Source organism: Pseudomonas sp. RA_5y_Pfl1_P24 (assembly GCF_963970945.1).
Classification (GTDB): Bacteria; Pseudomonadota; Gammaproteobacteria; order Pseudomonadales; family Pseudomonadaceae; genus Aquipseudomonas; species Aquipseudomonas tritici.
Window position 1 is genome coordinate 1 of sequence record NZ_CAXAOJ010000017.1, and the last position, 102,040, is coordinate 102,040.

103 protein-coding genes and 2 pseudogenes are annotated in these 102,040 nt (G+C 59.8%); 41 read left to right on the plus strand and 64 right to left on the minus strand.

Going from position 1 to position 102,040, the window contains the following annotated elements; all coding sequences use genetic code 11:
* Positions 1 to 347: pseudogene (locus AACY30_RS23820) on the plus strand (IS4 family transposase); the annotation flags it as partial.
* Between the two features lie 13 nt (positions 348 to 360).
* Here the strand turns inward: AACY30_RS23820 and AACY30_RS23825 are convergent.
* The 17 genes and pseudogenes from AACY30_RS23825 to AACY30_RS23905 all read right to left on the minus strand — a co-directional run.
* Positions 361 to 555, minus strand: coding sequence for a hypothetical protein (locus AACY30_RS23825; RefSeq protein WP_339418185.1), 195 nt, complete (start codon positions 553 to 555; stop codon positions 361 to 363).
* 202 nt (positions 556 to 757) lie between these two features.
* Positions 758 to 1,057 carry a hypothetical protein gene (locus tag AACY30_RS23830; protein WP_339541211.1) on the minus strand — a complete coding sequence of 100 codons (300 nt, stop codon included), beginning with the start codon at positions 1,055 to 1,057 and terminating at the stop codon, positions 758 to 760.
* Between the two features lie 204 nt (positions 1,058 to 1,261).
* Positions 1,262 to 1,588 (minus strand): hypothetical protein, encoded by a 327-nt coding sequence (locus tag AACY30_RS23835; RefSeq protein WP_017738324.1) that lies wholly within the window; start codon positions 1,586 to 1,588, stop codon positions 1,262 to 1,264.
* The gene (locus AACY30_RS23840; RefSeq protein WP_339469445.1) at positions 1,585 to 2,490 is read right to left on the minus strand and encodes an alpha/beta hydrolase; all 906 of its coding nucleotides are present in this window, start codon (positions 2,488 to 2,490) and stop codon (positions 1,585 to 1,587) included. The genes AACY30_RS23835 and AACY30_RS23840 overlap by 4 nt, the downstream gene beginning before the upstream one ends.
* Positions 2,491 to 2,652: 162 nt before the next feature.
* A complete protein-coding gene (locus tag AACY30_RS23845) occupies positions 2,653 to 3,930 on the minus strand; it encodes a flavohemoglobin expression-modulating QEGLA motif protein (protein ID WP_339469444.1) in 1,278 nt (425 codons plus the stop codon).
* Positions 3,931 to 3,951: 21 nt separating this feature from the next.
* Positions 3,952 to 4,512, minus strand: a complete 561-nt coding sequence (locus AACY30_RS23850; RefSeq protein WP_339541212.1) for a hypothetical protein — start codon at positions 4,510 to 4,512, stop codon at positions 3,952 to 3,954.
* Positions 4,513 to 4,658: 146 nt separating this feature from the next.
* A complete protein-coding gene (locus tag AACY30_RS23855; RefSeq protein WP_339469442.1) occupies positions 4,659 to 5,375 on the minus strand; it encodes a TetR/AcrR family transcriptional regulator in 717 nt (238 codons plus the stop codon).
* A 106-nt stretch (positions 5,376 to 5,481) separates the two neighbouring features.
* Positions 5,482 to 6,981 (minus strand): lysine--tRNA ligase, encoded by a 1,500-nt coding sequence (lysS, locus tag AACY30_RS23860; protein WP_339418191.1) that lies wholly within the window; start codon positions 6,979 to 6,981, stop codon positions 5,482 to 5,484.
* Positions 6,982 to 7,059: 78 nt separating this feature from the next.
* A protein-coding gene (prfB, locus tag AACY30_RS23865; protein WP_139113184.1) for a peptide chain release factor 2 occupies positions 7,060 to 8,155 on the minus strand; the annotation gives its coding sequence in 2 pieces (ribosomal slippage) (positions 7,060 to 8,082 and positions 8,084 to 8,155; 1,095 coding nt in all).
* Positions 8,156 to 8,391: 236 nt separating this feature from the next.
* On the minus strand, positions 8,392 to 9,393 hold the full coding sequence (locus AACY30_RS23870) for a PleD family two-component system response regulator (protein WP_339418193.1): 1,002 nt from the start codon (positions 9,391 to 9,393) through the stop codon (positions 8,392 to 8,394).
* 52 nt (positions 9,394 to 9,445) lie between these two features.
* Positions 9,446 to 10,456, minus strand: a complete 1,011-nt coding sequence (locus tag AACY30_RS23875) for a chemotaxis response regulator protein-glutamate methylesterase (protein ID WP_339541213.1) — start codon at positions 10,454 to 10,456, stop codon at positions 9,446 to 9,448.
* The gene (locus AACY30_RS23880) at positions 10,453 to 12,720 is read right to left on the minus strand and encodes a hybrid sensor histidine kinase/response regulator (protein ID WP_339469438.1); all 2,268 of its coding nucleotides are present in this window, start codon (positions 12,718 to 12,720) and stop codon (positions 10,453 to 10,455) included. Before AACY30_RS23880 ends, AACY30_RS23875 begins: the two co-directional genes overlap by 4 nt.
* Entirely contained in the window at positions 12,717 to 13,418 is a 702-nt protein-coding gene (locus tag AACY30_RS23885; RefSeq protein ID WP_339469437.1) for a chemotaxis protein CheW, read from the minus strand. Before AACY30_RS23885 ends, AACY30_RS23880 begins: the two co-directional genes overlap by 4 nt.
* Complete coding sequence (locus AACY30_RS23890) at positions 13,415 to 14,674, minus strand: CheR family methyltransferase (RefSeq protein ID WP_339469435.1); 1,260 nt, start codon at positions 14,672 to 14,674, stop codon at positions 13,415 to 13,417. Before AACY30_RS23890 ends, AACY30_RS23885 begins: the two co-directional genes overlap by 4 nt.
* Positions 14,671 to 15,183: a chemotaxis protein CheW gene (locus AACY30_RS23895; RefSeq protein WP_339469434.1), complete on the minus strand. Its 513-nt coding sequence runs from the start codon at positions 15,181 to 15,183 to the stop codon at positions 14,671 to 14,673. Before AACY30_RS23895 ends, AACY30_RS23890 begins: the two co-directional genes overlap by 4 nt.
* Positions 15,183 to 16,805, minus strand: a complete 1,623-nt coding sequence (locus AACY30_RS23900; RefSeq protein WP_339541214.1) for a methyl-accepting chemotaxis protein — start codon at positions 16,803 to 16,805, stop codon at positions 15,183 to 15,185. Before AACY30_RS23900 ends, AACY30_RS23895 begins: the two co-directional genes overlap by 1 nt.
* 147 nt (positions 16,806 to 16,952) lie before the next feature.
* A pseudogene (locus AACY30_RS23905) lies at positions 16,953 to 17,259 on the minus strand (tellurite resistance TerB family protein); the annotation flags it as partial.
* 92 nt (positions 17,260 to 17,351) lie between these two features.
* Between AACY30_RS23905 and AACY30_RS23910 the strand changes: the two are divergent.
* The 8 genes from AACY30_RS23910 to AACY30_RS23945 all read left to right on the plus strand — a co-directional run bounded on the left by AACY30_RS23910 (position 17,352) and on the right by AACY30_RS23945 (position 27,601).
* Positions 17,352 to 18,263 carry a LysR family transcriptional regulator gene (locus AACY30_RS23910; protein ID WP_339469432.1) on the plus strand — a complete coding sequence of 304 codons (912 nt, stop codon included), beginning with the start codon at positions 17,352 to 17,354 and terminating at the stop codon, positions 18,261 to 18,263.
* Positions 18,264 to 18,396: 133 nt separating this feature from the next.
* Positions 18,397 to 19,854: a gamma-aminobutyraldehyde dehydrogenase gene (locus AACY30_RS23915; protein ID WP_339469431.1), complete on the plus strand. Its 1,458-nt coding sequence runs from the start codon at positions 18,397 to 18,399 to the stop codon at positions 19,852 to 19,854.
* A 149-nt stretch (positions 19,855 to 20,003) separates the two neighbouring features.
* Positions 20,004 to 21,155: a putative ABC transporter substrate-binding protein YdcS gene (gene ydcS / locus AACY30_RS23920; RefSeq protein WP_339469430.1), complete on the plus strand. Its 1,152-nt coding sequence runs from the start codon at positions 20,004 to 20,006 to the stop codon at positions 21,153 to 21,155.
* Between the two features lie 138 nt (positions 21,156 to 21,293).
* Positions 21,294 to 22,328, plus strand: a complete 1,035-nt coding sequence (locus AACY30_RS23925) for an ABC transporter ATP-binding protein (RefSeq protein WP_339541215.1) — start codon at positions 21,294 to 21,296, stop codon at positions 22,326 to 22,328.
* A gap of 1 nt (position 22,329) precedes the next feature.
* Positions 22,330 to 23,259, plus strand: a complete 930-nt coding sequence (locus AACY30_RS23930) for an ABC transporter permease (protein ID WP_339418209.1) — start codon at positions 22,330 to 22,332, stop codon at positions 23,257 to 23,259.
* The gene (locus tag AACY30_RS23935; protein ID WP_339469428.1) at positions 23,249 to 24,058 is read left to right on the plus strand and encodes an ABC transporter permease; all 810 of its coding nucleotides are present in this window, start codon (positions 23,249 to 23,251) and stop codon (positions 24,056 to 24,058) included. Before AACY30_RS23930 ends, AACY30_RS23935 begins: the two co-directional genes overlap by 11 nt.
* Positions 24,059 to 24,234: 176 nt before the next feature.
* The gene (locus AACY30_RS23940) at positions 24,235 to 25,659 is read left to right on the plus strand and encodes a gamma-aminobutyraldehyde dehydrogenase (protein WP_339469427.1); all 1,425 of its coding nucleotides are present in this window, start codon (positions 24,235 to 24,237) and stop codon (positions 25,657 to 25,659) included.
* 316 nt (positions 25,660 to 25,975) lie between these two features.
* Entirely contained in the window at positions 25,976 to 27,601 is a 1,626-nt protein-coding gene (locus AACY30_RS23945; protein WP_339541216.1) for a glucan biosynthesis protein D, read from the plus strand.
* A gap of 49 nt (positions 27,602 to 27,650) precedes the next feature.
* On the opposite strand, the gene AACY30_RS23950 is transcribed toward AACY30_RS23945, so the two are convergent.
* From AACY30_RS23950 to AACY30_RS23960, 3 genes are all read right to left on the minus strand, one after another.
* Positions 27,651 to 27,836, minus strand: coding sequence for a hypothetical protein (locus AACY30_RS23950; protein ID WP_339469425.1), 186 nt, complete (start codon positions 27,834 to 27,836; stop codon positions 27,651 to 27,653).
* A 274-nt stretch (positions 27,837 to 28,110) separates the two neighbouring features.
* Positions 28,111 to 29,217 carry an NADH:flavin oxidoreductase/NADH oxidase gene (locus tag AACY30_RS23955; protein ID WP_339469424.1) on the minus strand — a complete coding sequence of 369 codons (1,107 nt, stop codon included), beginning with the start codon at positions 29,215 to 29,217 and terminating at the stop codon, positions 28,111 to 28,113.
* Positions 29,218 to 29,343: 126 nt separating this feature from the next.
* Positions 29,344 to 31,245, minus strand: coding sequence for a potassium transporter Kup (locus tag AACY30_RS23960; protein ID WP_339469423.1), 1,902 nt, complete (start codon positions 31,243 to 31,245; stop codon positions 29,344 to 29,346).
* Positions 31,246 to 31,536: 291 nt separating this feature from the next.
* Here AACY30_RS23960 and rimO point away from each other — a divergent pair, with 291 nt between their 5' ends.
* The 5 genes from rimO (at position 31,537) to tsaA (ending at position 35,459) form a co-directional block, all read left to right on the plus strand.
* A complete protein-coding gene (gene rimO, locus AACY30_RS23965) occupies positions 31,537 to 32,877 on the plus strand; it encodes a 30S ribosomal protein S12 methylthiotransferase RimO (protein ID WP_104903822.1) in 1,341 nt (446 codons plus the stop codon).
* Positions 32,878 to 32,974: 97 nt separating this feature from the next.
* Positions 32,975 to 33,448, plus strand: a complete 474-nt coding sequence (locus tag AACY30_RS23970; protein ID WP_339541217.1) for a GNAT family N-acetyltransferase — start codon at positions 32,975 to 32,977, stop codon at positions 33,446 to 33,448.
* Positions 33,449 to 33,519: 71 nt separating this feature from the next.
* Positions 33,520 to 34,230: an rRNA pseudouridine synthase gene (locus tag AACY30_RS23975; RefSeq protein WP_339469421.1), complete on the plus strand. Its 711-nt coding sequence runs from the start codon at positions 33,520 to 33,522 to the stop codon at positions 34,228 to 34,230.
* A 68-nt stretch (positions 34,231 to 34,298) separates the two neighbouring features.
* Positions 34,299 to 34,760 (plus strand): YehS family protein, encoded by a 462-nt coding sequence (locus AACY30_RS23980; RefSeq protein WP_049709728.1) that lies wholly within the window; start codon positions 34,299 to 34,301, stop codon positions 34,758 to 34,760.
* A 3-nt stretch (positions 34,761 to 34,763) separates the two neighbouring features.
* Positions 34,764 to 35,459, plus strand: coding sequence for a tRNA (N6-threonylcarbamoyladenosine(37)-N6)-methyltransferase TrmO (gene tsaA / locus AACY30_RS23985; RefSeq protein ID WP_339541218.1), 696 nt, complete (start codon positions 34,764 to 34,766; stop codon positions 35,457 to 35,459).
* A gap of 45 nt (positions 35,460 to 35,504) precedes the next feature.
* On the opposite strand, the gene fpr is transcribed toward tsaA, so the two are convergent.
* On the minus strand, positions 35,505 to 36,284 hold the full coding sequence (gene fpr, locus AACY30_RS23990) for a ferredoxin-NADP reductase (protein WP_003189055.1): 780 nt from the start codon (positions 36,282 to 36,284) through the stop codon (positions 35,505 to 35,507).
* Between the two features lie 125 nt (positions 36,285 to 36,409).
* On the opposite strand from fpr, the gene AACY30_RS23995 reads away from it, so the two are divergent.
* Positions 36,410 to 37,336, plus strand: a complete 927-nt coding sequence (locus AACY30_RS23995) for a LysR family transcriptional regulator (protein WP_339469419.1) — start codon at positions 36,410 to 36,412, stop codon at positions 37,334 to 37,336.
* A gap of 3 nt (positions 37,337 to 37,339) precedes the next feature.
* On the opposite strand, the gene AACY30_RS24000 is transcribed toward AACY30_RS23995, so the two are convergent.
* The 3 genes from AACY30_RS24000 to AACY30_RS24010 form a co-directional block, all read right to left on the minus strand.
* The gene (locus tag AACY30_RS24000; RefSeq protein ID WP_003172176.1) at positions 37,340 to 37,702 is read right to left on the minus strand and encodes a diacylglycerol kinase; all 363 of its coding nucleotides are present in this window, start codon (positions 37,700 to 37,702) and stop codon (positions 37,340 to 37,342) included.
* Between the two features lie 75 nt (positions 37,703 to 37,777).
* The gene (erdR, locus tag AACY30_RS24005) at positions 37,778 to 38,428 is read right to left on the minus strand and encodes a response regulator transcription factor ErdR (protein WP_065872500.1); all 651 of its coding nucleotides are present in this window, start codon (positions 38,426 to 38,428) and stop codon (positions 37,778 to 37,780) included.
* Between the two features lie 252 nt (positions 38,429 to 38,680).
* Positions 38,681 to 39,400 carry a tRNA-uridine aminocarboxypropyltransferase gene (locus AACY30_RS24010; protein ID WP_339541219.1) on the minus strand — a complete coding sequence of 240 codons (720 nt, stop codon included), beginning with the start codon at positions 39,398 to 39,400 and terminating at the stop codon, positions 38,681 to 38,683.
* Between the two features lie 179 nt (positions 39,401 to 39,579).
* On the opposite strand from AACY30_RS24010, the gene AACY30_RS24015 reads away from it, so the two are divergent.
* Together AACY30_RS24015 and AACY30_RS24020 are read left to right on the plus strand one after the other, a co-directional pair.
* Entirely contained in the window at positions 39,580 to 40,020 is a 441-nt protein-coding gene (locus tag AACY30_RS24015) for a PA3611 family quorum-sensing-regulated virulence factor (protein WP_049709734.1), read from the plus strand.
* Between the two features lie 292 nt (positions 40,021 to 40,312).
* Positions 40,313 to 41,425: an LOG family protein gene (locus tag AACY30_RS24020; RefSeq protein WP_339541220.1), complete on the plus strand. Its 1,113-nt coding sequence runs from the start codon at positions 40,313 to 40,315 to the stop codon at positions 41,423 to 41,425.
* A 132-nt stretch (positions 41,426 to 41,557) separates the two neighbouring features.
* On the opposite strand, the gene recX is transcribed toward AACY30_RS24020, so the two are convergent.
* The 23 genes from recX to AACY30_RS24135 all read right to left on the minus strand — a co-directional run bounded on the left by recX (position 41,558) and on the right by AACY30_RS24135 (position 57,017).
* Positions 41,558 to 42,025 carry a recombination regulator RecX gene (gene recX / locus AACY30_RS24025; protein WP_339418233.1) on the minus strand — a complete coding sequence of 156 codons (468 nt, stop codon included), beginning with the start codon at positions 42,023 to 42,025 and terminating at the stop codon, positions 41,558 to 41,560.
* 8 nt (positions 42,026 to 42,033) lie between these two features.
* A complete protein-coding gene (gene recA / locus AACY30_RS24030) occupies positions 42,034 to 43,092 on the minus strand; it encodes a recombinase RecA (RefSeq protein ID WP_048720087.1) in 1,059 nt (352 codons plus the stop codon).
* 84 nt (positions 43,093 to 43,176) lie between these two features.
* The gene (locus AACY30_RS24035; RefSeq protein ID WP_339469415.1) at positions 43,177 to 43,677 is read right to left on the minus strand and encodes a CinA family protein; all 501 of its coding nucleotides are present in this window, start codon (positions 43,675 to 43,677) and stop codon (positions 43,177 to 43,179) included.
* An 81-nt stretch (positions 43,678 to 43,758) separates the two neighbouring features.
* Positions 43,759 to 44,229, minus strand: coding sequence for a lysis system i-spanin subunit Rz (locus AACY30_RS24040; RefSeq protein ID WP_339541221.1), 471 nt, complete (start codon positions 44,227 to 44,229; stop codon positions 43,759 to 43,761).
* On the minus strand, positions 44,217 to 44,774 hold the full coding sequence (locus AACY30_RS24045) for a glycoside hydrolase family 19 protein (protein WP_339541222.1): 558 nt from the start codon (positions 44,772 to 44,774) through the stop codon (positions 44,217 to 44,219). Before AACY30_RS24045 ends, AACY30_RS24040 begins: the two co-directional genes overlap by 13 nt.
* 22 nt (positions 44,775 to 44,796) lie before the next feature.
* Positions 44,797 to 45,807 (minus strand): phage late control D family protein, encoded by a 1,011-nt coding sequence (locus AACY30_RS24050; RefSeq protein ID WP_339469412.1) that lies wholly within the window; start codon positions 45,805 to 45,807, stop codon positions 44,797 to 44,799.
* A gap of 9 nt (positions 45,808 to 45,816) precedes the next feature.
* A complete protein-coding gene (locus tag AACY30_RS24055) occupies positions 45,817 to 46,029 on the minus strand; it encodes a tail protein X (RefSeq protein ID WP_339469411.1) in 213 nt (70 codons plus the stop codon).
* Positions 46,022 to 46,405 carry a phage tail protein gene (locus AACY30_RS24060; RefSeq protein ID WP_339418244.1) on the minus strand — a complete coding sequence of 128 codons (384 nt, stop codon included), beginning with the start codon at positions 46,403 to 46,405 and terminating at the stop codon, positions 46,022 to 46,024. Before AACY30_RS24060 ends, AACY30_RS24055 begins: the two co-directional genes overlap by 8 nt.
* Entirely contained in the window at positions 46,405 to 47,556 is a 1,152-nt protein-coding gene (locus AACY30_RS24065; protein ID WP_339541223.1) for a hypothetical protein, read from the minus strand. Before AACY30_RS24065 ends, AACY30_RS24060 begins: the two co-directional genes overlap by 1 nt.
* Positions 47,557 to 47,562: 6 nt before the next feature.
* Positions 47,563 to 47,688, minus strand: a complete 126-nt coding sequence (locus AACY30_RS24070; RefSeq protein WP_024073744.1) for a hypothetical protein — start codon at positions 47,686 to 47,688, stop codon at positions 47,563 to 47,565.
* On the minus strand, positions 47,685 to 48,257 hold the full coding sequence (locus AACY30_RS24075; protein ID WP_339469408.1) for a phage tail assembly protein: 573 nt from the start codon (positions 48,255 to 48,257) through the stop codon (positions 47,685 to 47,687). Before AACY30_RS24075 ends, AACY30_RS24070 begins: the two co-directional genes overlap by 4 nt.
* Positions 48,258 to 48,440: 183 nt before the next feature.
* Entirely contained in the window at positions 48,441 to 48,947 is a 507-nt protein-coding gene (locus tag AACY30_RS24080) for a phage major tail tube protein (protein ID WP_339418254.1), read from the minus strand.
* Positions 48,947 to 50,113, minus strand: coding sequence for a phage tail protein (locus tag AACY30_RS24085; RefSeq protein ID WP_339418256.1), 1,167 nt, complete (start codon positions 50,111 to 50,113; stop codon positions 48,947 to 48,949). The genes AACY30_RS24080 and AACY30_RS24085 overlap by 1 nt, the downstream gene beginning before the upstream one ends.
* Before the next feature lie 2 nt (positions 50,114 to 50,115).
* The gene (locus tag AACY30_RS24090; RefSeq protein ID WP_339469405.1) at positions 50,116 to 50,307 is read right to left on the minus strand and encodes a hypothetical protein; all 192 of its coding nucleotides are present in this window, start codon (positions 50,305 to 50,307) and stop codon (positions 50,116 to 50,118) included.
* A gap of 60 nt (positions 50,308 to 50,367) precedes the next feature.
* Positions 50,368 to 50,796, minus strand: coding sequence for a phage tail assembly chaperone (locus tag AACY30_RS24095; protein WP_339541224.1), 429 nt, complete (start codon positions 50,794 to 50,796; stop codon positions 50,368 to 50,370).
* Between the two features lie 2 nt (positions 50,797 to 50,798).
* The gene (locus AACY30_RS24100) at positions 50,799 to 52,220 is read right to left on the minus strand and encodes a phage tail protein (RefSeq protein WP_339541225.1); all 1,422 of its coding nucleotides are present in this window, start codon (positions 52,218 to 52,220) and stop codon (positions 50,799 to 50,801) included.
* Positions 52,221 to 52,850 (minus strand): phage tail protein I, encoded by a 630-nt coding sequence (locus AACY30_RS24105; RefSeq protein WP_339469401.1) that lies wholly within the window; start codon positions 52,848 to 52,850, stop codon positions 52,221 to 52,223. It abuts the gene before it with no gap.
* Positions 52,847 to 53,842 (minus strand): baseplate J/gp47 family protein, encoded by a 996-nt coding sequence (locus AACY30_RS24110; protein ID WP_339541226.1) that lies wholly within the window; start codon positions 53,840 to 53,842, stop codon positions 52,847 to 52,849. The genes AACY30_RS24105 and AACY30_RS24110 overlap by 4 nt, the downstream gene beginning before the upstream one ends.
* Positions 53,839 to 54,171, minus strand: a complete 333-nt coding sequence (locus AACY30_RS24115; protein WP_339541227.1) for a phage baseplate protein — start codon at positions 54,169 to 54,171, stop codon at positions 53,839 to 53,841. Before AACY30_RS24115 ends, AACY30_RS24110 begins: the two co-directional genes overlap by 4 nt.
* Before the next feature lie 9 nt (positions 54,172 to 54,180).
* The gene (locus AACY30_RS24120; protein ID WP_339418269.1) at positions 54,181 to 54,792 is read right to left on the minus strand and encodes a phage baseplate assembly protein V; all 612 of its coding nucleotides are present in this window, start codon (positions 54,790 to 54,792) and stop codon (positions 54,181 to 54,183) included.
* Between the two features lie 3 nt (positions 54,793 to 54,795).
* A complete protein-coding gene (locus AACY30_RS24125; protein ID WP_339541228.1) occupies positions 54,796 to 55,311 on the minus strand; it encodes a hypothetical protein in 516 nt (171 codons plus the stop codon).
* A gap of 21 nt (positions 55,312 to 55,332) precedes the next feature.
* Positions 55,333 to 55,677 carry a phage holin family protein gene (locus AACY30_RS24130; RefSeq protein ID WP_339418273.1) on the minus strand — a complete coding sequence of 115 codons (345 nt, stop codon included), beginning with the start codon at positions 55,675 to 55,677 and terminating at the stop codon, positions 55,333 to 55,335.
* Positions 55,678 to 56,273: 596 nt separating this feature from the next.
* Positions 56,274 to 57,017, minus strand: coding sequence for a LexA family transcriptional regulator (locus tag AACY30_RS24135; RefSeq protein WP_339541229.1), 744 nt, complete (start codon positions 57,015 to 57,017; stop codon positions 56,274 to 56,276).
* A gap of 201 nt (positions 57,018 to 57,218) precedes the next feature.
* Between AACY30_RS24135 and mutS the strand changes: the two genes are divergently transcribed.
* Both mutS and fdxA read left to right on the plus strand, forming a co-directional pair.
* Positions 57,219 to 59,810 carry a DNA mismatch repair protein MutS gene (mutS, locus tag AACY30_RS24140; RefSeq protein ID WP_339541230.1) on the plus strand — a complete coding sequence of 864 codons (2,592 nt, stop codon included), beginning with the start codon at positions 57,219 to 57,221 and terminating at the stop codon, positions 59,808 to 59,810.
* Between the two features lie 142 nt (positions 59,811 to 59,952).
* Positions 59,953 to 60,276: a ferredoxin FdxA gene (gene fdxA / locus AACY30_RS24145; RefSeq protein ID WP_065872510.1), complete on the plus strand. Its 324-nt coding sequence runs from the start codon at positions 59,953 to 59,955 to the stop codon at positions 60,274 to 60,276.
* Positions 60,277 to 60,770: 494 nt separating this feature from the next.
* Here fdxA and apbC read toward each other — a convergent pair whose 3' ends face one another.
* Entirely contained in the window at positions 60,771 to 61,865 is a 1,095-nt protein-coding gene (gene apbC / locus AACY30_RS24150) for an iron-sulfur cluster carrier protein ApbC (RefSeq protein WP_339469333.1), read from the minus strand.
* Between the two features lie 172 nt (positions 61,866 to 62,037).
* On the opposite strand from apbC, the gene metG reads away from it, so the two are divergent.
* The 4 genes from metG to AACY30_RS24170 all read left to right on the plus strand — a co-directional run bounded on the left by metG (position 62,038) and on the right by AACY30_RS24170 (position 66,152).
* Positions 62,038 to 64,089, plus strand: a complete 2,052-nt coding sequence (gene metG, locus AACY30_RS24155; RefSeq protein ID WP_049709745.1) for a methionine--tRNA ligase — start codon at positions 62,038 to 62,040, stop codon at positions 64,087 to 64,089.
* Positions 64,090 to 64,137: 48 nt separating this feature from the next.
* The gene (gene rsxB / locus AACY30_RS24160) at positions 64,138 to 65,157 is read left to right on the plus strand and encodes an electron transport complex subunit RsxB (protein ID WP_339541231.1); all 1,020 of its coding nucleotides are present in this window, start codon (positions 64,138 to 64,140) and stop codon (positions 65,155 to 65,157) included.
* 66 nt (positions 65,158 to 65,223) lie between these two features.
* Entirely contained in the window at positions 65,224 to 65,862 is a 639-nt protein-coding gene (gene nth / locus AACY30_RS24165; protein WP_339455564.1) for an endonuclease III, read from the plus strand.
* 107 nt (positions 65,863 to 65,969) lie between these two features.
* Complete coding sequence (locus AACY30_RS24170) at positions 65,970 to 66,152, plus strand: PA3496 family putative envelope integrity protein (RefSeq protein ID WP_049709748.1); 183 nt, start codon at positions 65,970 to 65,972, stop codon at positions 66,150 to 66,152.
* Between the two features lie 84 nt (positions 66,153 to 66,236).
* Here AACY30_RS24170 and AACY30_RS24175 read toward each other — a convergent pair whose 3' ends face one another.
* The 3 genes from AACY30_RS24175 to AACY30_RS24185 all read right to left on the minus strand — a co-directional run bounded on the left by AACY30_RS24175 (position 66,237) and on the right by AACY30_RS24185 (position 69,769).
* Positions 66,237 to 66,869: a response regulator transcription factor gene (locus AACY30_RS24175; RefSeq protein WP_010212736.1), complete on the minus strand. Its 633-nt coding sequence runs from the start codon at positions 66,867 to 66,869 to the stop codon at positions 66,237 to 66,239.
* Between the two features lie 631 nt (positions 66,870 to 67,500).
* Positions 67,501 to 68,718: an argininosuccinate synthase gene (locus AACY30_RS24180; protein WP_049709749.1), complete on the minus strand. Its 1,218-nt coding sequence runs from the start codon at positions 68,716 to 68,718 to the stop codon at positions 67,501 to 67,503.
* Positions 68,719 to 68,860: 142 nt separating this feature from the next.
* Complete coding sequence (locus AACY30_RS24185) at positions 68,861 to 69,769, minus strand: flagellar protein MotY (RefSeq protein ID WP_339541232.1); 909 nt, start codon at positions 69,767 to 69,769, stop codon at positions 68,861 to 68,863.
* Positions 69,770 to 69,925: 156 nt separating this feature from the next.
* Here AACY30_RS24185 and pyrC point away from each other — a divergent pair, with 156 nt between their 5' ends.
* Entirely contained in the window at positions 69,926 to 70,972 is a 1,047-nt protein-coding gene (gene pyrC / locus AACY30_RS24190; protein WP_339469328.1) for a dihydroorotase, read from the plus strand.
* On the plus strand, positions 70,969 to 71,640 hold the full coding sequence (rnt, locus tag AACY30_RS24195) for a ribonuclease T (RefSeq protein ID WP_339418291.1): 672 nt from the start codon (positions 70,969 to 70,971) through the stop codon (positions 71,638 to 71,640). Before pyrC ends, rnt begins: the two co-directional genes overlap by 4 nt.
* A 76-nt stretch (positions 71,641 to 71,716) precedes the next feature.
* Here rnt and AACY30_RS24200 read toward each other — a convergent pair whose 3' ends face one another.
* Entirely contained in the window at positions 71,717 to 72,319 is a 603-nt protein-coding gene (locus tag AACY30_RS24200) for a peroxiredoxin (protein WP_003172097.1), read from the minus strand.
* A gap of 243 nt (positions 72,320 to 72,562) precedes the next feature.
* Here AACY30_RS24200 and AACY30_RS24205 point away from each other — a divergent pair, with 243 nt between their 5' ends.
* Together AACY30_RS24205 and bfr are read left to right on the plus strand one after the other, a co-directional pair.
* Positions 72,563 to 72,781 carry a bacterioferritin-associated ferredoxin gene (locus AACY30_RS24205; protein ID WP_339418292.1) on the plus strand — a complete coding sequence of 73 codons (219 nt, stop codon included), beginning with the start codon at positions 72,563 to 72,565 and terminating at the stop codon, positions 72,779 to 72,781.
* Positions 72,782 to 72,982: 201 nt separating this feature from the next.
* The gene (gene bfr / locus AACY30_RS24210; RefSeq protein ID WP_065872518.1) at positions 72,983 to 73,453 is read left to right on the plus strand and encodes a bacterioferritin; all 471 of its coding nucleotides are present in this window, start codon (positions 72,983 to 72,985) and stop codon (positions 73,451 to 73,453) included.
* A 154-nt stretch (positions 73,454 to 73,607) separates the two neighbouring features.
* On the opposite strand, the gene grxD is transcribed toward bfr, so the two are convergent.
* Both grxD and AACY30_RS24220 read right to left on the minus strand, forming a co-directional pair.
* A complete protein-coding gene (gene grxD, locus AACY30_RS24215; protein WP_339469327.1) occupies positions 73,608 to 73,946 on the minus strand; it encodes a Grx4 family monothiol glutaredoxin in 339 nt (112 codons plus the stop codon).
* Between the two features lie 77 nt (positions 73,947 to 74,023).
* On the minus strand, positions 74,024 to 76,132 hold the full coding sequence (locus tag AACY30_RS24220) for a molybdopterin oxidoreductase family protein (RefSeq protein ID WP_339541233.1): 2,109 nt from the start codon (positions 76,130 to 76,132) through the stop codon (positions 74,024 to 74,026).
* Positions 76,133 to 76,566: 434 nt separating this feature from the next.
* Here AACY30_RS24220 and argF point away from each other — a divergent pair, with 434 nt between their 5' ends.
* Positions 76,567 to 77,487, plus strand: a complete 921-nt coding sequence (gene argF, locus AACY30_RS24225) for an ornithine carbamoyltransferase (protein ID WP_339541234.1) — start codon at positions 76,567 to 76,569, stop codon at positions 77,485 to 77,487.
* Positions 77,484 to 78,593, plus strand: a complete 1,110-nt coding sequence (locus tag AACY30_RS24230; RefSeq protein WP_339541235.1) for an ABC transporter ATP-binding protein — start codon at positions 77,484 to 77,486, stop codon at positions 78,591 to 78,593. Before argF ends, AACY30_RS24230 begins: the two co-directional genes overlap by 4 nt.
* 44 nt (positions 78,594 to 78,637) lie before the next feature.
* Here the strand turns inward: AACY30_RS24230 and ybaK are convergent, their stop codons facing one another.
* Positions 78,638 to 79,108, minus strand: coding sequence for a Cys-tRNA(Pro) deacylase (gene ybaK / locus AACY30_RS24235; protein ID WP_049709756.1), 471 nt, complete (start codon positions 79,106 to 79,108; stop codon positions 78,638 to 78,640).
* A gap of 327 nt (positions 79,109 to 79,435) precedes the next feature.
* Here ybaK and AACY30_RS24240 point away from each other — a divergent pair, with 327 nt between their 5' ends.
* The 11 genes from AACY30_RS24240 (at position 79,436) to AACY30_RS24290 (ending at position 91,715) form a co-directional block, all read left to right on the plus strand.
* Positions 79,436 to 80,293: an MIP/aquaporin family protein gene (locus AACY30_RS24240; RefSeq protein WP_049709757.1), complete on the plus strand. Its 858-nt coding sequence runs from the start codon at positions 79,436 to 79,438 to the stop codon at positions 80,291 to 80,293.
* A gap of 76 nt (positions 80,294 to 80,369) precedes the next feature.
* On the plus strand, positions 80,370 to 81,875 hold the full coding sequence (gene glpK / locus AACY30_RS24245) for a glycerol kinase GlpK (RefSeq protein WP_339417846.1): 1,506 nt from the start codon (positions 80,370 to 80,372) through the stop codon (positions 81,873 to 81,875).
* A 95-nt stretch (positions 81,876 to 81,970) separates the two neighbouring features.
* A complete protein-coding gene (locus AACY30_RS24250; RefSeq protein ID WP_339417845.1) occupies positions 81,971 to 82,726 on the plus strand; it encodes a DeoR/GlpR family transcriptional regulator in 756 nt (251 codons plus the stop codon).
* A 184-nt stretch (positions 82,727 to 82,910) separates the two neighbouring features.
* Positions 82,911 to 84,449, plus strand: a complete 1,539-nt coding sequence (glpD, locus tag AACY30_RS24255; protein WP_339541236.1) for a glycerol-3-phosphate dehydrogenase — start codon at positions 82,911 to 82,913, stop codon at positions 84,447 to 84,449.
* Positions 84,450 to 84,753: 304 nt separating this feature from the next.
* Positions 84,754 to 85,680 carry a glutamate/aspartate ABC transporter substrate-binding protein gene (locus AACY30_RS24260; protein WP_339417842.1) on the plus strand — a complete coding sequence of 309 codons (927 nt, stop codon included), beginning with the start codon at positions 84,754 to 84,756 and terminating at the stop codon, positions 85,678 to 85,680.
* Between the two features lie 193 nt (positions 85,681 to 85,873).
* Positions 85,874 to 86,620, plus strand: a complete 747-nt coding sequence (locus AACY30_RS24265) for an amino acid ABC transporter permease (protein ID WP_065872525.1) — start codon at positions 85,874 to 85,876, stop codon at positions 86,618 to 86,620.
* Positions 86,620 to 87,291, plus strand: coding sequence for an amino acid ABC transporter permease (locus tag AACY30_RS24270; protein ID WP_339417840.1), 672 nt, complete (start codon positions 86,620 to 86,622; stop codon positions 87,289 to 87,291). The genes AACY30_RS24265 and AACY30_RS24270 overlap by 1 nt, the downstream gene beginning before the upstream one ends.
* Positions 87,288 to 88,022 (plus strand): amino acid ABC transporter ATP-binding protein, encoded by a 735-nt coding sequence (locus AACY30_RS24275; RefSeq protein ID WP_049709764.1) that lies wholly within the window; start codon positions 87,288 to 87,290, stop codon positions 88,020 to 88,022. Before AACY30_RS24270 ends, AACY30_RS24275 begins: the two co-directional genes overlap by 4 nt.
* Positions 88,023 to 88,129: 107 nt before the next feature.
* Positions 88,130 to 90,031, plus strand: a complete 1,902-nt coding sequence (locus tag AACY30_RS24280) for a sensor histidine kinase (protein ID WP_339469323.1) — start codon at positions 88,130 to 88,132, stop codon at positions 90,029 to 90,031.
* Positions 90,028 to 91,377: a sigma-54-dependent transcriptional regulator gene (locus AACY30_RS24285; RefSeq protein ID WP_339469322.1), complete on the plus strand. Its 1,350-nt coding sequence runs from the start codon at positions 90,028 to 90,030 to the stop codon at positions 91,375 to 91,377. The genes AACY30_RS24280 and AACY30_RS24285 overlap by 4 nt, the downstream gene beginning before the upstream one ends.
* Positions 91,377 to 91,715, plus strand: a complete 339-nt coding sequence (locus tag AACY30_RS24290) for a GlpM family protein (RefSeq protein WP_339541237.1) — start codon at positions 91,377 to 91,379, stop codon at positions 91,713 to 91,715. Before AACY30_RS24285 ends, AACY30_RS24290 begins: the two co-directional genes overlap by 1 nt.
* A gap of 32 nt (positions 91,716 to 91,747) precedes the next feature.
* Here AACY30_RS24290 and AACY30_RS24295 read toward each other — a convergent pair whose 3' ends face one another.
* The 6 genes from AACY30_RS24295 to AACY30_RS24320 all read right to left on the minus strand — a co-directional run bounded on the left by AACY30_RS24295 (position 91,748) and on the right by AACY30_RS24320 (position 99,110).
* Complete coding sequence (locus tag AACY30_RS24295) at positions 91,748 to 93,145, minus strand: sigma-54-dependent transcriptional regulator (RefSeq protein ID WP_339541238.1); 1,398 nt, start codon at positions 93,143 to 93,145, stop codon at positions 91,748 to 91,750.
* Positions 93,135 to 94,904: a sensor histidine kinase gene (locus tag AACY30_RS24300; RefSeq protein ID WP_339541239.1), complete on the minus strand. Its 1,770-nt coding sequence runs from the start codon at positions 94,902 to 94,904 to the stop codon at positions 93,135 to 93,137. The genes AACY30_RS24295 and AACY30_RS24300 overlap by 11 nt, the downstream gene beginning before the upstream one ends.
* Positions 94,904 to 96,028 (minus strand): GNAT family N-acetyltransferase, encoded by a 1,125-nt coding sequence (locus AACY30_RS24305; RefSeq protein ID WP_339541240.1) that lies wholly within the window; start codon positions 96,026 to 96,028, stop codon positions 94,904 to 94,906. Before AACY30_RS24305 ends, AACY30_RS24300 begins: the two co-directional genes overlap by 1 nt.
* Positions 96,029 to 96,113: 85 nt before the next feature.
* Entirely contained in the window at positions 96,114 to 97,022 is a 909-nt protein-coding gene (locus tag AACY30_RS24310; protein ID WP_339541241.1) for an alpha/beta hydrolase, read from the minus strand.
* On the minus strand, positions 97,019 to 98,413 hold the full coding sequence (locus tag AACY30_RS24315; RefSeq protein ID WP_049709772.1) for an aspartate aminotransferase family protein: 1,395 nt from the start codon (positions 98,411 to 98,413) through the stop codon (positions 97,019 to 97,021). The genes AACY30_RS24310 and AACY30_RS24315 overlap by 4 nt, the downstream gene beginning before the upstream one ends.
* Positions 98,406 to 99,110: an MtnX-like HAD-IB family phosphatase gene (locus tag AACY30_RS24320; protein WP_339469317.1), complete on the minus strand. Its 705-nt coding sequence runs from the start codon at positions 99,108 to 99,110 to the stop codon at positions 98,406 to 98,408. The genes AACY30_RS24315 and AACY30_RS24320 overlap by 8 nt, the downstream gene beginning before the upstream one ends.
* A gap of 228 nt (positions 99,111 to 99,338) precedes the next feature.
* Here AACY30_RS24320 and AACY30_RS24325 point away from each other — a divergent pair, with 228 nt between their 5' ends.
* A complete protein-coding gene (locus AACY30_RS24325; protein ID WP_339541242.1) occupies positions 99,339 to 100,109 on the plus strand; it encodes a MipA/OmpV family protein in 771 nt (256 codons plus the stop codon).
* A gap of 34 nt (positions 100,110 to 100,143) precedes the next feature.
* Here AACY30_RS24325 and AACY30_RS24330 read toward each other — a convergent pair whose 3' ends face one another.
* From AACY30_RS24330 to AACY30_RS24340, 3 genes are read right to left on the minus strand one after another with little or no spacing between them, the layout of a single operon-like run.
* Complete coding sequence (locus AACY30_RS24330; protein ID WP_339417821.1) at positions 100,144 to 100,548, minus strand: EamA family transporter; 405 nt, start codon at positions 100,546 to 100,548, stop codon at positions 100,144 to 100,146.
* Complete coding sequence (locus AACY30_RS24335; protein ID WP_065872537.1) at positions 100,545 to 100,925, minus strand: transporter; 381 nt, start codon at positions 100,923 to 100,925, stop codon at positions 100,545 to 100,547. Before AACY30_RS24335 ends, AACY30_RS24330 begins: the two co-directional genes overlap by 4 nt.
* Positions 100,922 to 101,842, minus strand: coding sequence for an arginase (locus tag AACY30_RS24340; protein ID WP_339469313.1), 921 nt, complete (start codon positions 101,840 to 101,842; stop codon positions 100,922 to 100,924). Before AACY30_RS24340 ends, AACY30_RS24335 begins: the two co-directional genes overlap by 4 nt.
* Positions 101,843 to 102,040 lie beyond the last annotated feature (198 nt).

Sequence of the window (102,040 nt, forward strand, 5' to 3'; positions counted from 1 at the left end):
ACGCAATGACCTTACGCAGCAAGAAGATCGACTTGGTGTATCAGGAGGTCTGGGGCTTGTTGCTTGCCTACAACGTGATTCGCCGCGAAGCGAGTCAAGCCGCAATGGCTTTTGGTCGAGCGCCGTCGGATATCCGGTTCAAGCCAGCCTACCAATACATCGCCGTTCAGTTGATCGTGATGGCAGCGGCTAACCCAATTTCAGCAACGGGAAGACGATTGGCTGAGCTAAGGGCGGGTGTTGGAGGGATGTTTCTGAACCACCGTCCAAGGCCTTCGAGACCCAGGACGGTGAAGGTATCAAAGACCCGGTTTCCGGTGGATCGTAAGGCTGCTCCGCTTAAGTGAACAGCATTACACCTCACGGTGGGTTTTTTTTCGGCTCGTCAAACTGAATGGTGCGATTCGTATCCTCGGCTGGCATTTCAATCTTTGCGCTGGCCGGCTCATCCATCCGTTGATCGCGCTTGTACCTGCGAGCGGCTTCCTGTTCCAGCGCCACATGCTGTCTTGCCATGGCCAACATGTTTTCCAATACAGGAATATGTATTTTCATCCTCGACCCAATCTGAGTAGGTTGCACCATTTTATGTGGGAGTTTGAGTCGAAACGGTTCCAGACATTTCCTCCGCGAGTGTCCCCGGCAACGGCGTGAGCTGCCGCGCCACACGTTACACCGCCCGCTCCGTTGCTGGTTGTCGGTTTGAATCAACATGAAAAAACCGCCCGATAGAGGCGGTTTTTTGAGGGAGCGCGAATTAAACGCCGACTTTGCCTGAGCCCTGTGTCTGCGGCATTTGGATTTGGCCCTGACTGCCCGCCTGACCATCTTGTGCGCCTTGATCGCCTTGCGCGCCCTGGGCACCCTGAGACTTTTGTGCCAGCAGCTTCTCCAGCAGTTTCATCAGTTCATCGAGGCCACCTCCGCCCTCGCTACCCTGACCGCCTTTAGCACCTTGTGCCTGCATGTCTTTGATTTTGTTTTGAACGTCTCGAATCTGCTGATCGAGGCCTTGGTTTGATTGGGCGCCCCCGGCAACATTGGCACCAGGGCCCATGCTCCCTACGCCCGACACTCCGTTTATACCCACCATATATGCTCACTCCAGACTAATGAAAAAATGGGCCGATCAGCATTGCCAATCAGCCCATAATCTGTGGTGAGCGCGCCAGACTGGTTCCGGCCGGCTGAACGCCTGACAGGCGTTAAATCATTAATCGGTACGTAAAATGGAGCTTTCCCACAGCGCTGAAAACAGCGTTCACTGCTGCAATTGCGGGGTTTCTTGCCCCATGCATCGCACGGCCTGCTTCTTGTTGTTCACCAGCACACCGCTGAGGCCTTTCTGCTCGGTGTCGAACATCACCAGCACGCCATCCACGCATTGCGCCACTTGCGCGGCCGGGGTCAGGGAGATCTTGTAGTCCTCGCCGGGCACGGTCTTGAGCATGGTGAAATCGCTGAGCAGCAGCGCATCTTCGGGTTTGGCAAAGTGCAGGTAACCGTAGAACCACAGGCAACCGACGGTACCGATGATAGTGCCAATACCGGTGAGGATCAGCGGGATCATATTGCGTTCTTCGCTCATTGCGGGCTCTCTGATGAATCCACTTTTGGAGTGGGATAGTTCGGAATTTCGCCCAGGCGGCGTAGGCCGTTGAAGTGCCGCGGGTCGTCCAGGTAGCGCAGCATCACGGTTTGCCAGGTTTTGTCGGCAAAGGTTTGCACATGGCCGCCCCGGGTTAACTGCAGCACCCTTGGCGGCGGCGCGGCCTGGTACAGGCGGATGCCATTGGCCACTGGCACAACCGGGTCATCCAGACTGTGAAACAACAGTTTCGGCACACCCGTCAACTGAGGCATGGCGCGGATAGCACTGTCGGCGTCCGGTACCAGCCAGGACAGGGGCACTTGAAACGGCCATGTTAACCAGGAGGTACTTAGGGCGAATTGTCCTACGTCACGATAACTGGCGGGCACGCCGTCCAGCACCAGCGCCTTGAGCCGGGATTGGCGTTCCGGGTGGGCTGCCAGGTAGTGAACCGCCAGCGCGCCACCCAGGCTTTGGCCCAGAACGATCAGCGGCTGGCCCTGGGTTTCGGGTGCCTTGTCGATCCAGCGGAACGCCGCATCAACATCCTGATAGACCGCGGGTAAAGATGGCTTGCCTTCCGACAGCCCATAACCGCGATAGTCCAGCAGCAGCACTTGGTAACCCTGCTCAGGCAACCACCAACTGCCGCCCAGGTGCCAGGCCAGGTTGCCGCCGTTGCCGTGCAAATGCAGCACCGTACCCTTGAGCGGCACACCGGGCTTGGCCGGTAGCCACCAGGCGTGCAGCTTCACGCCGTCGGCGGTGGTCAAGGTGACGTCGCGGTATTGCAGGTGGGCTTTTTCCGGTGTGAAAGGCAGGCCGGGCTCGGGGTAGAACAGCAGGGAGCTGCAGCCGTTCAAAGTGAGTAGCAGGCACAAAATGCCGAGGATTCTCATCCGTTGAAGCCTCGCTGGAAGGTTGTACTCATTTCTCAAGAACAAATGAGATCAAATGTGGGTGCTGGGTTGCCTGCGATAACGGTGTATCAGTCACAGGTGTTTTCACTGAATGACCGCCATCGCAGGCAACCCAGCTCGCACATGTCTGGTGCGGTTTCTTCAAAGGATATTCGAATAATCCGCCTCAATCCGATCCAGGCTCAAATGGTTGAGGAAGTTGGAAAAGCACATCCATGCCGCCAGTGCATTCATGTCGCGGAACTGCTCCGGCAGGTACTTGGGCGGCACCACGAGGCCTTCGTCGACCAGCTGACGCAGGGTGCGCATGTCTTCCAGGGTGGTCTTGCCGCAGAACAGCAGCGGCACTTGCTCCAGCTTGCCTTTACGCACGGCGAGCTGAATGTAGTTGTAGACCATGATAAAGCCCTTGAGGTAGGACAGATCCTTGGTAAACGGCAGACCGTTCGGCACCGAGCCACGGAATACGCGACTGGCGTTGCCATAGCTTTCGCCCATCTCAAAGCCTTGCTCGCGGAAGAACTCAAACACCTGCAGGAAGTCGGCGCCCTCCTCCACCATGTGAATGGCACGGGTGCGGTTGGTCAGTTTGCGCAGGCGGCTCGGGTAGGAGGCAAAGGTGATGATTTCCATCAGGATCGCCAGGCCTTCCTGGGTCACGGTGGAGGACGGCGGGCCCTTGGAGAGGAACGTGCAGATCGGTTGGTTCTGCCCGTTTAGCGTGGTGCCAACATGCACCAGGCCTTCATGCACTTCCAGGGCCCGCACGTCGCGGTCATTGAACATCGCGTCGGCGCGGATCTTGATGTAGTCGGCGCCCGCCGCGGCGTCAGCGACAATACCGTCGGACTCAAACACGCGAATAGTCTCTTCGGCCTCGCCAAATACCTTGTTCAGGCGTGTTTGCAGCAGCGCCACGGCGTCCTTGGCGGTGAGGGTCTTGGCTTCATCCTTCAAATCGCCACGGCCGTCGATGTTGTTCAGATAGTCAGAAAGCATCAGGCCCAGGTCCGCCAGGGTAGGGTCGCCCGCGTGGAACGCATCGGAGGCGGCGCCGTACAGTTCCTGGGATATCAGGCCGAAATCCTCGGTACCGCGCGCTTCAAGCATGCGCACCACCATGCGATATTCCCGGCACATGCGGCGCATGATCTGCCCCACGGGGCTGAACTGGCCGAGGCGACGGGTAATGTCGCGCTCGATGTTCTGAAACTCCAGCTTTACCGCGCTGGAGTCGAACGTCAGTGGCCGATTCAGGTAATAGTCGCGGTCCACGGCGGGCATTTCCTTGCCCTTGGCCTTGAGGAATCCCTGACGAATGTTGTCGTCCCACTTCACGGCGTCGAGGACGCGAATCGGTGTCTGCGCCAGCACAATGCGATCAGACAAGGTGCGTATCGTCTGCTGGTAATCGTCCACCCGGTGCTTCCTCTTTAAACGTTATTTGCCCGTGCGCTGGTAGCGCACGGCTTCCACGAATACATCGGCGTTGGCCGGGTCATCCAGGTAGGCAAACACTTGGTCCATGGGGCTGTCGACCACTACGCCATCGCCTTCGACGGTTTCCACAGTACTGCCGTGCAACGTCTTTTGGCCTATCGCTTGGTGGATCTGCTCAAGGTCCAGGTTATAGACCACCAATTCATGTTTTTCGCCGCTCTTACCCTCAAAGTCAAACCCCGCCAGGATGAAATGCCCGCCCAGTTTGGCCGGCAACGGCGCCGACAAGTACCAGCGGCTACCATGCCGGGACACAGTAAACAGGTACTCATCACGCAGGCCCGGCTTGGCTGTAGGGTAGCTCACGGCTTTATAACGGTGGTCACCCACGCGAGTGATGTGCAGGTTGAGCGGCTCGCCCCAGGCGTTTTTGCTCGACCATTTCCCCAGCAGGGCCGGCGGCGCGGCCTCATGGGCCGGCAGCGGGTCCTTGAATGTCACCAGGCAACCGCTGAGCAGCAGGAACGACAAGGCAATTACCGCGATTCGCCAGGCTTTCATCGTGTACTCCACTGAATATCGTGCATGGCACCCGTTTATGTGGGAGCTGGCTTGCCTGCAATGGCATCAACCAACCGTGCCTGATTTACCGAGTTGTCTGCAGCGCAGGCAAGCCAGCGCCCACATAAAGCAGCGTCGACTTATGACTACACCGAGGCCAACACCAAATGCATGTAACGCTTGAGAATTTCAAGCATCTCTTCACCGGTCAGAGGCTCTGCGCCGCTCAGCAGGCCCTGATATTCCATCCGACTGATTATCGCCGTCAACACTTTGGCATCCTGTTGCGGCTCGCGGGAGCCCAGTACCTGGAAAAACTGCTCAGTGCCCTGCAACAGAATCTGCTGATGGGAACGCACCAGCTCTGCCAGCCGCGGATTCAGCAGCGCTTCCTGGCGAAAGGCCTGCTCGGCCATCAGGTGCTCACGGCGGTTGGTCAGTTGGCGCAACACGTAGTCAGCGGTCAAACGCGCAATATCATCGGCCAGCTGCGAGCGCGACTGTGGGCTGCCATCGCCATAGGCGACCATTTCGCGCAGCAGGCCCTCGTTACGTACCCACAGCTTGCCCATGAACGCGGCACTGCGTTCGACGTATTGAGCGAAGGTATCGGTGAGCAAGTCGTCGATATCCTTGAAATAGTAGGTGGTGGCCGACAACGGCACCCCCGCCTCTGCCGCGACTGCACGATGGCGCACGGCCCGTACGCCATCACGCACCACGATGCGCATCGCCGCATCGAGAATGTCTTGCCTGCGTTGCTCACTGCCTCGGCGACTGGCCTTACGGCCCTGGTACTGGACACTTTCAGCCACGGCAGCAGCAATGCCGGCGGCGCCTTCTTGAGCCATTACGCGGTTCACGACACACATCCTTGAATAGATCAAAACCTGGCGCTGTTTGCTTGACGCTTATAAACGCCGCATAAAAAAGCCGCCTTATAAAAGGCGGCTCTGGATTTCGCTAAGGTTACGCTTGTGGCCGCATGTGCGGGAACAGGATCACATCGCGGATCGACGGCGAGTTAGTCAACAGCATCACCAGGCGGTCGATGCCGATCCCTTCACCGGCGGTTGGCGGCATGCCGTATTCCAGGGCGCGCACGAAGTCGGCATCGTAGTGCATGGCTTCGTCGTCGCCGGCGTCCTTGTCGGCCACCTGGGCCATGAAACGCTCGGCCTGGTCTTCCGCGTCGTTCAACTCGGAGTAGGCGTTGGCGATTTCGCGGCCGCCGATGAACAATTCGAAACGGTCGGTGACGTTCGGGTTGTCATCGTTGCGACGGGCGAGCGGCGATACTTCGAACGGGTACTGGGTAATGAAGTGCGGCTGTTCCAGCTTGTGCTCCACCAACTCCTCGAAAATCATCACCTGCAATTTGCCCAGGCCTTCGAAGCCCAACACTTTTGCGCCGGCTTTCTTGGCAATGGCGCGGGCCTTGTCGATGTCGGTCAGGTCGTCAGCGGTCAACTCGGGGTTGTACTTGAGGATCGAATCGAACACCGACAGGCGCACGAACGGTTCGCCAAAGTGGAACACCTTGTCGCCGTACGGCACGTCAGTGCTGCCCAGGACCAACTGCGCCAGTTCGCGGAACAGTTCTTCAGTCAGGTCCATGTTGTCTTCGTAATCGGCGTAGGCCTGGTAGAACTCCAACATGGTGAATTCTGGGTTGTGACGCGTCGAAACGCCTTCGTTACGGAAGTTGCGGTTGATCTCGAACACTTTCTCAAACCCGCCAACCACAAGGCGCTTGAGGTATAGCTCAGGCGCGATACGCAGGAACATTTCCAGGTCCAGCGCGTTGTGGTGGGTTTCAAACGGCTTGGCTGCAGCACCACCGGGGATGGTTTGCAGCATCGGGGTTTCCACTTCCAGGAAGTCACGCTGCATCAAGAAGCTGCGGATGTGCGCGATGACTTGCGAACGCACGCGGAAGGTGTGGCGCACGTCTTCGTTGACGATCAGGTCAACATAGCGCTGGCGGTAGCGCTGCTCGGTGTCGGTGAGGCCGTGGTGCTTGTCCGGCAGCGGGCGCAGGGATTTGGTCAGCAGGCGTACGCTGGTCATTTCAACGTACAGGTCGCCCTTACCGGAACGGGCCAGGGTACCTTCGGCGGCGATGATGTCGCCCATGTCCCAGGTTTTCACCGAGGCCAGGGTATCTTCAGGCAGGGTCTTGCGGTTGACGTAGACCTGGATGCGACCGGTCATGTCCTGGATCACCATGAACGAGCCGCGGTTGAGCATGATGCGACCTGCCACCTTGACCGGGATCGCCGCTTCCGCCAGCTCTTCCTTGGTCTTGTCCGCGTATTGCTTCTGCAAGGCATCGCAGTAGTTTTCGCGGCGGAAGTCGTTGGGGAAGGCATTGCCCTTGGCGCGCTCGGCAGCCAGCTTTTCCTTGCGCAGGGCGATCAGGGAGTTTTCTTCCTGTTGCAGGGCTTGGTCGAGTTGTTGGTCGCTCATGTCTTTAAATATTCCATCAGGTTCGTTGCCCCCGGCCTGCGGCCGGGGATCGCCGGCGTGCCGGCTCCTAAAAAGGGGTTACAGGCCTGACTTCAGGCTGGCTTCCAGGTATTCGTCGATATCACCGTCGAGCACCTTGTCGCAGTCGCTGCGTTCGATGTTAGTGCGCAAATCCTTGATCCGCGACGCATCAAGCACATAAGAACGGATCTGGTGACCCCAGCCGATATCCGACTTGGTGTCTTCCAGCGCCTGGGAAGCGGCGTTGCGCTTCTGCATTTCCTGCTCGTACAACTTGGCCCGCAGCATTTTCATGGCGGTGTCCTTGTTCGCGTGCTGGGAGCGTTCGTTCTGGCAGCTGACCACGGTGTTGGTCGGTACGTGGGTAATACGTACGGCCGAGTCGGTGGTGTTCACGTGCTGGCCACCGGCACCGGAGGAGCGGTAGGTATCGATGCGCAGGTCGGCCGGGTTGATCTCGATTTCGACCTTGTCGTCGATCTCTGGCGAGACGAAAACAGCAGAGAACGAGGTGTGGCGACGGTTGCCGGAGTCAAACGGGCTCTTGCGCACCAGGCGGTGGACGCCGATCTCGGTCCGCAGCCAGCCAAAGGCGTATTCGCCCTTGATGTGTACGGTCGCGCCCTTGATACCAGCGACTTCACCGGCGGACAGTTCCATGATGGTCGCTTCGAAACCGCGCTTGTCAGCCCAGCGCAGGTACATGCGCAGCAGGATGTTGGCCCAGTCCTGTGCCTCGGTGCCGCCGGAACCGGCCTGGATGTCCAGGTAGGCGTTGTTCGGGTCCATTTCGTGGCTGAACATGCGACGGAATTCAAGCTTGGCGAGGTTGTCCTCGAGACGGGCCAGCTCGGCGACGACATCGCCCACTGCGCCTTCGTCGTTTTCTTCGACGGCCATGTCCAGCAGGTCACGGCAATCGGCCAGACCGGTGTTCAGCTCGTCGAGGGTATCGACGATCTGCGCCAGCGCAGCGCGCTCGCGGCCCAGTTCCTGGGCGTATTCAGGTTTGTTCCAGACAGCAGGATCTTCAAGCTCGCGATTGACTTCGGTCAGACGCTCATGCTTTTGATCGTAGTCAAAGATACCCCCGAATAGTTTCGGAGCGCTCGGACAGGTCCTTGATGGTGTTAAGGATCGGGTTGATTTCCATGGCGGGCAGCACTCGTTGGCGAACTTTTGAAAGCCGGCGAGTATAACGGCAAACGTCCGGAAACGGCAGTCCGCTTGGCCGAAAAGGCGGGGTTTGTAGGCTATCGACAGAACAATGGAGATCAAATGTGGGAGCTGGCTTGCCTGCGATTGCGGTTCGTCAGTTACCACATCTGTATCTGATACACCGCTATCGCAGGCAAGCCAGCTCCCACAGGGGTTTTACGGTGCTTCGAATTATTCAATCCCCACCTGATTGCGCCCATTATGCTTGGCCGTATACAACCCCTTGTCCGCCGCCATGATCAACTGTCGGCAGTCCGTGCCCTGCACCGGTGTCATGGTCGACAGGCCGATGCTGATGGTCAGGCTCGCCCCCTCAGCCGGCGCTATGTGTGGGATTTTCAGCGCAGCAACGGCCATGCGTAGCTTTTCAGCCACCAGGCGTGCGCCGCCCGGCGAGGTGTTCGGCAGTACCAAGGCGAACTCTTCACCGCCGTAGCGCGCCGGCAGGTCCGAGGGGCGACTGCTGGCTTCGCGGATGGTGTCGGCGACCTTGCGCAAGGCTTCGTCGCCTTCGACGTGGCCGAAGCTGTCGTTGTAGGTCTTGAAAAAATCCACGTCGATCATCAGCAGCGACAGTTGCGTCTGGTCGCGCATGGCACGACGCCATTCCAGTTCCAGGTATTCGTCGAAGTGGCGGCGGTTGGACAGCCCGGTGAGGCCGTCGGAGTTCATCAAGCGTTGCAGCACCAGATTGGTGTCCAGCAGTTGCTGCTGGCTGACTCGCAGGGCTCGATAAGCAGCGTCCCGTTGCAACAAGGTCATGTAGGAGCGCGAGTGATAGCGGATGCGCGCAACCAGTTCGATATTGTCCGGCAGCTTGACCAGGTAGTCGTTGGCCCCGGCCGAAAACGCCGCGCTCTTGATCAGCGGGTCTTCCTTGGTGGAAAGCACGATGATCGGAATGTTTTGCGTGGCCGGGTGGTTGCGGTATTCGCGCACCAGCGTCAGGCCGTCGAGGCCAGGCATCACCAAGTCTTGCAGGATGACGGTCGGTTTGATGCGGATCGCTTGGGCAATCGCCTGGTGCGGGTCGGCGCAGAAGTGGAAGTCGATGTTTTCTTCATGAGCCAGGCCACGTCGCACGGCTTCGCCGATCATGGCCTGGTCGTCGACAAGCAACACCATGGCTGCATTTTCATCGGTCTTGATGTCGTCGATCTGTAAATCATTCATGTGCAATCACCTGAATTACTTTCCTGCTGGCCAGCACCCTGGAGGGTCTTGATCATTTTGCGAAGACCTCCAGTAATCGGGGCGCAATTGTGTCCAGTGGGCGAATTTCAACAGCAGCATCAATCGCCGCCGCCGCTTTGGGCATGCCATACACCGCCGAGCTCTGCTGATCCTGGGCGATGGTTAGATAACCTTGTTCACGCAGCAACTTGAGGCCTTGGGCCCCGTCGCGCCCCATACCAGTCAGCAATACGCCAACGGCGTCACCATTCCAGTGGCTAGCCACGCTTTCGAAAAACACGTCGATCGACGGCCGGTAAATCTCGTTCACTGGCTCTGCGGTATAGGCTAGCGTGCCATTCTTCAACAGACGAATATGGTGGTTGGTGCCGGCCAGCAGCACGACACCGCTTTGCGGTGGCTCACCCTCGCGGGCCAGGCGCACCGGCAGGCCAGAGGCGCTGCTCAGCCACTCGGCCATGCCGGCGGCAAACACCTGGTCAACATGCTGCACCAGTACGATGGCGGCGGGAAAGTCTTGAGGCAAACCCTTGAGCAGGATTTCCAGGGCCGCCGGGCCACCTGCCGAGGACCCGATAGCCACCAGACTCTGGCGCGTGCCGGTGGCGCGCGGTGGGGCGGCGTCGGCACGCAGGCGGCTACCACGCTGGCCGATCAACCAGCCGATATTGAAGATCTTGCGCAGCAGCGGCGCTGCGGCATCCTTGGGCTTGCCTACGCCCAGCGGCGGCGTGTCCACCACATCCAGGGCGCCATGGCCCATGGCTTCGAACACGCGGCTGACATTGGCCTGGCGGTCGACGGTGACGATAACGATGGCACACGGGGTCTCGGCCATGATCTGCCGAGTGGCTTCCACACCGTCCATTACAGGCATGATCAAGTCCATCAGGATCAGATCCGGGGTCAGCTCAGCGCAGCGCTGCACCGCTTCCAGGCCATTGGCTGCCACCCACACAACCTGGTGAGCAGGTTCGAAACTCAAGGCACGGCGAAGGGCCTCAACCGCGAGGGGCATGTCATTGACGATTGCGATCCTCATGCGCGCGCGCCTCCGATCAGTTCCACCACCGCGTCCAGCAACGCGTCATCATGGAAACTGGCTTTGGCTAAATAATAGTCGGCGCCGGCATCCAGTCCACGACGCCGGTCTTCTTCGCGATCCTTGTAGGACACCACCATCACCGGCAACGATTGCAGGCGACTGTCACGGCGCAAGAGTGTGACCAATTCAATACCGTCCATGCGAGGCATATCAATGTCTGTGATCAGCAGGTCGAAGTCTTCGGAACGCAGGGCATTCCAGCCGTCCATGCCATCGACCGCGACGGCCACTTCATAACCACGATTAAGTAACAATTTGCGTTGCAGCTCACGCACGGTCAGCGAGTCATCCACCACCAGCACCCGTTTACGCGGCGCCTCGGTGGTTTGTTGGCTGCGCCGGGCAATACGTTCCAAACGCCCGGTGTTGAGCAACTTGTCCACCGAACGCAGCATGTCTTCAACGTCGACGATCAACACCACCGAGCCGTCGTCGAGCAAGGCGCCGGCGGAGATGTCCTGGACCTTGCCCAGGCGATCATCCAGCGGCAACACCACCAGCGTACGCTCGCCGATAAAACGCTCCACGGCAATCCCGTACACGGCATCGCGCTCGCGGATCACCACCACTTTCAACGTGTCTGACTGACTCTGCCCCGCCGGGCGCTGCAACAACTGGCTGGCGGCGACCAGGCCGACATGCCGGCCCTCGTGCCAGAAATGCTGGCGGCCTTCGAGTTGCACAATATCGTCGGGCGCCAGGTCGCACATGCGCTCGATATGGGCCAGCGGGAACGCGTAGGCTTCTTCGCCGACCTCCACCACCAGGCTGCGCACCACCGACAAGGTCAACGGCACTTCCAGGTGGAAACGACTGCCCCGCCCCGCCGCCTGCTCCAGCACCACCGCACCCCGCAGTTGGCGGACCAGGTGTTGCACCGCATCCAGGCCGACCCCGCGCCCGGACACTTCGGTGACCTTGTCGCGCAGGCTGAACCCCGGCAGGAACAGGAACGTCAGCAGCTCTTCTTCGCTCAGGCGCAGGGCGGTTTCAACAGGCGACAGATGGCGGTCGACGATGGTGCCGCGCAAGCGCTCCAGGTCGACGCCATTGCCGTCGTCGCTCAACTCCAGTACCAACAAACCGGCCTGATGGGACGCGCGCAGGCGGATCAGGCCTTCAGCCGGCTTGCCCGCGAGCAGGCGTTGCTCAGGCATTTCGATGCCGTGGTCAACGGCATTGCGCAATAAATGGGTGAGTGGCGCCTCGAGCTTTTCCAGCACGTCGCGGTCGACCTGGGTCTTTTCACCCTCGATCTCCAGGCGCACCTGCTTGCCCAGGCTGCGGCCAAGGTCGCGCACCATGCGCACCTGCCCAGCGAGGACATCGGCAAACGGTCGCATACGGCAGGCCAGGGCGGTGTCATACAGCACTTGGGCACGCTGCCCGGCCTGCCAGCCGAACTCGTCCAGCTCGGCATGTTTTTCCGCCAGCAAGGCCTGGGCTTCGCTCAACAAGCGGCGGGTGTCGGCCAAGGCTTCCTGGGCTTCGAGGTTAAAACCCACGGTTTTGAGCTGGCCGTCCAACGTGTCGAGGGCGCGCACGCTTTGGCTTTGAATGCGTTTGAGGCGCTGCAAGCTGGCCAGGTAGGGCTTGAGCCGCTGGGTTTCCACTAGGGATTTGCTCGACAGGTCGAGCAAGCTGTTCAAGCGCTCGGCGGTCACCCGCAGTACGCGCTCGCCGCCTTCGGTCATGCGTTTGTTCTGGCGCGGCGACTCGGCGGCAATCGGCGGAGCGGGCTCGGGTTCCGGCGGCAGTTCTTCAACGAGCGGCTCCGGCGCTGGCGGCGGCGTAGCCTTGACCGGCGCCTGGGACGGGTCCAGCAGGCGCTCCATCAACGCCACATAAGCTTCGATGTCGGCCGGCCCCACGTCATTGCCCGGCGTGGCGATGCGCATCAGCAGATCAGTGCCTTGCAGCAGCGCATCAATATGTTCGGGTTGCAGGTACAGACGGCTTTCCTGGGCGCTGACCAGGCAATCCTCCATGACGTGGGACACGCTGACCCCGGCGTCCACCCCAACGATGCGCGCGGCGCCCTTGAGCGAGTGCGCCGCGCGCATGCACGCTTCAAGCTGGTCAGCCTGGGTCGGGTTGCGTTCCAGGGCCAGCAGGCCCGCACTGAGTACCTGGGTCTGCGCATCAGCTTCCAGGCTGAACAGTTCCAGCAGCGAGGCGTCGCGCATCTGGTCGGGGGTCATGTGAGGCTCCGGGTCACGGCGGACAACAATTGCGCCTCGTCCAGCCAACGCAGGCTGCGGCCTTTCCACTGCAACACTCCCTGGGTAAAGCGGCCGCTCGCCTGGGTGCCGGAGGCCGATGCGGCCTTCAGGGTGCGCTCATCGATAGCATGGATACCGTCGACTTCATCCACCGGCACCACCACCGGGCCATCCTGGGCGGCGATGATCAACATGCGCGGCATGATGCGCCCACCGCTGGCGCTCTGGGTGGTGGCGTCCAGGCCCAGCAACTCCACCAGCGACAGGCACGCCACCAGCGCGCCGCGCACGTTGGCCACGCCAAGCAAGGCGCGGGAGCGTTGGTGTGGCAGGGAGTGAATCGGTTGCAACGGCGCCACTTCCACCAGGCAACGGGTGGCAATGCCCAGCCATTCTTCGCCGAGGCGGAACATCAGCAGGGAATGCGTGACCACCTCCTCGCCCAATTCGACCGCGTTGTACGCGCGATGCGCGTCCTGCTGCAATGCGTAGCGATCCAGCAATCGCGTGGCTGCCGCCGAATACACCGAGCAATTGCGGCAATGGATATGGTCCGCCAGCAACGGGCAGGACTTGTCGCCATGGATGCCGATGCGGTTCCAACAGTCATCGATGGCCTGGGTGTCAGCCAGGGTCAGGTCCAGGCCTGCGGTGTCGAGCGCCTCGGTGTTATTCATCGCTTGGACTCACTGTCAGCTCGCTCGCTCCGCGCGGCGCGCGCCTGCAAGCGGCGCGCCCCCGCGCTGTCACCCTGGGACTCAAGCAACGCGGCCAGGTGCATCAAGGCCTGCGGGTGCTGGGGTTCCAGGTACAAGGCTTTTCGATAATAGCCCTGGGCCTCCAGGGCACTGCCGGCCACGTCGCTGAGCAGCCCCAGCCAGTAGAACACTTGGGCGGCCGGCGGATGGTTGTTCAGGTATTGCTCGCAAGCGGCGCGGGCATCAAGACTTTTGCCTTCGTTGGCCAACGTGGCGATCCGACTGAGCAGATCAGCCGCGTCGGGATGCGCCATCTTGATTGGCATCACTTGGGCGCTGACCGTGCTGAACGGCCGCGGTTTGGTAGGAATCGGTGCGGCACTGCGCCGCGGGATGGGCACGGCGATAGGCACAAACACCGGCTCCGGCGTGACCGGCGCAGCCTGCCGACTGAACGCAAAGGACTGCGGCACACCAATCGAACGCATGCCATGGCGCCCCAGCAGGCTGCCCTCGGCCGGGCCGATAAACAGCACGCCGTCCTCATGGGTCAGGCCCTTGAGTACAGCAAACACTTGCTTCTGGGTCGGCTGGTCGAAATAGATCAGCAGGTTGCGACAGAACACAAAGTCGTAGCTCGCCTCATTGACCAGCAGCGCCGGGTCAAGCAGGTTGCCGACTTGCAGGCGCACCTGTTCGCGCACGCGGTCGGCGATGTGGTAGCCGTCGCCGAATTCGGTGAAATGTCGGTCGCGAAACGCCAGATCGCCGCCGCGAAACGAGTTCTTGCCATACACCCCGCGTCGCGCGCGCTCAACCGACAGTGGGCTGACATCCAAGCCCAGCACCTTGAACTGGTGCGGCGCCAAACCGGCATCCAGCAGCGCCATGGCAATCGAATAAGGTTCTTCGCCGGTGGAGCACGGCAGGCTGAGGATGCGCAGTGCGCGCATTTGCTTGATGTCGAGCAGGCGGGCCTTGGCCAGGCGGGCCAGGGTTGCAAAGGATTCGGGGTAACGGAAAAACCAGGTCTCGGGGACGATTACCGCCTCGATCAGCGCCTGCTTTTCATCCTCGCAGCTTTGCAGGTGCTGCCAGTATTCGCCGGCCCCTTGGGCATTGACGGCCTGGCTGCGTTGGCGCACCGCACGCTCGATAATGGCTTCGCCCACAGACGCGACGTCCAGGCCGATGCGCTCTTTCAGGAAGGCAAAAAAACGCGGGTCGTGGCTCATACGCTCGGCTCTGCAGAAAACAGCAAGGCGCGCACTTCGTCGGTGAGCAATTCGTTAACCCCAATCCACTGCATCAAACCCAAGGTGTCTTCACGCACCAGCCCCAGGTACGGCGCCTCGCGGTTATCCAGGCCATAAGGTTTGAAGTCGCCAAGGTCGCAACGCAGGGTGTCGGTGGCTTGTTCCAGGATCAGCCCCAGCCAACGCGCTTGAACCCAAGACTGCGGTTGATAATTGACCAGCACCAGGCGCGTGCTGGTGCGCGCCTGGGCCGGCGTGCCGAAGGCCAGGGCGCTGAGGTCGATGACCGGCACCAGCGCGCCACGATGGGCAAAAATGCCCGACACCCACTGCGGTGCATGGGCAATCGGTTTGAGTGGCAGGCGCGGCAGTACCTCGGCGACTTCCGTGGCCCTGAGGGCAAAACGCTCGTCGCCGATGTGGAACACCAGGAACAACGCCTTTTTCGCTGCCGGGACGGCACCGTGTTTAGCCGCGTGATCGCTCATCAGACTTTGAAACGCGACACGCCGCTGCGCAGACCGACCGCAACCTGGCTCAGCTCATCAATGGCAAAGCTGGCCTGGCGCAGCGAGTCGACAGTCTGGCTGCTGGCATCGCCCAGTTGCACCAGCGCGTGGTTGATCTGCTCGGCACCGGTAGCCTGGGCCTGCATGCCTTCGTTGACCATCAACACCCGCGGCGCCAGCGCCTGTACCTGATGGATGATCTGCGACAGCTGCTCGCCCACTTGCTGCACTTCAAACATGCCGCGACGTACTTCTTCGGAGAACTTGTCCATGCCCATCACACCTGCGGACACCGCCGACTGGATCTCGCGCACCATCTGCTCGATGTCGTAGGTGGCCACGGCGGTCTGATCGGCAAGGCGGCGAACTTCGGTGGCAACCACGGCAAAACCGCGACCGTATTCACCGGCCTTCTCGGCCTCGATGGCCGCGTTGAGCGACAGCAGGTTGGTCTGGTCAGCGACCTTGACGATGGTCACCACCACCTGATTGATGTTGCCGGCCTTCTCATTGAGGATCGCCAGCTTGGCGTTCACCAGGTCGGCGGCGCCCATCACCGAGTGCATGGTTTCTTCCATGCGCGCCAGGCCTTGCTGGCCGGACCCGGCGGCGACCGACGCCTGGTCGGCAGCGGTGGACACTTCGGTCATGGTGCGCACCAGGTCCTTGGACGTGGCAGCGATTTCGCGGGACGTGGCGCCGATCTCATTGGTAGTCGCAGCGGTTTCAGTGGCGGTGGCCTGTTGCTGCTTGGACGTGGCGGCAATCTCGGTGACCGAGGTGGTCACCTGCACCGACGAGCGCTGGGCCTGGGACACGAGGCCGGTGAGCTCGGTCATCATGTCGTTAAAGCCAGTCTCTACCGCACCGAATTCGTCCTTGCGCTCCAGGTTCAGGCGTTTGCTCAGGTCACCGGTGCGCATGGTTTCAAGGATCTCGACGATGCGCTGCATCGGCGCCATGATCGCGCGCATCAGCAGCAGGCCACACAGGCCAGCGGCAAGGATGGCGATTAGCAGCGACACGGCCATGCTGATCTTGGCCGACAGGACTGCCTCGTCGATCGCCGCCGTGGCACGGTCAGACACGTTCTTGTTTTCAGTGATGATGTCGTTGAGTTTCATGCGCCCTTCAGTCCAGATAGGCGTCAATTGCTCCTCGACCAATACGCTCGCCCCTGGCAGGTCGTTGGCTTCGATGCGCGCCAGCACCTGGGCGAGGACTTTGTTGTACGTCGTGTGCGCCGCCTTGAAGTTATCGAATTCCATGCGGTCAGCCTGGTTATGAATGGTTTTTTCATAGTTAGCCATCTGCTGTTCGATACGCGCTTCGAAGGACTTGTAGTGCGACCTATCGTTGTTGCTGAGCGTTTTTCCGTCGCGCAGACCAATGATATCGACGGTTTCAAGGTAGCTGTCGACCCACGCGCTGCGGATCATCGAGCTGAGGTAAACGCCCGGTACCGCGTCGTCACGCACCACCTCCTGGCTGGTTTCGATCTTCAGCAACCGTGAGTAGGAGACCACAACCATTAACAGCATGATGGCGATAATGACCGCAAAGCTTGCCAAGATCCGTTGGCGCAAGGTCCAGTTCTTCACAGTAATTCCTCGAAGGGCCATTCAAATGGGGTGAGTATAGCTGAGCAGGTGCCCTCATTTATCAATGGGTTTTTATGCAGCGCGCACGGAATGCAAAAACACCCCGGGCTGCCAAGGCAGCCGGGGTGATTGTATTAACAAGCGCGTTTAAAGTGTGGCCTGGCGCACCTGTTTTTCCGGCGCCAACTTCATGCCAGGCTCGAGTTTAAGCTGACGGGCCAGTTCATCGAGGTAGGACTTCTCCATGAAGTTCTCCGCATCCACCCGCATCACACTGGCGATGTACATTTCGCCAGCCATTTCCGCAGTACCGGCCGCGCGCCACATCGGCCGGGTCCAGGGGGTTGTTCAGTTCGGCATGCAGCCAGCTTTGCAGCTCGCGGTCGTTATCCAGCTTGGTGAACTCGCCTTCGATCAGCGCGCGCTCGCGCTCGTCCACATAGCCGTCAGCCCTTAGAGTGCTTCCAGATGTAACGCGGCCACCCTTCGTTTAAATCGATATACACTTGAGCAAATCTATAAAAACACCCCACTGGTAATTCCAGCATGATGACCTTGCGTCAAATCCGGCACTTTATTGCCGTGGCCGAGACCGGCTCGATCTCCGCCGCCGCGCAAACTGCGTTCATTTCCCAGTCCACACTGACCCTGGCGATCCAGCAACTGGAGCAGGAAATCGGCGTAAACCTGTTCAACCGTCACGCCAAGGGCATGACACTCACGCATCAAGGCCATCAATTCCTGCGCCAGGCGCACCTTATCCTCGCCACCGTCGACAACGCCAAGCGCAGCCTGCAACAGAGCACCGACCAAGTCGCCGGGCAGTTGGTCATCGGCGTGACCAGCCTGGTGGCCGGCTATTACCTCGCAGATTTGCTGACACGATTCCAGCGCGCCTACCCCAACGTGGAAATCCGCGTGATGGAGGATGAGCGCCCGTATATCGAGCATTTGCTGGTCAGCGGAGAGATCGACGTGGGCGTGCTTATCCTGTCCAACCTCGAAGACCGTTACGCCCTGCAAACCGAAGTACTGACTCATTCGCCTCACCGGTTGTGGCTGCCGGCGCAACATCCGTTGCTGGAACACGACAGCATCAACCTGGCCGATGTGGCGCGCGAGCCGTTGATTCAGTTGAACGTCGACGAAATGGGCCATAACGCCCAGCGCATGTGGACCGGTGCGGGCCTGCAGCCGCATGTGACTCTGCGTACCGCCTCCACCGAAGCCGTGCGGAGCCTGGTAGCGGCCGGCCTGGGCGTGTCGATCCAGCCGGACATGACCTACCGCCCCTGGTCCCTTGAAGGCGACATTATCGAAGCGCGGCCGATTGCCGACCTCAGCCAAACCCTCGATGTAGGCCTGGCTTGGCGCCGCGGCACGGCGCGACCGGCACTGGTCGACCCGTTCCTGACGGTTGCGCGTGAACAGCCGCACCCACGCAAGCCATCTATTTAATCGAATGCTGCATTCAGTATTTAGTATTTGTTGACCTCGCACCTGCCCTCTACTCTCAGCTAATCCATAAGAGAAAGGTCAGGTGCCTCGTAAGAGAACGCCCATGGCCATCCAAGAAAAGAGATCGCGAAAAATGTCCGGCGCGCCCACCCCGCTGCTCACTGCGTTGCTGATCGACGGCGAACTGGTCCAGGGCCAGGGTGTTGTCGAGCCGATCCTCAACCCGGCCACCGGTGACGTACTCACCCAGATCGCCGAAGCCAGCACCGAGCAGGTGGAGGCTGCGATACTCGCCGCCCACCGCGCCTTTACCGGCTGGTCACGCACCACGCCGCAGCAACGTTCGAACATCTTGCTGGGCATCGCCGATGCCATCGAAAAACAAGCCGACTACCTGGCCCGCCTGGAATCCCTGAACTGCGGCAAGCCCTTGCACCTGGCGCGCCAGGATGACTTGAGCGCCACTGTCGATGTGTTCCGCTTCTTCGCCGGCGCCGTGCGCTGCCAGACCGGGCAACTGAGCGGCGAATACCTGCCGGGCTACACCAGCATGGTGCGCCGCGACCCCATCGGCGTCGTGGCCTCGATTGCACCGTGGAACTACCCGCTGATGATGGCCGCGTGGAAAATCGCTCCAGCCCTGGCCGCCGGTAATACGCTGGTGTTCAAACCATCGGAGCACACGCCGCTGTCGATCCTGGCGCTGGCCCCTGTGCTTAAAGAGCGCTTGCCACGCGGAGTGATCAACATTCTGTGTGGCGGCGGCGAAGGCGTCGGCAGTCATCTGGTCAGCCACCCCAAGGTGCGTATGGTGTCGCTGACCGGCGATATCGTCACCGGGCAGAAAATCCTGCAAGCGGCCTCCAAAACCCTTAAACGCACGCACCTGGAACTGGGCGGCAAAGCGCCGGTGATCGTGTGCAACGATGCTGACCTGCAAGCCGTGGTCGAGGGCGTGCGTGCCTATGGTTATTACAACGCAGGCCAGGACTGCACTGCCGCGTGCCGCCTCTACGCCCAGGCCGGCATTCACGACAAGTTGGTTGCCGAGCTTGGCGCAGCGGTCAGCAGCCTGCGCTTTGCCGGTAAACGCGACGCGGACAATGAACTGGGCCCGTTGATCAGCACGCGCCAGCGCGACCGTGTGGCCAGTTTCGTCGAACGCGCCCTCGGCCAGCCGCATATCGAACGCATCACCGGCGCGGCTGTGCATTCCGGCGCGGGCTTCTATTACCAGCCCACCCTGCTCGCCGGCTGTAAACAGAACGATGAAATCGTGCAGCGCGAAGTGTTCGGTCCGGTAGTGACCGTGACCCGCTTTGACGAACTGGAACAGGCGGTGGACTGGGCCAACGACTCCGAATACGGCCTGGCGTCCTCTGTGTGGACCCAGAACCTGGACAAGGCCATGCAAGTGGCGGCGCGCCTGCAATACGGCTGCACCTGGATCAACAGCCATTTCATGCTGGTCAGCGAAATGCCCCACGGCGGCTTGAAGCGCTCGGGGTATGGAAAAGACCTCTCGAGTGATTCATTGCAGGACTATAGCGTTGTCAGGCACATCATGGCCCGGCACGGAAATGCACTTTAGCCGCAAGGTTCAGGCTGCAAGCTCCAAGTAAATACGGATGGGTTTTTCTTGCGGCTTGCAGCTTGAAGCCAAGGGCTACGCTAAAACAAAAAAAAACACGTACAACTGCTTTTACTGCCCCGACCATAATTAAAGAAGAGGGAACCCCCATGTCCGCGCATAAGACCGCACTGCTCAGTGCCCTGACCACCGCGCTGCTGGCCAGTGCCAGCCTACAGGCCGCCGAACCGCTCAAGGCCGTTGGCGCGGGTGAAGGCCAACTGGATATCGTCGCCTGGCCCGGCTATATCGAACGTGGCGAAAGCGACAAGGCCTACGACTGGGTCACAGGTTTCGAGAAGGAAACCGGCTGCAAGGTGAATGTGAAAACCGCCGCCACCTCTGACGAAATGGTCAGCCTGATGGCCAAGGGCGGGTATGACCTGGTCACCGCGTCGGGCGATGCCTCGCTGCGGCTGATCGTCGGCAAGCGGGTGCAGCCGATCAACACCGCGCTGATCCCCAACTGGAAGAACATTGACCCGCGCCTCAAGGATGCGCCGTGGTATGTGGTCGGCCAACAGACCTTCGGCACCCCGTACCAATGGGGCCCGAACGTGTTGATGTACAACACCACTGTATTCAAGACCGCCCCCACCAGCTGGAACGTGCTGTTCAACGCCCAGAACCTGCCAGACGGCAAGCCGAACAAAGGCCGCGTGCAGGCGTATGACGGCCCGATCTATATCGCCGATGCGGCGCTGTACCTCAAGTCGACCAAGCCAGAGCTGGGTATTCAAAGCCCGTATGAACTGACCGAAACCCAGTACAAGGCCGTGCTCGAAGTGTTGCGCGCCCAGCAACCGCTGATCCACCGCTACTGGCACGACACCACCGTGCAAATGAGTGACTTCAAGAACGAAGGCGTGGTCGCCTCCAGCGCCTGGCCGTACCAGGTCAACGGTTTGCAGAACGAGAAACAGCCGATCGCCTCGACCATTCCCAAGGAAGGCGCCACCGGCTGGGCGGACACCACCATGCTGCACACCGAGGCCAAGCACCCGAACTGCGCCTACAAGTGGATGGACTGGTCGCTGCAGCCCAAGGTCCAGGGCGATGTCGCCGCGTGGTTCGGCTCGTTGCCGGCGGTGCCGGCGGCCTGCAAGGAAAGCGAACTGCTCGGCGCCGAGGGCTGCAAGACCAATGGGTTCGACCAGTTCGAAAAGATCGCTTTCTGGAAAACCCCGCAGTCTGAAGGCGGCAAGTTCGTGCCGTACAGCCGCTGGACCCAGGATTACATTGCGATCATGGGCGGGCGGTAATTTCTACCAAACGACATAGAACCAATGTGGGAGCGGGCTTGCCCGCGAATGCGGTTGAACAGTGACAGACATGTTGACTGACACACCGCATTCGCGAGCACGCCCGCTCCCACAGATGCTTTTTTGGAGCACCGCACCATGACACTTGCAGTCCAATTCACCCACGTTTCCCGTCAGTTCGGCGAAGTGAAAGCCGTTGACCGGGTTTCCATCGATATCCAGGACGGCGAGTTCTTTTCCATGCTCGGCCCTTCCGGCTCGGGCAAGACTACCTGCCTGCGCCTGATCGCCGGGTTCGAGCAACCGAGCGCAGGCTCGATCCGTATCCACGGCGAGGAAGCCGCCGGCTTGCCGCCGTATCAGCGCGATGTAAACACTGTGTTCCAGGACTACGCGCTGTTCCCGCATATGAATGTGCGCGACAACGTCGCCTACGGCCTCAAGGTCAAGGGCGTGGGCAAGGCCGAACGCCTCAATCGCGCCGAAGAAGCCTTGGCCATGGTCGCCCTCGGCGGTTATGGCGAGCGCAAGCCGGTGCAGCTTTCCGGTGGGCAGCGTCAGCGCGTCGCCCTGGCCCGCGCCCTGGTCAATCGCCCACGCGTATTGCTGCTGGATGAGCCGCTGGGCGCACTCGACCTCAAGCTGCGTGAGCAGATGCAGAGCGAGCTGAAAAAGCTGCAACGCCAGCTCGGCATCACCTTTATTTTCGTGACTCACGACCAGACCGAAGCGCTGTCGATGTCTGACCGTGTGGCGGTGTTCAACAAGGGTCGCATCGAGCAGGTCGACACCCCGCGCAGCCTGTACATGAAGCCCGCCACGGCCTTTGTCGCCGAGTTTGTCGGCACGTCCAACGTGATTCGCGGCGAACTGGCCCAGCGGCTCAGCGGCAACCCTCAGCCCTTCTCGATCCGCCCGGAGCACGTGCGTTTTGCCGAAGGCCCGCTGGGTGCCGGCGACGTGGAAGTCAGCGGTTTGCTGCACGATATCCAGTACCAGGGCAGCGCCACGCGCTATGAGCTGAAGCTGGAAAACGGCCAGACGTTGAACATCAGCCAGGCCAACAACCAGTGGCTGGACATCAGCAGTGGCCATCAGGTCGGCCAGTCCATCACCGCCCGCTGGGCGCGGGAAGCCATGACACCGCTGACAGATATCGCAGGCGAGGTGTGACATGAGCCTGGCCCTAACCCAACCACCGATGCGCAGGTTTTCCAACCTGCTGTACCGCAAGCCCAATCTCTACCTGGCGATGCTGCTGGTGCCGCCGCTGATCTGGTTCGGCGCGATCTACCTGGGTTCGTTGCTGACCCTGCTGTGGCAAGGTTTCTATACGTTTGACGACTTCACCATGGCGGTCACGCCGGACCTGACCCTGACCAACTTCGCCGCGCTGTTCCAGCCGTCGAACTTCGACATCATTGTGCGCACCTTGAGCATGGCGATTGTGGTGTCGATTGCCAGTGCGGTGATCGCGTTCCCGATTGCTTATTACATGGCGCGCTACACCACGGGCAAGACCAAAGCGTTTTTCTACGTCGCGGTAATGATGCCGATGTGGGCCAGCTACATCGTCAAGGCATATGCCTGGACCTTGCTACTGGCCAAAGGTGGCGTGGCGCAGTGGTTCGTGCAGCACTTGGGGCTGGAGCCCGTGTTGCAGCTCGTGCTGGGCATTCCCGGCGTGGGCGGCAGCACCTTGAGCACCTCGCACCTGGGGCGGTTCATGGTCTTCGTTTATATCTGGCTGCCGTTCATGATCCTGCCGATCCAGGCGTCCCTGGAGCGTTTGCCGCCGTCGCTATTGCAAGCCTCGGCTGACCTTGGGGCCAAACCGCGCCAAACGTTTATGCAGGTGATATTGCCGCTGTCGATTCCGGGGATTGCCGCCGGTTCCATCTTCACGTTCTCGCTGACCCTGGGCGATTTCATCGTGCCGCAACTGGTGGGCCCACCGGGTTACTTCGTCGGCGGCATGGTTTACGCCCAGCAAGGCGCCATCGGCAATATGCCCATGGCCGCAGCGTTCACGCTGGTGCCCATCGTGCTGATCGCGGTTTACCTGTCCATCGTCAAACGCCTGGGGGCCTTCGATGCACTCTGAAAAATCCAGTTTGAGTTTGAAGATCGCAGCCTGGGGCGGGTTGGTGTTTTTGCACTTCCCGATCATGATCATCTTCCTCTATGCCTTCAACACCGAAGAAGCCGCGTTCAGCTTTCCGCCCCAAGGCTTTACCTTGAAGTGGTTCAGCGTGGCCTTCGCCCGGCCTGACGTGCTGGAGTCGATCAAGCTGTCCTTGCAGATCGCCGCCATCGCCACCCTGATTGCGATGGTGCTCGGCACGTTGGCGTCGGCCGCGTTGTATCGCCGCGAGTTCTTCGGCAAGCAAGGCGTGTCGTTGATGTTGATCCTGCCGATTGCGCTGCCGGGGATCATCACCGGTATCGCGCTGCTGGCGACGTTCAAGACGTTGGGCATTGAGCCGGGGATGTTCACCATTATCATCGGCCACGCGACGTTCTGCGTGGTGATTGTCTACAACAACGTCATCGCCCGCTTGCGCCGCACCTCCCACAGCCTGATCGAAGCCTCGATGGACCTGGGCGCCGACGGCTGGCAGACCTTTCGCTACATCATCATGCCCAACCTCGGCTCGGCGCTGCTGGCTGGCGGCATGCTCGCGTTTGCGCTGTCGTTCGACGAAATCATCGTCACCACCTTCACCGCCGGCCACGAGCGCACCTTGCCGCTGTGGCTGCTCAACCAGCTCAGCCGCCCACGCGATGTGCCGGTGACAAACGTGGTGGCGATGCTGGTGATGCTGGTGACGATGGTGCCTATTCTCGGGGCTTATTACCTGACGCGCGGTGGTGAAAGCGTGGCGGGGAGTGGCGGTAAATAACTGACAAGACCCTGCCACTGAAGAAACACGGTCAATGTGGGAGCTGGCTTGCCTGCGATAGCGGTCTGTCAGTTGATGAATCGGCTGGCTGATCCATCGCTATCGCAGGCAAGCCAACTCCCACATTTGAATCGCATTTGTTCAGGGGTAAACACTCGTTTTAGGAGAGCTGAACCATGCAGACCAAGCTACTGATCAACGGCCAACTGGTAGAGGGCGAAGGCCCGGCCCAGGCCGTGTTCAACCCGGCACTCGGCCGCGTACTGGTGGAGATCAAGGAAGCCAGCGAAGCCCAGGTCGACGCCGCCGTGCGCGCAGCGGATGCCGCCTTTGAAGGCTGGTCACAAACCGCGCCCAAGGATCGCTCGCTGTTGCTGCTGAAGCTGGCGGACGTGATCGAAGCCCATGGCGAAGAGCTGGCCAAGCTGGAATCGGACAACTGCGGCAAGCCTTACAGCGCCGCGCTGAACGATGAAATCCCGGCGATTGCCGACGTATTCCGCTTCTTTGCCGGCGCCAGCCGTTGCATGAGCGGCTCGGCCGGCGGTGAGTACTTGCCCGGGCACACCTCGATGATCCGCCGCGACCCGGTGGGCGTGATTGCCTCCATCGCACCGTGGAACTACCCACTGATGATGGTCGCCTGGAAAATCGCCCCGGCCCTCGCCGCCGGTAATACCGTGGTGCTCAAGCCGTCGGAACAAACCCCGCTGACCGCGTTGCGCATGGTCGAACTGGCCGCTGAAATCTTCCCGGCCGGTGTACTCAACTTGGTGTTCGGCCGTGGGCCAACCGTCGGCAGTCCACTGGTGAATCATCCGAAAGTGCGCATGGTCTCGCTGACCGGCTCCATCGCCACCGGTGCAAACATCATTTCCAGCACCGCCGACAGCGTGAAGCGCATGCACATGGAGCTGGGCGGCAAGGCGCCGGTGATCATCTTCAACGACGCCGATATCGATGCTGCCGTGGAAGGCATTCGCACCTTTGGCTTCTACAACGCCGGCCAGGATTGCACCGCTGCATGCCGGATTTATGCGCAAGCAGACATCTACGATGCGTTCGTCGAAAAGCTGGGCGCCGCGGTCGCCAGCATCAAGTACGGTTTGCAGGGTGATCCGGCTACCGAACTGGGGCCGCTGATTACCGCGCAACACCGCGATCGTGTCGCCGGGTTTGTCGAACGCGCCGTGGCACAACCGCACATTCGCCTGGTCACCGGCGGCAAGGCGGTGGAAGGCAATGGTTTCTTCTTTGAGCCGACCGTGCTGGCCGACGCGCAGCAGGACGACGAAATCGTGCGTCGCGAGGTATTCGGGCCGGTGGTGTCGGTGACCAAGTTCACCGATGAAGCCCAAGTGCTGGGCTGGGCCAACGATTCGGATTACGGCCTGGCGTCATCCGTGTGGACCGCCGATGTAGGGCGTGCCCATCGTTTGGCCGCGCGCTTGCAGTACGGCTGCACCTGGGTGAACACCCACTTCATGCTGGTCAGCGAAATGCCCCACGGCGGTCAGAAACTGTCCGGCTACGGCAAGGACATGTCCATGTACGGGTTGGAGGACTACACCACAGTTCGCCATGTGATGTTCAAGCACTGAGGCTTTTACCCCTGCGAATGCGGTGAATCAGTCGGTAGATCCTGTCACTGATACACCGCATTCGCGAGCAAGCCCGCACACATTTGATCTTCATAATGATCAAGTACTGTGTTGGCATCAGAGCCGGAAATGTCTTGTCGCACTTGCAACTCAATCACCCCGCTATCAATCAATTTTCCTACGTCATCGAACCGCTTAAGCTATCCGGCGTCTGTTTAATGTCCGTTGCGTTTGGCCGAAGGCATGTCCGAACCGTAATTTCTGATCCGCTACGTGCCAGGAACGGCGCGGGATTTGCTCACGACAGGTTGTCTCTATGCACCGTAGGAATTTGCTCAAAGCGTCCATGGCCATTGCGGCTTACACTGGTTTGTCGGCCAGCGGCCTGCTAGCCGCCCAGGCTTGGGCCGGGACCCGTGCCGCCGATGGCAAGGCCGTGGCGTTCGATTTCGAATCGCTGAAGGCCCAGGCCAAGCAACTCGCCGGGACCGCTTACAAAGACACCAAACAAGTGCTGCCGCCCACCCTGGGGACCATGACCCCGCAGAATTTCAACGCCATCGGCTACGACGGCAACCACTCGTTGTGGAAGGAATTGAACGGCCAACTCGACGTGCAGTTCTTCCACGTCGGCATGGGGTTCAAGACGCCGGTGCGTATGCACAGCGTCGACCCCAAGACCCGCGAAGCTCGCGAGGTGCATTTCCGCCCTTCGCTGTTTAACTATGAAAAAACCACGGTCGACACCAAACAGCTGACCGGCGACCTGGGTTTCTCCGGCTTCAAGCTGTTCAAGGCGCCAGAACTGGGCCGCCATGATGTACTGTCGTTTCTCGGCGCCAGCTACTTCCGCGCAGTGGATTCCAGCGGCCAGTACGGCCTCTCCGCCCGTGGCCTGGCCATCGACACCTACGCGAAAAAACGCGAGGAATTCCCTGATTTCACGCAGTTCTGGTTCGAAACCCCGGACAAAAACGCCACCCGCTTCGTGGTCTACGCCCTGCTCGACTCGCCGAGCGCCACCGGCGCCTACCGCTTTGATATCGACTGCCAGGCCAACCAGGTGGTGATGGCGATCGATGCACACATCAACGCGCGTACCGCTATCGAACAACTGGGTATCGCGCCAATGACCAGCATGTTCAGCTGCGGTACCCATGAGCGCCGCATGTGCGACACCATCCACCCGCAAATCCACGACTCGGACCGCCTGGCGATGTGGCGCGGCAATGGCGAATGGATCTGCCGCCCGCTGAACAACCCGGCCAAGCTGCAGTTCAACGCGTTTGCCGACACCGACCCCAAAGGCTTTGGCCTGGTGCAGACCGACCATGAGTTCGCCAGTTACCAGGACACCGTGGACTGGTACAGCAAACGCCCGAGCCTATGGGTCGAACCCACTACGGCCTGGGGTGAAGGCTCCATCGACCTGCTGGAAATTCCTACAACCGGCGAGACCCTCGATAACATCGTGGCCTTCTGGACCCCGAAAAAACCCGTGGCAGCCGGCGAATCACTGAACTACGGCTACAAGCTGTACTGGAGCGCCCTGCCACCGGTGAGCACGCCGTTGGCCCAGGTAGACGCGACCCGCTCAGGCATGGGTGGCTTTATCGAAGGTTGGGCGCCGGGAGAGCACTACCCTGAGGTGTGGGCGCGCCGTTTCGCCGTGGACTTCAAGGGCGGTGGCCTGGACCGCCTGCCACCCGGCACGGGGATTGAGCCCGTGGTGACGTGCTCCCATGGCCAGGTCAAGGATTTCAGCGTGCTGGTGCTGGATAACATCAAGGGCTACCGCATCCTGTTCGACTGGTACCCGACCAGCGACAGCGTAGAGCCGGTGGAACTGCGCCTGTTTATCCGTACCCAGGACCGCACCTTGAGTGAAACCTGGTTGTATCAGTACTTCCCGCCGGCACCGGACCAGCGCAAGTACAGCTGATACCGGTGGGAGCTGGCTTGCCAGCTCCCACCTTGTTTAACGACGATCCTCAGAACCGCGACACACTCTTCATCGCCCCAATCAAATAGCGCATTGCCATCTGATCGCTCTCGGTCAGGGCGCGGTACTGCGCCAGCAATTCCATTTCATCTGAGCTCAACCTTCGGCCCCGCAACGACATCCTGCGGGTCAGAAAAGACGTCACCATACCCGCTACACCATCGGACTTGGCCATGGACTGGTTCTCCTGATATCCATCGAATACTCCTGTTGCCCATTACCCGCCTCCCATGAAGCGCAATGCCTCAGTGAGCAAACCCACTGACTTCCTGGGCCAGAAATCAGGCTTACCCTAAGCGTAGAAAAAAACTGCTCTCGTGTGGGATTTTTTTAGAGTATTAACTTAAATAAATTGCTTAGGTAACAAATACCTACAGACATATCCGACACCTGCGCGCGTAAAAAAACCCACCGGGTCAGGGTGGGTTTCAGTCAGCGCCAACAGCGGATTAGTCGCGCAGATCAGACTCATGAATCGGCTGGTCGCGATGGGTCGCCCTTTGATACTGCGCCGGCCAGATCGCCTTGCGCCCGCCCAGGTCGTCGTCGGCATGCAGCGGCCAATAAGGGTCACGCAGCAGCTCGCGTGCCAGGAAGATGATATCGGCCTGGCAGGTGCGCAGGATGTGCTCGGCCTGGGCCGGCTCGGTGATCATGCCAACGGTGCCGGTAGCCATGCCCGACTCTTGGCGCACCCGCTCGGCGAAACGGGTCTGGTAGCCGGGGCCGGTGGGGATCTCGGCATTAGCGGCCGTGCCACCGGACGATACGTCAATCAGGTCCACGCCAAGGGTTTTCAGGCGACGCGCCAGTTCCACGGTTTCGTCGGGGTTCCAGCCATCTTCCACCCAGTCGGTGGCCGACACCCGCACAAACAACGGCAGCTCCTGAGGCCAGGCTTCACGCACGGCCTCTGTGACCTGCAGCACCAGGCGGATACGGTTTTCAAACGATCCGCCGTACTTGTCCTGACGCTGATTGCTGATCGGCGACAGGAATTGATGCAACAGGTAACCATGCGCCGCGTGGATTTCCACCACTTCAAAACCCGCGGTCAACGCACGCTTGGCGGCGGCGACAAAATCGGCGATGACTTGTTGGATCTGCCCCTCATCCAACTGTGTGGGTTGAGTGTGCTGAGGGTCGAAGGCAATCGGCGAGGGCCCTACCGGCACCCAGCCGCCCTCCTCCGCCTTGACACTGCCATGCTTGCCGATCCAGGGCCGATGGGTGCTGGCCTTGCGCCCGGCGTGAGCCAGTTGAATGCCGGCCACCGCGCCTTGGGCTGCAATAAAACGCGTGATGCGTCGCAGCGGTTCGATCTGCGCGTCGTTCCACAAGCCCAGGTCCTGGGCGGTGATGCGGCCATCAGCGGTGACAGCGGTGGCTTCGGTAAAAATCAGCCCCGCACCGCCGACCGCACGGCTACCAAGATGCACCAGGTGCCAGTCGTTGGCCAGGCCGTCGACCGCCGAATACTGGCACATCGGCGAAACCGCGATGCGATTGAGCAGGGTTAATTGGCGCAGGGTATAGGGTTCGAGCAGCTGACTCATGGCGCACCTCTTCTGGGTTCTATGGGCACTGTTCAACAGTGCTTAGAGCCTAGTCGACAACGCTGGATTGCACAGGGTTCAGAAAGAGAAGCGGGAGCCGATTACCGACTCCCGCGTTGCAAAAGTTTACATTTCGACCTGGGTGCCCAGCTCGATCACTCGGTTTACCGGGAGTTTGAAGAAGCGCAGGTTGCCGTTGGCATTCTTCAACATGAACGCGAACAACGCCTCGCGCCAGCGCGCCATGCCCTTGATGCGAGAGGCGATCACCGTCTCGCGGCTGAGGAAGTACGTGGTGCGCATCGGGCTGAAATCCAGGTCATCCAAGTGACACAACTTCAGCGCTTCGGGCACGTCCGGCTCGTCGGTAAAACCAAAGTGCAGGATCACGCGGAAGAAGCCTTCGCCGTAGGCATCCACTTCGAAGCGCCGTGCCGCCGGCACGCGAGGAATGTCTTCGTAGACCACCGTCAGCAACACCACTTGTTCATGCAACACCTGGTTATGCAGCAGGTTGTGCAACAGCGCGTGGGGCACAGCGTCCGGGCGTGCAGTGAGAAACACGGCGGTACCCTGCACCCGGTGGGGCGGCTGGACGCGAATGCTGCTGATAAAAATCGGCAATGGCAGGCCGCCTTCGTCGAGGCGCTCCACCAGCAATTGTTTGCCGCGCTTCCAGGTGGTCATCAGCACGAACAACACAATCCCCGCCAAAACCGGGAAGGCACCGCCCTGGATGATCTTCGGCACGTTGGCAGCGAAGTAGAGCCCGTCCACCAGCAGGCAGCAGACCAAGACCGGCACGGCCAGAATCGGAGGCCATTTCCACAGCAGCAACATCACCGCCGACACCAGGATCGTGGTCATCAGCATGGTGCCGGTTACCGCCACGCCGTAAGCCGACGCCAGTGCGTTGGAGGATTCGAAACCCAGCACCAGCAGGATCACACCCACCATCAGCGACCAGTTCACCGCGCCGATGTAGATCTGGCCCTGCTCGGCACTGGAGGTGTGCTGGATATGCATGCGCGGGATGTACCCCAACTGGATCGCCTGGCGCGTCAACGAGAACGCACCGGAAATCACTGCCTGGGACGCAATCACCGTGGCCAGGGTGGACAACACCACCAGCGGGATCAACGCCCAGCTGGGTGCCAGCAGGTAGAACGGGTTACGCGCGGCTTCCGGGTCACCCAGCAGCATCGCGCCCTGGCCGAAATAATTGAGTACCAGCGCCGGCAGCACCAGCATGAACCAGGCGCGGGCAATGGGTTTGCGGCCGAAGTGGCCCATGTCGGCGTACAGTGCTTCGGCGCCGGTCAGTGCCAGCACCACCGCGCCAAGGATAGCCACGCCAATGCCCGGGTGAGCCTCGAAGAATCGCACCGCCCACATCGGGTTCATGGCACTGAGCACCTCAGGATGCAGGGTGATGCCATACACACCGAGACCGCCCAGGACCAGGAACCAGGTCACCATCACAGGCCCAAACAGCTTGCCGATGTGGTCAGTGCCGTGCTTTTGGATCAGGAACAAGGCCACCAGCACAACAAGGGCGATGGGCACGACCCATTTTTCCAAGCCGTCGAACGCCAGCTCCAGGCCTTCAATCGCCGATAACACGGAAATCGCCGGGGTGATCATGCTGTCGCCGTAGAACAGCGCCGCGCCGCACAGGCCACACACCACCAGGAAGCTGCGCAGCTTCTTGCGCTCCCCCGCCGCCCGTCGCGCCAGTGCAGTCAGGGCCATGATGCCGCCCTCGCCCTGGTTGTCGGCGCGCAGCACAAACAGCATGTATTTGATCGAGACTACCCAGATCAGCGACCAGAAGATCAGCGCCAGGATCCCCAACACACCGTCATGGTTGACCTGAACCCCATAGCCGCCGCTGAACACCTCTTTAAGGGTGTAGAGCGGGCTGGTCCCGATATCACCGTAAACCACCCCGACCGCTGCCACCAGCATGCCAATCGGCTTTGCGGTGGAATGCTCGGCACCTGCCGCCGGACTACTTGCCTGACCCATCAACCACTCCTGCCCTTCTGACCTGCGGTCTTTATAAACAACGCCTCTAAGCTGACCCTAGCATGCGCTGTTTTACTTCTCGTAACAGACGTTTTGTTGACCTTAGGATTTTACCTACGCGCAACGGCGCGAAGCATAGCGCAGCACTCGTCGCTTTTCGCTGCATAAAGCTGGTCAAGTGCGCTGCCCGTCGCTAGAATTGCGCACTTTTTGATCAGAGGCACACTTCAAGTGCCCATCCGTTGTCTCGTCGTGCACGACCGGCAGCGTCATTCAATACCGAGGTTAGACATGTCCACCACCATCGCAAAAGCCAACCCCAAGGTTGGCTTTGTTTCCCTGGGTTGCCCGAAGGCTCTGGTTGACTCCGAGCGCATCCTCACGCAACTGCGCATGGAAGGCTATGACGTCGTGTCCACCTACCAGGACGCTGACGTGGTGGTGGTCAACACCTGCGGCTTCATTGACTCGGCCAAGGCAGAGTCGCTGGAAGTGATCGGCGAAGCGATCAAGGAAAACGGCAAGGTCATCGTGACCGGCTGCATGGGTGTGGAAGAAGGCAATATCCGTAATGTGCACCCAAGCGTGCTCGCGGTGACCGGCCCGCAGCAGTACGAGCAGGTGGTCAACGCCGTGCACCAGGTGGTGCCGCCACGCCAGGACCACAACCCGCTGATCGACCTGGTGCCGCCGCAAGGCATCAAGCTGACCCCGCGCCACTACGCGTACCTGAAGATTTCCGAAGGCTGCAACCACAGCTGCAGCTTCTGCATCATCCCGTCGATGCGCGGCAAGCTGGTCAGCCGTCCGGTGGGTGACGTACTGGACGAAGCCCAGCGCCTGGTCAAATCCGGTGTGAAAGAGCTGCTGGTGATCTCCCAGGACACCAGTGCCTACGGCGTCGACGTGAAATACCGCACCGGTTTCTGGAACGGCGCGCCGGTCAAAACCCGCATGACCGAACTCTGCGAAGCCTTGAGCAGCCTGGGTGTGTGGGTGCGCCTGCACTACGTTTACCCCTACCCGCACGTGGACGAGCTGATCCCGCTGATGGCCGCCGGCAAGATCCTGCCGTACCTGGACATCCCGTTCCAGCACGCCAGCCCGAAAGTGCTCAAGGCCATGAAGCGCCCGGCGTTCGAGGACAAGACCCTGGCGCGCATCAAGAACTGGCGCGAGATCTGCCCGGAGCTGATCATCCGTTCGACCTTCATCGTCGGCTTCCCCGGCGAAACCGAAGAAGACTTCCAGTACCTGCTGGACTGGCTGACAGAAGCCCAACTGGATCGCGTCGGCTGCTTCCAGTATTCGCCGGTTGAAGGCGCCCCGGCGAACCTGCTGGACCTGGCCGTAGTGCCGGACGACGTCAAGCAGGACCGTTGGGAGCGTTTCATGGCTCACCAGCAAGCTATCAGCTCGGCGCGCCTGCAAATGCGCATCGGCAAGGAAATCGAAGTGCTGATCGACGAAGTCGACGAGCAAGGCGCGGTTGGCCGCTGCTTCTTCGATGCGCCGGAAATCGATGGTAACGTGTTTATCGACGATGCCAGCGGTTTGAAGCCGGGTGACAAGGTCTGGTGCACCGTGACGGACGCCGACGAGTACGATTTGTGGGCTGAAAAGCGCGACTGATAGGCGACAAAATCAAAAGCCCTGCATCTGATCAAGATGTGGGGCTTTTTTAGGTCTATCGTTTGCCCATCGCCCATCACTGGCAGGAAGCAGCGGCATGCGTCAGCATTCGGTTATCCATACCCCCAAAACCAGCGATTATCAAAAACTGACTGAAATCTGGGAGTCCTCAGTGCGGGCCACCCACGATTTTTTGCCGGACAGCTACATCGAGCGGCTGAGGCATCTGGTGCTGACCCATTATCTGGACACGGTGATGCTGATCTGCACCAAGGACTCGCACCAATGCATCACCGGGTTCGCTGGCGTGGCCGCGGGCAAGGTCGAAATGCTGTTTATCGACCCGCAGCGCCGCGGCCAGGGCCTTGGCCGGCAATTGCTGCGCTATGCCATTGAACGCATGAACGCCGACGAACTCGAGGTAAACGAACAGAACCCCCAGGCCCTGGGCTTTTACCTCAAGCAAGGCTTCGAGGTAGTCGGACGCACGGAGCATGATGGCCTCGGCCAGCCTTATCCGTTGCTGCGTCTGCGTTTGAGCCAGACGCAACAACAGGCCCGCCAGGGTTAAATGAAATAGGGCCGGGATTAACCGGCTCCAGGCAGGTACAATAGCCGCCCCCTTTTGTTACGGCCCTTGTCATGACTGACCCCATACGCCTCTCCAAACGTCTAATCGAACTGGTCGGTTGCTCCCGTCGGGAGGCTGAGCTGTTCATTGAAGGCGGCTGGGTCTCGGTGGACGGTGAAGTGATTGACGAGCCGCAGTTCAAGGTCACCACCCAGACGGTCGAACTCGACCCCGAGGCCAAGGCCACCGTGCCTGAGCCGGTGACCATCCTGCTGCACGCCCCTGTGGGCGTGGATGCCGAAACGGCCATGGCGTCGATCAGCGCCGAAACACTCTCGGAAGAACACCGCTTTAGCAAGCGCCCGCTCAAGGGCCATTTCCTGCGCCTGACCGCCAGCGCCGACCTGCAAGCCAAGGCCAGCGGCCTTCTGGTGTTTACCCAGGATTGGAAGATCCTGCGCAAGCTGACCGCCGATGCCGCCAAGATCGAGCAGGAATACGTGGTGGAAGTCGAGGGTGACATGGTTGCCCACGGCCTCAACCGCCTCAACCACGGCCTGACATACAAAGGCAAGGAACTGCCGGCCGTCAAAGCCAGCTGGCAGAACGAAAACCGCCTGCGCTTTGCAATGAAAAACCCGCAGCCGGGTGTAATCGCGCTGTTTTGCGAAGCGGTTGGCCTCAAGGTCATCGCCATTCGTCGTATCCGCATCGGCGGCGTGTCCATCGGCAAAGTGCCGGTTGGCCAATGGCGTTACCTGTCCGGCAAAGAGAAGTTCTAAGCCGCTCCCCTATTATCGACACCGCCTGCCTGGGCGGTGTCCACCGTTGAAAACCAGGATTGCCCACCATGATTCACAATGACGTACTGCGCAGCGTGCGCTACATGCTCGACATCAGCGACAACAAGATGGTCGAGATCACCAAGCTCGGCGGCATGGACGTAACCAAGGAAGACCTGCTGACCTACCTCAAGAAAGATGAGGAAGAAGGTTTCGTGTTCTGCCCGGATGAAGTCATGGCGCACTTCCTTGATGGCCTGGTGATCTTCAAGCGCGGCAAGGACGAAAGCCGTCCGCCGCAGCCGATTGAAACCCCGATCACCAACAACATCATCCTCAAGAAGCTGCGCGTGGCCTTTGAACTGAAGGAAGACGACATGCACGCCATCCTCAAGGCGGCCGAGTTCCCGGTGTCCAAGCCTGAGTTGAGCGCACTGTTCCGCAAGTTCGGCCACACCAACTACCGGACCTGCGGTGACCAGTTGCTGCGCAACTTCCTCAAGGGCCTGACCCTGCGGGTTCGTGCGTAAGCCATGAATTACCACGTCTCGCCCGTCGGTTTCGTGCGCTCCTGCTTCAAGGAGAAGTTCGCGATCCCGCGCCAACCGCAGCTGGCACCCGCCGCGCGGGGCGTGCTGGATTTGGTGGCGCCATTCGACGGGGGTGAGGCGGTGCAGGGCCTGGAGCAGGTCAGCCATGTGTGGCTGTTGTTTCTGTTCCACCAGGCCCTGGAAGACAAGCCACGCCTGAAAGTGCGCCCGCCGCGCTTGGGTGGCAACACCTCCATGGGCGTGTTTGCTACCCGCGCGACTCATCGCCCCAATGGTATTGGCCAGTCGGTGGTGAAACTGGACAGGGTCGAGCCAGGGCGGTTGTGGATTTCCGGGATAGACCTGCTTGATGGCACGCCGGTACTGGATATCAAACCGTATGTGCCGTATGCCGACATTGTCGACACGGCCACCAACGGGATCGCCAGCGCTGCGCCGCAGCTGATTCCCGTGCAATGGCTGAAGACTGCGCTGCATCAGGCGCAGAGCCACGCTCAGCGCTTGGATGAGCCGCTGGTGGCGTTGATTGAACAGTGCCTGGCGCAGGACCCACGGCCGGCGTATCAGACGCCGGGGCCGGAGCGAGAGTATGGCGCGCAGTTCTGGGATGTGGATGTGCGTTGGCACTATCCCGAGGCTGGGCTGATTTGTGTGTTGGAAGTGCTTCCAGCCAGCTGAAGAAACCGGAAGCATTTTTTGGTCTGTGTTTTTACTAACCCAGCATCACTTCTCGACGAACGCGCGCTCGATCAGGTAATCACCTGGCTCACGCATGCGTGGCGACACTTTCAGGCCGAAGCTGTTCAACACCTCACTGGTTTCATCCAGCATGCTCGGGCTGCCGCACAGCATGGCGCGGTCGTCCTCGGGGTTGATCGGTGGCAGGCCGATGTCGCTGAACAACTTACCGCTGCGCATCAGGTCGGTCAGGCGGCCTTCGTTTTCGAAGGGCTCGCGGGTTACGGTTGGGTAGTAGATCAACTTGTCACGCAAGGCCTCGCCGAAGAATTCGTTCTGCGGCAGGTGCTCGGTGATGAATTCGCGGTAAGCGACTTCGTTGACGTAACGCACGCCGTGGCACAGGATCACTTTTTCAAAGCGCTCGTAGGTTTCCGGGTCCTGGATCACGCTCATGAACGGAGCAAGGCCGGTACCGGTGCTGAGCAGGTACAGGTGTTTGCCCGGCTTCAAATCGTCAAGCACGAGGGTGCCTGTCGGTTTTTTGCTGATGATGATCTCGTCGCCTTCCTTCAAGTGCTGCAATTGGGAAGTCAGCGGGCCATCTGGCACCTTGATACTGAAGAACTCCAGATGCTCTTCCCAGTTCGGGCTGGCAATGGAGTAAGCGCGCATGAGCGGGCGGCCGTTGGGCTGTTGCAGGCCGATCATCACGAACTGACCGTTCTCGAAGCGCAGGCCCGGATCACGGGTGCACTTGAAGCTGAACAGAGTGTCGTTCCAGTGATGAACACTGAGGACACGCTCGTGGTTCATGTTGCTCATGTACGGGGGACTCCTGGAAATGGGTCTGCGCCAAAGGTGTAGATGCGCAATTGCACAGCATTCTAATGGCGGCGACAATATCTGTTAACTGGATTATTAAGATAAGGGTTATCGGTTATATCGATATGCGATTTACTCTCCGTCAACTGCAAGTCTTCGTCGCCGTCGCCCAGCAGGAAAGCGTCTCCCGCGCTGCTGGCCTTCTGGCTTTATCTCAATCCGCCGCCAGCACCTCGATCACCGAGCTGGAGCGTCAATCCAGCTGCCAATTATTCGACCGTGCGGGCAAGCGCCTGAGCCTCAACGCCCTCGGTCATCAGCTGTTGCCCCAGGCCGTGGCGCTTTTGGACCAGGCCAAGGAGATCGAGGATCTGCTTAACGGCAAGTCCGGTTTTGGCTCCCTGGCGGTCGGCGCCACCCTGACCATTGGAAATTACCTCGCCACGCTGCTGATCGGCAGCTTCATGCAGCAACATCCCGAGAGCCAGGTGAAGCTGCATGTGCAGAACACTGCACATATCGTGCACCAAGTCGCGCACTACGAAATTGACTTGGGTCTAATCGAAGGCGATTGCAGCCACCCGGACATCGAGGTGCAAACCTGGGTGGAAGATGAGCTGGTGGTGTTTTGTGCGCCGCAGCATCACCTGGCCACGCGTGGCGTGGCGACCATGGCAGAGTTGACTCATGAAGCCTGGATTTTGCGCGAACAAGGCTCTGGCACGCGCTTGACGTTTGACCAGGCCATGCGCCATCACCGCAGCGCGCTGAATATCCGCCTGGAGCTGGAACACACTGAGGCCATCAAACGGGCGGTGGAGTCAGGGTTGGGGATTGGCTGTATTTCGCGGCTGGCGCTGCGCGACGCGTTCCGACGTGGCAGTTTGGTACCGGTGGAAACCCCGGACCTGGACCTGGCCCGGCAGTTCTACTTCATCTGGCATAAACAGAAGTACCAGACCTCAGCGATGCGCGAGTTCCTGGAACTTTGCCGGGCCTTTACCGCTGGAGTCCAGCGCAGCGACGAGATCGTGCTACCGAGCATTGCCTAAGCCTTAGATCAGGATCACAGCCCACACCAGCGTGATCATGGTCAGCGCGACAAACTGCGCAGCGCTGCCCATGTCCTTGGCGTTTTTCGACAGCGGGTGGCGATCCAGGGAGATGCGGTCGATGGCGGCTTCAACCGCCGAGTTGAGCAGCTCGACGATCAAGGCCAGCAGGCACACGGCGATCAACAACGCGCGTTCGACGCGGCTGACATTCAGGAAAAAGCTCAGCGGGATCAGGATGACGTTCAGCAACACCAACTGGCGGAATGCTGCCTCGCCGGTAAAGGCCGCGCGCAGGCCATCCAGGGAATAGCCCCCTGCATTAAAGATACGCTTGATACCGGTTTGACCCTTGAAAGGCGACATAGACGTAGGCAACTGAACCAAAGAAGTGGGGAAACTAGATCACGCCAAGTCAAAAAAGCGTGAACCGCTGAACGCTCAATGCTGCGAGATTGACTCAAGTTGTTGTAGGAGCAATGCCGCCTGGGTGCGCGTACGCACGCCCAGCTTGCGGAAGATCGCCGTGACATGGGCCTTGATGGTCGCTTCCGATACGCTCAGCTCGTAGGCAATCTGCTTGTTCAACAAACCTTCGCAAACCATGGTCAGCACACGAAACTGCTGCGGCGTCAGGCTGGCCAGTCCATCGCGGGCGGCCTTGGCTTCGTCGGACACGTTAATTTCTTCAAACGCTTGCGGCGGCCAGGACACATCGCCGTCAAGCACGGTGCGCACGGCTTTCTGGATATCTTCCATGGCACTGGACTTGGGGATGAAACCACTGGCGCCAAACTCCTTGGAGCGCACCACCACATCGGCGTCTTCCTGGGCCGAAACCATCACCACGGGGATCTGCGGGTATTGCCCGCGCAACAGCACCAGCCCGGAAAAACCATAGGCACCGGGCATATTCAGGTCGAGCAGCACCAAGTCCCAGTCGGACTTTTCGGCAAGGCGGGCTTCCAGCTCGGCAATGCTGGCCACTTCGACCAGCCGCACGTCCGGGCCAAGGCCCAGGGTCACGGCTTGATGCAGCGCACTGCGAAACAGCGGGTGGTCATCGGCTATCAGGATTTCGTATGTGGCCATTGATTAAATGATCCTGTTTTTTATGGGAGCCCTGATGGGTTCAGGGCTCGCCAGTACACAAGGCGGCAGCCAGGCAGCTGTCGCCACAGGGCACGCTCGACGTCAAAAGCACCTGAAACGACGTCGAAAATTCACGGTTGCACCCCAATCGGCGCTCAGCATGCCCAGCGTAGCCTGGGGGGTCAAGCACTACGCCCACGGGCATTTTAGCGGCGTGCGGGTTGAGGGTGCCATCATGCAAACGTCGTCTGGCTATCCCGCGGGTATATAGGGAGCAAGACGAGTATGGACGATGTCCGTCGGGTCCAGGGGTAACTGGAATTTGGCCGCCAGGTAATGCGTGCTGAACACGTCGAGGTAGGCATCGAGTACTTCGCAGGCAGCCTGGTCATCGGCCAGTTCGAGGCACAGGGCGGCGACTTCGGCGGTGCAAAAATGATCATCACGCTTGGACCGGCGCAGTTTGTAGCGCGACAGTTGCTCCGGCGCCAGGCTGAGTACCGGCAAATGCTCAAGGTAGGGGCTTTTACGGAACATCTTGCGCGCTTCACTCCAAGTGCCATCCAGCAAGATGAACAACGGGCGCTTGCCCTCCTCCACATTTACTTCACTGACAACACGCTCGGGCGTCACAAATTCACCGGGGAACACGATGTAGGGCTGCCACTGCGGATCGGCCAACAAGGTGAGCAAGTCCGGATCGACTTCAGTGCGCGACCAGGCGAATGCGCTGGTGTCGTCGATTACGTCGGCGATCAGCCAGCCGGTGTTGCTGGGCTTCATCGGTTCCACGTCATGCATCAGTAGGCACATGGCAGATCGGGCCTCGACTTTGGGGCGCCAGGCACACAGGCAGTATTGCGGAATAACCCGGCAACCGGGGCAGCGTTCGGCACGCGAACCACGATTGAGGAACGGCCGCACGGCGCGAGCCAGACGCTGGGTACGCAGGCGGGAGACGGCGTGGCTCATCGGATGCGCCGGTGAAACGGGTAAATCGACACGTTGGAAACTCGTGAAAGGCTTAAGTGGCCGCAGTTTACCAGCGATACGCCTGGCTGTAGTGGCAAGGGCTCACCTATAATTGCGCGCCACTGAACGCACAGCACAGTGGCTGGTCTATGCACCAGTAACCGAATCAGGAGAGTTTCATGCTGCGTTCCATGCTGCGTCTTGTCGCCCCATCCGTCGCCCTCGCGCTGGTATTGCCCGTGTGCGCCCAGGCGGCCTCGCTGCTGGAGGCCCAAATGAACAGGAAGCTGCAAAGCGTCGCGGCTGAGAGCAATAAGGACCTGCCCCGGGAAATCGACGAAAAAACCCTGGAAGTGGCCTACACCGTTGAAGGCATGCAACTGATCGATCACCTGAGCGTGATGTCCGACCGCGCCGAACAGATGCGCGCCAACCCCAAGGCTGTGTACTTCCAGCTTGGCCAAAGCGTGTGCCTGAACAAAGGCTACCGCGAGCTGATGGCCAAAGGTGCAGTGATGCGCTACGAAATCACCGAGAACAAGACCAACCGTCCTGTGGCGTCGGTCAAATTCGTTGAAGCAGATTGCCCGGCACCGGCTGCGGCGAAAAAGAAAAAGTAGCCCTTTTACCTCCGCGCGCTGCCGTCCGGCAGCGCGCACTCCCCCCGCGCCAACTCCTTCCAGGCAACTAAGCCCCCCTATTGAGTGACCAATAAGTGGTTGCCAGCCAAGGGTTTTTCGGCCCATGATCAAGTCACTCCAGCCATTTATTCACAGCACTGTTCATGCTGTTCTGTAACATTTTCAGGGCAAAAGAAGGTTGCCCCCTGCGGCAAGCAGCGACACATGCAGTGTCGTAGCCTCCGGCGAACCTCTCGTCGGCCACCCGGGCCCTGCAAGAAGGAGACGTTGAATGCCTTACGAACCGAATGACCGCCTGCTTCGACATTTTGAAGAGAACGGGGCCGACCTCACGCAGCAGGTCGAAGCTCAACTCCAACTGATCGCTCCCAACAGCCCGAATATCCCCCTGTATCGCGACATGATCCTCACCGTGCTGCGAATGGCCCAGGACGACCGCAACCGCTGGAACGCCAAGATCACCCTCCAAGCCATCCGCGAATTGGACCATGCCTTCCGCGCGCTCGAACAGTTCAAGGGTCGCCGCAAAGTGACAGTGTTCGGCTCGGCACGCACCCCAGTGGAAAGCCCGCTGTACGCCCTCGCCCGGGAAGTCGGCGCAGCGCTGGCACGCTCGGACCTGATGGTGATCACCGGCGGCGGTGGCGGCATCATGGCCGCCGCCCATGAAGGCGCCGGCCTGGAACACAGCCTGGGGTTCAACATCACCTTGCCGTTTGAACAGCATGCCAACCCGACCATTGATGGCACTGAGAACCTGCTGTCCTTCCACTTCTTCTTTACCCGCAAGCTGTTCTTCGTCAAGGAAGCCGACGCATTGGTGTTGTGCCCAGGCGGTTTCGGCACGCTGGATGAAGCGTTGGAAGTGTTGACCCTGATCCAGACCGGCAAGAGCCCGCTGGTACCGGTAGTGCTGTTGGACGCGCCAGGCGGCGGGTTTTGGCAGGGTGCCCTGGATTTTATCCGCAGTCAGTTGGAAGCCAACCGCTATATCCTGCCTACCGACCTCAAGCTGGTACGCCTGGTGTACAGCGCCGAAGAGGCAGTGCAAGAGATCAACCAGTTTTATGCCAACTTCCACTCCACGCGCTGGTTGAAACGTGAGTTTGTAGTACGCATGAATCATCCGCTCAGTGAGCGGGCATTGGCCCATTTGCAGAGCGAGTTTGCCAGCTTGCGGCTGAGTGGGGACTTCCAGCAGCACGGGTATACCGGCGAAGAACATGACGAGCCAAGGTTCAGCCATTTGACGCGACTGGTGTTCAACTTCAACGGGCGCGACCAGGGCCGGCTACGGGAGCTGGTGGATTACATCAATTTACCGGAGAACTGGGCGCAGGCTCAGGGGAAGGCTCAGCAGCGGGTGGCGCCGGAGCCGGCGTGATTTTTTGAGCAAAAAAAAAGGCCCACTATTTTCATAGTGGGCCTTTCTTATGGCGGCTTAGGTATCTACACACTGTTGTAGTGAGCGGGCTTGTCGAATCGTCGCAGCGCCCGTTAACTAGACCAACTGCGGTCAGTCGTCCATATCCCGACCGCTCAACAAGCGACTGATCATCTCCATCGAAAACCCGCGATAACTCAGGAAGCGTCCCTGTTTCGCACGCTCTCTGGCATCAATCGGAAGATGGCCAGAAAACTTGCGCCGCCAGGTGTCTTCCAGCTGCGCCTGCCAGCTGATACCGCACTCACGCAGGGCAAGATCGATATCCGCACGCTGCAAGCCACGTTGGCTCAGTTCTTCGCGAATACGCGCAGGGCCATAGCCGGAGCGGGCTCGATAGGAGACAAAGCTTTCGAGGTAACGGGCTTCCGAAAGCAGTCCCTCTTCCGTCAAACGGTCGAGGGCAGTTTCGATCATCTCGGGTTCCCCGCCGCGCTGACGCAATTTACGCGTCAGCTCGACTCGACCATGCTCGCGTCGAGCGAGCAGGTCCATCGCGGTGCGCCGAACGGCGACGAGTGTATCCAGTACAACTGTCATCGTTTGCTTCAGATATCAGTGTCGGCTTCTTCCACTTCTTCAACCGGCTCACGGTTGGCGGCAGCTTTCACGTCTGGCGCAGGGGTCAGCAGCTTGTCGCGGATCTGCTTCTCAAGCGTGGCCGCGATGTCCGGGTTGTCTGCCAGGAACTTGGCCGAGTTGGCCTTGCCTTGACCGATCTTGCTGCCATTGTAGGCATACCAGGCACCGGATTTTTCGACGAAACCGTGCAGCACGCCTAGGTCGATCATTTCGCCGTTCAGGTAGATACCCTTGCCGTAGAGAATCTGGAATTCGGCCTGACGGAAAGGCGGGGCCACCTTGTTCTTCACGACTTTAACGCGAGTTTCGCTACCCACAACCTCGTCACCTTCTTTCACCGCGCCGGTACGGCGGATATCAAGACGGACCGAAGCGTAGAACTTCAACGCGTTACCACCGGTGGTGGTTTCTGGGCTGCCGAACATCACGCCGATCTTCATACGGATCTGGTTGATGAAGATCACCAGGCAGTTGGCGTTCTTGATGTTACCGGTGATTTTACGCAGCGCCTGTGACATCAGACGGGCTTGCAGGCCCACGTGCATGTCGCCCATTTCGCCTTCGATTTCAGCCTTGGGAACCAGGGCAGCCACGGAGTCGACCACGATCACGTCAATGGCGTTGGAGCGCACCAGCATGTCAGTGATTTCCAGGGCTTGCTCACCTGTGTCCGGCTGGGAAACCAGAAGGTCGTCCACGTTGACGCCCAGTTTGCCGGCGTATTCAGGGTCCAGTGCGTGCTCGGCGTCGACGAACGCACAGGTGGCGCCCATTTTCTGCGCCTGGGCAATCACCGACAGAGTCAGGGTAGTTTTACCGGAAGATTCAGGACCGTAGATTTCAACGATACGGCCTTTTGGCAGGCCGCCAATGCCGAGCGCAATGTCCAGACCCAGAGAGCCAGTGGAAATAGCCGGGATCGCCTGACGGTCGTGATCGCCCATACGCATTACGGCACCCTTGCCGAATTGACGTTCGATCTGACCCAGGGCCGCAGCCAAGGCTTTCTTCTTGTTGTCGTCCATTAAAGTCCTCACGTAATCAATAAGGCCGGGGCGGCCAACACCTGTATAAGTAGACAGTATTGTTCCACAAAGATCGGAGATCGCCTACCCCTGATTTTCTATTTCTGCTGCAGCTCGTCGCAACAAGCCCTCTAGCGCGGCTTTTACCGTTTGTCGGCGGACCTCGTCGCGGTTGCCGGTAAAGTGTTCGAGTTCGGCCGTGACGTCCTCTCCCACGCCAAAGGCCAGCCAGACGGTGCCCACCGGTTTGTCCGGCGAACCGCCATCCGGCCCCGCCACACCGCTGACCGCGACGGCAAATCGCGCCAGGCTCTTTTCCTGCGCGCCACGCACCATTGCTTCCACCACTTCCTGGCTGACGGCGCCAACTTTTGGAAACAACGTTTCCGGCACATTCAATTGCCGCGTCTTCTGCCGATTGGAATAAGTGACATAACCCGCCTCGAACCACGCCGAACTCCCCGGAATACGCGTGATAGCTTCCGCGATACCGCCGCCGGTGCAGGACTCGGCAGTGGTGATATGGGCGTTGAGCACCTGTAGACGGCGACCCAGTTCAGCAGCCAGTTGAGTGATTTCATTCACGGTCGTCTCCAGACGTAGGCGGGGGTTTGCTTACCCTACAGGAGCCAATCGCACGCGCAAGTGACGGACTGTCTCAAGAAGCTAGCGGGCGACGGCGCGCACGTACGCCTGACAGGCGCGCAAGGCGATCAGGGCGTTATCACCATCGTCGGTGATGCCGATAATTCGCTGAGCATGCGCCGGGTCAAGTCGGGCTCGCGGGGTTGCATGAACCACGCCGCCGGGGGGGGTGCCGGCTGGCACTGAACAGTCACTGGATGCGTCGAGAAGGACTGACAACCGTACATCAGCAGTGGCCAGCCGGTCGCGCAAAACAGCCTGATGATGGTGTGCATCGCTTAACTCCCGAGCATGTTGTGTGTCGCTGGTGCTGAGTTGTTGCTCCAGGGCCAGCCGTCTGGCCTGTTCAGCCCTCTCTTGTTGCAGGGCTGCCTGCGTCTGTGTTGCCGACAAACGTTCAATCTGCGCCCCGTACCGCCAGGACTGCACTTGCCAGATAACGGCCATCAACAGGCACACGCCGATCAGTCGGCACACACTCAGAAAACGCACAAAACCTCCTTCGCCCGCGCCCACAGCCGCAAGCGATCCTCCAGCCCGTTGAGCCCGCCGTTGATACGCCGCGTGATGGTGGTGAACTGGTCCTTGTCGGCCAGTTCGTTCAGGCCATTGCTCTGCCAGAACCAGGCCGCCGACTCGACAGCCCATTGCGGCTGCTCCAGTAACGTCGGGGCCTGTAACAAACGCTCATCGCCGAACAGCGCCCGGCTGCAGGCCAAGTAATTGCGCCGCCCGGTGATCTGGATCAGGCCTCTGCCCCGGTACTTCTGGCCGTCGCCGTCCGCTTCGGGCGTATTGCCCAAACGCGCAGCCAACAGACCCGTGTCGTACTTGCTCAGATACTGCTCGCTGCCCAGTTCGCATACGTAGCGCAACGCCCCGGACTCGTGGCCGACTTGCGCGATAAATGCTGCCGCACGACGAGCGCTGTCAATCTCGTACCGGGCAAATGCAGCATTGAACGCAGGCAGAAAAAGGCTCGCCCCACGGAAGGCTCCAGGCAGGATTTGAATCAGTTGTGGCAGTGTAATCAGCATCCATCTCACCCTGAAGAAACGTCTATTCCGACAAACCGCCCGCGGTGATCGAACTGCGATACCCCGTCACTGGGTCACCCACATTAATCACCTGGGTGATCGACCAACGCCCCTGCATATACCCAGGCCAGGTTTCATCGAGCCGCAACAACCCTTCGGCAGCCAGCAAAGGATTGCCAGGGCAATCGATCACTAACTCCAAGCCCTCACGGCCGACCCGGCGCAATTCAGCCTCGGCGACGGCGCGGGCTTCCGCTTCATTCTGAAAGCGCTGGCGCAAGGTCTTGAAGGGTGCGATCCCGACTTCAACGACGTGTTGCTTGCCTGCGGCTGCATCCCACCACGTCACGCAGCTGCCCTGGTATTTCGACCGCGTTTTATCGTTGAGCGTGGCGGTGATAAAGGCTTGATCACCAGGGTGGTTGTCCCGGGTCACAGACAACTTCACTTCCGGCAATTGCTGAAGGGTCAGTGTCCGGGTTTTTCCGGCCTCGGCGAGCACATACAGTTCGTTGAACGGTTTAGTGATCGCACAGTAGCGCTTGGCCAGACGCGTGATGAATGCCATGTCGCTTTCATTGGATTGGTCGATATGAGGCACCGCAATGCTCTCCAGAGACGGCGCCACACGCGGCGAAAACCCATGCCGGCTGACCAGTTGGCGAAACAGCGCCCCTAGAGTGGTTGGCCCGTAGCTGGCTGATCGGCGCTGGCGGTAGCCGCTTGGGTCACTTTCGCTGAAGGGCGCCGCAGTGGCGATGATCATCAAGCGCATGGGAAACAGCACGGGTGTGCGCTGGCTAATGAGAAACTGGCCTTTTTCCACCAGCCCCGACTCTTTGTAACCGACGCGCAAGCCTATCTTGCCGCTCAAGCTCGGCAAGCCATCGAGCCCTTCGATATTGAGGGTCAGTTCGAGCCGATCAGACTGGATGCCCACCCCGTCGGTGTGGCTCCAACGCATGATGCGTTGGTTGAGCAATGCTGCGTTAGCGCCGTAGAACTCTACGATTGGCGTAAATCCCTGTGCCATAAACCCTCCTCAATCCCACGCCAGAACAGGCCGAACCGCTGCCGGCCGCGCTTGCATTTCCGGCACGATCACCCACACACCCGCTGGCAGTACGGGACCGTGCTCGGTCAGTGTGGGGTTCACGCGCCACAGGGTTTCTTCGGCCGCATCATCGCAACGCCCCAGCTCACGGTAGAGCAGCAGGTTGACCGAATCACCCGCGATACTTCGGACTCTACGCATTGACGAATTCCTCCAGCTCAAGGGTCCAAGTCATCACCATCGCGGTGCCGTCGTCGATCACATTGCTCTGGGTTTCGAGCACCGAATTGATCCGCCACAGGCCCCAGTTACGGCCAATGCCGTCCACCAGCGGCAGCGGCGCTCGCTCATTTTGCAGCGCGCGCAATTCGTCCAACCGCTGCATACCTACGCCGTACATGGCCATACCATTGAATGTGAGTTTTTCCAGCTTCTGGCCGCTCTGCCGCGACTGCGACTTGCTGGCAATAATCGCCAGGTCGCTCCAGCCGCCGTCGCTGCTACGGCTAAGCGAGGAATAAGCGAAGCCCCGGGACAAACCAAAAATAAAATCGCCTAACACCATTTGTTGTCGCATCAATCACCTCCTGGATCGGCCAGTGCCGCGTTGCGTCGGATGCCCAGAGCGTCCGGAACCATGGGCATGCACCGAAATTGCAAGGCCTGGATCACTTGGTTGACGACCTGTTGGGCGTCGGCGGGGTTTACGCCGGTGATCTGGATACTGGGGGCGATAGTGACTTGGACGTCATCCGTGCGCGCCGAACTGAGTTCCTTGCTCACTGTATTGGGCGCAGGCAGGCGATCACTCTGGCCAAACAGTTTGTCACCCAGCCACGCGCCCGCATCACTGCCCAACACGCCACCGATTGCACCACCGACAGCCGTACCGACGCCGGGAAAAACCAGCGTGCCGATGGCCGCCCCGGCGGACGCGCCTGCCCAGGCACCGCCGGCGGTACTCAGGCCTGAGCCGATGGCGTTGGCGTCGCCGTTGCGCACGCCCTGGATCACGGTCAGGGTGGCCTCGGCGGTTCTCAGTGGCGCGAGACGCCGAATGCCGACGGATTCGAGTTTGGCGACGGCATCGGTCAAGGCACCCGAGGGTACGTTTGGCTGCGTTGGCGTTGGCGTTGCGACGCTTGCCCCGGCAAAGGATTGAAAGCCTTGCGGGTTCGCCCCCGTTTGAACGCCCATGGACGAGCCGCCCAAAGCCTGGCGGCTTTGTTCGAGCAGGTTAAGTCCCCCAGCACTGCGCCCGCCGTTTTTTTTGCGACCTTTGTATTTCTTGGTAGCCGTGTCCAAGACCAGATCAATCGCTTTTTCTGCAACCTTGCTTGTCAGCGCGTCCCACAATTCGCCGCCGGCCGCCTTGACCGTGCTCATCACCGCACCGTCAGCGGGTTTCTTGGGCTCATCCTTCGGCGCGCTCGTGGCGACATCGGTCGCCTTGGGCACCAGAGCATCGCTGTTGATGAACAACGTACTGTTGAGCGTCTCCAACGTCTCGCGCAACCGCAGTTGTTCCTGGGTCAAGGCGCTGATATCCACACTGAGCGTGACCAACGCAGAGCGCAGCTCCACCTGCGGCTGCGATGCACCCTCCAGGCTTACAGGTGCCGCTGCGCTCGTGGAAAACGGCGCGAGCACATTGCCAAGGTCCGCGTCGCCGATCATCCAGCGGAAGTCCTCCTGGGCGAGCCTGATCCCATACTTAGTTTCTTGCATCCCGCTCTACTCCTGTTTAACGCCAAGGCGAGTGATCGCGATGTCGTAGCGGCGCAATGCTTTGGCGGCATCCCACTCCAGGATCTCCGCCTCATTTACCGAGTAAACCAGCGGCACCACATCGAGGATCACGTCGATGTCGCGTTGCGAAAGAAAGCCGCTGGTTGATTTAAAAAATCGTCGATGCGCTCCTGCAGTTCGGTCCAGTCGGGCACGGTCAGGCCGGCGAGATCGGGGATCATCAGGCCGCTGCAGTGAGCAGTGATGAACTCGGCGCGCTCTTTGTTGGTGGCGAGTTTTTTCATCACTTTGGTGGCGCGCAGGGCGGGCATTTCCAGGGACAGCTCGGTGAAAGTGCGGCCGGCAGCATCGAGGGGCAACAGCAGTTGAACGGGCTGGTCGTGGGGCGATTCAGACTGCTCGCCCAGGAAGAACGACGCAGGACGCGTCGACATCTCGTGGACGTATTGGGCGATGGTCACGTAGTCCGGGCGCTTGAGTTGATCAAGCTCTTTTTCCGACAGGCCGGTGGCGAGTTTCGCCAGTTCGAAGAACTGGTCGTCCTCGTTCTCACCGGCCCGGGCCAGCGCATCTTTTTGCGCGGCGTAGTACAGCGGCTTGAGTTGCACCTGCTCGATCGTCGCGCCGGTGTCGGCGGTGATCGGCGAGAGCAGGCGGTGTAGCGGTGGCATCCAGGCCATGGAGCAATTCCTTGTTCAAACATCGTTGAAAAATGCCGGATATCTCAGAGCGAACACGATCAATGTGGGAGCTGGCTTGCCTGCGATGACGTCAACTCGGTACAACTGACAAACCGAGTCGCCTGTATCGCGGGCAAGCCCGGCTCCCACATGGCCCGTGCCCACTTCAGATCACGCTCGCGTTTAAGGCATCAGCACCGCGCGGCGGGCATCGCCCAGAATGTCGACGCCGTTGAGCACGAACTTCTGGGTGCGCACGTCGATGTCGATCACCGGGATACCGTTTTCCAGGCGGGTGTAGGTGCGGCAGGACAGCTCCAACGTAGTGGCAGGTTTTTCACCCATCTTCAGCGCAGTTTCGCCCAACGACTTCAACTTGCCGCCGACCGTGTGGTAAGTGAAATAGGTCTTGCCGTCCTGGTCCTGACCGGCTTCGCGCACGTTGAGCAGGATGTCATCACCCAGGCGAACGCCCAGGGCCAGCATGACTTCCGGGCCGGCGCCTTGCAGTTCCAGGGACGCGTTCAGCGCCTTGGCACTCTTGGCCATTTCCTCTGCGATAAAACGTCCGCCGGTCATCGGCTCCATGTCGAAGTCAATCTTCGGCGGAGAGAAAGAGGTGACCGTCGCGGACAACGGCAAACCTTGAAGGGTGGCCGCAATGGCCTGTCTGACTCGATTGGTAAACATTAGAGAACGTCCTCCAGGAACTGCTCGATGATTTCATCGCGGGCGTTGAGTTGATAAATCATGTGTTCGTTTGGCGCGTAGCGGCCGTAGTCGATGACGATGAACCAGGTGCCGTTCTTGTACTTCTCGACACTGTTCAGTTCGGGGTGCAAGTAGACGCTGCCGCCGGGGATGGTTTCATCGGCGACCAGGGTTTGCAGCCAGTCGTTGATGCGCTTGACCTCCTGATCCATGAAGGATTTGGTGAGGTTCTTGGCCATGGCTTTTTGACCAGCCTTGACCAGCTTGCGGCTGATGGCATCTTCCAGGCCGACGTAGCTGATGAACTTGCCGGTGATGGAACGGTTACCCAGCAGCGAGAAGCCGCCGAGAATAGTGCGGGCGTAGTAGCTCACGCCGTAGCGGTTGAGCAGGTCGCCCTCGGTGGAAGTGTCGAGGATGTTGTACTCGACCACGCGGGAAACGTCCTCGGCGAACGTCACCTGATTGCCTGGGCTTTCCCATTGCTTGACCTTGGCCAATGCGGCAATGGCGAGGGTCGATGGTGAGAGAAACACGTTTTTCTTGGCGGCCTTGGAGTACACCGATGGCATGTTGTGCACCAGCAGGCAACGGTCGAACCCCAGGTCGGCACCGCCCAGTTCGCCGCTGTAAGTCACTTGGTCGGCGACGCTCGCGTCTTTGCCATCCAGCACCACACGCGCCTTGATGCGCTTGCCGAACGAGGCGAACTCACCGGCCACGGCCTTGGTGCCGGTAAAGCCTGGAGCGCCAATGATGGTCAGGTCTTCCGGCACGCTGGCCAGGGCAGCCAGGCCGAGCTTGCGACCAGTGACCGGCTCATCGCCGCCGATCACGTTGTTCTGGGTGTCGGCCGGTGTGGCGCCCTCTTCCACGATCACCACATAAACCGGCACCTTCACCACTTTGAGGATCTGGTACACCGCGTGGAACAGCGTACCCGACTCGGTACCGGTCGGGTCCAGCAGCGCTTGGGTGGTAAAGCTGTTGATGCGGAACGGGGAATTTTTCGGGATCGACGCATGGGCCTTCGGCGCGGTGCCGACCAAGCCGATCACGTTGTCACCCAGGCCACCCATGGCCTCAGGGGATTCAGTCGCATTGACGGTGATGCCGTTGTGCTCGAAGTTCAAAACCTCAGCCATGATCAGTCAGCCTTCTTGGTGGTGGCCTTTTTGGCCGGGGTGGGGTTGAGGACGCTGGTCAGTTCCAGGCGGCCGGCGGTGCGCAGGGCGGAGGCTTCGACGTCCAGGAGGTCGAGTTCCTGACCGACGGAAGACCAATGGCCGGCGCCGGTGGGGAATGGGATGAGGACGGTGTAGGTTTGGCGGGTGGGCATAAGAGAGAATCTCCAGGCGAAAAAAAACCGCGGTGAGCGGTTTGGGTGGTCAGTTGGCGTTTATGAGGTTTGTTCGGCGAGCCCGCTTGGAGGCTCCGGGCGCTTTTCCAAATGGGGAAAATCTGCAGACTGTGGCCAGTCACGCAATAGCTGTATGTAGTTCAACAATTCGATGAACCGCTCAGGAACCAAGGTAGGCGAAACACCTAGCTCCAACTGATCCCGGTGCCTATCGCGGATTCCGGTAGCGGCTACCAACACTCGATCCCGCCATGCACGCTCCTTAGCTGCCACTTGATCGATGCTTAGCCCTGGCGGATCAATCGCGATGGGTGCACCTTGGTCATCAGCGGCAATGATCTTCCCGGCAGCGTTTTCAGCCCGGAGCTCAGCGTGACGCGCATTGGTAATTTCCTGGCAAGCCCTATCAGGCGGCTGCATGCCGGGCAGATAAAAACCACCCGTTTCTGCGCAATAAAAAATACTCATGGTTATTTTCCGATTCCGATGACGAACATATCTCGGTTGTTGGCGACTGCCGTTCCGATATCTTGCCGGTCCAGAATGACCGTGGTTTTGGTGAGGCTTCGATATTGGGCAGAAACACCATCATCGACACGGGCAAATGACGAATGCACTGCGCCAGAGATGGCGTAGCAGGCGTCAGGCCAAGCCAGAGGCCAGGTCAAGGTGGTGAACTGGTCAGCCGCCAGAGACGCACGACCGTACTGGAGCAGCAGGCCGCCGAGCCAAGTTGGAAACAGGATGTATCCGCTGGCTGCAGTGAAGTTCATGGCGAAGCCGAAACGCATTTTTTTCGGGGTTACGATTGTGGTGTCGTCGACACCTGCGTCAGTTTGGGGTTGGGTGGCAGTTCTCGCTGTGCCCTGATTGGTTTCAGTTGCCTGTGAGGCGAGTACCGAAACGTCGATGGTCCCTTGGTTGATAGGTGCATTCCAGGCTTTGATGCACCACATAACGGCCAAATTACGTGGGCGTGTTTCATCCGAGCCAGTGATGCCCGTCTTCATATCCGTTACTGCGCCGTTAACCCAAGCCGCAGCTGCACCACCTCCAGTTGGATTTGTACTGCCATAGGAGCCACCCGACCACATAGCGTGATCGTGCCTTTGCAAAGAATGAGCCTGGCCGCTACCGATCATACGACCCGTATCAACACCACGCCCATGGTCCCAGCCGCGCAAGAACTCTCCACGCGACTCCGGCAGTCGAAAATCCCCAGCTCCTTCGTCTCCTTTATTGAAAACCGCACCAAGAAACTTCGCCAAGTCCGGATATGCCGAAGCACTCTTCACGCTCCCATCAACTTCCAGGAACCCCGCCGGAACCTTATCAACAGGAAACGCAACCATCGACCCCACCGGCAACGCCGAAGACTGAGCAATCAACGTCTCAATCTCAGCCTTGGAATACGTCCCCTTCCCCAGATAATCCATCACCCAAGCCCGAGTCGCCTTCACCACCGTGTCATCAATCAACAACGTCACGACCGCCGCGTTACTCGTCTCAAAAATCGAGCGAATATAAAACTCTTTCCCCGACCCCGACGTCGCCAGCACCGGTTTATACGACTCCGGATACTTAACCACGGCATACAAAATCCCGGTATCCGTCCACAGCCCGGCTTCGCGCACATACCAGCCGCCCACATCCGACGGGATGGTGACTTCAGCCATCAACCAATTAGCGTTTTTCTCATCTTGAAACAGCGCGTTCAAAGGCCCGCGCCAGACTTCGCGTTTCAGCGCTTTTGCGCTGGCGTCAGGGTTATAGACGGCGCCGTTGCCGTCGCCGACGGACATGTGCGCCAGTTTGATCGGTACGCCGGCAGCCTTGCAGGCGGTTTCGTAGGCGATCCCCGCGTCGGTGAGCAGGGTGTAATAGTCAGCCATTTAGTGCTCCTGTGGATAAAGGGTGGTGGTTTCGACGGTGTAGAGGCCGACCGCCATAAAGGCGCGTCCGGAGGCTTGTATCCCTGCCAGGACGTTGGGGTAAATCGTGGTGAGTTCGCCGCACAGCGTGGCGGCGCCGATGCTGTGGCGGCCAGAGGCGCTAAGGCCCACGGAGATCGAAAGGATGTCGCGCTCGCTTTTGGCGTCGGCCAGACGGCGGTCGAGTCGGGCGTCGATGGCTTCGCTGTAGGGCTGTTCGGTCCAGGCCCGTACGGCAAAGCTGTAGGGCACGGCTCTGGGGGTTTGCTCGTACCAGGCGCGCACTTCGGGGCTGAGTTGCAGGCCTTTGGCGGCGTTCTCCAGAGCTTGGCGGGTGCCGGCTTGGCGGGCGGTGGGCCAGGCGAGTTTGACGGTCAGGCGCTTCTCGGCTTCGGGGGCCGTGGTGCTCCATTCGTTCACCGCACGGTCCGCGGCCAGGTAGGGCAAGAACGCCGCAGGCGTACGATCCGGGTCCATCAGTTGAGGGAAAGGTGGCGTGACCCGCTCCAGTAAATGGCCAAAACCCAGGTCCAAGGCTTTTTCCAACGGTGAGCTATTGGCCGGCAACAGGCTCGCTTTGGGCTCACTCATAGCGTGCGCACCTCCACCTCGACGCCCGTGCAATACGGGGCCTGGAACGCCGAACTGATGATCGGCTCCAGCGGTTCGAGGATCTGCAGTTGCGCGGCACCTGCGCTGTGGATCGCGTAGTCGATCCAGCTCGGGTCAACCCGCCCTTCAAGGCGATGGCAGGAGTCGGCGTAGGTTTGCAGTAGTTGCTGCGCAGCGACTTGGGTCAACCCCGAATCGGGGCCGGCGTTGATCTTGGCCACGACGCGAATTTTGTAGGGCTGAATCTGCGCACCCTGGACGCTGACGAGGTCAGTCTCCGGGCGTACATCCGGCCGTGCGAAATGGCGACGAACACCGTCAAGCAAACCGGCGGACGGTGTGCCATCTCCGTCTCTTGAAAGCACGGTGACCATCACTTCGCCAGGGGCGGTGCGCCGACCATTGCCGTCCTTGACCTGAGCCGCATAGCCGTCCGCGTCGAAGGTGTAGCTGACGGTCACCACGCCGGACGTGGCGCTTTGCACCTTGACCGAAGGCCGCTCGCCAAGGGTGAACACCTCACGGCGATACTGCATGCGCGACCCCGCCGCCGGGGCATGCGGTGCCAGGTAGTAACGCAGACGGGCGTCGTCGTCGCTCTCCAGAATCGGCGGCACCGGCGGGAACGCCGCTGGGTCGCCGGGGTCGAGCACTTGGCGCTCCAGGCCCATATCGGCCAGGCGCGCATCCAGGTTGCTGCCGGTAGCCCACCACGCCAACATCTGCTTGATGCGGGCGTTGTACTTGCGCTCATGGGTTTGCAGGCGCACGCAAAACGCCTCCAGGGCCAGGGTCAGCAGCTCGCTTTCATTGTCGAGACTGACCTTGAGTTTGGCCGCGCTTGGCGGCGCTCGGGTGGCCACGTAATCGACGACGAAGGCCTTGAACTCAGCCAACAAAGGTTCGAACTCATCGACCGCGATAATCGCCGGTTCCGCCAGTTGGTTCTGGCCAGGGATCAGCATGCTCATGTCACGACCTCGAAAGATTGTTGGCGGTTTTTCCAGGTACCGGCAAAACGCAGCAACAGGCCGGCGCCCTGGCGGGTGGCGACGATGACCTGGGGTTGAAAGTCGGCGATGCCGTTCTGGGTGTTGTAGAACGCCTGAGCGGCGTGGCTTTGGGCGAGGATCAGCACGTCGTCGCCAAGGTTCTGGCCAAGCAGTTGTGGTATCAGCGACCCATACAGCGGACGCTTCTGGCGAGTGCCCACGGGAGTGGTCAGCGCTCGGGTGGCGCGCTGCACGAACTGCAGCCAGTCATCGACGGCTGCCCCGGTGTTCCTATCGATTCCGATCATGGCAAATCCTTATGCGCTACTGATCACGCGGCCTTGGTGATCCACCACCGGGCCGCTCAAATGCACACCGGCAGCATCCAGCAATAAGCCGCAGGCGCCGAGTTGCAGGGTGATGCTCTGGGCATTCATCGTCAGGCTGGCGGCGCCGACCTTGACGTCGACCTGTTCGCGGGAGCCGCTGAACGTGGTTGGGCCGTTAACCCAGTTGAAGACGTGGCTGGCGTCGTCGTAATCGCTTTGGGTGCCGTCCTGATGGCGACGTCGCGTCAATGAGGTAACACCGGAAACAGGCGGAAAGAGACTACTGTTGAGGCCGAACAAGGCTACGGACTGCGCGCCCCCTTCCCCGCCGCCGTAGTTGAGCAGCAAGCATTGTTCACCCACTGACGGGATACGGGTTTCCGTTTGCGCCCCAGCGCTCGGGTTAAAAAACCGGATCGCCGGGCTGAGCAAATCTCCGTGGCTGACCTTGCAGGTATTGCTGGCGGCGTCGACCTCCTGACACACGCCAATGCGGCAGAAACTTTCTGCGCGTCGATACAAGTCTTCGAGCTGGGCTTCCATTTCCGCCAGGCGCTCGACAATCGGCCCCAACTGCATGCGTAACAATGCGTCAAACATGGGCTACTCCTGCAGCGGGCGATATTGGTCCGGATCGTCGATGTCGGAGACTTCCCAGGTGCGAGCAAACAGCGGTTTGCCGGTGGGATCTTCGAGCAGCGACGGGCCGAGGTAGATGTTTTGGGTAAAGGACACGGTCCAGGTGTCGTAGTCCGTTTCCGCCCCGTTAAGACCAGAAGGCGCCGCGACAATCGTGGCGGGCAAATCGCACTGATCGGGCGGCAGGCCCCAACGGTTATCCAAGGCCAGGTCCATCAATTGGCTGGCCAGGTCGCAGGCGTCAAAGGGCGCGGACCCGCTGGCGACCATGGCCTTGAGTGAAACCGACAAAGCGTGTGCCTTGCGCCCGGCAAGGGAGCGCCCCCCCGGGCCGTTGCGCTCCACGCTGATCAAAATCCCGGTTTTATCTCCTGTTCCGGAGAAGTCCTGGTGGTTGCCTACTAGCAGTTGTGGGAAAGCGCTTTTCAGCGCGTCCGCAATCGCCACAGGCAGTTGGGAAGGTTTTTCGAGAAGTGTCATCTGCTTGCATCCTTGCAGCGGTTACTGCTGATCCGGGCGAGAGTTCGGGGGCTCGTTGACCCCAATGCGCTTGGCCGCCCAGCGTTCATAGAGGCCGATGGCCACGTCCGCGCCGGCCATGGCGGTCAGGCAACCTATGGCGCCGGCGGTCCAGATCGACATGCCGGCGGCGTAGCACAGCATCAACGCCGATACCCCGCAGACCATGCACGCCCCGGACCGCAGCGCCAGGCGCCGGATCAGCGACCAACCGCGGGCGCCCTCCTTGTCGGCGCGCCACATTTCGCCGGACACCCCACCCACCAGGGCCAGTGCGATCACCAGCCAGATAGGCATTTCCGCTAACACTTGCTGCTCGTTTGTCATGTCACGCCTCCTGGCTGAGCCTGCCGGCAAAGGGCCGGTTTCTGGGTAAATCCATTTACAGGTAGGCATTCCAAAAAGCCCGGTTGCCCGGGCTTTTCAGTAATGCGGTCCCGCTTCGAACTGTCGGCGCTACTGGCGCGGTACGGTTCTTTCATCAATTTTTTCCGACCACGATCCCTGTCTGCCGGATAACTGCTTCTGGTGCTTTACGCTGCACACCCGGGTCAGTTGCCAACCCTCTGAACCGTTGAGGCCGGTTCATCGCTGCCTGTTCTTGTAATGCGGTGAAACTAAAGAGCGTCGGCATCCTTGCCGGTGTTACCTGGCGTCCCTGCCATCGCTCAGATGGCATCCTTGCCGATGTTGCGTGCCGTCCTTGTCTTCCTTGGCAGCATCCTTGCCGCCTCCACCAGGCCTTGTTGGCTGGCTTGAGATGAAGAATATGCATGTATGCATATACAGTCAATGCACAAATGCATTTATTTTTACCATTAAAATGCATTAATGCATTTTCAGCCTTGCACACCGAGGGTTTGGGGTTTTCTACGGGCGAAAAAAAACCCGCGCATTGGCGGGCTTCGTCTTACGTGAGGAGGTTATCGGGCGTACATACCCCACCAGAACACATGACCGAGGATGCTGATCTGCTCATCCTGGATGTCCTGAAAGCTGTAGTCCTCATCCGGATGCTCATCACGGTTGAAACTGCGTAGGCGAATCCCGGAAGGCAGGCGATAGAGCTGTTTCACGCGCAGTTGGCCATTGTGATTGATGGCGTACAGGTCGCCATCGACGATATCACCAATGCCACTCTTGCCCGCATTCACCCCAACCGTCGCGCCATCACGCAACACCGGCAACATACTGTTGCCGCGCACCGTCACACACTTGGCCTGGTCGAACTGCACACCGTTATGCCGCAGGCTGCGCTTGCCAAATCGCAGGCTGGCCTTCTCGCTTTCCTCGATGACGAATCTTCCTGATCCAGCAGCCAATTCAACCTCGCGCAGAAAAGGGATCGACACCTCGTCATCATTAACGGGCGTGTCGTCGTCCCACAGGCTTATGTCCTTGAGTTCCGAATGCATCGGGTCGCGCCCGTCATCGTGCAAAGCCCCCACCGCCGCGCGGCCGCGCAGTTGGTCGGTGCTCACGCGGAAGTACTCGGCGATGCGCGAGATGTGCTTGTCCGACGGATCAACGATCTTGCCGCTGAGGATCCGGGACAACGTGGATTGAGGCACGCCGGTACGCCGGTGAAGCTCCGTGGGGGAGATCCGGTCGCGGTCCAGCAGCTCGCGTAAGACGATAGAAACGTTGCGTTTTTGCATAACGGGCATAGTGACGGGAGTTTTTGGGGCTGGCAAATGCTAATTTGCATTCTTATGCATAAATCATGCATTTACCAGGCCGACCTACCTATCTTGATGTGGACTGCGAACCCCCGACCTCGCGTGTTAATCTTGCGCCCATTGCAAAATCAGCTGGGCCGAGCGCCCCACCTTTGCCCCATCACTTTCAACGAATTTGCCTATAACCTAATGAGTAAAAACAGCTCCGATCTGTCCTCCCACACGCCGATGATGCAGCAGTACTGGCGCCTGAAAAACCAGCACCCTGATCAGTTGATGTTCTATCGCATGGGCGACTTCTACGAGATCTTCTACGAAGACGCGAAAAAGGCCGCCAAATTGCTGGACATCACCCTGACCGCGCGCGGGCAGTCGGCGGGGCAGTCGATTCCAATGTGTGGGATTCCTTACCATTCGTTGGAAGGCTACCTGGTCAAGCTGGTGAAACTGGGCGAGTCGGTGGTGATCTGTGAGCAGATCGGCGATCCGGCGACCAGTAAAGGGCCGGTTGAGCGTCAGGTGGTGCGCATTATTACGCCGGGGACGGTGAGCGATGAAGCGCTGCTGGATGAGCGTCGCGATAACCTGATCGCCGCGGTGCTGGGTGATGAGCGTCTGTTCGGGCTTTCGGTGCTGGATATCACCAGTGGCAACTTCACTGTGCTGGAGATCAAGGGCTGGGAGAATCTGCTGGCGGAGTTGGAGCGCATCAATCCGGTGGAGTTGTTGATTCCGGATGATTGGCCGAAGGACCTGCCAGCGGAAAAACGTCGTGGGACCAAACGTCGTGCCCCGTGGGATTTTGAGCGTGACTCGGCATTGAAAAGTCTGTGCCAGCAATTCTCGGTGCAGGACCTCAAAGGCTTCGGCTGCGAAACCCTGACCCTGGCCATTGGTGCCGCCGGTTGCTTGCTTGGCTATGCCAAGGAAACCCAGCGCACGGCCCTGCCGCATTTGCGTAGCCTGCGCCATGAGCGCCTGGACGACACCGTTGTGCTCGATGGTGCGAGCCGTCGCAACCTGGAGTTGGACACCAACCTGGCCGGCGGGCGCGATAACACCCTGCAATCGGTGGTTGACCGTTGCCAGACCGCCATGGGCAGCCGTTTGCTGACCCGTTGGCTGAACCGTCCGTTGCGGGATTTGAGCGTGCTGCAAGCGCGTCAGTCGTCTATTACCTGTCTGCTGGACGGCTATCGCTTTGAAAAGCTGCAGCCGCAGTTGAAGGAAATCGGCGATATAGAGCGCATTCTGGCGCGGATCGGCCTGCGCAACGCGCGCCCGCGTGACTTGGCGCGTCTGCGCGATGCCCTCGGCGCCTTGCCGCAACTGCAAGTAGCGATGACTGAACTGGATACGCCGCACCTGCAACAGCTTGCGGTAACCGCTGGCACCTACCCGGAACTGGCGACGCTGTTGGAAAAAGCCATCATCGACAACCCGCCCGCGATCATCCGCGACGGTGGCGTATTGAAGACCGGTTACGACAGCGAGCTGGATGAACTGCAATCCCTGAGCGAAAACGCCGGGCAGTTCCTGATTGACCTGGAAGCCCGCGAAAAAGCCCGTACCGGCCTGGCCAACCTGAAAGTCGGCTATAACCGCGTGCATGGCTACTTTATTGAGTTGCCCAGCAAGCAGGCCGAGTCGGCACCTGTCGACTATCAACGTCGCCAGACCCTCAAGGGTGCTGAGCGTTTTATCACGCCGGAGCTGAAAGAATTCGAAGACAAGGCGCTGTCGGCCAAGAGCCGCGCCTTGGCTCGGGAAAAAATGCTCTACGAAGCGTTGCTGGAAGACTTGATCAGCCAACTGGCGCCGCTGCAGGACACCGCCGCCGCCCTGGCCGAACTGGACGTGCTGAGCAACCTAGCCGAACGTGCGCTGAACCTTGACCTGAACTGCCCGCGTTTTGTCAGCGAGCCGTGCATGCGTATCGTGCAAGGTCGCCACCCTGTTGTAGAGCAGGTGCTGACCACCCCGTTCGTCGCCAACGACCTGTCGCTGGACGACGACACCCGCATGCTGGTCATCACCGGTCCGAACATGGGCGGTAAATCCACCTATATGCGTCAGACCGCCTTGATTGTGTTGCTCGCACATATCGGCAGTTTTGTCCCGGCCGCGAGTTGCGAGCTGTCACTGGTTGATCGCATTTTCACCCGGATCGGTTCCAGCGATGACCTGGCCGGTGGCCGTTCGACCTTTATGGTGGAAATGAGCGAAACCGCCAATATTTTGCACAACGCCACCGAACGCAGCCTGGTATTGATGGACGAAGTGGGACGCGGCACCAGCACCTTCGACGGCCTGTCCCTGGCCTGGGCGGCGGCCGAGCGCCTGGCGCATTTGCGCGCCTACACGCTGTTCGCCACCCACTATTTCGAACTGACCGTTCTACCGGAAAGCGAACCACTGGTGGCCAACGTGCACTTGAACGCCACCGAGCACAACGAGCGCATTGTGTTCCTGCACCATGTGTTGCCGGGGCCTGCCAGCCAGAGTTACGGCTTGGCCGTGGCACAACTGGCCGGTGTGCCGAACGATGTGATCACCCGCGCTCGCGAACACCTCAGCCGGCTGGAAACCACGGCGCTGCCCCATGAAACCGTGGTCGCCAGCGCTGCCAAAACCTCCAACAAGCCGGCCGCGCCGCACCAGAGCGATATGTTCGCGAGCCTGCCCCATCCGGTACTGGATGAGCTGGCAAAGCTTGACCTGGACGACTTGACGCCGCGAAAAGCGTTGGAATTGCTCTATGCACTGAAGACACGGGTCTAACGCAGACGCTTGCAAGCTGATATTATCTCGCGCGGTTTGGGATGCTGCGGGCGTTTAGCCTGGCCTGCAGATTATCGCTCCCGAACCTCGCGAACCCCGCCATAAGGGGTTTCGCTGCCGCCGCCTGAGGAGAAAATTAGAAATGACCTTCGTCGTCACCGACAACTGCATCAAGTGCAAGTACACCGACTGCGTAGAAGTGTGTCCGGTGGACTGCTTCTACGAAGGCCCGAATTTCCTGGTTATCCACCCGGATGAGTGCATCGATTGCGCCCTGTGTGAGCCTGAATGCCCGGCCGTCGCTATTTTCTCCGAGGATGAAGTCCCGGCAGAGATGCAGCAATTTATTCAGTTGAACGTCGAGCTGGCGGAAATCTGGCCGAACATCACTGAGCGCAAGGACCCGATGCCGGACGCAGCGGAGTGGGATGGCAAAAAAGGTAAGATTGCAGAGCTCGAACGCTAATAGCGTCGCCCCCCTAAAAGGCCCCTTGCGGGCCTTTTTGCGTTTCTGGATGGCGGGTTTCACTTTTCTACAGACAAAAAAAAAGGGGCGGTATGACCCGCCCACATTTTTTCCCTAGTCCCTTTATTCCTTTTCATCATCCTGATGAGTCGCATCCTGCGACGTTCCTTCAACCATCGTTCCTTGATGGCTGTGCCAATCCGTGGACACAGGGCTGATGTTAGAGAGTTCCAAAGGAAGTTCAACGGCATCCAACCCATTGGCTGGCAGGCTCTCGCGGGCACCATGAAATAATTAATTGTTATATTTCAATTAGATAGAAAAAGCTCTCGAAGAACTGGGCCGCACAAGACGGGTAAAAAAACCAATCGCTTACGAAAAAGTAAGTAAATGCTTACGCGACCAATTGCGTAAATGCGTAACCGCCACCGCTTGACCGCCCTCCAGACATGAGAAAGCCCCGACAGGGTCGAGGCCTTTTCCCTGCATCACCCTCAGTCGTCGCTGACGGTAATAGTCGGCATGGCCGGCGCTGCAGCTTCCTGCAGGACGATTCGCGCGCCGACGTGACGTGCGAGCTCCTGATAGATCATGGCGACCGGGCTATCCGGTTCGGCTACTACGGTGGGCTTGCCGCCGTCCGCCTGCTCACGGATCAGCATTGACAGCGGCAACGAGGCCAACAGCTCCACACCGTATTGAGTCGCCAGTTTCTCGCCACCGCCCTCACCAAACAGATGCTCGGCGTGGCCGCAGTTGGAGCAGATATGCACCGCCATGTTCTCAACCACGCCCAGCACCGGGATATTGACCTTGCGGAACATCTCCACGCCTTTTTTCGCGTCGAGCAGCGCTAGGTCCTGGGGGGTGGTGACAATCACCGCGCCGGCCACCGGGACTTTCTGCGCCAGGGTTAGCTGGATATCGCCGGTGCCTGGTGGCATGTCGATCACCAGGTAATCCAGATCACCCCAAGCGGTCTGGGTGACCAGTTGCAGCAACGCGCCGGAAACCATCGGCCCGCGCCAGACCATCGGCGTGTTGTCATCGGTGAGGAAAGCCATGGACATCACTTCCACGCCCAAGGATTCGATAGGCACGAACCACTTCTGGTCCTTGACCTTCGGCCGAGTGCCTTCGGTAATGCCGAACATCACACCTTGGCTCGGGCCATAGATATCGGCGTCGAGAATGCCCACGCGCGCACCTTCACGAGCCAGAGCCAGCGCCAGGTTGGCCGCCGTAGTGGACTTACCCACGCCGCCCTTGCCGGACGCCACGGCGACAACGTTCTTGACGTTGGCCAGACCCGGAATCTGCGCCTGGGCCTTGTGCGCGGCGATCACGCATTGAATGTCGACCTTGGCCGACCGTACGCCGTCCAGGCCTTCGATGGCCATTTGCAGCATCTGCGCCCAACCGCTCTTGAAAAGGCCTGCGGCATAGCCCAATTCCAACTGGACCGACACCTGGTCGCCGCGGACTTCGATGGCGCGCACACAGCCGGAGCTGACCGGGTCCTGGTTCAAATAGGGGTCGGTGTACTGGCGAAGAACGGCTTCCACCGCTGCGCGATTGACGGCGCTCATGGGCTACTCCCGAAAAAAGACTGACTGAAACAGGCGGCTATCCTAACCGTTCCAGCCGCCCAACGGCATGCTTTCGCAGGTTCGGAAGATTCTGAAACGGCGCCACGGGGTGAAATATATTTCCCGGCGCTTTATAGTGGCCGACCTCCGTTTCATCAAGTAGCCGAGCCCCATGTCCGAGCCACGCAAGATTCTCGTCACCAGCGCCCTGCCCTATGCCAATGGTTCGATCCATCTTGGCCATATGCTTGAGTACATCCAGACCGATATGTGGGTGCGCTTCCAGAAGCATCGCGGCAATCAATGCATTTATGTCTGCGCGGACGACGCCCACGGTTCGGCCATCATGTTGCGCGCCGAAAAGGAAGGCATCACCCCGGAACAACTGATCGCCAACGTGCAGGCTGAACACAGCGCCGACTTTGCCGAGTTCCTGGTGGATTTCGACAACTTCCACTCGACCCACTCCGACGAAAACCGCGAACTGTCGAGCCAGATCTACCTGCGCTTGAAAGACGCCGGACACATTGCCCAGCGTTCGATCACGCAGTATTTCGACCCGGAAAAGAAAATGTTCCTGGCCGACCGCTTCATCAAGGGCACCTGCCCGAAATGCGGCACAGAAGACCAGTACGGTGACAACTGCGAAAAATGCGGTGCTACTTATGCACCGACTGACTTGAAGGATCCGAAGTCGGCGATCTCCGGCGCCACGCCGGTGCTCAAGGATTCCCAGCACTTCTTCTTCAAGCTCCCGGATTTCCAGCAGATGCTGCAAACCTGGACGCGCAGCGGCACGCTGCAGGACGCCGTCGCCAACAAGATCGCCGAATGGCTGGATGCCGGCTTGCAGCAGTGGGACATCTCCCGCGACGCGCCGTACTTCGGCTTCGAGATCCCGGGCGAGCCGGGCAAGTACTTCTATGTGTGGCTGGACGCGCCGATCGGCTACATGGCCAGCTTCAAGAACCTGTGTGATCGCACGCCTGAGCTGGACTTCGATGCCTTCTGGGCCAAGGATTCCACCGCCGAGCTGTACCACTTCATCGGCAAGGATATCGTCAACTTCCACGCCCTGTTCTGGCCCGCGATGCTTGAAGGTTCGGGCTACCGCAAGCCAACCGGCATCGCGGTGCACGGCTACCTGACGGTCAATGGCCAGAAGATGTCCAAGTCCCGTGGCACCTTTATCAAGGCGCGCACCTACCTGGACCACCTGTCGCCGGAATACCTACGCTACTACTACGCCTCCAAGCTGGGCCGTGGCGTCGATGACCTCGACCTGAACCTGGAAGACTTCGTACAGAAGGTCAACTCGGACCTGGTCGGCAAGGTCGTCAACATCGCCAGCCGTTGCGCCGGGTTTATCCACAAGGGTAACGCCGGTGTACTGGTGGCCGAGAACGCCGCGCCGGAACTGACGGAAGCGTTCCTGGCCGCTGCGCCAAGCATCGCCGACGCCTATGAAGCCCGCGACTTTGCCCGCGCGATGCGCGAGATCATGGGCCTGGCCGACCGCGCCAACGCGTGGATCGCCGACAAGGCGCCGTGGTCGCTGAACAAGCAGGAAGGCAAGCAGGCAGAAGTCCAGGCGATCTGTGCAACGGGCATCAACCTGTTCCGCCAACTGGTGATTTTCCTCAAGCCGGTGCTGCCATTGTTGGCCGCGGATGCCGAGGCGTTCCTCAATGTGGCGCCGCTGACCTGGAACGATCACGCCACCTTGCTCAGCAACCATCAGTTGAACGAGTTCAAGCCGCTGATGACCCGTATCGACCCGGTTAAAGTCCAGGCCATGACCGACGCTTCGAAAGAAGACCTGGTTGCCAGCCAGACCGACACCGGCTCGGCTGCGCCAGCCGGCAACGGTGAGCTGGCCAAAGACCCGATCTCGCCGGAAATCGACTTTGATGCCTTCGCTGCCGTGGACCTGCGTGTCGCGCTGATCGTCAAGGCTGAAGCCGTGGAAGGGGCTGACAAGCTGCTGCGCCTGACACTGGACATCGGTGACGAGCAACGCAACGTGTTCTCCGGGATCAAGAGCGCTTACCCAGACCCGTCCAAGCTCGACGGTCGCCTGACCATGATGATCGCCAACCTCAAGCCACGGAAAATGAAGTTCGGTATTTCCGAAGGCATGGTCATGGCGGCCGGCCCTGGTGGTGAAGAGATCTACCTGCTGAGCCCTGACAGCGGCGCCAAGCCGGGTCAACGGATCAAGTAAGCCTATGGGCCTGCTGCAAGCGAATTAGGTCTACTGTAGGAGCCCGGCTTGCCGGGCGCCTACAAATCCACAACACGCCCGTTCGCTCAACGGCATGCCAATGATCACCCCATGACTCTGATTCAACGTATCGACGCGCTGCTGCCGCAAACCCAGTGCGGCAAATGCGGGCATCCCGGCTGCAAACCTTACGCCGAGGGTATTGCTAGAGGCGAGGCGATTAACAAGTGCCCGCCTGGCGGACAGGAGACCATTGCTGGCCTTGCGCAACTACTGCGTGTGCCCGTGCTGGAACTGGATACCAGCCGTGGGGAAGCTGCGGCCCAGATCGCCTATATTCGCGAGGCCGAGTGCATCGGCTGTACCAAATGCATCCAGGCCTGCCCGGTGGATGCCATTGTTGGCGCTGCCAAGCTGATGCACACCGTGCTCATTGACGAGTGCACCGGTTGCGACCTCTGCGTTGCACCATGCCCTGTAGACTGCATTGAAATGCGCCCGACAGCCACCGTATTGCCAATTGTCGGCGGCCTGGCCGCCAATGATCAGCAACGCCATGAACGAGGGCTCAAGCGCGATCGCGCAAGGCGGCGTTATGAACAACGCAATGCGCGGCTGCAGCGGGAAGAATCGCAAAAACTCGCCGAACGCCTGGCTCGGGTCAAACGCCCAGTACCGGTTTTACCTGTAGACGTCGGTACCGCGCAGGATGCGGCGATCAAAAAAGCTAAAATCACGGTCGCAATGAGTCGCGCCCAACTGCATAAATCCTTGAAGGCTTTCGGTCACCCGCCAACCTATGAACAACAGTCGCAGTTGATCGTCCTGCAGCAGCAGTACGAAGCGGCAGAACAAGCGCTGGCGACCCTGGAACCGGGCACCGCATCGAAGGCCGTCGGTACGACCATGAATATGGCCGACCTGAAACGCGCCAAAATCCAGCTGGCGATGCGCCGTGCGGAATTGAAGAAAGCCCAGGACCTGAACGCCGACTCGCAGCAAGTGGCCGAGGCACAACACAACCTCGATGAGGCGCAGCGCCAAGTCGATGCCCATGGCAAGATCTGATCCGCAAAAACCTGCTGTGTGTATTGCTACAATGCCGCCGACCGACTCCTAGGAACGCCCCACCCTATGAACGCCGCAAAACGCCTGGAAATTTTCCGCAGGCTTCACGAAGACAATCCGGAACCCAAGACCGAACTGGCTTACACCACGCCGTTCGAGTTGCTGATTGCGGTGATCCTGTCGGCACAATCCACCGACGTCGGCGTCAACAAGGCCACGGCGAAGCTGTATCCCGTGGCGAACACGCCGGAAGCGATGTATGCCCTGGGTGTGGACGGGTTATCGGAGTACATCAAGACCATTGGCCTGTACAACAGCAAAGCCAAGAACGTTATCGAGACATGCCGCCTGCTGGTCGAGCGGCATGGCAGCCAAGTGCCGCAAACCCGTGAGGAACTGGAAGCCCTGCCGGGCGTTGGCCGTAAGACCGCTAACGTGGTGCTCAACACCGCATTCCGGCAACTGGCCATGGCCGTGGACACCCACATATTCCGGGTCAGCAACCGCACCGGTATAGCCCGCGGGAAGAACGTGGTGGAGGTGGAAAAGCAGCTGATGAAGTTCGTGCCCAAGCCCTATCTGTTGGACTCCCACCACTGGCTGATCCTTCACGGGCGCTATGTTTGTCAGGCTCGCAAGCCACGCTGCGGCAGCTGTCGCATCGAAGACTTGTGCGAATACAAGGAAAAGACGTCCGACGATTGAGGGATCATTGGTTTTCTCGATCAGTCGATTGAAAAAATCTTTTTTACCGGATCATGGATTATCGTTATAAGGGGCGCCAACGGCAGTCTTAGCCCGGAGTGAACCTTATGAGCACTGGCAAAGAACAACTGGAAGTGGAAGACGACCTCGTTGAATCGGATGACGATGTGGTCGAGGCACCAGTGGCAGAGGTCGCCAAGACCAATTTGAGCAAACGCCGCACCATCGACAACCTGCTGGAAGAACGACGCTTGCAAAAACAGCTGGCCGATTACGACTTCGATCTCTAATCGAGCGGTCGACGGCCGGAAGCCTCCCTCACGGAGGCTTTTTTCTGCCGTTTATCCAAGCAATACGTGGTGCACTGCCCTCTTCTATACCAAGCCGTTGCGCTGGGCCAGTTCAATCAGGTCTACGAGGGAGCGTGCGTTCAGCTTGAGCAGCAAACGTGTCTTGTAGGTGCTGACGGTCTTGTTGCTGAGGAACATACCGTCGGCGATCTCCTTGTTGGTTCGGCCCCTGGCCAACTGCTGCAATACCATCATTTCCCGTCCCGACAGGCGCTCGACCATATCAGCCTCACTGGCATTACCCATGGTGGAGCGTACCGAGTTGAGCGCCTGATTCGGGAAGTAGCTGTAGCCCGACAAGACCGCCTTGATCGCACTCAGCAGCTCGGTCAGGTCCTGTTGCTTGCACACGTAGCCGGCAGCCCCCGCCTGCATGCAGCGCATGGAGAAATGGCCAGGGGCCTGGGACGTAAGCACCAACACCTTGAACGGCGCGGGCTGTTTGGTAGAGGAAAGCCGGCAAATAACTTCCAGGCCATCAAGTTTGGGTATCCCAATGTCCAGTATGACAATGTCCGGCATATGCTCTCGCGCAAGTTGCAACGCATCGACACCGTTATCGGTCTCGGCAACGACCTCATAACCATGACGTTCCATTAGCATACGCACAGCAAGACGAATGACGGGATGATCATCCACGATCAGCACTTTATTCATGAGAAAGTCCAATTTCGCTGTTCGAATTATTTAGAGCAAGCACAATAGCCTAGTCGTTTACTAGTTGGCATAGCATTCCCCCCCAAGCATTAGCAAGCAGAGACCCAACTCACAACGATAAAGGAATTGCCCTACAAAAAAACGCCGTCTCAGATGTATCCAGTTTTATGGATCCTTTCAGAACTTTCCGGGGACTTACATACTTTGAGTGAAATATCCATGACGTATGGGGCGCAGGGTAAACGCGCCGCACGTAACTCTCAGGAAATACCCCTTGCCTCTGGCCCGCTGCCGACAAAGCCGGCACGAAAAAACGGGTCGATTTAGTTCCATTCAACATATCCACTTACTTCCATATTTCCTACAGACCATTCTGCGACTTATACATTCACGGCACTTACATGAGTGAATTTTCTGTAAGACCAGTTCCTACGCAGATGTAAAAAATTCATTCCCCCTACAAACTTTCAACAACAGTTCATTCAAGACCATCACTTGAGAGAGACCTCGGCAAAAAAAAAAAACATCAACACATGTTTAAGCGCTATAAACACTCCAAGTGCGGACAAAATCCTAGGCAAAAAAAAATGGCCCCTTGTACAAGGGGCCATTTTTCACAGCGCGCGCAAACTTAGAACAACGAGCGACCTTTGTTGGCAGCAATGCGCATGCGCAATGCATTCAACTTGATAAAGCCTGCTGCGTCCGCCTGATTGTAGGCGCCGCCGTCTTCTTCGAAAGTGGCGATATTGGCATCGAACAGCGAGTCATCGGACTTGCGACCGGTCACAATCACGTTGCCCTTGTACAGCTTCAGGCGCACAACGCCGTTTACGTGGGCCTGGGAAGCGTCGATCATTTGTTGCAGCATCAGACGCTCAGGGCTCCACCAGTAGCCGGTGTAGATCAGACTGGCGTACTTGGGCATCAACTCGTCTTTGAGGTGAGCCACTTCGCGGTCCAGGGTGATGGACTCGATAGCGCGGTGGGCACGCAGCATGATGGTGCCACCCGGGGTTTCGTAGCAGCCACGGGACTTCATGCCCACGTAGCGGTTCTCGACGATGTCGAGACGGCCGATGCCGTGTTCGCCACCGATACGGTTCAGGGTCGCCAGTACGGTGGCCGGGGTCATTTCGACGCCGTCCAGCGCGACGATGTCGCCGTTGCGGTAGGTCAGTTCCAGGTATTGGGCTTTGTCAGGAGCGTTCTCTGGGGAGACGGTCCATTTCCACATGTCTTCTTCGTGTTCGGTCCAAGTGTCTTCCAGCACACCGCCTTCATAGGAGATGTGCAGCAAGTTGGCGTCCATCGAGTACGGGGACTTCTTCTTGCCATGACGCTCGATCGGGATCGCGTGCTTTTCAGCGTAATCCATCAGCTTTTCACGGGACAGCAGGTCCCATTCACGCCAAGGAGCAATCACTTTCACGCCAGGCTTGAGCGCATAGGCGCCCAGTTCGAAACGCACCTGGTCGTTGCCCTTGCCGGTAGCGCCATGGGAAATGGCGTCGGCGCCGGTTTCGTTGGCGATTTCGATCAGGCGCTTGGCGATCAGCGGACGTGCGATGGAAGTACCCAGCAGGTACTCGCCTTCGTAGACAGTGTTGGCGCGAAACATCGGGAAAACGAAATCGCGGACGAATTCTTCGCGCAGGTCATCAATGTAGATCTCTTTCACGCCCATGGCTTGCGCCTTGGCACGTGCAGGTTCGACCTCTTCGCCCTGACCCAGGTCAGCGGTGAAGGTCACCACTTCACAGTTATAAGTATCCTGCAGCCACTTGAGGATCACCGAAGTGTCCAGGCCGCCGGAATACGCGAGAACGACCTTGTTTACGTCGGCCATGCCATCACTCCACGGGGTTGTACGGAAAGGCATCGATTCTACCGATCAAAACCGTGAATTTACAGGGGCGCGACAGCAAATGAAGATAAAGCGACAGATTATGTCGAGCGAGCGACCGATGGTCGCAGCTTATGCCGGCACTTCATGACGTGTGCGCAGGGTTGCTCGGGCCGGTTGCCTGGGGAGCCGGTTTCTCGGGGGCTGCCACGCGCTCCAACTGGATATTGACCCGACGGTTGCGCGCCCGGTTAGCCGCATTGGTATTGGGCGCCAGCGGGTAGCTTTCGCCATGAAAGCGCAGGGTGACCTGAGATTCCTGGATGCCATTGGCCTTGAAGTAGTCCATCACCGCCAAGGCGCGGCGGCGCGAGACATCACGGTTGGTCAGGCGGTTGCCACTGTTGTCCGAATGGCCATTGAGCTCGATATGATTGACGGTGGGGTCGGCTTTCATGAACGCGAGAATCACGTCGAGTTTCTTCTTGGCCGCCGCGTCCAGCTCAATGCCGCCACCGGGGAATCCGACTTCGGTCTGTTTGACCTGATCGTAATTCATCGGCAACAGCTTGGTGGTACACAATTGGTAGTCGTTGTAAGCCTTGTTGAATTTGACCGGCAACAGGCGGATTTCCGAGTAGCCGCCTTCACGTCCGTAATGGCGAACGGTCGGGCTACGCCCTTCCAGCAAGCCATTGAACAAGCGCCCAGCCTGGGCCTGGGAGCTGTTGAACAACACGTCGCCACTGCCGGCACGCACGGCGCCGAGGTTGATATCACCTCGCCCCGGCTGCCAAGGGGCGGCGGCGGCCAGCAACGTGGCCGAGCCCCCACCCAGCGAGCCGTTATAGGCTTTGAGACGAAACGTCGCCTGCTCGCCAGCCCGGCGCACGAACTCACCCGAACCGAAGTCGGTGATCGGCTGGGTCAGGCGGCACTCGAACTGGTCCCCTTCTACCTTCCACTCAATATTCTCCAGACGTGTCTGGAACGTGAGGGCCATCGCAGGCAGGCTGGCGAACACACTGAGCAGGGCTAGATAATGCTGGCGCACGGGAGGCTCCACTGGTTTCTACAACACTTCAAAGCGTCATACATCGATAAGGCATACGAAAGGCTATCGGTTGCCTCCTGCAAAACTTGATAGCGAGTGCCTGCAAGAGTCTTTTCCGGTAGCATTCCCACCAGATTGACCCGCCTGGAATCCCCAATGTCCGACCGCCTGACCCTGCTGCGTCCCGACGACTGGCATATTCATCTTCGCGATGGTGCTGCGTTACCCCACACCGTGGCCGATGTAGCGCGTACCTTTGGCCGCGCCATCATCATGCCTAACCTGGTACCTCCGGTGCGTAACGCCGAGCAAGCCGATGCCTATCGACAGCGAATCCTCGCTGCACGGCCGGCCGGCAGCCGCTTCGAACCGTTGATGGTGCTTTATCTCACCGACCGCACCCAGCCCGAAGAAATTCGCGAGGCCAAGGCCAGCGGTTTCGTGCACGCCGCCAAGCTGTACCCGGCGGGCGCGACCACCAACTCCGACTCCGGCGTGACCAGTATCGACAAGATCCTGCCAGCCATCGAAGCCATGGCCGAAGTCGGCATGCCGCTGTTGATCCACGGTGAAGTCACCCGTGGCGACGTGGACGTGTTCGATCGCGAGAAGATCTTCATCGACGAACACATGCGCCGTGTGGTCGAGCTGTTCCCGACCCTGAAGGTCGTGTTCGAGCACATCACCACCGCCGATGCTGTGCAGTTCGTCACCGAGGCCTCGGCCAACGTCGGCGCGACCATCACTGCGCATCACCTGCTGTACAACCGCAACCACATGTTGGTGGGCGGGATTCGGCCGCACTTCTATTGCCTGCCGATCCTCAAGCGCAACACCCACCAGGTGGCCTTGCTGGATGCTGCGACCAGCGGCAACCCGAAGTTCTTCCTCGGCACCGATTCCGCCCCACACGCCCAGCACGCCAAAGAAGCGGCGTGCGGCTGTGCCGGTTGCTACACCGCCTATGCTGCCATCGAGCTGTACGCCGAGGCGTTCGAACAGCGCAACGCGCTGGACAAGCTCGAAGCGTTCGCCAGCCTCAACGGCCCGCGCTTCTACGGCCTGCCGGCAAATACCGACCGCATTACCCTGGTTCGTGAAGACTGGACCGCCCCTGCCAGCCTGCCGTTTGGCGAGCTGACTGTTATCCCGCTGCGCGCCGGTGAAACACTGCGCTGGCGCCTGCTGGAGGAAAACAAGTGAGTGAAGACCATTACGACGACGAACATGAGCACAGTGGTGGCGGTTCCCGTCACCCGATGGCCGAGCGGTTTCGCGGTTATCTGCCAGTAGTCATCGACGTAGAAACCGGTGGTTTCAATTGCGCCACCGACGCGCTGCTGGAAATCGCCGCGACCACCATCGGCATGGATGAACAGGGTTTTGTGTTCGCGGAACACACCCACTTCTTCCGTGTCGAGCCGTTCGAAGGTGCCAACATCGAAGCGGCCGCCCTGGAGTTCACTGGGATCAAGCTCGATCACCCGCTGCGCATGGCGGTGAGTGAAGAAGCGGCGCTGACCGATATCTTCCGCGGCGTACGCAAGGCGTTGAAGGCCAATGGCTGCAAGCGCGCGATTCTGGTCGGCCATAACAGTAGCTTCGACCTGGGCTTCCTGAACGCCGCCGTGACGCGGTTGGACATGAAGCGCAACCCGTTCCACCCGTTCTCCAGCTTTGACACCGCGACCCTCGCCGGCCTGGCTTATGGCCAGACGGTGTTGGCGAAAGCCTGCCAGGCAGCCGGTATCGACTTTGACGGTCGTGAGGCCCATTCGGCCCGCTACGACACCGAGAAAACCGCCGAACTGTTCTGCGGCATCGTCAACCGCTGGAAGCAGATGGGCGGCTGGGAAGACTTCAACGACTGAAATCTCACTACAGCCGTTTCGCGCGTATAAAAAAACCGGCCTTCTCAGGCCGGTTTTTTTTCACCGTGAAACTGGCTTACAGCTTGCCAGCGTTCTCGGTCAGGTAAGCCGCAACGCCTTCTGGCGAAGCATTCATGCCTTTGTCGCCTTTTTTCCAGTTGGCAGGGCAGACTTCGCCATGCTCTTCGTGGAATTGCAGTGCGTCGACCAGACGGATCAGCTCTTCCATGTTACGGCCCAGTGGCAGGTCGTTGATGATCTGGGAGCGAACAACGCCCTTGTCATCGATCAGGAATGCACCACGGAACGCTACGCCGCCTTCGGACTCAACGTCGTAGGCCTTGGCGATGTCGTGCTTCATGTCGGCAGCCATGGTGTATTTGACTTTGCCGATGCCGCCATCGTTGATGGCGGTGTTGCGCCAGGCGTTGTGGGTGAAATGGGAGTCGATGGAAACGGCTACCACTTCAACGTTGCGCGCCTTGAAATCGTCCATGCGGTGGTCCAGAGCAATCAGCTCCGAAGGGCAGACGAAGGTGAAGTCCAGCGGGTAGAAGAATACCAGGCCATATTTGCCTTTGATGGCTTCAGACAGCTTGAAGCTGTCAACGATTTCGCCATTGCCGAGAACGGCTGGAACGTCGAAATCCGGGGCTTGTTTGCCGACGAGTACGCTCATTGGATATCTCCTGATGTAAGGGTGACGATTGAAGTAAAAGGACCGGCCCTGAGTCTGCCGTTTATAGGCGACAGCCCTGTGACGCAGTCACGCTTCGTGAAGACCGGCCATCATACACTGAAAAAACCGTTCGTCAGTGCGGGCGCGATGCCAGCAAATAACCGACGAATCTACTTTGACAATCATTCTCGTTAACATTAAGATCCATCGCACTTAAGCCTTAACCCGCGATGGTTCTCCCTTATGTATGTGTGCCTCTGTACTGGCGTCACCGACGGAAAAATCCGCGAAGCAATCTACGAAGGTTGCTGCAGCTACAAGGAAGTACGTGAAACCACCGGTGTTGCCAGCCAGTGTGGCAAATGTGCTTGCCTCGCCAAGCAAGTGGTACGGGAAACCCTGACGCAGCTGCAGACAGCCCAGGCCGCGCTCCCCTATTCAGCAGAATTTACACACGCCTGATTTGGCGTGTTTTAAAGAACCGGACTTAGTGTTCGGTTTTTTTATGCCTGCAATTCAATTAGTTAGCGCCAAGACGCGGAACACAAACATTCTTATTCCGATTAATTTTCATTTATTATTCAATAACTTAGGTTTGACACTAGGGATTGCGCCGCTCAAACTCCGCCCTATATACAGCTATTACAGGGCAGGACCCCAGTCATGAAAGGCGACATCTCAGTCATCCAGCAACTCAACAAAATCCTTGCCAATGAACTGGTCGCGATCAATCAGTATTTTCTGCATGCGCGTATGTACGACGATTGGGGCCTGGAAAAGCTGGGCAAGCGTGAATACAAAGAATCGATCAAGGCCATGAAGGATGCTGACGCGCTGATCAAACGCATCCTGTTCTTGGAAGGCCTGCCGAACGTGCAGGACCTGGGCAAGCTGAACATCGGCGAACACACCCAGGAAATGATCAGCAGCGACCTTGGTTTTGAGCGCAAGAGCCACAGCGACCTCAAGGCCGCTATCGCTCACTGCGAACTGACCGGCGACTACGGTAGCCGTGAATTGCTGGAAGATATCCTGGAAGACCAGGAAGAACACATCGACTGGCTGGAAACCCAACTGGGCCTGATCGACAAAGTCAGCCTGGAAAACTACCTGCAATCGCAGATGGGTGAATAACCCTCAGGTAACAGGTACAAAAAAGCCCCGCTCTCTTACGAGAAGCGGGGCTTTTTATTGAACGGCAGATTGCAGGAGCTGCTTGCCAGCGATAGCGTCCGAAAGTACGACGCCAGGCTGCGGGGCCAATCGCCGGCAAGCCGGCTCCTGCAGATCAGGCGTCAGTCTTGGCCGCGGCGTTTGCCGCTGCCTCTTTGATCAGCGCCTGCAACGAACCGTCTGCGGCCATTTCAGTGATGATATCGCTACCGCCGACCAGCTCACCGGCGACCCACAGTTGTGGGAACGTAGGCCAGTTGGCGTACTTCGGCAGGTTGGCGCGGATTTCAGGGTTTTGCAGGATATCCACGTAAGCGAATTTCTCGCCACACGCCATGATGGCCTGCGACGCCTTCGCGGAGAAACCGCACTGAGGAGCGTTTGGCGCGCCCTTCATGTAAAGCAGAATGGTGTTGGCAGCAATCTGCTCTTTGATCGTTTCGATGATATCCATGGAACACCTCGGCTGGAACTTTGCGACTCACAGGTCGGCACGGTGGCGCATTGTAACGCAAAATTCCAGCGCGGTGCTCAGGCGGCTGCTACCTGGACCGGAACGCCATTGAGCGCCGCATTGCCCGACAACTCGTCCAATTGCCGTTCGTCGGTCAGGTCATTCGCGCTCGCTCCGGGTTGCGCGCTGGCGATGCCCATCTGGACGCCCGGGCGACCATGGCCCCAGCCGTGGGGCAGGCTGACGACACCAGGCATCATGTCCAGGCTGGAGACAACTTCCACCTCGATCATGCCAATCCTAGAACTCACCCGCACCCGCTGGCCATCCAGTAAACGCCGGCTGGCCAGGTCGTCAGGATGCATCAGCAATTGATGACGCGGCTTGCCCTTCACCAGCCGGTGATAGTTATGCATCCAGGAATTATTGCTGCGCACATGGCGACGGCCGATCAGCAACAGTTCGTCGACCACAGGCCCCGGCTGCGCGGCAAACCGCACCAGGTCGGCGAGGATAACTGCCGGCGCCGCCTGCACCTTGCCATCAACGGTTTTCAGACGCGCGGCAAGGTTGGGCTGAAGCGGCCCAAGGTCCACGCCATGGGGATGGTCGGCCAGCATCGCCACCGATAATTTGTGGCTGGAGGCATCACCGTACGCGCCCGCGCGCAGCCCGAAATCGATCATCTGCGCCGGCGGCATCGTCGGCTTGAGTGTGGTACCGGTCTGAGCCGCAAAGGCCTTGGCCAGCCCGACGAAAATTTCCCAGTCATGCAGCGCACCCTCGGGTTTGGGCAAGATCGCCTGGTTGAAACGGGTGACGTTACGCACCGCAAACATATTGAAGGTCGTGTCGTAGTGATCGTTTTCCAACGCTGACGTGGACGGCAGAATCAAATCGGCATACCGCGTGGTCTCGTTGATATAGAGGTCGACGCTGACCATGAACTCCAAGCCATCCAAGGCTTGCTCCAATTGCCGCCCATTAGGGGTCGACAACACCGGATTACCGGCCACTGTCACCAACGCGCGGACTTGTCCTTCGCCTTCAGTGAGCATTTCTTCCGCCAGGGCCGACACCGGCAACTCGCCACCGTACTCCGGACGCCCGGAAACCCGGCTCTGCCAGCGATTGAAATGCCCGCCACCGGTCGACGCCACCAGATCCACTGCGGGCGTCGTGCACAAGGCGCCACCCACACGGTCGAGATTGCCAGTCACCAGGTTGATCAGTTGCACCAGCCAGTGGCACAGCGTGCCGAACGCCTGGGTTGATACGCCCATGCGCCCGTAGCACACCGCTTTATCCGCTGCGGCAAAGTCGCGTGCCAGTTGGCGGATCTGCTCGGCAGGCACCGCACACTGACGACTCATGGCCTCGGCGGTAAACCCGGCGATCACGCGGCGTACATCCTCCAGGCCTTCAACCGGCAAATGGCTGTCGCGGGTCAGGTTCTCGGTAAACAAGGTGTTGAGCACCCCGAACAACAGCGCCGCATCACCGCCTGGGCGCACAAACAGATGCTGATCAGCCATCGCCGCCGTCTCGCTGCGCCGTGGGTCGACCACCACCACTTTACCGCCCCGCGCCTGGATCGCCTTGAGGCGCTTTTCCACGTCGGGCACCGTCATGATGCTGCCATTGGACGCCAGTGGGTTGCCGCCCAGGATCAGCATGAAGTCGGTGTGATCAATGTCCGGGATCGGCAGCAACAGGCCGTGGCCGTACATGAGATAGCTGGTGAGGTGATGGGGCAGTTGGTCGACCGAGGTCGCGGAAAACCGATTACGCGTCTTCAACAGGCCGAGGAAGTAGTTGCTGTGGGTCATCAGCCCATAGTTGTGCACGCTGGGGTTGCCCTGATACACCGCCACCGCATTCTGCCCGTGACGCGCCTGAATGCCCGCCAGCCGTTCGGCTACGAGCGCGAAAGCCTCGTCCCACGCGATCGGCTGCCATTCGCTACCCACTCGTAACATGGGCTGGTGCAGGCGGTCAGGATCATTCTGGATATCCTGCAGCGCTACAGCCTTGGGGCAGATATGCCCACGACTGAAACTGTCCTGGGCATCGCCCTTGATCGAGGTGATCGCCAGGTTGCCGTCGTCGGCTCGGGTAGTTTCCAGCGTTAGGCCGCAGATGGCTTCACACAGATGGCAGGCACGGTGGTGGAGAGTCTTGGTCATCGCCAGTCTCTTATAAGGGCTTTGGTCCAACTATGGGCCGCGACCGGCAAGCGCGCCACCAACGTTCGCCTCGTGAATCGACAAGCATCAGGCCAGGCCATGGCTAAGCATGAGCAAATGTTTCAGAAACCTCACACGCTCGCGCTGAAACCGACGCAGCCTGGCCTGCAGCCGCCGCAGCGCATTGCAAAAGGTTGCTACGCCAGTGTACAAATGGTTCGCTGCTGTCTGGAATTCATCTTCAAAAGCGCCTTGGCGCCCTGCTTGAACGCCCTTTAAAACCGTAGCCCTATTGGTAAGACGCGACATTTAATTATAAGATCGCGCCTTCCCCTATTTCGTCGCCCCGTGCGGCTTTCGCCGCAGGTCTCGCCCGTTGTCACAATAAACAAGGCTTTGAGTATCTGCGGTCTGTTGCAAAAAGGTAGTTAATGATGAGCGCAAGGCACTTTCTCTCCCTGATGGATTGCACGCCCGAAGAGCTGGTCAGCGTGATCCGTCGAGGCATTGAGCTTAAAGACCTGCGTAACCGCGGCGTACTGTTCGAGCCTTTGAAAAACCGCGTGCTCGGGATGATTTTCGAGAAGTCATCAACCCGCACCCGCGTGTCTTTCGAAGCCGGCATGATTCAACTGGGTGGCCAGGCCATCTTCTTGTCCTCGCGCGACACCCAGTTAGGGCGTGGCGAGCCGATCGCCGACAGCGCGAAGGTAATGTCGAGCATGCTCGACGCCGTGATGATCCGTACCTTTGCCCACAGTACCGTGACCGAATTTTCCGCCAACTCCCGCGTACCGGTGATCAACGGCCTGTCCGATGACCTGCACCCGTGCCAGTTGCTGGCCGACATGCAAACCTTTCTCGAACACCGTGGCTCGATTCAGGGCAAGACCGTGGCGTGGATCGGCGACGGCAACAACATGTGCAACAGTTATATAGAAGCGGCGATCCAGTTCGACTTCCAATTGCGCGTTGCCTGCCCGGAAGGCTATGAGCCTGATGCGCGCTTCCTGGCGCAGGCCGGTGACCGCGTGACCCTGGTTCGCGACCCGCGTGACGCGGTGATCGGCGCGCACCTGGTGAGCACCGACGTCTGGACCTCCATGGGCCAGGAAGACGAAACCACCAAGCGCCTGGCCCAGTTCGCCCCGTATCAAGTGAACCGCGCCCTGCTCGACCTGGCCGCCCCCGACGTGTTGTTCATGCACTGCCTGCCGGCGCACCGTGGCGAAGAAATCAGCCTTGACCTGCTTGACGATCCGCGCTCGGTCGCCTGGGACCAGGCCGAGAACCGCCTGCATGCGCAAAAAGCCCTGCTCGAGTTGCTCGTCCCGCCGTCGTACCACCACGCATGAGCCAGCCATTACTGCTGAACCTGCGCAATCTGGCATGCGGCTATCAAGATCAACGGGTGGTGCAGAACCTCAACCTGCACCTGAATGCCGGCGATATCGGTTGCCTGTTAGGCTCTTCGGGCTGCGGCAAGACCACGACGTTGCGCGCCATTGCCGGGTTTGAGCCGGTGCACGAGGGTGAAATCAGCCTGGCGGGCGAAGTGATCTCCAGTGCCGGGTTCACTCTGGCGCCGGAGAAACGCCGCATCGGCATGGTGTTCCAGGACTACGCACTGTTTCCTCACCTCAGCGTGGCTGACAACATCGCCTTCGGCATTCGCAAGCACCCGCAACAAGACCGCGTGGTCTCTGAGTTGTTGGAACTGGTGAACCTGAAAAACCTGGGCAAGCGCTTTCCTCATGAGCTTTCCGGCGGCCAACAACAACGCGTCGCTCTCGCCCGTGCTTTGGCGCCGGAGCCGGCACTGTTATTGCTGGACGAACCCTTCTCCAACCTGGATGGCGAGTTGCGACGCAAGCTCAGCCACGAGGTGCGGGATATCCTCAAGGCACGCGGCACCAGTGCGATTCTGGTGACCCATGATCAGGAGGAAGCCTTCGCGGTCAGCGATCAGGTCGGTGTTTTCAAGGAGGGCCGCCTTGAGCAGTGGGACACGCCCTACAACCTCTATCACGAACCGCAGACGCCATATGTCGCCAGCTTTATCGGCCAGGGTTACTTCATTCGTGGCCAGTTAAGTTCGCCGGAATCGGTGAGCACCGAACTCGGCGAGCTACGCGGCAACCGCGCCTACACCTGGCCTACCGGCGGTGCGGTGGATGTGCTGCTGCGCCCGGATGACATCGTCTACGCGCCAGACAGCGCGCTGAAAGCGCAGATCGTCGGCAAGACGTTCCTGGGGGCGTCTACCTTGTACCGCCTGCAACTTCCGACGGGCGCGCAATTGGAGTCGATTTTCCCCAGCCACGCCGACCATCAGGTGGGGGCGGATGTGGGGATTCGGGTTGCGGCTGAGCATCTGGTGTTATTTCAGGCGTCAGGGAGTACGGCGGCGCAAATCCCTAAAGTCGAATCCGGCGTACGCCGCTACAGCCCTGCGCACTGAATAACTGACGAAACCGGCTTGATTTCAGGCGCTTCAAAATAGATTCAGGCCCGGCCAATCGGCGCGAATTTAGCCTGGGTATGCTCAGCCAGCACCGCCGCTGGCAATTCCACTTCCAGCCCCCTTCTACCCGCGCTCACAAAAATGGTCGCGAACGGCTGCGCCGTCACATCGATAAACGTGCGCAACCGCTTCTTCTGCCCCAACGGGCTGATGCCGCCTAACAAGTAACCCGTAGAGCGCTGCGCCGCTGCCGGGTCGGCCATTTCGACTTTTTTCACCCCGGCAGCGTGCGCCAGCCCTTTCAGGTCGAGACTTCCGACGACCGGCACCACCGCCACCAACAATTCGCCTTTCTCACTGCTCGCCAGCAAGGTCTTGAACACCTGCGCCGGGTCGAGGCCCAACTTCTCCGCGGCCTCCAGCCCATACGAAGCCGCCTTGGGGTCATGTTCGTAACTGTGGATACGATGTTCGGCGCGAACTTTTTTCAACAAATCCAATGCAGGCGTCATGGTGTCTCCGGGCATGGCAAACAGATGGCCGATTCTAGGCCAAGCCCACGCAAAAGGCTCTAGTACGCCGACTCTTAAGGTACACACGCAAGATGACAAGCGTGATCATTCACCAGACCAATAGTTTGAAAGTGACTGACAGTTCACTTTCGACCTTTGACAGCGGTCATTCTTGTCTATATTTTTTCGTTTCCGAATGCTGTAGGAATAGCTCCGCAGTATTCAAGCAGTAAGCCGTGTCCGGGATGGGGATCCTTGCCACGGTGAAAATCGCGCAATAACCCGTTGAGGTTGTGCGCCAGACAAGAACAACAACTGAGGTTTTCCATGACAACTGCTCTTCAACAGCCTTCACTTTCGAGCCAATGTATGGCCGAGTTCCTGGGGACTGCGCTTCTTATCTTCTTCGGTACGGGATGTGTCGCTGCGCTCAAGGTCGCGGGTGCCAGCTTTGGCTTGTGGGAGATCAGTATCATCTGGGGGGTGGGCGTCAGTATGGCGATCTACCTGAGCGCCGGCATTTCCGGGGCGCACCTGAACCCCGCCGTCAGTATTGCACTGTGCATTTTCGCCGACTTCGACAAACGTAAACTGCCCTTCTATATCCTCGCCCAGATCGCCGGCGCCTTCTGCTCGGCCGCCTTGGTGTACACCCTCTACAGCAACCTGTTTTTCGATTACGAACAAACCCACCATATGGTCCGTGGCACGCAAGCCAGCCTGGAACTGGCGTCGGTGTTCTCCACCTACCCCCATGCGCTACTGAGCACCGCCCAGGCCTTCCTGGTGGAAATGGTCATCACCGCGATCCTGATGGGCGTGATCATGGCCCTCACCGATGACAACAACGGCCTGCCACGCGGCCCGCTGGCCCCGCTGCTGATCGGCCTGCTGATCGCCGTGATCGGCAGTGCCATGGGCCCGCTGACCGGCTTCGCGATGAACCCGGCGCGGGATTTCGGGCCCAAGCTGATGACCTTTTTCGCCGGCTGGGGTGAAATGGCCTTTACCGGTGGCCGCGATATTCCTTACTTCCTAGTACCGATTTTCGCGCCGATTGTTGGCGCATGCCTAGGTGCTGCAGCGTATCGCGGGCTGATTGCCCGTCACCTGCCAAGCGCCGCACCTGCTATAGCTGAAGAAACACCTGACACGGCTGTCAACGGCAAAACCCGTATTTCCTGATCACGCCAGCCTGGCCGCTCCTGCCCTTTTGCAGCCAGGCTGACTACCGACTTTCTTATTTCCCAAGGCATTCGACATGACCGATATTCAGAATAAGAACTACATCATCGCCCTTGACCAGGGCACCACCAGCTCCCGCGCGATCATCTTTGATCGTGACGCCAACGTGGTCTGCACCGCCCAGCGTGAGTTCACTCAGCACTACCCACAGCCGGGCTGGGTCGAGCATGACCCGATGGAAATCTTCGCCACCCAGAGCGCGGTGATGGTCGAGGCCCTGGCCCAGGCCGGCCTGCACCATGATCAGGTCGCCGCCATCGGCATCACCAACCAGCGTGAAACCACCGTGGTGTGGGACAAAGTCACCGGTCGCCCGATCTACAACGCCATCGTCTGGCAATGCCGCCGCAGCACCGAGATTTGCCAGCAACTCAAGCGCGACGGCCATGAGCAATACATTAATGACGCCACCGGCCTGGTCACCGACCCGTACTTCTCCGGCACCAAGCTCAAGTGGATCCTCGACAATGTCGAAGGCAGCCGCGAGCGTGCGCGCAACGGCGAGCTGCTGTTCGGTACCATCGACAGCTGGCTGATCTGGAAATTTACCGGCGGCAAAACCCACGTCACCGACTACACCAACGCCTCGCGTACCATGCTTTTCAACATCCACACCCTTGAGTGGGATGCGAAGATGCTGGAGATCCTCGACGTGCCGCGCGAAATGCTGCCGGAAGTGAAGTCGTCGTCGGAAATCTACGGCCGCACCAAAAGCGGCATCGCTATCGGCGGTATCGCCGGCGACCAGCAGGCTGCACTGTTCGGTCAGATGTGCGTTGAAGCAGGCCAGGCCAAGAACACCTACGGCACTGGCTGCTTCCTGCTGATGAACACCGGCGACAAAGCGGTGAAATCCCAGCACGGCATGCTTACCACCATCGCCTGCGGCCCGCGTGGCGAAGTGGCCTACGCCCTGGAAGGTGCCGTGTTCAACGGCGGCTCCACCGTGCAATGGCTGCGTGACGAGCTGAAGATTATTGCCGATGCCACCGACACCGAATACTTCGCCAGCAAGGTCAAGGACAGCAACGGCGTGTACCTGGTCCCGGCGTTCACCGGCCTGGGCGCGCCGTACTGGGACCCGTATGCCCGCGGCGCCCTGTTTGGCCTGACCCGCGGCGTACGCGTGGATCACATCATTCGTGCGGCCCTGGAGTCGATTGCCTACCAGACCCGCGACGTACTTGACGCCATGCAACAAGACTCGGGCGAACGCCTCAAAGCCTTGCGTGTGGACGGCGGCGCGGTCGCCAACAACTTCCTGATGCAGTTCCAGGCCGATATCCTCGGCACCCAGGTCGAGCGCCCGCAGATGCGCGAGACCACCGCATTGGGCGCCGCGTACCTGGCAGGCCTGGCCTGCGGCTTCTGGGGCAGCCTGGATGAATTGCGCGGCAAGGCGGTGATCGAACGCGAATTCGAACCACAGTTGGACGAAGTCGCCAAGGAGAAGCTCTACGCCGGCTGGCAAAAAGCGGTAAGCCGTACCCGCGACTGGGAACCGCACGAAGGCGCTGAATAAGCCAAGCGCCGTATCCATATAGGGTTGTAACTGGCAGGGAGCGGATTCCTGCGTCATCATGGGCCACTTTTGTATGGCAGCCCAAAGGACGCCCCATGAATCTGCCTCCCCGCCAACAACAAATCCTCGAACTGGTCCGCGAACGCGGCTATGTCAGCATCGAGGAAATGGCGCAGCTATTCGTTGTCACCCCGCAAACCATCCGCCGCGATATCAACCAACTGGCGGACGCCAATCTGCTGCGCCGCTACCACGGCGGCGCGGCCTATGATTCCAGTGTCGAAAACACCGCGTACGCCATGCGTGCCGACCAGATGCGCGACGAGAAACAGCGCATCGGCGAAGCCATCGCGGCGCAAATCCCCGATCACGCCTCGCTGTTCATCAATATCGGCACCACTACCGAATCCATCGCCCGTGCGCTGCTCAACCACAACCACCTGAAAATCATCACCAACAACCTCAACGTCGCCACCATGCTCAGCGCCAAGGACGACTTCGACGTGCTGTTGACGGGCGGTAATGTGCGCCGTGACGGCGGCGTGGTGGGCCAGGCGAGTGTCGACTTCATCAACCAGTTCAAGGTCGACTTTGCCTTGGTGGGTATCAGCGGTATCGATGAAGATGGCAGCTTGCTCGACTTTGACTACCAGGAAGTGCGGGTTTCCCAGGCGATTATCGCCAATGCGCGCAAGGTCATCCTGGCGGCCGACTCCAGCAAATTCGGGCGCAACGCCATGATTCGCCTGGGGCCGATCAGTCTGGTGGATTGTCTGGTGACCGATCAGCAGCCGGTGCCGGCGCTGGTGCAGTTGTTGAATGAGCATAAGGTTCAGTTGGAAGTCGTCTAGGTTCTCGTTCCCACGCTCCGCGTGGGAACTATCAGCGGTTATGTTCACAAATTTTCCTTTACCCGCCCTTCGATGAGTTTTTTCAATCGAAGTCAGGTGGCTGTGCGCGCGTTTATCCGCTACTATTTTCGCAAATGAACATTAATGTTCGAATTCCAATACGAAAAGATCGCGAGGCCAGCCGATGAACCCTTCTACCTTGCCTGCTCCACCGCTTGCCGAAGTCTATGACGTTGCCGTTATAGGCGGCGGAATCAATGGCGTCGGCATTGCAGCAGACGCAGCCGGTCGCGGTTTGTCGGTTTTCCTTTGCGAAAAGGATGACCTGGCCAGCCACACCTCTTCCGCTAGCAGCAAGCTGATCCACGGTGGCCTGCGCTACCTTGAACATTACGAGTTCCGCCTGGTGCGCGAAGCGTTGGCCGAACGCGAAGTGCTGCTGGCCAAGGCCCCGCACATCGTCAAGCAGATGCGTTTCGTGTTGCCGCACCGCCCGCACCTGCGTCCGGCATGGATGATCCGCGCCGGCCTGTTCCTGTACGACAATCTCGGCAAGCGCGAAAAGCTCGCCGGCTCGAAAAGCCTCAAGTTCGGCCCGGACAGCCCACTGAAAAGCGAAATTACCAAAGGCTTCGAGTACTCCGATTGCTGGGTCGATGACGCTCGCCTTGTCGTCCTAAACGCCATGGCCGCCCGCGAAAAAGGCGCGCACATCCATACCCAGACCCGTTGCGTCAGCGCCCATCGCAGCAAGGGCCTGTGGGAAATGAACATGGAACGCGCCGATGGCAGCCTGTTCTCGATCCGTGCCCGCGCACTGGTCAACGCCGCTGGCCCATGGGTGGCCAAGTTCATCAAGGATGACTTGAAACTGGATTCGCCCTACGGCATCCGTTTGATCCAGGGCAGCCACCTGATCGTGCCGAAACTCTACGAAGGTGCTCACGCGCACATCCTGCAGAACGAAGACCAGCGCATCGTTTTCACCATTCCGTACCTGAACCACCTGACCATCATCGGCACCACTGACCGCGAATACACGGGCGACCCGGCTGCAGTTGAGATCACCGAAGGTGAAACCGACTACATGCTCCAGGTGGTCAACGCACACTTCAAGAAGCAACTGAGCCGCGACGACATCCTCCATACCTACTCTGGCGTTCGCCCACTGTGCAACGACGAGTCGGACAACCCGTCGGCCATTACCCGCGACTACACGCTGGCGCTGTCCGGCGGCACGGGCGAGGCACCGATCCTGTCGGTGTTTGGCGGCAAGCTGACCACCTATCGCAAGCTCGCCGAATCGGCGATGGCGCAACTGGCACCGTATTTCACCCAGATGCGCCCGAGCTGGACCGCCAAGGCCAGCCTGCCTGGCGGCGAGGACATGAGCACGCCAGAAGCCTTGGCCGAAGCCATTCGCAACAAATTCGACTGGGTGCCGAGTGAAATCGCCCGCCGTTGGTCCACTACTTATGGCAGCCGCACATGGCGCTTGCTGGAAGGCGTGCAATCGATGGCTGACCTTGGCGAGCACCTGGGCGGCGGCCTGTATACCCGAGAAGTCGATTACCTGTGTGCTGAAGAGTGGGTGACCCAGCCTCAAGACATACTGTGGCGTCGTACCAAGCTGGGCCTGTTCACCACTGCGCAAGAACAGGAGAACGTGCAGCGTTATCTGTCCAAGGTCGAGCAGAACCGCAGCAAGATTGAAGCGGCCTGACTGCCAATAACGAACAAAGCCCCTGCACCGTGAGGTCCAGGGGCTTTGTTTTGCATTCGGTTTTCCGAACGCGACAGCCAACCCTATTCGGTTTGCCGGACCCAGAAGTAAGATTTTTCCCGACACATAAAGTTAATTTCCATACAAATCAAAGCTTTAAGCTTTTAGCGCTGGTCTGGCACGACTCATGCTCTACACTCTTGGACGATTGCCTGAGACGCCTCAGGAGCCGTCACGGGCATTCGCTGTACAAGAGAGCCGTTTAGCCGGCTTCATAAAAAAAACAAATGTCGAGGAAGTATTGATGCGCATCGTTCCCCATATTCTGGGCGCAGCTATCGCTGCTGCTCTGATCAGCACTCCAGTTTTCGCCGCCGAACTCACCGGCACGCTGAAGAAGATCAACGACTCCGGCACCATCACTCTCGCTCACCGCGACAGCTCCATTCCGTTTTCCTACATCGCGGATGGTTCGGGCAAACCAGTGGGCTACTCCCACGACATTCAGCTGGCCGTCGTCGAGCAACTGAAAAAAGACCTGAACAAACCCGACCTGAAGGCCAAGTACAACCTGGTCACTTCGCAAACCCGTATTCCGCTGATCCAGAACGGCACCGCGGACCTCGAGTGCGGCTCCACCACCAACAATGCCGAACGCGCCCAACAAGTTGATTTCACCGTCAACATTTTCGAAATCGGCACCCGTCTGCTGGTCAAGAAAGACAAGGATGGCAAGCCGAGCTACGCCGACTTTGCTGATCTGAAAGGCAAGAACGTCGTGACCACCGCTGGCACCACGTCCGAGCGCATCATCAAATCGATGAACGCTGACAAGCAAATGGGCATGAACATCATCTCCGCCAAAGACCACGGCGAATCCTTCCAGATGCTGGAAAGCGGCCGTGCCGTTGCCTTCATGATGGACGACGCCCTGCTGGCCGGTGAAGAAGCCAAGGCCAAGAAGCCGGACGACTGGGTCATCACCGGTACTCCACAGTCCTTCGAAGCCTATGCCTGCATGGTGCGTAAAGACGACCCGGCCTTCAAAAAGGCTGTCGATGACGCCATCGTCGCCCTGTACAAATCCGGCGAGATCAACAAGATCTACAGCAAGTGGTTCGAGAGCCCGATCCCACCAAAAGGCCTGAACCTGAACTTCCCGATGAGCGACAAGGTTAAGGAGCTGATCGCTAACCCAAGCGACAAGCCAGCGCCTGACGTAAAAATCTAATACCTGACTAAGCTTATGTCCTGAGGGAGCCAACCCTCCCTCAGGCGTCTGTTACTACCTGCTGGCAATACATTGGAACACTCGACCTGGCGGTTTTCGAGCCGATCGTGTGTGCCTGGCGTTCACCGTCAGGCGGGAAAGGATCTTCCCCAAGCGGGTGCTTGTACATCGATCGATTTCGGGGGAGACCCTAATGAATTACAACTGGGACTGGAGCGTGTTCTTCAAGTCCACTGGCGTGGGCAGCGAGACTTATCTCGACTGGTACATCGCCGGTTTGGGCTGGACCATCGCCATCGCTGTCGTGGCATGGATTATCGCCTTACTGCTGGGGTCCATTCTGGGCGTCATGCGCACCGTGCCGAACCGTCTCGTAGCGGGCATTGCGACCTGCTATGTGGAACTGTTCCGTAACGTGCCGCTGCTGGTTCAGCTATTCATCTGGTATTTTCTGATACCCGACCTGCTGCCGCAGAACCTGCAAGACTGGTACAAACAAGACCTCAACCCGACCACTTCGGCTTACCTGAGCGTCGTCGTATGCCTGGGCCTGTTCACCGCCGCCCGAGTGTGTGAGCAAGTACGTACCGGTATTCAGGCACTTCCGCGTGGCCAGGAATCAGCTGCACGTGCCATGGGTTTCAAGCTGCCGCAGATCTACTGGAACGTGCTGCTGCCCCAAGCCTACCGGATCATCATTCCGCCGCTCACCTCGGAATTTCTCAACGTCTTCAAGAACTCCTCCGTGGCGTCCTTGATCGGCCTGATGGAACTGCTGGCACAAACCAAGCAAACCGCCGAGTTCTCGGCCAACCTGTTTGAGGCCTTCACCCTGGCCACGCTGATCTACTTCACCCTGAACATGAGCCTGATGCTGCTGATGCGCATGGTCGAGAAGAAAGTCGCGGTGCCCGGCCTGATCTCCGTGGGGGGTAAATAATGGACTTCGATTTCAGCGGCATCATCCCCGCCATCCCGGGCCTGTGGAACGGCATGGTCATGACCTTGCAGTTGATGGTCATGGGCGTGGTCGGCGGTATCGCACTGGGTACGGTCCTGGCGCTGATGCGCCTGTCGTCCAGCAAACTGCTGTCACGCCTCGCCGGCGCTTATGTGAACTACTTCCGCTCGATCCCGCTGCTGCTGGTGATCACCTGGTTCTACCTGGCGGTGCCGTTCGTGCTGCGCTGGATCACCGGCGAAGACACCCCGATCGGCGCGTTCGCCTCCTGCGTCGTGGCCTTCATGATGTTCGAAGCCGCGTACTTCTGCGAAATCGTGCGAGCCGGCGTGCAGTCGATCCCCAAGGGCCAGATGGCGGCGGCACAGGCAATGGGCATGAGCTATGGCCAGACCATGCGCCTGATCATCCTGCCCCAGGCGTTCCGCAAGATGACCCCGTTGCTGCTGCAACAGTCGATCATCCTGTTCCAGGACACCTCGCTGGTCTACACCGTGGGCCTGGTGGACTTCCTCAACTCCGCCCGCTCTAACGGCGACATCATCGGCCGCTCCAATGAGTTCCTGATCTTTGCCGGTGTCGTCTACTTCATCATCAGCTTTTCCGCCTCGCTGCTGGTCAAGCGTCTGCAAAAAAGGTTTGCCGTATGATCTCTATCAAGAACATCAACAAGTGGTATGGCGACTTCCAGGTGCTGACCGATTGCAGCACTGATGTCAAAAAAGGCGAAGTGATCGTGGTGTGCGGGCCGTCCGGCTCGGGCAAGTCCACCCTGATCAAGTGCGTCAACGCGCTGGAACCGTTCCAGAAGGGCGACATCGTGGTCGACGGCACCTCCATCGCCGACCCGAAAACCAACCTGCCGAAACTGCGTTCACGCGTGGGCATGGTGTTCCAGCACTTCGAACTGTTCCCGCACCTGACCATCACCGAGAACCTGACCATCGCGCAGATCAAGGTGCTTGGTCGCAGCAAGGAAGAAGCCACCAAGAAGGGCCTGCAATTGCTTGAGCGTGTGGGCCTGTCGGCGCACGCCCACAAGCACCCCGGTCAGCTTTCCGGCGGCCAGCAACAACGTGTGGCCATTGCCCGCGCCTTGGCCATGGACCCGATCGTCATGCTGTTCGACGAACCCACCTCAGCCCTCGACCCGGAAATGGTCAACGAAGTACTGGACGTGATGGTGCAACTGGCCCACGAAGGCATGACCATGATGTGCGTGACCCACGAAATGGGCTTCGCCCGCAAAGTGGCCGACCGCGTAATCTTCATGGACGCCGGCAAGATCATCGAAGACTGCCCGAAAGAAGAATTCTTCGGCGACATCAGCGCCCGCTCCGAACGCGCGCAGCACTTCCTTGAGAAAATCCTGCAGCACTAAGCATTACAGCGCTTTCACTGTAGAAACCGGATCCATTGTTGGAGCAAGCCCGCTCCCACAATGGACCGTACAGGCAGGCAAGCGCTGGTTGACCCAAGGCATCTGTGATGAAATGCGACCCCAACCAATTTCGCGCCGCACCGCCATCACTTGCCGTGAAACCTCGCCTGATCCGTCAACTGTTCCTGCCGCCGCTGATCATCGCCCTGATGATCGGACTGGGTTATATCGGTTTCTGGATCAGTGAGTACTACGGCATCCGCACCCTCAGCGATACCGGCGAACGCCAACTGGAACTGCATGCCCGCACCGTCGAAAGCGAACTAAGCAAATACACTTACCTGCCCAGCCTTCTGGAACTGGAGTCCAGCGTCTCCAAACTGCTGGCCGACCCAACCCAGGAAACCCGCAAGACCGTCAACGACTACCTCGAAGGCCTGAACCGACGCAGTCGCAGTCGGGCCATCTACGTGATGGACACCACCGGCCGCGTGCTGGCCACCAGTAACTGGCGCGATGCCGACAGTTACCAGGGTGAAGACCTGTCCTTTCGTGCCTACTTCCAGAACGCCGTGCGTGGTCAGCCCGGGCGGTTCTATGGCATCGGCAGCACCAACGGCGAACCCGGCTACTACCTGGCCCACGGCCTGGAAGAACACGGCAAAATCATCGGCGTCGCCGTGGTCAAAGTGCGCCTCGAAGCACTGGAGGAACGCTGGCAACGCGCGCGCCTCGAGGCCTTCGTCAGCGATGAGAACGGCATCATTATCCTTTCCAGCGACCCGGCCCGCCGCCTCAAGGCCGTGCGCCCGCTGAGCGATGACACCAAGGAGCGCCTGGCCCACAGCTTGCAATATTACTGGGCGACGTTGAACGAGCTGGAACCCCTGGCCCGCGAGCGCCTCAATGAAGGCACCGAGAAACTCACGTTCCCAGCCAACAGCGAAGTGGTGAACGACCAGCGCGAAGTCAGCTACCTGGCGCAAACCCGTCCGCTTAATGACACACCCTGGAATTTCACCCTGCTTACCCCACTCAACGACCTGCGTCGCGCCGCCATCAACCAGGGCATCCTGGTGGCGGTCGCGTTTGGCCTGGTGGCGTTTTTGCTGATTGCCTGGAATGAGCGGCGCAAAGTCATCGCCACCCGCCTCGCCGCGCGGGAAGCCCTGCAGGAAGCCAACAGCCAGCTGGAGCGTCGGATTGCCGAACGCACCGCCGACCTGCGCGCCAGCAACGAACGGCTCAAGGGCCAGATCCGCGAACGCCGCCAGGCCGAAGAAACCCTGCGCCGCGCCCAGGATGAACTGGTGCAGGCCGGCAAACTGGCGGCTATCGGCCAGATGTCCACCAGCATCGCCCACGAACTGAACCAGCCCCTGGCCGCCTTGCGCACCTTGTCCGGCAACACCGTGCGTTTCCTCGAGCGCGGCGCCCTGGACACCGCCAGCGCCAACCTCAAGACCATTAATGAACTGATCGACCGCATGGGCCGCATCACCGCCAGCCTGCGCTCCTTCGCCCGGCGCGGTGATGACCAGGGCGAAGCCAACCTCGCCAAAGCCGTGGACGCCGCGTTCCAGGTACTCGGCGCGCGCCTGGACGACCTGTCGCTGAGCGTGCACTGTGACTTTGTCCCCGCCCAACTGCAAATCGACCAGACGCGCCTGGAGCAGATCCTGGTCAACCTGATCGGCAATGCCCTCGACGCCATGCAGGCCCAACCTGCCCCCGAGCTGTGGCTGGACGGCAGCAGCAGCGAGGGCAAATATCGCCTGCACGTACGCGACAACGGCCACGGCATAGACGCCGAAGCGCGCAAACATTTGTTCGAACCGTTCTTCACCACCAAACCCGGCGAGCAAGGCCTGGGCTTGGGCCTGACGCTTTCCGCCAGCCTCGCGGCGGCCACCGGCGGCAACCTTGCCGTGGAGCATCCGGCCAGTGGTGGAACGGCCTTTGTCCTGAGCCTGCCGCTGGCGGGTGCTCAAAAAGCTGAGTCGACATGAATACAGACGCTACAGCCCCTAAAGACGACCTCACCGTGCTGATCGTCGAAGACGACCCCCATGTACTGCTCGGCTGCCAGCAAGCCCTGGCACTGGAAGACATCCACAGCGTCGGCGTGGGCAGTGCCGAAGAAGCCTTGAAGCGCATCGGCGAGAATTTCGCGGGCATTGTGATCAGCGACATCCGCTTGCCGGGCATTGATGGCCTGGAGCTGCTCACCCGCCTCAAGGCCCTGGATAAAAGCCTGCCGGTGGTGCTGATTACCGGGCATGGCGATATCTCCATGGCGGTCGGCGCGATGCGCAACGGCGCCTACGATTTCATGGAAAAACCCTTCTCCCCCGAACGCCTGGTGGACGTCGCCCGTCGCGCCCTGGAGCAGCGCGGGCTGGCGCGGGAAGTCTGGTCGTTGCGCCGTCAGCTGGCCGAGCGCGACGCCCTCGAGGGGCGCATCATTGGCCGCTCGCCCGCCATGCAGAACCTGCGCGAACTGATCGCCAACGTCGCCGACACCTCGGCCAACGTGCTGATCGAAGGCGAGACCGGCACCGGCAAGGAATTGGTCGCGCGCTGCCTGCACGATTTCAGCCGGCGCCATTCGCACCAGTTCGTCGCGTTGAACTGCGGCGGCTTGCCGGAGAACCTCTTCGAAAGCGAGATTTTCGGCCACGAAGCCAACGCCTTTACCGGCGCCGGCAAGCGCCGCATCGGCAAGATCGAGCACGCCCACGAAGGCACGTTGTTCCTTGATGAAGTGGAAAGCATGCCGATCAACCTGCAGATCAAACTGCTACGGGTGCTGCAGGAACGCACCCTGGAACGCTTGGGTTCGAACCAGAGCGTGGCAGTGGATTGCCGGGTGATCGCCGCCACCAAGTCCGACCTCGACGAATTGAGCCGCGCCAGTCAGTTCCGCAGCGACCTGTACTACCGCCTCAACGTGGTGACCCTTGAACTGCCGCCGCTGCGCGAACGCCGCGAAGACATCCTGCAGCTGTTCGAACATTTCCTGCAGCAATCATCCTTGCGCTTCGACCGTGCCGTGCCGGAGTTGGACAACCAGACCCTGTCGAACCTGATGAGCCACGACTGGCCCGGCAACGTGCGCGAACTGCGCAACGTCGCCGAACGCTTCGCCCTGGGCCTGCCCGCCTTCAAGAAAAGCGGCGCCAGCAGCGGTAACCATGGCCTGGCCTTTACCGAGGCGGTGGAGGCCTTCGAACGCAACCTGCTCAACGATGCCTTGCAACGCAGTGGCGGCAACCTGACCCAGGCCAGCCAGGAATTGGGGATGGCCAAGACCACCTTGTTCGATAAAGTTAAAAAGTACGGGTTGAGCCACTGATGGATCTATTCTTGAAAGCCGCTTTGGGCGCGGCAGTGGTGCTGATCCTGGCGGCGCTGGCCAAGACTAAGAACTATTACATCGCAGGGTTGGTACCGCTGTTTCCGACCTTTGCGTTGATCGCGCATTACATCGTCGGCAAGGGCCGCTCGGTGGACGATTTGAAGACCACCATCCTGTTCGGAATGTGGTCGATCATTCCGTATTTTGTGTATTTGGCGACGTTGTATGTGGTGGTGGATCGGATGCGGTTGGAGGCCTCTTTAGCCGTAGCGGCGATAGCGTGGTTGATGGCCGCAACCGTCCTGGTCAGCATCTGGGTACGCGTCCATTCCTGACAAAACACGGTCGAAATGTAGCTAACAGGGGATCAGCGTACGATCTTGTCGACTTGAATCCCCAGCTTCTTCAGGCGGTACCAAAAGCTCCTCTCGGATATTCCGATCTTCGCCGCCGCAGCAGCCTGCACACCACTACTCTCCTGCAATGCCGCCAGAATATAAGCTTTCTCCACCTCCGCCAGCGCCGCATCCAGGTCCTGGGGAATGCCCGGCCCCTCGCTGAGGATCGCCGCTACGCCGCCCTCGCTCGGCTTCGAGGCGAACAAATAACCCGGCAGGTCGATATCTTCGATCACGGGTGAGGCGGCCACGATGGTCGCGCGCTCCACGCAGTTCTGCAGCTCACGAATATTGCCCGGCCAGTGATACGCCGCCATGGCCTGCAACGCTTCGGCGCTGAAACCGGTAATGCGCTTGCCGGCCGTGGCGCTGAGGGTGTGGGCGAAGTGGCGAGCCAGGGGCGCGATGTCCTCCACACGCTCGCGCAAGGCCGGCAAAGGAATCGGGAACACGTTGAGGCGGTAATAAAGGTCTTCACGAAACTCTTTGTTAGCCACCGCCTCCAGCAGGTTCTTATTGGTGGCGGCGATCACCCGCACATCCACCTTGCGCTCGCGGGGGTCGCCCACCGGTTCGATCACCCGCTCCTGCAAGGCGCGCAGGATCTTGGCCTGTAACGCCAGGGGCATATCGCCCACTTCATCCAGAAACAATGTGCCTTTGTCGGCCTGCTGGAAGCGCCCTACCCGATCAGCCACGGCGCCGGTAAACGCGCCCTTGCGATGGCCGAACATTTCGCTTTCCAGCAAGCCTTCCGGGATCGCCGCGCAATTGACCGCCACGAACGGTTTGTCGGCCCGGCAGCCGTGTTTGTGGATGGCGCGGGCGACCATTTCCTTGCCGGTGCCGCTTTCACCCGTCAATAGGATGGTGGCGCTGCTGTCACGCACCGAGTCCACCGCTTGCAGCACCTTGCGAAACGCCGGGCTGTCGCCCACCAGGCTGTCGAACTGTGCGTGCTCATCCAGCTCGGCACGCAGGCGTGCGTTGTCGCGCATGATGTCGCGAAATTGCAGGGCCTTGGCCACGGTGATGTCCAGCTCGTCGATATCGAACGGCTTGGCGATGTAGTCGTAGGCGCCGTTGCGCATCGACTGCACGGCGTTTTTCACCGTGCTGTAGGCAGTCATCACAATCACCGGCACGTGCGGGTAGCGCACCTTGATCTCGGCCAGCAGCGCCGGCCCGTCCATGCCGGGCATGCGCCAATCGCTGATCACCAAGTCGATGTCTTCCTGCTCCAGCACCTTGAGCGCGTGCAGGCCGTTGCCGGCGACAAACACCTGCACCTCGTTCTGGCCCAGGGCCGAGGCAAGCAGGTCGCAGAGCTTGGGTTCGTCGTCGACTACCAGAATGTTATGCGTCATGACTGTCCTCGTCGTCTTCGCCCATTGCCGGAATGTACAGGCTGAACGTGGCGCCGGCATCTTTCTCGCTGGCACATTCGATGCTGCCGTCGTGACTTTCCATAATCGAATAGACTTTAGCCAGGCCCAGGCCGGTGCCGGAAGCCTTGGTGGTGACGAATGGCGTGAAGATACGCTCGACCATTTCCGCCGCAATACCCTGGCCGGTGTCGGCGATGCTGATCACCGTATTTTCGCCCACGGCGCGAATGCCCAGGGTCAGGCGTCCGCCTTCGGGCATTGCGTCGATGGCGTTGAGAATCAGGTTGAGGCACGCCTGCTTGAGCTGCTTGGCATCCGCGTAGATCGTCGCCCCCGGCGCCTGGTCGTCGATGTGTGCATCGATGTTATGGGTGGCCAATTCCGGGCCGCAGAAGCCGAGGATTTCCTCCACCAAGGGTCGCGTTGGCTGCAGCACGCGCAACGGTGGGTTGGGCTTGGCAAAGTCGAGAAACTCGGTGATCAGGTCGTTGATGCGGCTGACTTCACTGATCACGTATTCCAGGTGACGCTTGTCGGTTTCCGCCAGGTCAGCGCGACGGTGCAGCAGTTGCGTCGCCGTCTTGATGATCCCCAGCGGGTTGCGGATCTCGTGAGCCAGGCCCATGGCGACTTCACCCAAGGCATGCAGGCGATCACGCCGACGCAACTGGGCTTCAAGGTGATGCAACTCGCCCAGACGCTCGGTCATGTGGTTGAAGGTGCTGCTCAACTGCGCCAGCTCGTCGCCGCCGCTGACCTCCACGCGGTGCGCGTAGTCGCCGGAAATCACCGCGTTAACACCTTGGGACAGGTCGCGCAAAGGCTTGGTCAGGCGTCGCGACACCAACACCCCGGCCGCCAACGACAGCGCCGAACTGAGCAGGAAGATCAGCACGAACAGATTACTCTGGTTCACCAGCCCGACCAGGCTGGTGTGGCGCAGCAGGCCGCTGAAAATCACGCCTTGCAAGTCACCGGCATCATTGAAGATCGGCCAGTACAAACCGCTGTAGTTATTGGTGAACTGCTCGCTGGGCTGCCGGGTGGCGCGCATCGCGGTTTCAACGCTCTTGGGGATGCGCGAAGGGTGATCCTCAAACCGTTGGGTCGAGAAAATCTCGGAGAAACCGTCCGGGTTGGCCAGGTACAGGCGCAGGTCGAGGGAATGCACATCGGCCACGCTGGTGAGGAAACTGCTGTCCAGGTAAGTCCCGACCAGCAGCTCGTAATCAACGCCGTCCTGCGAGGTATCGAACGTCGAGACCACGATGCCGGTAGACACGCCCTCCACCTGCACAGTCTGCAACACCGTATTTTTGGCCAGGCTGATCTGCTTGACGATGTCGGATGCGGCGGTACTGAACACGACTTTTTGGTCACTGGTGCGAATCAACGCTACCACGTCGATATCAGTGGCATCGGCAATGTCGGCGGTCAGCCGGTCGTGTTTGGCGGCTTGCTTGTTCTCAGGCGGGCTGGTGTAGCGCAGGAACAATTTGGCCATGCGCGCGTTGTCATGAAGGATATCGCCGATCTCGTCCTTGACGATCTTGGTGGATTCCTGCAGCCAGATGCGCACGTTGCTGTCGAAGATCTGCGACAACGTAGTGGCGGCCAACTCCGCCGCGATCATGGTCGGGATCACACTGACCAACCAGAACGCCAGCACCAGCTTGCGCTGGACGCTCCAGCGCGAAATGGCAAAGGGGCGGGCTTTCTGGCGGGTCTTGGTGATCATCAGGTTTCGCTTATCGCAGCAGCCATGGCGGGGTCGGAACGGTCCGGTCGAATAAACACTTTTACAAGCTTGAGCAGGCCATTGACCAGCCGGTTGCGGTGGCGGAAAAACACACGGTTACCCTGGAACTCACAGCCCAGGCGCAGCTTACTGGCATACCCGGCCTGCCCACACTCATACAACGCAATATTATTCTGAATACAGTAGTCGACGTTGGTCAGCCAACTACGGAAGTACAGGTTGTAGTCGCGGGTGAACTCGACGTCATGCCCGAAAAACTTGTCCACCAGCCGTTGTTCGTCCACCAGCATCAGGTTGAACGCCACCAGTCGCTCGTCTACCCAGTAAAGAACACAGACCGCGCGCTGATCAAGCCGTTCGAGCACGCCGGTGAAGTAGCCGGCAGGCAGCCGTTCGAACTGCAACTCGGCGCGTGTCAGCGTGGCTTCGTACAGGCGCATGACTTCGGGCAGCACGTCGTCGATATTGCGCCGCCACTCCACCCGCGGCCCCGGCGCGCGCAGTTTGCGGCGCAGGTCCTTGCGGGTGGATTTGCCCAGCGAGCCGAGGTAAGCATCTACCGATCCATAAGGCAGCGGCAACACGCCGGTGGGCAGGCTCGGCATGCTTTGAAAGCCTGCCGCCCGGCAAGTCTCAAGCCAATAGGGGTCTCTGCTCGGCGCGTCCTTGACCGCCACCAGGCCGATACCAACGTCATCGGCATCCCGGCGCGCGGCTTCCAGCAGGTGCTTGAGCATCATCGGGCGGCGCGCATCCGCCACGCCACTGGCGAAACCCACGTCGCAACGTTCGGCCACCGGAGAGCCGAGGGCATACAACCCCAACTGCAAAAACCCGGGCCACAGCCGTTCTACACGCTCGGTCAGGCGCTTGCCGGCGCCCGATACCGTGGTGTCGAGGCGATAATGAGTAATGAACGCGGCGGCCACTGCCACCAGCGTGCCATTTTCGTAGACCGCCAGGTAACGCCACTGAAAATCATCGATAGCGGCGTTTTCCACGGCGACGTAATAGTCCCAGTCTTCCAGTGCTCCCGGGAAACAGTCGTTCCAGGCACTGCGCTGGATGGCCCGGATGGTTGGAAAGGCTTGGGTGGTAATCACGTATTCCCCTTATTTCTTTGGCGAACGCCGATCCAATGTGGGAGCTGTCGAGCCCCAGCGAGGCTGCGATAGCATCACCTCGGTTTCACTGATAGACCGAGGCGCCTGCATCGCAGCCTCGCTTAAGCTCGACAGCTCCCACAACGACCCGATTTGGCAGAACATAATGCGTGTGCTGTTCGATGAACTCGGCACTCAACTCGATCACCCGGCGGTATTGCAGGTCGACGGTGATCATGTGGTAGCAGTTGTCCAACAGAATCTTGGTCACCGGCCCGCCCAAGTGGCGCTCCACGTAATCGGCGTTCCAGCGGCTGGTGATGTCGTCCTCGATGGAATGCAACACCAGCGCGGGTACGTTGATCGATGGCATGCGCTTTTTGACCACGGCGTTCATCCAGTGCAATTCACGCACGGTCACGCCCTCCATCGTCAACAAACCCGCTTCGCTGCTTTCGCCCTCTTTCATCTGCCGTTCAACGATGGCCCGCAGGCGTTCGTTCTTGATGCCGTAGGGCGGTTTCTCGGTAAAGCGGAACAGGCGCACGCCGAATGGAATACGGATCAGCAACGGCGTGATGAACGCCATTTTGCTGATGCTCCAGCCGTCGTACTTGAGCGTGGTGGAGTACATCAGCAAGCCGGCGACCTGGCCTGGATGCTCCGACGCCAGGTACATCGACATCACCGCGCCCATCGACAAACCACCGACAAACACCTGCTCGTGCCGCTGTTTCACACCGACGAAGGTCTTGCGCACCCCTTCGTACCAGTCGCGCCAGCCAGTGGCTTGCAGGTCGCTGTTGTCACCGCAATGCCCGGCCAGGGTGGGCACATACACCGTGCAATTGCCCGCCTTGGCGAGGCCCTTCGCGACCTGGCGCAACTCCGTCGGGGTGCCGGTCAGGCCGTGGATCAACAGGACCCCGACCGGACCTTCACCGAGAACGAAACCGGCAGAACCTTCACCGAGGTCGATCTCTGCCTGGCTCACCGGTTGGTCGCCCGCACCAGCAGTTGTTCAAGCAACTTCAGGCCCAGTTCGATTTCCGGGTAGCTGATTTCCAGGGACGGTGCCAGGGTGATCACGTTTTTGTAGTAACCGCCTACGTCGAGGATCAGGCCGAGTTTCTGGCCATCTACGACCATGTCGCCTTTCATGCCTTCTTCGACCATGTAGTCCAGGGTCGCCTTGTCTGGCGTGAAACCGTCCGGGCCGCAGATTTCGCAGCGCAGGGCCAAGCCCAGGCCGTCGACGTCGCCGATGATCGGGAAACGTTTCTGCAGGTCTTGCAGGCCTTCGAGGAAAAACTTGCCCTTGGCCATGACCATCGCGCCGTAGTCGACTTCGTTGGTCATCTTGAACATTTCCAGACCTACCGCCGTGCCCAACGGGTTGGAGGCAAAGGTGGAGTGGGTCGAGCCTGGTGGGAAGATCTTCGGGTTGATCAATTCTTCACGGGCCCAGATGCCACCCAGCGGGTTGAGGCCGTTGGTCAGCGCCTTGCCAAAGACGATCACGTCCGGCTGCACGTCGAAGTGCTCGATCGACCACAGTTTGCCGGTGCGATAGAAACCCATCTGGATTTCGTCGGAGACCATCAAAATGCCGTGCTGATCCAGCACATGCTTAAGTTCGCGGTAAAAGTTCATCGGCGGGATCACGTAGCCGCCGGTGCCCTGGATCGGCTCGACGTAGAACGCTGCGTATTCACACTGATTGGTTTTTGGGTCCCAGACGCCGTTGTATTCGGTCTCGAACAAGCGCGCGAATTGCTGCACGCATTGGCTGCCGTATTCTTCCTTGGTCATGCCTTTAGGGCCGCGGAAGTGGTACGGGAACGGAATGAAGTTGGCGCGTTCACCAAAGTGGCCGTAGCGGCGACGGTAGCGGAAGCTCGAGGTAATCGACGACGCGCCGAGCGTACGGCCGTGGTAGCCGCCTTCGAAGGCGAACATCAGGCTCTTGCCGTTGGACGCGTTACGCACCACCTTCAGGGAGTCTTCGATGGACTGCGAACCGCCCACGTTGAAGTGCACGCGACCGTCGAGGCCGAACTTCTTCTTGGCGTCCACCGCGATCATTTCCGACAGCTCGATCTTGCCCTTGTGCAGGTACTGGCTGGCGATTTGCGGCAGGGTGTCGATCTGCTGTTTCAGCGCATTGTTCAGGCGCGGGTTGGCATAACCGAAGTTGACAGCCGAGTACCACATTTGCAGGTCGAGGTAGGCCTGGTCTTCGGTGTCCCACACGTAGGAGCCTTCGCAACGGCTGAAAATACGCGGCGGCTCGATGTAGTGAACGGTGTCGCCGTAGGAGCAGTATTTGGCTTCTTTATCCAGAAGGATCTGGTCTTCGGCGGTAGCAATACGGATATCAGACATGGTGGAAGAGTTCCTGATTGTCGGAAGAGGTGTTGAAGGTGGTGGCGTTGGCGGCGATGCCTTGTGGCAGCAGCGCCAGCAATGCAGGCACTTCGGCAAAGCTGTCGAAGCGCGCGTGAGGGATGTTGTTGGACACGCAGTAGTCGGCAAGGCTGCCCTTGGCGAAGACAAAGTCGGCGGTGGAGGCCACGCACATGTCGGACTTGCCGTCGCCGATCACCAGCACGCGCTTGTGGCGTGGGGTGGATTTGCACTTGCAGTTGCCGGACGCGGCACGGCAGGCGTCGCTGGCGTACGGGAAGTCGATGCGCCAGCTGTTCTGGTCGACCTGGCGCAGGCGGTTGGCGAGGATCGGCAGCAAGCTCACGTAGTTGCGCGAGAGGATCCGCGCGATGCCCTGCTCGATGCCGTCGCTGACCACTTCGATGGACGCGCCCAGGCCGATCACGTGATCGACGAAGTCCGGGAAGTCCGGGTCAATCTCCACGCTGTCGAAATACGCCAGCAGTTCGGAGGGCGTCGCCTTGATCAGCGCCAGTTGGCGGCTCAGGCATTCGCGTGAACCGATGTGCCCATCCAGCCATTCCTGTTCGATGGTTTCCCACTCGGGGCCGGCGAAGCGTTGGAGGACGTTGTCGATGACATCGGTGGGAGTAATGGTCCCGTCGAAGTCACACACGATATGCCAGTGGATCATCTACGTTTACCTTGTAAGGGCGCGCTCAGTGCGCTTGCACAAGGGGTAGAGCAGAGAGTGTGCCAACTGGCCGGCGCCCAGCAGGGCCGGGGCTTTGCCTGATATTCCAAGGCAATATGTGTCGTGCAAGCTACAATTTTTGTAGCTTGCTACAAACAAGATGAGTGCTTGCGTACAGGAGGCCCATCGCGCGTTCATGCGTGCCTGTCCAGACGAGGAAACGGCTCCATGCTCAAGGCTACTTCTGCTGTATTCGCCGGTTTACTGGGGCTGTGTGGCTTCTCCAGCACGGTCCGGGCCGATGCAGTCACCGGCGAAGTGGGCGCGGGCTTCAGCTACCAGCCCCACGACCCCAGCGGCAGCCGCTATGAAACACGGCCCGTGCCGTACCTGGATCTGGACTGGGGCAGTGTCAGCCTGAGCACCGATGACGGCTTGACCTGGAGCGCGCTGAACACCAACGGTCTCACTGCCGGCCCCTATATCAATTACCTGCAAGGACGCACCTCCAATGGCTCGCTGCAAGGTTTGCGCAATGTATCGGACATGGCTGAGGTAGGCGGCTTCATCCAGTACGCGCCCGCCGACTTCTGGCGCATTTATGCCCGGTTGGGCCAGGCCGTGGGCGGCGGGCATTCGCAAAGCGGCGCGCTGGGCAAGCTCGGTGGCGAACTCGGGTACCCACTGGGCGGCGGGATCATCGGCAGCACCGGCCTGGCGGCGAACTTCGCCGACGCGCGCCAGACCCAGACGTATTTTGGGGTAGATGCCAATGAATCCGCGGCCTCCGGGATTCGCCCGTACAACGCCAGTGGTGGTTTCCAGAACGTCACGCTGACCCAGAGTTTCGAGTTCCCGCTGGACGCAAAATGGTCGCTGCTGACCAGTGCCAGTTGGGTGCATTTGGTGGGCTCAGCGGCGGACAGCAGCATCGTCAAGCAAACCGGCGACGTGAACCAGGGCCAGGTGCAGACGGCGATCAGTTACAAATTCGATTAATTCCGTAGCAACTGTCGAGAGAGTGGGAGAAACCTCAGTTCTCTTCGCCTTCGGCCAACAGCGCAATCCCGCCAATAATCACCGCCACCCCCACCCAGTGCAGCGGGCTGATATGTTCCCCCAGCCCCAGCCACGAACCGAGCAACACCACCACAAACACCAGTGAACTCAGCGGGAACGCCAGGGACAGACTGCTGCGCCGCAGGATCAGCATCCACACGAAGAACGCGCCGATGTAGCAGGCTATGGCCGCCAGAATGCCTGGGTTGCGGGCCACCTCACCCAGCCACTGCCAGTTGAAATCCATCTGCCCCAATTGATTACCGGCCACTTTGGTAAACAACTGGCCAGCGCTTTCGGTACAGATCAGCAAGGCCCACAACACCACGGTGCCGAAGCGCCCGTGCAGCCATCCGGTATTCATCGTTTGCGTACTCATGCCTGACTCCCTGCAATGGCCACCAACATCACACCCAGCGTAATCACCAGCGTGCCCATCCAACGGCGGCGGCTGACGGTTTCGCCCAGCACCACCTTGCCCGCCAGTACCACCCCGCAATAAGCCAGCGCCGCCGCTGGAAACAACAGGCTCAAAGGCGCACGCGACAGGGCTTCAAGCCAGACGAAAAACTCGACGACATAGGCGCCGATCCCGGCCCACAGCAACGGCGCATTAAACACCTGGCCCCAGAACGCGTTCAGGCGGAAACCGCCGTCCAGCTCGGGTAAACGGTCCAGGCCGAGCTTGAAACACAGTTGGCCGATCACATCGAGCACGATGGAAAACGCCACCAGCAACACCACAGTCAACGTCACGCAAACAGCTCCTCAAACAGGTCGATCAGGGCTTCATTGGTCGCCGCATTGCGCTGCAGATCCTCTGCGCTCCAGCGCTCGGGCGGTGGCTGGTCGGACTTGGCCTCCCAGCGCTTGAACGCATTGCTGAACGCCGGTGTGGCGAACTCGCCGCACACGTCGATACCGATGATGCGTTTGCGCGCCGCCAACGCCCGCAGGGCTTGCAGCAGGTGGGTCAAGCGCATGCCGCCCTGGTCCCAGTTGGTGGCCGCGTCTTCGCTGGCCAGCACATCCTTGTCGAGGGTGATCCAGATCGCTTCGGTGGGCAGGCTGCTGATCATCTGATCGAGGAAAGCGGCCCAGTCCAGCTCAGCCAGGTTGCGCCAATGCAGGTGGTCTTCGCGCTGCTGATGGCCGGCGCCATCCCCCACCCGGCCCCAGACTTTCGACGGCGGATGCTGCCAGGGAAACAGCTGCAAGTGCCCGCGCTTGAGCGCCCCGAGGTTGCCGCCACGCAGTTGTGGGTTATGCAGGTCATCGCTGCACGGGCCTAGGGTGACGATGCGTTTGATCGCCGGCATTTTCAGCGCACGGTTGACCCAGGAGCCACAGTGACGCTTGGGCGCAAAGCGTACCCAGTCGGGGTGGTTATCGAAGTGGATGAGGCTGATGGGTTCTTTCAAGTCGGCGAGAAACGCCGGCGTCAGGTGGTGATAATCGCCGGAGCCGACAAACAGGATTTCCGGCCGCGCATCCTTAGGCCGAGGCCGCAGGGCCAGGCGTTCAGCGAAGCGCTTCCAGGTTTTTTCGGTAGACCACAGGCGCAGCTTGGGGCCCAGGTCCAGCAGGTCGATACGCGTAGCACGGCCGCTGGCCAAACGCCGGGCAATCGGCGCCTGGCCGGTGAGGCTGTGGTCGAGGTCAAGAATGTTCAAGGCAGTGTTCCCCTAGGGCTTTAGGGGGTCAATGCAAGGGACGGGCCAGCGTTTATCTCAAGAACGACACAGATCAAAATGTGGGAGCTGGCTTGCCTGCGATGGCGGCCTCTGGGCTGACCATGCGGTGTGGTTGGAATGAGTACATATCCATTTCTGCGGTAACGGCTACTTAGGGTTTCGCCCTTACGGCGAGTC

Excerpts from the sequence above, each read along its gene's own strand:
- bfr (WP_065872518.1), top strand. The coding sequence starts at position 72,983 with ATGAAAGGCGACATCTCAGTCATCCAGCAACTCAACAAAATCCTTGCC.
- AACY30_RS24300 (WP_339541239.1), bottom strand. The coding sequence starts at position 94,904 with ATGATCACCAAGACCCGCCAGAAAGCCCGCCCCTTTGCCATTTCGCGC.
- AACY30_RS24065 (WP_339541223.1), bottom strand. The coding sequence starts at position 47,556 with ATGCAAGAAACTAAGTATGGGATCAGGCTCGCCCAGGAGGACTTCCGC.
- AACY30_RS24135 (WP_339541229.1), bottom strand. The coding sequence starts at position 57,017 with ATGCCCGTTATGCAAAAACGCAACGTTTCTATCGTCTTACGCGAGCTG.
- fpr (WP_003189055.1), bottom strand. The coding sequence starts at position 36,284 with ATGAGCAACATGAACCACGAGCGTGTCCTCAGTGTTCATCACTGGAAC.
- AACY30_RS24085 (WP_339418256.1), bottom strand. The coding sequence starts at position 50,113 with ATGGCTGAGGTTTTGAACTTCGAGCACAACGGCATCACCGTCAATGCG.
- lysS (WP_339418191.1), bottom strand. The coding sequence starts at position 6,981 with ATGAGCGACCAACAACTCGACCAAGCCCTGCAACAGGAAGAAAACTCC.
- AACY30_RS24100 (WP_339541225.1), bottom strand. The coding sequence starts at position 52,220 with ATGGCTGACTATTACACCCTGCTCACCGACGCGGGGATCGCCTACGAA.
- AACY30_RS23875 (WP_339541213.1), bottom strand. The coding sequence starts at position 10,456 with ATGAGGATCGCAATCGTCAATGACATGCCCCTCGCGGTTGAGGCCCTT.
- AACY30_RS24320 (WP_339469317.1), bottom strand. The coding sequence starts at position 99,110 with ATGATCCACTGGCATATCGTGTGTGACTTCGACGGGACCATTACTCCC.
- AACY30_RS24280 (WP_339469323.1), top strand. The coding sequence starts at position 88,130 with ATGAAATGCGACCCCAACCAATTTCGCGCCGCACCGCCATCACTTGCC.
- AACY30_RS23825 (WP_339418185.1), bottom strand. The coding sequence starts at position 555 with ATGAAAATACATATTCCTGTATTGGAAAACATGTTGGCCATGGCAAGA.
- AACY30_RS24200 (WP_003172097.1), bottom strand. The coding sequence starts at position 72,319 with ATGAGCGTACTCGTCGGCAAACAAGCCCCGGATTTCGACGTTCCAGCC.
- AACY30_RS24000 (WP_003172176.1), bottom strand. The coding sequence starts at position 37,702 with ATGTCGCCTTTCAAGGGTCAAACCGGTATCAAGCGTATCTTTAATGCA.
- AACY30_RS23970 (WP_339541217.1), top strand. The coding sequence starts at position 32,975 with ATGCGTCAGCATTCGGTTATCCATACCCCCAAAACCAGCGATTATCAA.
- AACY30_RS24205 (WP_339418292.1), top strand. The coding sequence starts at position 72,563 with ATGTATGTGTGCCTCTGTACTGGCGTCACCGACGGAAAAATCCGCGAA.
- AACY30_RS23840 (WP_339469445.1), bottom strand. The coding sequence starts at position 2,490 with ATGAGAATCCTCGGCATTTTGTGCCTGCTACTCACTTTGAACGGCTGC.
- recX (WP_339418233.1), bottom strand. The coding sequence starts at position 42,025 with ATGACAGTTGTACTGGATACACTCGTCGCCGTTCGGCGCACCGCGATG.
- AACY30_RS24260 (WP_339417842.1), top strand. The coding sequence starts at position 84,754 with ATGCGCATCGTTCCCCATATTCTGGGCGCAGCTATCGCTGCTGCTCTG.
- AACY30_RS23975 (WP_339469421.1), top strand. The coding sequence starts at position 33,520 with ATGACTGACCCCATACGCCTCTCCAAACGTCTAATCGAACTGGTCGGT.
- erdR (WP_065872500.1), bottom strand. The coding sequence starts at position 38,428 with ATGGCCACATACGAAATCCTGATAGCCGATGACCACCCGCTGTTTCGC.
- AACY30_RS24315 (WP_049709772.1), bottom strand. The coding sequence starts at position 98,413 with ATGTCTGATATCCGTATTGCTACCGCCGAAGACCAGATCCTTCTGGAT.
- AACY30_RS24015 (WP_049709734.1), top strand. The coding sequence starts at position 39,580 with ATGCTGCGTTCCATGCTGCGTCTTGTCGCCCCATCCGTCGCCCTCGCG.
- AACY30_RS24130 (WP_339418273.1), bottom strand. The coding sequence starts at position 55,677 with ATGACAAACGAGCAGCAAGTGTTAGCGGAAATGCCTATCTGGCTGGTG.
- AACY30_RS24120 (WP_339418269.1), bottom strand. The coding sequence starts at position 54,792 with ATGTTTGACGCATTGTTACGCATGCAGTTGGGGCCGATTGTCGAGCGC.
- AACY30_RS24010 (WP_339541219.1), bottom strand. The coding sequence starts at position 39,400 with ATGAGCCACGCCGTCTCCCGCCTGCGTACCCAGCGTCTGGCTCGCGCC.
- AACY30_RS23850 (WP_339541212.1), bottom strand. The coding sequence starts at position 4,512 with ATGAAAGCCTGGCGAATCGCGGTAATTGCCTTGTCGTTCCTGCTGCTC.
- AACY30_RS23915 (WP_339469431.1), top strand. The coding sequence starts at position 18,397 with ATGTCCGGCGCGCCCACCCCGCTGCTCACTGCGTTGCTGATCGACGGC.
- nth (WP_339455564.1), top strand. The coding sequence starts at position 65,224 with ATGAACGCCGCAAAACGCCTGGAAATTTTCCGCAGGCTTCACGAAGAC.
- mutS (WP_339541230.1), top strand. The coding sequence starts at position 57,219 with ATGAGTAAAAACAGCTCCGATCTGTCCTCCCACACGCCGATGATGCAG.
- AACY30_RS23910 (WP_339469432.1), top strand. The coding sequence starts at position 17,352 with ATGATGACCTTGCGTCAAATCCGGCACTTTATTGCCGTGGCCGAGACC.
- AACY30_RS24180 (WP_049709749.1), bottom strand. The coding sequence starts at position 68,718 with ATGGCCGACGTAAACAAGGTCGTTCTCGCGTATTCCGGCGGCCTGGAC.
- AACY30_RS24230 (WP_339541235.1), top strand. The coding sequence starts at position 77,484 with ATGAGCCAGCCATTACTGCTGAACCTGCGCAATCTGGCATGCGGCTAT.
- AACY30_RS24175 (WP_010212736.1), bottom strand. The coding sequence starts at position 66,869 with ATGAATAAAGTGCTGATCGTGGATGATCATCCCGTCATTCGTCTTGCT.
- AACY30_RS23925 (WP_339541215.1), top strand. The coding sequence starts at position 21,294 with ATGACACTTGCAGTCCAATTCACCCACGTTTCCCGTCAGTTCGGCGAA.
- AACY30_RS23955 (WP_339469424.1), bottom strand. The coding sequence starts at position 29,217 with ATGAGTCAGCTGCTCGAACCCTATACCCTGCGCCAATTAACCCTGCTC.
- AACY30_RS24270 (WP_339417840.1), top strand. The coding sequence starts at position 86,620 with ATGGACTTCGATTTCAGCGGCATCATCCCCGCCATCCCGGGCCTGTGG.
- AACY30_RS24220 (WP_339541233.1), bottom strand. The coding sequence starts at position 76,132 with ATGACCAAGACTCTCCACCACCGTGCCTGCCATCTGTGTGAAGCCATC.
- AACY30_RS23940 (WP_339469427.1), top strand. The coding sequence starts at position 24,235 with ATGCAGACCAAGCTACTGATCAACGGCCAACTGGTAGAGGGCGAAGGC.
- ydcS (WP_339469430.1), top strand. The coding sequence starts at position 20,004 with ATGTCCGCGCATAAGACCGCACTGCTCAGTGCCCTGACCACCGCGCTG.
- AACY30_RS23890 (WP_339469435.1), bottom strand. The coding sequence starts at position 14,674 with ATGAGCCACGACCCGCGTTTTTTTGCCTTCCTGAAAGAGCGCATCGGC.
- AACY30_RS24290 (WP_339541237.1), top strand. The coding sequence starts at position 91,377 with ATGGATCTATTCTTGAAAGCCGCTTTGGGCGCGGCAGTGGTGCTGATC.
- glpK (WP_339417846.1), top strand. The coding sequence starts at position 80,370 with ATGACCGATATTCAGAATAAGAACTACATCATCGCCCTTGACCAGGGC.
- AACY30_RS24330 (WP_339417821.1), bottom strand. The coding sequence starts at position 100,548 with ATGAGTACGCAAACGATGAATACCGGATGGCTGCACGGGCGCTTCGGC.
- rimO (WP_104903822.1), top strand. The coding sequence starts at position 31,537 with ATGTCCACCACCATCGCAAAAGCCAACCCCAAGGTTGGCTTTGTTTCC.
- apbC (WP_339469333.1), bottom strand. The coding sequence starts at position 61,865 with ATGAGCGCCGTCAATCGCGCAGCGGTGGAAGCCGTTCTTCGCCAGTAC.
- glpD (WP_339541236.1), top strand. The coding sequence starts at position 82,911 with ATGAACCCTTCTACCTTGCCTGCTCCACCGCTTGCCGAAGTCTATGAC.
- AACY30_RS24050 (WP_339469412.1), bottom strand. The coding sequence starts at position 45,807 with ATGGCACAGGGATTTACGCCAATCGTAGAGTTCTACGGCGCTAACGCA.
- AACY30_RS24055 (WP_339469411.1), bottom strand. The coding sequence starts at position 46,029 with ATGCGTAGAGTCCGAAGTATCGCGGGTGATTCGGTCAACCTGCTGCTC.
- AACY30_RS23870 (WP_339418193.1), bottom strand. The coding sequence starts at position 9,393 with ATGAATGATTTACAGATCGACGACATCAAGACCGATGAAAATGCAGCC.
- AACY30_RS24275 (WP_049709764.1), top strand. The coding sequence starts at position 87,288 with ATGATCTCTATCAAGAACATCAACAAGTGGTATGGCGACTTCCAGGTG.
- metG (WP_049709745.1), top strand. The coding sequence starts at position 62,038 with ATGTCCGAGCCACGCAAGATTCTCGTCACCAGCGCCCTGCCCTATGCC.
- AACY30_RS23880 (WP_339469438.1), bottom strand. The coding sequence starts at position 12,720 with ATGACCCCCGACCAGATGCGCGACGCCTCGCTGCTGGAACTGTTCAGC.
- AACY30_RS23980 (WP_049709728.1), top strand. The coding sequence starts at position 34,299 with ATGATTCACAATGACGTACTGCGCAGCGTGCGCTACATGCTCGACATC.
- AACY30_RS24110 (WP_339541226.1), bottom strand. The coding sequence starts at position 53,842 with ATGAGCATGCTGATCCCTGGCCAGAACCAACTGGCGGAACCGGCGATT.
- AACY30_RS24265 (WP_065872525.1), top strand. The coding sequence starts at position 85,874 with ATGAATTACAACTGGGACTGGAGCGTGTTCTTCAAGTCCACTGGCGTG.
- AACY30_RS23885 (WP_339469437.1), bottom strand. The coding sequence starts at position 13,418 with ATGAATAACACCGAGGCGCTCGACACCGCAGGCCTGGACCTGACCCTG.
- recA (WP_048720087.1), bottom strand. The coding sequence starts at position 43,092 with ATGGACGACAACAAGAAGAAAGCCTTGGCTGCGGCCCTGGGTCAGATC.
- AACY30_RS24080 (WP_339418254.1), bottom strand. The coding sequence starts at position 48,947 with ATGTTTACCAATCGAGTCAGACAGGCCATTGCGGCCACCCTTCAAGGT.
- AACY30_RS24250 (WP_339417845.1), top strand. The coding sequence starts at position 81,971 with ATGAATCTGCCTCCCCGCCAACAACAAATCCTCGAACTGGTCCGCGAA.
- AACY30_RS24090 (WP_339469405.1), bottom strand. The coding sequence starts at position 50,307 with ATGCCCACCCGCCAAACCTACACCGTCCTCATCCCATTCCCCACCGGC.
- AACY30_RS24095 (WP_339541224.1), bottom strand. The coding sequence starts at position 50,796 with ATGAGTATTTTTTATTGCGCAGAAACGGGTGGTTTTTATCTGCCCGGC.
- AACY30_RS24295 (WP_339541238.1), bottom strand. The coding sequence starts at position 93,145 with ATGACGCATAACATTCTGGTAGTCGACGACGAACCCAAGCTCTGCGAC.
- AACY30_RS24105 (WP_339469401.1), bottom strand. The coding sequence starts at position 52,850 with ATGAGTGAGCCCAAAGCGAGCCTGTTGCCGGCCAATAGCTCACCGTTG.
- fdxA (WP_065872510.1), top strand. The coding sequence starts at position 59,953 with ATGACCTTCGTCGTCACCGACAACTGCATCAAGTGCAAGTACACCGAC.
- AACY30_RS23930 (WP_339418209.1), top strand. The coding sequence starts at position 22,330 with ATGAGCCTGGCCCTAACCCAACCACCGATGCGCAGGTTTTCCAACCTG.
- AACY30_RS24075 (WP_339469408.1), bottom strand. The coding sequence starts at position 48,257 with ATGGCCTGGATGCCACCGCTACACCGCCTGCTCTCGCCGATCACCGCC.
- AACY30_RS24020 (WP_339541220.1), top strand. The coding sequence starts at position 40,313 with ATGCCTTACGAACCGAATGACCGCCTGCTTCGACATTTTGAAGAGAAC.
- grxD (WP_339469327.1), bottom strand. The coding sequence starts at position 73,946 with ATGGATATCATCGAAACGATCAAAGAGCAGATTGCTGCCAACACCATT.
- pyrC (WP_339469328.1), top strand. The coding sequence starts at position 69,926 with ATGTCCGACCGCCTGACCCTGCTGCGTCCCGACGACTGGCATATTCAT.
- AACY30_RS23830 (WP_339541211.1), bottom strand. The coding sequence starts at position 1,057 with ATGGGCCCTGGTGCCAATGTTGCCGGGGGCGCCCAATCAAACCAAGGC.
- AACY30_RS23895 (WP_339469434.1), bottom strand. The coding sequence starts at position 15,183 with ATGAGCGATCACGCGGCTAAACACGGTGCCGTCCCGGCAGCGAAAAAG.
- AACY30_RS24285 (WP_339469322.1), top strand. The coding sequence starts at position 90,028 with ATGAATACAGACGCTACAGCCCCTAAAGACGACCTCACCGTGCTGATC.
- AACY30_RS23935 (WP_339469428.1), top strand. The coding sequence starts at position 23,249 with ATGCACTCTGAAAAATCCAGTTTGAGTTTGAAGATCGCAGCCTGGGGC.
- AACY30_RS24125 (WP_339541228.1), bottom strand. The coding sequence starts at position 55,311 with ATGACACTTCTCGAAAAACCTTCCCAACTGCCTGTGGCGATTGCGGAC.
- AACY30_RS23950 (WP_339469425.1), bottom strand. The coding sequence starts at position 27,836 with ATGGCCAAGTCCGATGGTGTAGCGGGTATGGTGACGTCTTTTCTGACC.
- AACY30_RS23995 (WP_339469419.1), top strand. The coding sequence starts at position 36,410 with ATGCGATTTACTCTCCGTCAACTGCAAGTCTTCGTCGCCGTCGCCCAG.
- AACY30_RS24240 (WP_049709757.1), top strand. The coding sequence starts at position 79,436 with ATGACAACTGCTCTTCAACAGCCTTCACTTTCGAGCCAATGTATGGCC.
- ybaK (WP_049709756.1), bottom strand. The coding sequence starts at position 79,108 with ATGACGCCTGCATTGGATTTGTTGAAAAAAGTTCGCGCCGAACATCGT.
- argF (WP_339541234.1), top strand. The coding sequence starts at position 76,567 with ATGAGCGCAAGGCACTTTCTCTCCCTGATGGATTGCACGCCCGAAGAG.
- AACY30_RS24060 (WP_339418244.1), bottom strand. The coding sequence starts at position 46,405 with ATGCGACAACAAATGGTGTTAGGCGATTTTATTTTTGGTTTGTCCCGG.
- AACY30_RS24325 (WP_339541242.1), top strand. The coding sequence starts at position 99,339 with ATGCTCAAGGCTACTTCTGCTGTATTCGCCGGTTTACTGGGGCTGTGT.
- AACY30_RS24115 (WP_339541227.1), bottom strand. The coding sequence starts at position 54,171 with ATGATCGGAATCGATAGGAACACCGGGGCAGCCGTCGATGACTGGCTG.
- AACY30_RS23960 (WP_339469423.1), bottom strand. The coding sequence starts at position 31,245 with ATGGGTCAGGCAAGTAGTCCGGCGGCAGGTGCCGAGCATTCCACCGCA.
- tsaA (WP_339541218.1), top strand. The coding sequence starts at position 34,764 with ATGAATTACCACGTCTCGCCCGTCGGTTTCGTGCGCTCCTGCTTCAAG.
- AACY30_RS23945 (WP_339541216.1), top strand. The coding sequence starts at position 25,976 with ATGCACCGTAGGAATTTGCTCAAAGCGTCCATGGCCATTGCGGCTTAC.
- AACY30_RS24045 (WP_339541222.1), bottom strand. The coding sequence starts at position 44,774 with ATGCTGATTACACTGCCACAACTGATTCAAATCCTGCCTGGAGCCTTC.
- AACY30_RS23835 (WP_017738324.1), bottom strand. The coding sequence starts at position 1,588 with ATGAGCGAAGAACGCAATATGATCCCGCTGATCCTCACCGGTATTGGC.
- AACY30_RS24170 (WP_049709748.1), top strand. The coding sequence starts at position 65,970 with ATGAGCACTGGCAAAGAACAACTGGAAGTGGAAGACGACCTCGTTGAA.